Source organism: Kocuria sp. LUK, assembly GCF_021012935.1.
Taxonomy (GTDB): Bacteria; Actinomycetota; Actinomycetes; order Actinomycetales; family Micrococcaceae; genus Kocuria; species Kocuria flava.
In genome coordinates this window covers 167,839-279,261 of the sequence record NZ_JAJMZI010000004.1, presented here as the reverse complement: position 1 = coordinate 279,261, position 111,423 = coordinate 167,839, and the positions used below count along the sequence as shown (strand labels likewise).

General features: G+C 74.0%; 107 protein-coding genes and 2 riboswitches (1 of these 109 only partly in view). Of the genes, 56 read left to right on the top strand and 51 right to left on the bottom strand.

Annotated elements, in window-relative coordinates; all coding sequences use genetic code 11:
* The first annotated feature begins 55 nt into the window (after positions 1-55).
* Complete coding sequence (gene cls, locus LQU92_RS09240) at positions 56-1,549, top strand: cardiolipin synthase (RefSeq protein ID WP_230780133.1); 1,494 nt, start codon at positions 56-58, stop codon at positions 1,547-1,549.
* A gap of 16 nt (positions 1,550-1,565) precedes the next feature.
* On the opposite strand, the gene LQU92_RS09235 is transcribed toward cls, so the two are convergent.
* The 5 genes from LQU92_RS09235 to LQU92_RS09215 form a co-directional block, all read right to left on the bottom strand.
* Positions 1,566-2,468 carry an anti-sigma factor gene (locus LQU92_RS09235; RefSeq protein ID WP_230780131.1) on the bottom strand — a complete coding sequence of 301 codons (903 nt, stop codon included), beginning with the start codon at positions 2,466-2,468 and terminating at the stop codon, positions 1,566-1,568.
* Complete coding sequence (locus LQU92_RS09230; RefSeq protein WP_112254964.1) at positions 2,452-3,012, bottom strand: RNA polymerase sigma factor; 561 nt, start codon at positions 3,010-3,012, stop codon at positions 2,452-2,454. The genes LQU92_RS09235 and LQU92_RS09230 overlap by 17 nt, the downstream gene beginning before the upstream one ends.
* Positions 3,013-3,136: 124 nt before the next feature.
* Complete coding sequence (locus LQU92_RS15145; protein ID WP_230780129.1) at positions 3,137-3,916, bottom strand: class F sortase; 780 nt, start codon at positions 3,914-3,916, stop codon at positions 3,137-3,139.
* Positions 3,913-4,752, bottom strand: a complete 840-nt coding sequence (locus tag LQU92_RS09220) for a DUF4397 domain-containing protein (RefSeq protein ID WP_230780128.1) — start codon at positions 4,750-4,752, stop codon at positions 3,913-3,915. Before LQU92_RS09220 ends, LQU92_RS15145 begins: the two co-directional genes overlap by 4 nt.
* Positions 4,753-4,999: 247 nt before the next feature.
* Entirely contained in the window at positions 5,000-5,230 is a 231-nt protein-coding gene (locus tag LQU92_RS09215) for a hypothetical protein (protein ID WP_058857228.1), read from the bottom strand.
* 158 nt (positions 5,231-5,388) lie between these two features.
* Between LQU92_RS09215 and LQU92_RS09210 the strand changes: the two genes are divergently transcribed.
* The gene (locus LQU92_RS09210; RefSeq protein WP_230780125.1) at positions 5,389-6,519 is read left to right on the top strand and encodes a Vms1/Ankzf1 family peptidyl-tRNA hydrolase; all 1,131 of its coding nucleotides are present in this window, start codon (positions 5,389-5,391) and stop codon (positions 6,517-6,519) included.
* A 103-nt stretch (positions 6,520-6,622) separates the two neighbouring features.
* On the opposite strand, the gene LQU92_RS09205 is transcribed toward LQU92_RS09210, so the two are convergent.
* The 4 genes from LQU92_RS09205 to LQU92_RS09190 all read right to left on the bottom strand — a co-directional run bounded on the left by LQU92_RS09205 (position 6,623) and on the right by LQU92_RS09190 (position 10,926).
* Complete coding sequence (locus LQU92_RS09205; protein WP_230780122.1) at positions 6,623-8,038, bottom strand: LLM class flavin-dependent oxidoreductase; 1,416 nt, start codon at positions 8,036-8,038, stop codon at positions 6,623-6,625.
* A 72-nt stretch (positions 8,039-8,110) separates the two neighbouring features.
* Positions 8,111-8,226, bottom strand: a riboswitch (SAM riboswitch).
* Positions 8,227-8,319: 93 nt separating this feature from the next.
* On the bottom strand, positions 8,320-8,781 hold the full coding sequence (locus LQU92_RS09200; protein WP_230780119.1) for a CoA-binding protein: 462 nt from the start codon (positions 8,779-8,781) through the stop codon (positions 8,320-8,322).
* 82 nt (positions 8,782-8,863) lie between these two features.
* Positions 8,864-9,544, bottom strand: coding sequence for a maleylpyruvate isomerase N-terminal domain-containing protein (locus tag LQU92_RS09195; RefSeq protein WP_180814638.1), 681 nt, complete (start codon positions 9,542-9,544; stop codon positions 8,864-8,866).
* A 158-nt stretch (positions 9,545-9,702) separates the two neighbouring features.
* Positions 9,703-10,926, bottom strand: a complete 1,224-nt coding sequence (locus tag LQU92_RS09190; protein WP_101851648.1) for an acyl-CoA dehydrogenase family protein — start codon at positions 10,924-10,926, stop codon at positions 9,703-9,705.
* A 228-nt stretch (positions 10,927-11,154) separates the two neighbouring features.
* Positions 11,155-11,250, top strand: a riboswitch (SAM riboswitch).
* 5 nt (positions 11,251-11,255) lie between these two features.
* Between LQU92_RS09190 and LQU92_RS09185 the strand changes: the two genes are divergently transcribed.
* The 8 genes from LQU92_RS09185 (at position 11,256) to LQU92_RS09150 (ending at position 20,134) form a co-directional block, all read left to right on the top strand.
* Positions 11,256-12,092: an ABC transporter ATP-binding protein gene (locus LQU92_RS09185; protein WP_101853039.1), complete on the top strand. Its 837-nt coding sequence runs from the start codon at positions 11,256-11,258 to the stop codon at positions 12,090-12,092.
* A gap of 111 nt (positions 12,093-12,203) precedes the next feature.
* Entirely contained in the window at positions 12,204-13,250 is a 1,047-nt protein-coding gene (locus LQU92_RS09180; RefSeq protein WP_230780116.1) for an aliphatic sulfonate ABC transporter substrate-binding protein, read from the top strand.
* Entirely contained in the window at positions 13,247-14,080 is an 834-nt protein-coding gene (locus tag LQU92_RS09175) for an ABC transporter permease (protein WP_374229673.1), read from the top strand. The genes LQU92_RS09180 and LQU92_RS09175 overlap by 4 nt, the downstream gene beginning before the upstream one ends.
* Positions 14,081-14,103: 23 nt before the next feature.
* Entirely contained in the window at positions 14,104-16,278 is a 2,175-nt protein-coding gene (locus LQU92_RS09170; RefSeq protein WP_230780115.1) for an AMP-binding protein, read from the top strand.
* Positions 16,279-16,443: 165 nt separating this feature from the next.
* On the top strand, positions 16,444-17,250 hold the full coding sequence (locus tag LQU92_RS09165; protein ID WP_230780113.1) for a succinate dehydrogenase: 807 nt from the start codon (positions 16,444-16,446) through the stop codon (positions 17,248-17,250).
* Positions 17,251-17,302: 52 nt separating this feature from the next.
* Positions 17,303-18,019, top strand: coding sequence for a 2Fe-2S iron-sulfur cluster-binding protein (locus LQU92_RS09160; protein WP_230780111.1), 717 nt, complete (start codon positions 17,303-17,305; stop codon positions 18,017-18,019).
* Positions 18,020-18,272: 253 nt separating this feature from the next.
* Positions 18,273-19,643: an O-acetylhomoserine aminocarboxypropyltransferase/cysteine synthase family protein gene (locus LQU92_RS09155; RefSeq protein WP_230780109.1), complete on the top strand. Its 1,371-nt coding sequence runs from the start codon at positions 18,273-18,275 to the stop codon at positions 19,641-19,643.
* On the top strand, positions 19,640-20,134 hold the full coding sequence (locus tag LQU92_RS09150; RefSeq protein ID WP_101851643.1) for a CoA-binding protein: 495 nt from the start codon (positions 19,640-19,642) through the stop codon (positions 20,132-20,134). Before LQU92_RS09155 ends, LQU92_RS09150 begins: the two co-directional genes overlap by 4 nt.
* An 85-nt stretch (positions 20,135-20,219) precedes the next feature.
* On the opposite strand, the gene LQU92_RS09145 is transcribed toward LQU92_RS09150, so the two are convergent.
* On the bottom strand, positions 20,220-21,698 hold the full coding sequence (locus LQU92_RS09145; RefSeq protein ID WP_230780107.1) for a sodium:alanine symporter family protein: 1,479 nt from the start codon (positions 21,696-21,698) through the stop codon (positions 20,220-20,222).
* A gap of 209 nt (positions 21,699-21,907) precedes the next feature.
* On the bottom strand, positions 21,908-23,743 hold the full coding sequence (ilvD, locus tag LQU92_RS09140; protein WP_230780105.1) for a dihydroxy-acid dehydratase: 1,836 nt from the start codon (positions 23,741-23,743) through the stop codon (positions 21,908-21,910).
* A 172-nt stretch (positions 23,744-23,915) separates the two neighbouring features.
* On the opposite strand from ilvD, the gene LQU92_RS09135 reads away from it, so the two are divergent.
* Positions 23,916-25,439 (top strand): gluconokinase, encoded by a 1,524-nt coding sequence (locus tag LQU92_RS09135; protein ID WP_230780102.1) that lies wholly within the window; start codon positions 23,916-23,918, stop codon positions 25,437-25,439.
* Between the two features lie 132 nt (positions 25,440-25,571).
* Positions 25,572-25,865 (top strand): hypothetical protein, encoded by a 294-nt coding sequence (locus LQU92_RS09130; protein ID WP_058857240.1) that lies wholly within the window; start codon positions 25,572-25,574, stop codon positions 25,863-25,865.
* 58 nt (positions 25,866-25,923) lie between these two features.
* Here LQU92_RS09130 and LQU92_RS09125 read toward each other — a convergent pair whose 3' ends face one another.
* Genes LQU92_RS09125 through LQU92_RS09115 form a run of 3 tightly spaced genes read right to left on the bottom strand, consistent with a single transcriptional unit; the run spans position 25,924 to position 28,540 of the window.
* Positions 25,924-27,114: an acetyl-CoA C-acetyltransferase gene (locus LQU92_RS09125; RefSeq protein ID WP_230780100.1), complete on the bottom strand. Its 1,191-nt coding sequence runs from the start codon at positions 27,112-27,114 to the stop codon at positions 25,924-25,926.
* Positions 27,111-27,809, bottom strand: coding sequence for a CoA transferase subunit B (locus tag LQU92_RS09120; RefSeq protein ID WP_230780098.1), 699 nt, complete (start codon positions 27,807-27,809; stop codon positions 27,111-27,113). Before LQU92_RS09120 ends, LQU92_RS09125 begins: the two co-directional genes overlap by 4 nt.
* Positions 27,806-28,540 carry a CoA transferase subunit A gene (locus tag LQU92_RS09115; RefSeq protein ID WP_112255835.1) on the bottom strand — a complete coding sequence of 245 codons (735 nt, stop codon included), beginning with the start codon at positions 28,538-28,540 and terminating at the stop codon, positions 27,806-27,808. The genes LQU92_RS09120 and LQU92_RS09115 overlap by 4 nt, the downstream gene beginning before the upstream one ends.
* Before the next feature lie 145 nt (positions 28,541-28,685).
* Here LQU92_RS09115 and LQU92_RS09110 point away from each other — a divergent pair, with 145 nt between their 5' ends.
* A complete protein-coding gene (locus LQU92_RS09110) occupies positions 28,686-29,486 on the top strand; it encodes an IclR family transcriptional regulator (protein ID WP_230780388.1) in 801 nt (266 codons plus the stop codon).
* A 10-nt stretch (positions 29,487-29,496) separates the two neighbouring features.
* On the opposite strand, the gene LQU92_RS09105 is transcribed toward LQU92_RS09110, so the two are convergent.
* Positions 29,497-30,252: a 3-hydroxybutyrate dehydrogenase gene (locus tag LQU92_RS09105; protein ID WP_101851636.1), complete on the bottom strand. Its 756-nt coding sequence runs from the start codon at positions 30,250-30,252 to the stop codon at positions 29,497-29,499.
* 287 nt (positions 30,253-30,539) lie between these two features.
* On the opposite strand from LQU92_RS09105, the gene LQU92_RS09100 reads away from it, so the two are divergent.
* Entirely contained in the window at positions 30,540-31,748 is a 1,209-nt protein-coding gene (locus LQU92_RS09100; RefSeq protein WP_230780083.1) for a cobalamin-independent methionine synthase II family protein, read from the top strand.
* A 261-nt stretch (positions 31,749-32,009) separates the two neighbouring features.
* Positions 32,010-33,416: an MFS transporter gene (locus LQU92_RS09095; protein ID WP_230780080.1), complete on the top strand. Its 1,407-nt coding sequence runs from the start codon at positions 32,010-32,012 to the stop codon at positions 33,414-33,416.
* A 108-nt stretch (positions 33,417-33,524) separates the two neighbouring features.
* On the opposite strand, the gene LQU92_RS09090 is transcribed toward LQU92_RS09095, so the two are convergent.
* Positions 33,525-34,007 (bottom strand): Lrp/AsnC family transcriptional regulator, encoded by a 483-nt coding sequence (locus LQU92_RS09090; RefSeq protein WP_230780077.1) that lies wholly within the window; start codon positions 34,005-34,007, stop codon positions 33,525-33,527.
* Between the two features lie 154 nt (positions 34,008-34,161).
* Here LQU92_RS09090 and hisC point away from each other — a divergent pair, with 154 nt between their 5' ends.
* From hisC to LQU92_RS09065, 5 genes are all read left to right on the top strand, one after another.
* Positions 34,162-35,307 carry a histidinol-phosphate transaminase gene (gene hisC, locus LQU92_RS09085; protein WP_308071612.1) on the top strand — a complete coding sequence of 382 codons (1,146 nt, stop codon included), beginning with the start codon at positions 34,162-34,164 and terminating at the stop codon, positions 35,305-35,307.
* Between the two features lie 33 nt (positions 35,308-35,340).
* Complete coding sequence (locus tag LQU92_RS15315; RefSeq protein ID WP_230780073.1) at positions 35,341-37,044, top strand: thiamine pyrophosphate-binding protein; 1,704 nt, start codon at positions 35,341-35,343, stop codon at positions 37,042-37,044.
* Positions 37,045-37,144: 100 nt separating this feature from the next.
* On the top strand, positions 37,145-37,966 hold the full coding sequence (locus LQU92_RS09075; protein WP_230780070.1) for a GAF and ANTAR domain-containing protein: 822 nt from the start codon (positions 37,145-37,147) through the stop codon (positions 37,964-37,966).
* A 176-nt stretch (positions 37,967-38,142) separates the two neighbouring features.
* Positions 38,143-38,394 (top strand): hypothetical protein, encoded by a 252-nt coding sequence (locus LQU92_RS09070; RefSeq protein ID WP_230780067.1) that lies wholly within the window; start codon positions 38,143-38,145, stop codon positions 38,392-38,394.
* Positions 38,395-38,618: 224 nt separating this feature from the next.
* Positions 38,619-38,903 carry a hypothetical protein gene (locus LQU92_RS09065; protein ID WP_230780065.1) on the top strand — a complete coding sequence of 95 codons (285 nt, stop codon included), beginning with the start codon at positions 38,619-38,621 and terminating at the stop codon, positions 38,901-38,903.
* 61 nt (positions 38,904-38,964) lie between these two features.
* Here LQU92_RS09065 and LQU92_RS09060 read toward each other — a convergent pair whose 3' ends face one another.
* Positions 38,965-39,204 (bottom strand): hypothetical protein, encoded by a 240-nt coding sequence (locus LQU92_RS09060; RefSeq protein ID WP_230780063.1) that lies wholly within the window; start codon positions 39,202-39,204, stop codon positions 38,965-38,967.
* Positions 39,205-39,290: 86 nt separating this feature from the next.
* Here LQU92_RS09060 and LQU92_RS09055 point away from each other — a divergent pair, with 86 nt between their 5' ends.
* Positions 39,291-39,878 (top strand): CGNR zinc finger domain-containing protein, encoded by a 588-nt coding sequence (locus tag LQU92_RS09055; protein ID WP_230780060.1) that lies wholly within the window; start codon positions 39,291-39,293, stop codon positions 39,876-39,878.
* A gap of 7 nt (positions 39,879-39,885) precedes the next feature.
* Here the strand turns inward: LQU92_RS09055 and LQU92_RS09050 are convergent, their stop codons facing one another.
* From LQU92_RS09050 to LQU92_RS09040, 3 genes are read right to left on the bottom strand one after another with little or no spacing between them, the layout of a single operon-like run.
* Positions 39,886-40,305: a DUF1622 domain-containing protein gene (locus LQU92_RS09050; protein WP_230780058.1), complete on the bottom strand. Its 420-nt coding sequence runs from the start codon at positions 40,303-40,305 to the stop codon at positions 39,886-39,888.
* A 59-nt stretch (positions 40,306-40,364) separates the two neighbouring features.
* Complete coding sequence (locus tag LQU92_RS09045; protein WP_230780054.1) at positions 40,365-41,783, bottom strand: MFS transporter; 1,419 nt, start codon at positions 41,781-41,783, stop codon at positions 40,365-40,367.
* Between the two features lie 35 nt (positions 41,784-41,818).
* Entirely contained in the window at positions 41,819-43,714 is a 1,896-nt protein-coding gene (locus LQU92_RS09040; RefSeq protein WP_230780051.1) for an FAD-dependent monooxygenase, read from the bottom strand.
* A gap of 206 nt (positions 43,715-43,920) precedes the next feature.
* On the opposite strand from LQU92_RS09040, the gene LQU92_RS09035 reads away from it, so the two are divergent.
* Positions 43,921-44,721, top strand: a complete 801-nt coding sequence (locus LQU92_RS09035; RefSeq protein WP_230780048.1) for an IclR family transcriptional regulator — start codon at positions 43,921-43,923, stop codon at positions 44,719-44,721.
* Here LQU92_RS09035 and LQU92_RS09030 read toward each other — a convergent pair.
* The 6 genes from LQU92_RS09030 to LQU92_RS09005 form a co-directional block, all read right to left on the bottom strand.
* On the bottom strand, positions 44,715-45,548 hold the full coding sequence (locus LQU92_RS09030; RefSeq protein WP_230780047.1) for an HpcH/HpaI aldolase/citrate lyase family protein: 834 nt from the start codon (positions 45,546-45,548) through the stop codon (positions 44,715-44,717). The genes LQU92_RS09035 and LQU92_RS09030 overlap by 7 nt on opposite strands.
* Entirely contained in the window at positions 45,533-46,318 is a 786-nt protein-coding gene (locus tag LQU92_RS09025; RefSeq protein WP_230780045.1) for a 2-keto-4-pentenoate hydratase, read from the bottom strand. Before LQU92_RS09025 ends, LQU92_RS09030 begins: the two co-directional genes overlap by 16 nt.
* A 96-nt stretch (positions 46,319-46,414) precedes the next feature.
* On the bottom strand, positions 46,415-47,581 hold the full coding sequence (hpaD, locus tag LQU92_RS09020) for a 3,4-dihydroxyphenylacetate 2,3-dioxygenase (protein ID WP_230780042.1): 1,167 nt from the start codon (positions 47,579-47,581) through the stop codon (positions 46,415-46,417).
* Between the two features lie 50 nt (positions 47,582-47,631).
* On the bottom strand, positions 47,632-49,185 hold the full coding sequence (gene hpaE, locus LQU92_RS09015) for a 5-carboxymethyl-2-hydroxymuconate semialdehyde dehydrogenase (protein ID WP_101851621.1): 1,554 nt from the start codon (positions 49,183-49,185) through the stop codon (positions 47,632-47,634).
* Between the two features lie 64 nt (positions 49,186-49,249).
* Positions 49,250-49,960, bottom strand: coding sequence for a GntR family transcriptional regulator (locus tag LQU92_RS09010; protein ID WP_058857262.1), 711 nt, complete (start codon positions 49,958-49,960; stop codon positions 49,250-49,252).
* Positions 49,960-51,540, bottom strand: a complete 1,581-nt coding sequence (locus LQU92_RS09005) for a fumarylacetoacetate hydrolase family protein (protein WP_230780040.1) — start codon at positions 51,538-51,540, stop codon at positions 49,960-49,962. The genes LQU92_RS09010 and LQU92_RS09005 overlap by 1 nt, the downstream gene beginning before the upstream one ends.
* A gap of 403 nt (positions 51,541-51,943) precedes the next feature.
* Here LQU92_RS09005 and LQU92_RS09000 point away from each other — a divergent pair, with 403 nt between their 5' ends.
* The 3 genes from LQU92_RS09000 to LQU92_RS08990 all read left to right on the top strand — a co-directional run bounded on the left by LQU92_RS09000 (position 51,944) and on the right by LQU92_RS08990 (position 53,775).
* Complete coding sequence (locus tag LQU92_RS09000) at positions 51,944-52,564, top strand: hypothetical protein (protein ID WP_230780037.1); 621 nt, start codon at positions 51,944-51,946, stop codon at positions 52,562-52,564.
* A gap of 80 nt (positions 52,565-52,644) precedes the next feature.
* Positions 52,645-53,283: an iron transporter gene (locus LQU92_RS08995; RefSeq protein ID WP_230780034.1), complete on the top strand. Its 639-nt coding sequence runs from the start codon at positions 52,645-52,647 to the stop codon at positions 53,281-53,283.
* A gap of 144 nt (positions 53,284-53,427) precedes the next feature.
* Positions 53,428-53,775, top strand: coding sequence for a YdeI/OmpD-associated family protein (locus LQU92_RS08990; RefSeq protein ID WP_112255288.1), 348 nt, complete (start codon positions 53,428-53,430; stop codon positions 53,773-53,775).
* Positions 53,776-53,797: 22 nt separating this feature from the next.
* Here the strand turns inward: LQU92_RS08990 and LQU92_RS15310 are convergent, their stop codons facing one another.
* Entirely contained in the window at positions 53,798-54,967 is a 1,170-nt protein-coding gene (locus LQU92_RS15310) for an alpha/beta fold hydrolase (RefSeq protein ID WP_230780031.1), read from the bottom strand.
* A gap of 101 nt (positions 54,968-55,068) precedes the next feature.
* Here LQU92_RS15310 and LQU92_RS08980 point away from each other — a divergent pair, with 101 nt between their 5' ends.
* Together LQU92_RS08980 and LQU92_RS08975 are read left to right on the top strand one after the other, a co-directional pair.
* Positions 55,069-55,953: a sugar phosphate isomerase/epimerase gene (locus LQU92_RS08980; RefSeq protein ID WP_058857266.1), complete on the top strand. Its 885-nt coding sequence runs from the start codon at positions 55,069-55,071 to the stop codon at positions 55,951-55,953.
* Positions 55,954-55,961: 8 nt separating this feature from the next.
* Positions 55,962-56,957 (top strand): Gfo/Idh/MocA family oxidoreductase, encoded by a 996-nt coding sequence (locus LQU92_RS08975; RefSeq protein ID WP_058857267.1) that lies wholly within the window; start codon positions 55,962-55,964, stop codon positions 56,955-56,957.
* A gap of 135 nt (positions 56,958-57,092) precedes the next feature.
* On the opposite strand, the gene LQU92_RS08970 is transcribed toward LQU92_RS08975, so the two are convergent.
* A complete protein-coding gene (locus tag LQU92_RS08970) occupies positions 57,093-57,674 on the bottom strand; it encodes a TetR/AcrR family transcriptional regulator (RefSeq protein WP_230780029.1) in 582 nt (193 codons plus the stop codon).
* Positions 57,675-57,986: 312 nt separating this feature from the next.
* Here LQU92_RS08970 and LQU92_RS08965 point away from each other — a divergent pair, with 312 nt between their 5' ends.
* From LQU92_RS08965 to LQU92_RS08915, 11 genes are all read left to right on the top strand, one after another.
* Complete coding sequence (locus LQU92_RS08965; protein ID WP_255667316.1) at positions 57,987-59,498, top strand: APC family permease; 1,512 nt, start codon at positions 57,987-57,989, stop codon at positions 59,496-59,498.
* A 53-nt stretch (positions 59,499-59,551) separates the two neighbouring features.
* Positions 59,552-59,896 carry a cupin domain-containing protein gene (locus tag LQU92_RS08960; protein ID WP_230780024.1) on the top strand — a complete coding sequence of 115 codons (345 nt, stop codon included), beginning with the start codon at positions 59,552-59,554 and terminating at the stop codon, positions 59,894-59,896.
* Between the two features lie 73 nt (positions 59,897-59,969).
* Positions 59,970-60,779, top strand: coding sequence for a MoaF C-terminal domain-containing protein (locus tag LQU92_RS08955; RefSeq protein WP_230780021.1), 810 nt, complete (start codon positions 59,970-59,972; stop codon positions 60,777-60,779).
* A 59-nt stretch (positions 60,780-60,838) separates the two neighbouring features.
* Positions 60,839-62,167, top strand: coding sequence for an NAD(P)/FAD-dependent oxidoreductase (locus tag LQU92_RS08950; protein ID WP_230780018.1), 1,329 nt, complete (start codon positions 60,839-60,841; stop codon positions 62,165-62,167).
* 132 nt (positions 62,168-62,299) lie between these two features.
* Positions 62,300-63,736 (top strand): aldehyde dehydrogenase family protein, encoded by a 1,437-nt coding sequence (locus LQU92_RS08945; RefSeq protein ID WP_230780016.1) that lies wholly within the window; start codon positions 62,300-62,302, stop codon positions 63,734-63,736.
* A 278-nt stretch (positions 63,737-64,014) separates the two neighbouring features.
* Entirely contained in the window at positions 64,015-64,509 is a 495-nt protein-coding gene (locus LQU92_RS08940) for an SRPBCC family protein (protein WP_230780014.1), read from the top strand.
* Between the two features lie 163 nt (positions 64,510-64,672).
* Positions 64,673-65,101, top strand: a complete 429-nt coding sequence (locus LQU92_RS08935) for a DUF1801 domain-containing protein (protein WP_230780011.1) — start codon at positions 64,673-64,675, stop codon at positions 65,099-65,101.
* A gap of 140 nt (positions 65,102-65,241) precedes the next feature.
* The gene (locus LQU92_RS08930) at positions 65,242-66,450 is read left to right on the top strand and encodes a thiolase family protein (protein WP_230780008.1); all 1,209 of its coding nucleotides are present in this window, start codon (positions 65,242-65,244) and stop codon (positions 66,448-66,450) included.
* Positions 66,450-67,238, top strand: a complete 789-nt coding sequence (locus tag LQU92_RS08925) for an enoyl-CoA hydratase/isomerase family protein (protein ID WP_230780005.1) — start codon at positions 66,450-66,452, stop codon at positions 67,236-67,238. The genes LQU92_RS08930 and LQU92_RS08925 overlap by 1 nt, the downstream gene beginning before the upstream one ends.
* Positions 67,235-68,104, top strand: coding sequence for a 3-hydroxyacyl-CoA dehydrogenase family protein (locus tag LQU92_RS08920; protein WP_230780002.1), 870 nt, complete (start codon positions 67,235-67,237; stop codon positions 68,102-68,104). Before LQU92_RS08925 ends, LQU92_RS08920 begins: the two co-directional genes overlap by 4 nt.
* A 217-nt stretch (positions 68,105-68,321) precedes the next feature.
* The gene (locus LQU92_RS08915; protein ID WP_230779999.1) at positions 68,322-69,038 is read left to right on the top strand and encodes a tyrosine-protein phosphatase; all 717 of its coding nucleotides are present in this window, start codon (positions 68,322-68,324) and stop codon (positions 69,036-69,038) included.
* Here LQU92_RS08915 and LQU92_RS08910 read toward each other — a convergent pair.
* On the bottom strand, positions 69,016-69,432 hold the full coding sequence (locus LQU92_RS08910; RefSeq protein ID WP_058857303.1) for a PaaI family thioesterase: 417 nt from the start codon (positions 69,430-69,432) through the stop codon (positions 69,016-69,018). The genes LQU92_RS08915 and LQU92_RS08910 overlap by 23 nt on opposite strands.
* 164 nt (positions 69,433-69,596) lie before the next feature.
* Between LQU92_RS08910 and paaZ the strand changes: the two genes are divergently transcribed.
* Positions 69,597-71,681 carry a phenylacetic acid degradation bifunctional protein PaaZ gene (gene paaZ, locus LQU92_RS08905; RefSeq protein WP_230779997.1) on the top strand — a complete coding sequence of 695 codons (2,085 nt, stop codon included), beginning with the start codon at positions 69,597-69,599 and terminating at the stop codon, positions 71,679-71,681.
* A 207-nt stretch (positions 71,682-71,888) separates the two neighbouring features.
* Here the strand turns inward: paaZ and LQU92_RS08900 are convergent, their stop codons facing one another.
* From LQU92_RS08900 to paaI, 3 genes are all read right to left on the bottom strand, one after another.
* Entirely contained in the window at positions 71,889-72,512 is a 624-nt protein-coding gene (locus LQU92_RS08900) for a TetR/AcrR family transcriptional regulator (RefSeq protein ID WP_230779994.1), read from the bottom strand.
* Positions 72,513-72,612: 100 nt separating this feature from the next.
* The gene (locus tag LQU92_RS08895) at positions 72,613-73,953 is read right to left on the bottom strand and encodes a phenylacetate--CoA ligase family protein (protein ID WP_101851559.1); all 1,341 of its coding nucleotides are present in this window, start codon (positions 73,951-73,953) and stop codon (positions 72,613-72,615) included.
* Between the two features lie 2 nt (positions 73,954-73,955).
* Positions 73,956-74,456: a hydroxyphenylacetyl-CoA thioesterase PaaI gene (gene paaI / locus LQU92_RS08890; RefSeq protein ID WP_058857307.1), complete on the bottom strand. Its 501-nt coding sequence runs from the start codon at positions 74,454-74,456 to the stop codon at positions 73,956-73,958.
* A gap of 182 nt (positions 74,457-74,638) precedes the next feature.
* Here paaI and paaA point away from each other — a divergent pair, with 182 nt between their 5' ends.
* From paaA to LQU92_RS08855, 7 genes are all read left to right on the top strand, one after another.
* Positions 74,639-75,655, top strand: a complete 1,017-nt coding sequence (gene paaA, locus LQU92_RS08885; protein WP_101851557.1) for a 1,2-phenylacetyl-CoA epoxidase subunit PaaA — start codon at positions 74,639-74,641, stop codon at positions 75,653-75,655.
* Between the two features lie 6 nt (positions 75,656-75,661).
* Entirely contained in the window at positions 75,662-75,979 is a 318-nt protein-coding gene (gene paaB / locus LQU92_RS08880) for a 1,2-phenylacetyl-CoA epoxidase subunit PaaB (RefSeq protein ID WP_101851556.1), read from the top strand.
* The gene (gene paaC, locus LQU92_RS08875) at positions 75,976-76,803 is read left to right on the top strand and encodes a 1,2-phenylacetyl-CoA epoxidase subunit PaaC (protein WP_230779989.1); all 828 of its coding nucleotides are present in this window, start codon (positions 75,976-75,978) and stop codon (positions 76,801-76,803) included. The genes paaB and paaC overlap by 4 nt, the downstream gene beginning before the upstream one ends.
* A gap of 14 nt (positions 76,804-76,817) precedes the next feature.
* The gene (gene paaD, locus LQU92_RS08870; RefSeq protein ID WP_230779986.1) at positions 76,818-77,357 is read left to right on the top strand and encodes a 1,2-phenylacetyl-CoA epoxidase subunit PaaD; all 540 of its coding nucleotides are present in this window, start codon (positions 76,818-76,820) and stop codon (positions 77,355-77,357) included.
* Entirely contained in the window at positions 77,357-78,523 is a 1,167-nt protein-coding gene (gene paaE / locus LQU92_RS08865) for a 1,2-phenylacetyl-CoA epoxidase subunit PaaE (RefSeq protein WP_101851553.1), read from the top strand. Before paaD ends, paaE begins: the two co-directional genes overlap by 1 nt.
* A gap of 81 nt (positions 78,524-78,604) precedes the next feature.
* On the top strand, positions 78,605-79,384 hold the full coding sequence (locus LQU92_RS08860; RefSeq protein ID WP_230779983.1) for an enoyl-CoA hydratase/isomerase family protein: 780 nt from the start codon (positions 78,605-78,607) through the stop codon (positions 79,382-79,384).
* 206 nt (positions 79,385-79,590) lie between these two features.
* Positions 79,591-81,567 (top strand): M13 family metallopeptidase, encoded by a 1,977-nt coding sequence (locus tag LQU92_RS08855; protein ID WP_230779980.1) that lies wholly within the window; start codon positions 79,591-79,593, stop codon positions 81,565-81,567.
* Between the two features lie 12 nt (positions 81,568-81,579).
* On the opposite strand, the gene LQU92_RS08850 is transcribed toward LQU92_RS08855, so the two are convergent.
* Both LQU92_RS08850 and LQU92_RS08845 read right to left on the bottom strand, forming a co-directional pair.
* Positions 81,580-81,912: a DUF4190 domain-containing protein gene (locus tag LQU92_RS08850; RefSeq protein ID WP_230779976.1), complete on the bottom strand. Its 333-nt coding sequence runs from the start codon at positions 81,910-81,912 to the stop codon at positions 81,580-81,582.
* Positions 81,909-82,748 carry a carbon-nitrogen hydrolase family protein gene (locus LQU92_RS08845; RefSeq protein ID WP_230779973.1) on the bottom strand — a complete coding sequence of 280 codons (840 nt, stop codon included), beginning with the start codon at positions 82,746-82,748 and terminating at the stop codon, positions 81,909-81,911. Before LQU92_RS08845 ends, LQU92_RS08850 begins: the two co-directional genes overlap by 4 nt.
* Positions 82,749-82,879: 131 nt before the next feature.
* Between LQU92_RS08845 and LQU92_RS08840 the strand changes: the two genes are divergently transcribed.
* Together LQU92_RS08840 and LQU92_RS08835 are read left to right on the top strand one after the other, a co-directional pair.
* The gene (locus LQU92_RS08840) at positions 82,880-83,281 is read left to right on the top strand and encodes a YidH family protein (protein WP_101851548.1); all 402 of its coding nucleotides are present in this window, start codon (positions 82,880-82,882) and stop codon (positions 83,279-83,281) included.
* A gap of 77 nt (positions 83,282-83,358) precedes the next feature.
* On the top strand, positions 83,359-83,634 hold the full coding sequence (locus LQU92_RS08835; protein WP_101853032.1) for a DUF202 domain-containing protein: 276 nt from the start codon (positions 83,359-83,361) through the stop codon (positions 83,632-83,634).
* A gap of 20 nt (positions 83,635-83,654) precedes the next feature.
* On the opposite strand, the gene LQU92_RS08830 is transcribed toward LQU92_RS08835, so the two are convergent.
* A complete protein-coding gene (locus LQU92_RS08830; RefSeq protein WP_230779970.1) occupies positions 83,655-84,941 on the bottom strand; it encodes an adenylosuccinate synthase in 1,287 nt (428 codons plus the stop codon).
* Positions 84,942-85,162: 221 nt separating this feature from the next.
* On the opposite strand from LQU92_RS08830, the gene LQU92_RS08825 reads away from it, so the two are divergent.
* Complete coding sequence (locus tag LQU92_RS08825; RefSeq protein ID WP_255667315.1) at positions 85,163-86,563, top strand: amino acid permease; 1,401 nt, start codon at positions 85,163-85,165, stop codon at positions 86,561-86,563.
* A gap of 21 nt (positions 86,564-86,584) precedes the next feature.
* On the opposite strand, the gene LQU92_RS08820 is transcribed toward LQU92_RS08825, so the two are convergent.
* Positions 86,585-87,082 carry an SRPBCC family protein gene (locus LQU92_RS08820; RefSeq protein WP_230779964.1) on the bottom strand — a complete coding sequence of 166 codons (498 nt, stop codon included), beginning with the start codon at positions 87,080-87,082 and terminating at the stop codon, positions 86,585-86,587.
* Positions 87,061-87,462, bottom strand: coding sequence for a metalloregulator ArsR/SmtB family transcription factor (locus LQU92_RS08815; protein ID WP_255667314.1), 402 nt, complete (start codon positions 87,460-87,462; stop codon positions 87,061-87,063). The genes LQU92_RS08820 and LQU92_RS08815 overlap by 22 nt, the downstream gene beginning before the upstream one ends.
* Positions 87,463-87,719: 257 nt before the next feature.
* Between LQU92_RS08815 and LQU92_RS08810 the strand changes: the two genes are divergently transcribed.
* Positions 87,720-88,778, top strand: coding sequence for a Gfo/Idh/MocA family protein (locus tag LQU92_RS08810; RefSeq protein WP_230779961.1), 1,059 nt, complete (start codon positions 87,720-87,722; stop codon positions 88,776-88,778).
* Between the two features lie 18 nt (positions 88,779-88,796).
* Here the strand turns inward: LQU92_RS08810 and ald are convergent, their stop codons facing one another.
* Positions 88,797-89,891 carry an alanine dehydrogenase gene (ald, locus tag LQU92_RS08805; RefSeq protein WP_230779958.1) on the bottom strand — a complete coding sequence of 365 codons (1,095 nt, stop codon included), beginning with the start codon at positions 89,889-89,891 and terminating at the stop codon, positions 88,797-88,799.
* Positions 89,892-90,008: 117 nt separating this feature from the next.
* On the opposite strand from ald, the gene LQU92_RS08800 reads away from it, so the two are divergent.
* From LQU92_RS08800 to LQU92_RS08790, 3 genes are read left to right on the top strand one after another with little or no spacing between them, the layout of a single operon-like run.
* A complete protein-coding gene (locus LQU92_RS08800; protein WP_230779956.1) occupies positions 90,009-91,259 on the top strand; it encodes a M24 family metallopeptidase in 1,251 nt (416 codons plus the stop codon).
* A gap of 7 nt (positions 91,260-91,266) precedes the next feature.
* Entirely contained in the window at positions 91,267-92,559 is a 1,293-nt protein-coding gene (locus LQU92_RS08795; protein ID WP_230779951.1) for a PLP-dependent aminotransferase family protein, read from the top strand.
* Positions 92,556-93,791, top strand: coding sequence for a M20 family metallopeptidase (locus tag LQU92_RS08790; protein ID WP_255667360.1), 1,236 nt, complete (start codon positions 92,556-92,558; stop codon positions 93,789-93,791). The genes LQU92_RS08795 and LQU92_RS08790 overlap by 4 nt, the downstream gene beginning before the upstream one ends.
* Positions 93,792-93,995: 204 nt before the next feature.
* Here the strand turns inward: LQU92_RS08790 and LQU92_RS08785 are convergent, their stop codons facing one another.
* Positions 93,996-95,393, bottom strand: a complete 1,398-nt coding sequence (locus LQU92_RS08785; protein WP_230779946.1) for an MFS transporter — start codon at positions 95,391-95,393, stop codon at positions 93,996-93,998.
* 162 nt (positions 95,394-95,555) lie between these two features.
* Positions 95,556-96,971: an amidase gene (locus LQU92_RS08780; protein ID WP_230779943.1), complete on the bottom strand. Its 1,416-nt coding sequence runs from the start codon at positions 96,969-96,971 to the stop codon at positions 95,556-95,558.
* A gap of 313 nt (positions 96,972-97,284) precedes the next feature.
* On the opposite strand from LQU92_RS08780, the gene LQU92_RS08775 reads away from it, so the two are divergent.
* Complete coding sequence (locus tag LQU92_RS08775) at positions 97,285-97,947, top strand: GntR family transcriptional regulator (protein ID WP_101851540.1); 663 nt, start codon at positions 97,285-97,287, stop codon at positions 97,945-97,947.
* A 117-nt stretch (positions 97,948-98,064) separates the two neighbouring features.
* Here the strand turns inward: LQU92_RS08775 and LQU92_RS08770 are convergent, their stop codons facing one another.
* The 3 genes from LQU92_RS08770 to LQU92_RS08760 are packed head-to-tail and all read right to left on the bottom strand — an operon-like array spanning position 98,065 to position 103,930.
* A complete protein-coding gene (locus tag LQU92_RS08770; protein ID WP_230779942.1) occupies positions 98,065-99,555 on the bottom strand; it encodes an NAD-dependent succinate-semialdehyde dehydrogenase in 1,491 nt (496 codons plus the stop codon).
* On the bottom strand, positions 99,552-102,644 hold the full coding sequence (locus tag LQU92_RS08765) for an FAD-binding and (Fe-S)-binding domain-containing protein (RefSeq protein WP_230779939.1): 3,093 nt from the start codon (positions 102,642-102,644) through the stop codon (positions 99,552-99,554). The genes LQU92_RS08770 and LQU92_RS08765 overlap by 4 nt, the downstream gene beginning before the upstream one ends.
* Positions 102,645-102,652: 8 nt before the next feature.
* Positions 102,653-103,930, bottom strand: coding sequence for an aspartate aminotransferase family protein (locus LQU92_RS08760; RefSeq protein WP_230779937.1), 1,278 nt, complete (start codon positions 103,928-103,930; stop codon positions 102,653-102,655).
* Positions 103,931-103,995: 65 nt separating this feature from the next.
* Between LQU92_RS08760 and LQU92_RS08755 the strand changes: the two genes are divergently transcribed.
* Complete coding sequence (locus LQU92_RS08755) at positions 103,996-104,997, top strand: D-2-hydroxyacid dehydrogenase (protein WP_230779935.1); 1,002 nt, start codon at positions 103,996-103,998, stop codon at positions 104,995-104,997.
* A 33-nt stretch (positions 104,998-105,030) separates the two neighbouring features.
* Here the strand turns inward: LQU92_RS08755 and LQU92_RS08750 are convergent, their stop codons facing one another.
* Positions 105,031-105,534, bottom strand: a complete 504-nt coding sequence (locus tag LQU92_RS08750) for a DUF3830 family protein (RefSeq protein WP_101851535.1) — start codon at positions 105,532-105,534, stop codon at positions 105,031-105,033.
* Positions 105,535-105,655: 121 nt separating this feature from the next.
* Between LQU92_RS08750 and LQU92_RS08745 the strand changes: the two genes are divergently transcribed.
* Entirely contained in the window at positions 105,656-106,366 is a 711-nt protein-coding gene (locus tag LQU92_RS08745) for a maleate cis-trans isomerase (protein ID WP_230779934.1), read from the top strand.
* 89 nt (positions 106,367-106,455) lie between these two features.
* Here the strand turns inward: LQU92_RS08745 and LQU92_RS08740 are convergent, their stop codons facing one another.
* The 7 genes from LQU92_RS08740 to LQU92_RS08710 all read right to left on the bottom strand — a co-directional run.
* Entirely contained in the window at positions 106,456-107,211 is a 756-nt protein-coding gene (locus LQU92_RS08740; RefSeq protein WP_101851533.1) for an aspartate/glutamate racemase family protein, read from the bottom strand.
* Positions 107,212-107,344: 133 nt separating this feature from the next.
* Positions 107,345-107,764 carry a DUF3151 domain-containing protein gene (locus LQU92_RS08735; protein ID WP_101851532.1) on the bottom strand — a complete coding sequence of 140 codons (420 nt, stop codon included), beginning with the start codon at positions 107,762-107,764 and terminating at the stop codon, positions 107,345-107,347.
* Positions 107,765-107,875: 111 nt separating this feature from the next.
* On the bottom strand, positions 107,876-108,898 hold the full coding sequence (gene fbaA, locus LQU92_RS08730; protein WP_230779932.1) for a class II fructose-bisphosphate aldolase: 1,023 nt from the start codon (positions 108,896-108,898) through the stop codon (positions 107,876-107,878).
* 82 nt (positions 108,899-108,980) lie between these two features.
* Complete coding sequence (locus tag LQU92_RS08725; protein ID WP_101851530.1) at positions 108,981-109,616, bottom strand: TrmH family RNA methyltransferase; 636 nt, start codon at positions 109,614-109,616, stop codon at positions 108,981-108,983.
* Positions 109,609-110,190 (bottom strand): orotate phosphoribosyltransferase, encoded by a 582-nt coding sequence (gene pyrE / locus LQU92_RS08720; RefSeq protein ID WP_230779930.1) that lies wholly within the window; start codon positions 110,188-110,190, stop codon positions 109,609-109,611. The genes LQU92_RS08725 and pyrE overlap by 8 nt, the downstream gene beginning before the upstream one ends.
* A gap of 100 nt (positions 110,191-110,290) precedes the next feature.
* The gene (locus tag LQU92_RS08715; RefSeq protein WP_058857332.1) at positions 110,291-111,049 is read right to left on the bottom strand and encodes an SDR family NAD(P)-dependent oxidoreductase; all 759 of its coding nucleotides are present in this window, start codon (positions 111,047-111,049) and stop codon (positions 110,291-110,293) included.
* A 30-nt stretch (positions 111,050-111,079) separates the two neighbouring features.
* Positions 111,080-111,423, bottom strand: the 3' portion of a protein-coding gene (locus LQU92_RS08710) for an acyl-CoA dehydrogenase family protein (RefSeq protein WP_230779927.1). The gene runs 865 nt beyond the window's last position; only the last 344 of its 1,209 coding nucleotides appear in the window; its start codon lies beyond the right edge, outside the window; it ends in the stop codon at positions 111,080-111,082.

The following is a 111,423-nucleotide window of genomic DNA, read 5'->3' as shown; positions in this document are numbered from 1 at the left end:
CCCCGCCCGGCCTGAGCGGAGCGGGTGCGGGCCCGGCGGTCCTTAGACTGGCCGGGTGACGCCGGCGCCGTTCCCCCTGGACCAGATCCCGCTCGAGCACCTGCCCGAGGCGGTGACCGTGGGCGGGCTGGTGCTCGGCTTCCTCATCAACCTGGTGGCCGCGGGCTGGATCTCGCACAACCGCCGGCCCTCGGTGGCCCTGGCGTGGCTGCTGGCGATCTTCCTCCTGCCCTACCTGGGGCTGCTGCTGTTCCTGGCCATCGGCTCGGCGAAGCTGCCCCGGAAGCGGATGGCGATGCAGGCGCGGATGAACGAGATCATCCGGGAGAACACCCCGGACGGCCACATCCTCGGCAACGTGGAGGAGCGGCTGCCGGCGTGGATCGAGTCCACCGCCCGGCTCAACTACAACCTGGGGGCGCTGCCCATGGTGGGCGGGAACTCCTTCGACCTGCTCACCGACAACCACGAGTCGATGCGCGTGATGGCCGAGGCCGTGGACGGGGCCCGGGACTACGTCCACTTCGAGTTCTACATCGTGGCGATCGACGACGCCTCCCGCCCCCTGCTCGAGGCGCTGCTGCGGGCCCACGAGCGCGGGGTGCGGGTGCGTGTGCTCATCGACCACCTGGGCTCCCTCGGCTACCCCGGCTACTCGGAGCTGGTCGAGCGCTTCGACGCGGCCGGCTTCCCCTGGCGGCGCATGCTGCCGCTGCGGCCGTGGAAGGGCGAGTGGCAGCGCCCGGACCTGCGCAACCACCGCAAGATCCTCGTGGTGGACGGCGAGCTGGGCTTCACCGGGTCGCAGAACATCATCCACCGCTCCTACAACAAGCGGAAGAACCTGCGGCGGGGCTACGAGTGGAAGGACCTGATGATCCGGTGCACGGGCCCGGTGGTGGCCGAGCTCAACGCCCTGTTCACCAGCGACTGGTACTCCGAGACCGGCGACCTGCTCCTCGACGAGGCCTCGCGCGAGCTGCCCGACATCCAGGGCCCCGTCTTCGCCCAGGTGCTGCCCTCCGGGCCGGGCTTCGAGACGGAGAACAACCTGCGGCTGTTCAACCACCTGATCTACAACGCCAACGACCGCATCGTCGTCTCCAGCCCGTACTTCGTGCCGGACGAGTCCCTGATGCACGCGCTGACCACGGAGGCGCAGTCGGGGGTGGACGTCCAGCTGTTCGTCGGCGAGACCTCGGACCAGTTCCTCCCCCACCACGCGCAGAACTCCTACTACGAGGAGCTCGCCGCGGCCGGGGTGAAGATCTACCGGTACCGGGCCCCGACCGTGCTGCACGCGAAGTTCGTGCTCGTCGACGACTACGTGTCGGTGATCGGCTCCTCCAACATGGACGAGCGCTCGTTCGCCCTGGACCTGGAGGTCTCCGTCTACATCGTGGACCGGGACTTCCGCCGCCGGATGGACGCCGTGGTGGCGGAGTTCGAGGCGGCGAGCACCCTGCTCGACATCGAGGAGTGGAACCGGCGCCCGCTGTGGCAGAAGTACCTCGACAACATGGCGCGGCTGACCTCGGCCCTGCTGTGAGCGTCCCGGGGCCGGCTCAGGTCGCCAGGACCCCGCGCACGATCGAGTCCCCGGAGTGGGTCGGGTCGCCGTCGACCGGCTCGTCGGAGACGTCGACGACGGGGAACTGCTCCACGTCGAGGTTCTCGGGCAGCACGAACACGGCCTCGTCGCCGGCCATCACGCCCAGGCTGACCATCCGCTGCGCGTCCGGGGCGAGCAGCCAGACCTCCTTGAAGCCGTCGACGTCGGCGGGGTCCGTGCGCACGACCAGCTGTCGGGTCCCGTCCGCGCGCTCGTCCACCTCCGCCGAGCCGCGGGCGGTGTAGCCGGCGAGGGGCTCGAGCTCGGCGGTGGCCAGCACCGTGGGATCCGGCTCCCGGTCCAGGCGCTGGGCGCCCCAGACGGAGACCCCGCCCACGACCAGGGCGGCGGCCGCCGCGGCGGCGGCCAGCGGCCACGGCACCCCGCGGCGGGCCCGGCGGCGGGCGGCGAGGTCCACGACCCCGCCCGAGCCGGCACCGTCGTCCCGGGCGGCCGTCCCGGGCCGCTCCCCGGCGTCCTGCCCGGTCACGTCCTGCCCGGTCACGTCCTGCCCGGTCCCGTCCGGGCCGGAGGTAGCCGCGGAGGCCCGGCCGGCGGGGTCCGGGCCGGTCGCCCCCGGCGCGGAGGGCGCCCGGTCCGCGCCCGGGTCCCCGGTGGCGAGCGGGTCGGCGGCGAGCTCGGCGGCGAGACCCAGCTCGGCGTGGATCGCGGCCCACACGCGCGGGTCCGGGGCGGGGACCGGGGCGGGCTCGGCGCGGCCGGCGCGCACCACGTGCCCGAGCGCGGCGAGCTCGGCGGCGCAGCGCCCGCAGCCGTCCAGGTGCGCGCGCTCCGCGGGCTCCGGGGACTCACCCAGGGCCAGGAGCGTCAGCGTCTCCTCACTCAGGTGTGCCATGGTCGTCCTCGAGTCGGGTGCGGAGGTGGGTCAGGCCGCGCCTCAGGTGGCTCTTGACCGTGCCCAGGGGCAGGTCCAGGCGGTGGGCGATCTGCTGGTGCGTGAGCTCCTCGTAGACGGCCAGCGCCACGATCGTGGAGCGGGGCGGGCCGAGCCGGCGGATCTCCGAGCGCACGAGCATCCGGTCCACCAGCAGGTCGGCTTCCTCGTGGGTGCCGCCGTGCTCGCCGGCGACGGCGGCCTGGCGCTGGGCGGCCTCCCGCCCGGCGGTGCGCGCGGCGTCGGCGATGCAGTTGCGGGCGATGCCCACGAGCCAGGCGGGGGCCGAGGAGCGCTCGGGGCTGTACCCGGACCGGTACTTCCACGCGCGCACGAACACCTCCTGGACCACGTCGTCTGCCGCCGCGTCGTCGCGCAGGGCCCGGACGGCCAGGGCGCGCACGAGTCCGGCGCAGTGCCGGAACGCGGCCGCCAGCGCGTGCTCGTCCCCCGCGGCGAACGCGGCGTCGAGCTCGGGTCCCCACTCGGGGGGCGGCGTCGGCATCGGGGAGGGGCTCCTCGCGGGATTCGGCGGCGCGGGGCGCGCCCGGCAGGTGCTGCCCAGCCTAGTGGACGTGGCGGTCGCGGTCATCACAGGGCCCGTCGTCGTGTCCGGGGTCGTGTCCTGGTCAGTCCACCGGGACCGCCCGGAGCACGACGTTGTCCTCGTAGTCGCCGATCTCCTCGAGCCACTCGCCCCCGCAGGTGACGAGGTGCAGCGCGGGTGCACCGTCGCGGCGGAAGAGGTCGGCGTCCTCGAGGCTGCGCTTGTGCACGTGCTCGACGGCCTCGGTGCGGTAGCGCTGCGCGGATCCGTCGGCGCGCTCCACGACGACCTCCGTGCCGGGGCGCACGTCCTGCAGCCGGGCCATGGGGGTCACCTCCGTCAGGGTGTCGACGTGGCCGGCGATCACGGCCGCGCCCTCGCCGGCGCCGGGGGCCGGGCCGTGGCGGTACCAGCCGAGCTCCACGTGGTTGTCGGGCAGGGTCATCGCCCCGTCGTCCTCGATCCCGACCGGCAGCACGGGCATGTCGATGGGGGTGCCGGCCACCACGACCCGCACGGGGGCGGGCACGCGCTCCGCCGGCCGCGGGGTCGCGGGGGCGACCGGGACGTCGGCGGGGCCGGGGATCCGGTCGGCCGGGACCGCCGGGGACGGGGCGGGGGCGGCGGGCGGCGCGGACGACGGCGGGGCGAGGGACCCCACGGCCGCCGCGCCGCCCGCTCCGTCGTCGTCCCCGGCGGACGGGACGACGGCGGCCGCGGCGGCGAGCAGCGCCGCCGCGGCGAGGAGCCCGGCCCCCGCCGCCGCCCCGTGGCGGCGAGGGGGGCCGGGGATCTGCTCCCCCGGGGGGCGCGGGCCGGGCGCGCGGTGCGCCCCCGGCCCGCGCCGTCGGCGGTCCGTCACCGCAGGCGGTCCTGCGCGAACCGCCGGCGGGAGGAGACCGCGCGCTGGGCGGCGAGCGCGGCGCCGATCAGCGCGAGCCCGCCCGCGGCGGCCAGCCCGGTGCTCAGCATCGTGCCGCTCTCCTGGGCGGCCAGGCCGGACTGCCCGCCGGGCACCGCGCCCGGCGCCTGCTCCATGCCCTCCAGGGTCTGGACGGCGAGCTGGAGGTTGCCGGCCTCGAGGGAGCCCCACGCGTAGACGATGTTGTGGGTGCCCTCGGCCAGGGTCAGGTCGGCCGGGCCGATCACCGGGTCGGTCGTGCCGGCCGCGGCGACGGCGGCGGAGACCGTCCCGGCGTCGACGGGCAGCGTCTGCTCGTCCGGGTTCTCCAGGCCCTGGATGATCGGCTGGCCGCCGGCGAGCACGTCCACCGCCGGGGCGGCGGCCACGTGGCGGACGGTCAGGTGGGACTTCCCGGCCTCGATCTCCGACATGTCGTTGGTGAACAGGGCGGCGGTCGGGTTGCCCTCCGCGTCGAGGTGGGCGGCGGCGGTGTAGTTCATGCCGGTCTCGAGCTCGGCGGTGACCGGGCCGATGATCGGCGCCGAGGCATCGGGGGCGTCGGGGGCGGTGATCGCCAGGTCGTAGCTGCCGGCCGGGAGCTCGAGCGGACCGGCGAGGGCCCCGGGCTCGAAGTCGTCCAGGGTCAGCTCGCCGTTGACCCAGACGTCGACGACCGTGTCGGGAACGCCGTGGAGCACGGAGAGCTCGGCGTGCTCGGCGGCGGCCGCCGGGGACATCGAGAGGGCACCGGCCCCGAGACCGAGGACGGCGGCGGCGGAGAGGGTCTTGCGCATGACGGTGGCTCCTTCAACGGGCTCCCGGGCGGGAGCGGGATCGACCTTGCACCCCTACTACCGCCGGGGAGGCGCCCCCGGATGCACCGGATCACATTTTTCTGCGGAACTTCTTCCCCCGCGCCCTCCCGGAGCCCGTCCGCGGCCCTGCCGGGGCCCCGGTCCCCGGTGGACGCGACGGCGCCCGCCCCGCGCCGCCGGGGACCGGCGGGCGGGACGGGCGCCGCGTGCGGGTGCGCCCCGCGGGTCAGGCCTGCTCGTCCTCGGGCTCCCGCAGGTCCACCTCGAGCTCCTGCTCCTCGAGGTCGGTGGGGTCGGCCTCCAGCGAGGACTCCGCCGAGCGGTCCCGCAGGTGCGCAGGCGTCTCCTCGTCGTGCTCGGCGACCTCGGGCCGCTCCGCCTCGAGGGTCTGCTCGAGGCGGTCCGCCTCGTCCGCCTCGAAGCTCGCGTCGAAGGGGGTGCCGGGTGCGTCGGTCATGACTTCCTCCTGCGTGGTGGGGCTCGCCTCCGACCGGTGCGGGCACCGGTCCTGTGCCCCCGACCCTACTCGTCCGGGCGCCGGTTCCCAGCGCCCGGGCGGTCGGATAACGTGGTCTGCACCACAGGAGAACCGCTGGACAGCAGGGAGTTGCCACCATGACGAGCCGATTCCACCGCTACGCCGAACTGTTCAAGAGCAAGGGCCCCTGGTGCACCGTGTACACGGACATCAGCACGGGCACGGTCGACTCCCTCCACTCGATCGACGTGCTGCCCGAGAACGTCTGCCGCCGGCTCGCCGAGCAGGGGGCGAGCAAGGCCGATCTCGCCGCGGTCGAGCGGGCCGTGCGGCCGGCCGAGGGCGTGCCCGACCCCGTCTGCCGCTACCTGCTGGTGCGCGACGGCACGGTGGAGATCGACGAGGTCCTCCCCGGTCCGCTGGCCGGGCAGGGCGTGGTGCGGGTGGAGGAGGTTCCCGACCTCACCCCGCTGTTCCGCCACCGCCCGGACGACTTCCCCTACGTGGTGGCCGAGGTCGGCCGCGACGGCGGCGAGATCTGCCTCCACTGGGCCAGCCGCGTGCCCTCCACCGACGAGCAGCAGATCGAGGGCGAGACGGAGCACCTGAAGAAGTTCCCCGGCGGCGGCTGGTCCCAGGGGCGCTGGCAGCGCCACACCGAGGACGTGTGGCGGCGCAACACCGAGCAGGTCGCCGAGCAGATCGACAAGGTCGTGGCCGAGTCCGGGGCCCAGCTCGTGGTGCTGGCCGGGGACCTGCGGGCCCGCGGGCTCGTGGAGGACCAGCTCTCCAAGGCCAGCCGGGCGATGCTCAGCACGATCGACGCGAACACCCGCGCCGAGGGCAGCCGCTCCGCGGACCTGGAGCACCAGGTCGAGGAGCGGGTCGCCGAGGTGATCGCCCACCGCCAGCAGGAGCTGCTCGAGCGGCTGGCCCAGCAGCAGAACCGCCCCGAGCCCACGGCGGTCTCCGGGGTCGCCCCCGTGGTGCTGGCCCTGCAGCAGGCGCAGGCCGAGACCGTCCTGCTGGACGACACGCATCTGGACACCGAGCAGGAGCTGCTGGCCCTGGACGCCGAGCCGTGGATCGCGCTCGAGGCCTCGGAGGCCGTGGGCGCCGGGGTGCTCGGGCTCGTGCCGGCCGACGCCGCGCTGGTGCGCGCGGCGGTGCTCACCGACGGGCGGCCCGTGTTCGTGCCCCCGGGTGCGCTGCCGCACGGGACCGACGTCGCCGCGCTGCTGCGCTGGGGCGCCGCCCCCACGGGCTGAGGCCGGTCCCCGCGGACGGCGCCGCGGCGGCTCCCCGTGCGGGGGGCCGCCGCGGCGCCGTCCGCGGGCGGGTGCCTCCGGTGCCCGCGGCGGGCCCCCGCGCTCAGACGAGCTCGCGGGCGGGGGTGTCGGCCGCGGAGGGCTGCCCGGCGTAGGCGCCGCGGTAGCGGGCGGCGGGGTGGGTGTCGAGGACCTTGGCCTGCCCGGCGCCGTAGAGGTTCTCCCGCAGCGTGGTGCCCTCGTAGGCGGTGCGGTAGCGCCCGCGCCTCTGCAGCTCGGGGACCACCCACTCGACGAAGTCCTCGAAGGAGCCCGGGGAGACGTGGTAGGCGAGGTTGATCCCGTCGAGCCCGCCCTCGTCGATCCACCGCTCGAGCTCGTCGGCGACCGTCTGCGGGGACCCGACGATCGGCACGCCCATCCCGCCCATGGAGATGTGCTTGGCGACCTCCCGGACGGTCCACTTCTTGTTCGGGTCCGCGGTGGTGAACGGGGTGAGGAAGGACTGGATGGACTCCGTCCGGACGTACTCCAGGACGTCGTCCTCGTCGAAGCGGCCCAGGTCCACCCCGGACCAGCCGCCCACCAGGCCCAGCGCGCCGTCGGTGTCCGCGTAGCGCTCGTAGTCCCGGCGCTTCTGCTCGGCCTTGGCGTCCGTCTCGTCGACGATCACGTGCAGCATCGCGAAGATCTTCAGGTCCTCCCGGCGCCGGCCGTGGGCCTCGGCCTCGTCGCGCAGCCGGTCGGTGACCACGCGGGTGAGGTCCGGGCGGATGCCGCCGACGAACACGGCCTCGGCGTGGCGGCCCGCGAAGGCGCGCCCGCGGGAGGAGGCCCCGGCCTGGAAGATCAGCGGGGTGCGCTGGGGGGAGGGCTCGGTGAGGCCGATGCCCGGGACGTCGAAGTACTTGCCGTGGTGCCGGATGGGGTGCACGAGGGCGGGGTCGGCGAAGACGCCGCCGACCCGGTCGCGCTTGACCGCGCCGTCCTCCCAGGAGCCCTCCCACAGCTTGTAGCAGACGTCCATGAACTCCTCGGCGATCTCGTAGCGCTCGTCGTGGGAGATCTGGTCCGTCAGCCCGTGGTTCTCCGCCGCGGACTTCAGGTAGGAGGTGACCACGTTGAAGCCGACCCGGCCCCGGGTCAGGTGGTCGAGGGTCGCGAACCTGCGGGCCAGCGGGTAGGGCTGCTCGTAGGTGATCGCGCTGGTGATGCCGAAGCCCAGGTGCTTCGTGACGGCCGCCATCGCGGAGACGTGCATGAACGGGTCGTTGACCGGGATCTGCGTGGCGTCCTTGATCACCGGCGCCGCCGAGTTCCGGTAGACGTCGTAGTAGCCGACGACGTCCGCCAGGAACATCGCGTCGAACAGGCCCCGCTCGAGCAGCTGGGCGACGTCCGTCCAGTACTCGAGGGTGTTGTACTCGTCCGCCCGCGACCGCGGGTGCTTCCACAGGCCGGGGGCCTGGTGGCCGACGCAGGACATGTCGAAGGCGTTCAGGGCGATGCGCTTGCTCACGGAGATCCTCCAGCTCGGTGCTTCCCCGCGCCCGTGCGTCCTGGGACCTGCTCGCGGGTCTGACGCCCGCGGGCGCCGTACTTGCCGGGGCGCACCTGACGCCACGGCCCGATGCTCATCTGGGGCACCCCGCTACGGGAGAGGGTTGCCGCCCGACCAGCCAGAGCTTCGCGTCGGGTCTCATCATCGTTCGTGCTGCGGGCCAGCCTAGCGGCCCCGACCGGGGGGTGCGCAACCCTCGGGGTACCCCGGCCGCCGCGGGCGGGTCCTCGGCGGTGCGCTCAGGGGCGGGCCAGCGGGGGCGTGCGGGCGGGGTCGAGGGTCCACCCGGCGTCGAGCCGGGCGCGCAGCTCGATGAGCGGGCAGGTGTCCATCACGACGTCCAGGCCCGCCTCCTCGGCCCGGGCCGCGGCGGCGCGGTCCACGACGCCGAGCTGCAGCCACACCGCCCGCGCCCCGGCGGCGACCGCCTGGTCCACGACCGCGCCCACGCGGCGGGAGTTCACGAAGCAGTCGACGACGTCGAGGGGCGGCGGGACCTCCCCGAGCGTGCGGAAGCCGGTCTCGCCGTGGACGTCCTCGCCGCGGGGGTTGACGGGCACCACGGTCATCCCGAGCTCGTCGCGCATCCGCCGGGCCACCGAGTGGGCGGGGCGGGTGCGGTTGCGGCTCAGGCCCACGACGGCCCAGCGGGCGGGCTCGGTGAGGAGGCGGTCGATGACGGCGGGGTCGTTGATCGTCATGGCCCCATCCTCCTCCTCCGGGCCCCGGCGGGCGAGGATCCCGGCGGGTCCCGCGGCGGCGGGCCCGGGACGGGAAGGCGGGTCAGCGCAGCAGCGGCAGGTCCCGGGCGCGCTCGCCCAGCAGGGCGCGCTCCTCGTCGGTGGGCTCGGCGCGGCCGGTGCCGATGCGGGCGAAGTGCTCGTCGCTCCAGTGCTCGAGCGGCTCCCGGCCCCACAGCTCGGTGAGCACGCGGCGCACCTCGGCGAGCCCGTCCGCCGAGGGCCCGGGGGTGCCGTCGAGGTGGCGGATGAGGTCCAGGTGGCGCACGGTCGTGGCCACGGCGAGGGTGCTCAGGAGGTCCTCGACCCGCAGCACGTGGCCCGCGGTGCGCACCGCGGCGCCGGCGCCGGCGTGCCCGGCGGCGTGGGCGGCGGCCCGCACGGTCGCGGCGTGCAGCTCGCGCAGCCGCTCCCAGTCGCGCACCAGCGCGGCCGCGACGCGGTCGGCGCGCCGGTCCTCGGCGTCCCGGACGGGGTCGTGCTCGCGCTCGGCCCACCAGCTCACGGCGTCGCGGTCCGGCCGGGCCGTGGTGGGGGTGTGCAGGGCGACCAGCGCCCGGCGGGCGTCCTCGAGGCCGTGGTGGACGAGGTCGCGCACCGCCCAGCCGGTGCGGCCGGTGGGCGCCCAGGAGTCGTCGTCGCCGAGGCCGTCCAGGGCGGCCCCGAAGGCCGCCCAGCTCTCCCGCACCAGGTCCGCCCGCACCGGGCCGCTCCGGGTCGTCATGGGTCCATGGTGACAGGGCGGGCGGACCGGGTCCATGCACGGACCGGGTCGTTGCGCGCCCGCCGCGTCGTCGTCCCCGCGCGCGCAACGGTCCGCGGGCGGCCCGGGGCCACCAGCGGGTGCGCTCCGCCGTCCCGGGCCGGTCCCCGGGGGAGGCCTCAGGCGCCCGCCGCGGCGATCTCCCCGATGGCGGTCAGCCCGGCCATGGGCGTGCCGTTGACGCGGTGGTCGCCCACGATCCGGGCCTTGAAGACGGTGGGGTTGTGGGTGGCCACCGTGCGGGCGTTGCGCCAGTACCGGTCCAGCAGCCGGGAACGGGAGACGGCCGAGGCGCCCAGGACGTCGAACATCCCGCCCGTGACGGCCTCGACGAGCGGGGGCACCACGACCTGGGCCTGCTGCACCGCCAGCTCGCAGCGGTCGGTCACCGCGACGGGGTCCTCGTCGGGAGCCGCCCGGCCCACGGGCCCGAGCGCGGCGTCGAGCTCCCGGGCCGCCTCGAGCACGGTCGCCCGCGCGGCGAAGGCCTTGGCCGAGAGCTGCCCGACCAGCTGCAGGATCAGGGGGTCCTCCCGGAACAGCACGCCCGAACCGGTGCTGAACCCGCGCGTGCGGGCCGCGACCAGCTCCCCGGTGCGCTCGACGGCGGCCTGGGCGATGCCGGCCTGCACGGCCAGCAGCACCAGCTGGAACACCGCGGTCTCCTGGGTCGCGCTGCCGTCGCGGAACCGGACGTGGTCGGCGGGCACCACGACGTCCGTGAACACGGACGTGCCCGTGCCGGTGAGGCGCTGGCCGAAGCCGTCCCAGTCGTCGCGCAGCTCCACGCCCGGTGCGCCGGCGCGCACGAACGCGTGGGAGCGCCGGTCCTCCCCCGGCACCTGGGCGGTGACCTGGATCCAGTCGGCGAAGATCGAGCCCGTGCTGTAGAACTTCTCCCCGGTCAGCGACCAGCTCCCGTCCGGGCGCGGCACCAGGGTCGTCTCCGCGGCGCCGACGACGGCCCGCCCGCGCTCGGTCGCGGCGTTGCCGACGATCTCGCCCGCGGCGACCCGCGGGTACCACAGCGCCTGCTGGGCGGGCTCCCGGTCGATGCTCGCCACGAAGCCGAAGTGGGAGCGGTAGACGTGGGCCACGTTGGAGTCCGCGGCCGCCAGCTCCACGAGCAGCCGGGTGAGCTGCGCCCACGAGGCCCCGCGGCCGCCGGCCTCGGCCGGCAGCAGCAGCGCGCCGAAGCGCAGCTCGTTGAGCCGGGCCACGGGCTCGAAGGGCAGGACGCGCTCGGCCTCCCGCTGCTCGGCCCCGGCCGCGATCTGCGCGAGGACGGGACGGAACTGCTCCAGGAGGGCGTCGGTGGTGGGCTGCGGGGCGGCTGCGGCCATGGCGGGGCTCCTCGGTGCGTCGGCGCGGGCGGGCCTCCAGACAAGGCCGCGGTCCCGGCCGGGGCCAAGACCGTGACGCGCCGCGGCGGGCGCCGGCCCGCACGCCGCCACACGGCGTCACACGGACCCGGCCGTGGTACCGCGCGCGCCGTTCCGAGGTGCGCCGCGGGGCCGGCGGGGACGGACCCGATTTGCGCGGGGCGCCCCCTGCGTCGTTCAATGACGCCGTAACCATCCGGAGCGGCTGAGAGACCTGGCTCGTCGACGTCGCAGCAACCGGCACGGGATCCCCGTGCGAGGTGCTAATGCCAGGACCGATGGAGCTGATCATGAGCACTTCGCTGCTGTCCCGCGCCGGAGCCCCGGCGCCCGCCGCCACCGCGGGCCCCGCCGTCCCGGTCGCCTTCGAGCACGTCGGGAAGGCGTTCGGCACCGGCGCCGCCGCCCAGCACGTGCTCCACGACGTCGACTTCACGGCCCGCGCCGGCGAGGTCGTCGCGGTCCTCGGCCCCTCCGGCTGCGGAAAGTCCACGCTGCTGCGCGCCGCCGCGGGCCTCGACACCGCCACCGCCGGGCGCGTGCTCATCGACGGCACGCCCGTGGCCGGGACCGACCCGCGCTGCGCGGTCGCGTTCCAGGAGCCGCGGCTGCTGCCGTGGCGCTCCGTGCGCGAGAACGTCCGGCTGGGCCTGCCCCGCGGGCTGCCCCGGGGCGAGGGCGACGCGGTCGTCGACGACCTGATCCGCCTGGTGGGCCTCTCCGCCCACGCCGGCCACCGGCCCCGGGAGATCTCCGGGGGCATGGCCCAGCGCGCCTCCCTGGCCCGGGCCCTGGCCCGCACCCCGGGCGTGCTGCTGCTCGACGAGCCCTTCGGCGCGCTCGACGCCCTCACCCGGCTGCGGATGCAGGACCTGCTGCTGACAATCCACGCCGCCCGCCCCACCACCGTCCTGCTCGTCACCCACGACGTCGACGAGGCCCTGCAGCTCGCCGACCGCGTGCTGGTGCTCGGGCGCACCGGCCCGGCCGCCCCGGCCGGGGTGCGCACCGTCCTCGAGGTCCCCGGCGAGCGCCCCCGCGACCGCGGCTCCGAGGTCCTCGCCGAGCTGCGCGTCCGCCTGCTCGGCGACCTGGGCGTCGACGTCCACTCCGCGCCCGGCCGCTGAGCGCGCCCGCCCCCTCCTCGCTCCGCACTTCCGTCCCCGCGCGGGGCGCGGACGGGCGCCGCCGCGCCCGCTCCGTGCCCGCCCGCACCGCACCGCACGAAAGGTCCTCCCATGCCCCAGCGCCCCGCCCTGACGCTGCCCGCCCTCGCCGCGGTCCTGACCCTCGGCCTCACCGGCTGCATGGCCGGTGAGGGCTCCGGCGAGCCCGCCGCCCAGGCCGCCGGCGAGGACACCGTCGTCGTCGACTGGGCCACCTACAACCCGCTGTCCGTGGTGGTCAAGGAGAAGGGCTGGCTCGAGGCCGCGCTCGCCGAGAACGGCACGGGGGTCGAGTGGGTGCAGTCGGCCGGGTCCAACAAGGCCAACGAGGCCCTGCGCGCGGGCGCGGTCGACGTCGGCTCCACCGCCGGCTCCGCCGCCCTGCTGGCCCGCAGCAACGGCTCGCCCATCAAGGTCGTCGACCTCTACTCCCAGCCCGAGTGGTCCGCGCTGGTCACGACCCCGGGAACGGGCGTGGACGACGTCGCGGACCTCGCGGGCCGCACCGTGGCCGCGACCAAGGGCACCGACCCGTACTTCTTCCTCCTCCAGGCCCTGGAGGGGGCCGGGGTGGACCCGGCCGAGGTGACCGTCCAGAACCTCCAGCACGCCGACGGCCGGGCCGCCCTCGAGAACGGGCAGGTCGACGCGTGGGCCGGGCTCGACCCGATCATGGCCGCGGCGGAGCGGGACGGCGCGCAGCTGTTCCACCGCGACGTCGACCTCAACACCTACGGCTTCCTCAACGCCCGCGAGGACTTCCTCGAGGAGCAGCCCGAGGCCGCGCAGACCGTGGTGGACGTCTACGCCTACGCCCGCGACTGGGCCCTGGCCCACCCCGAGGAGACGGCGCGGCTGCTCGCCGAGGCCGCCGGCATCGAGCTGCCCGTGGCCGAGACGGTCCTCGGGCGCACCCACCTGGACATCGACCACGTCCCCGGTGAGCAGCAGCTGGCCGTGCTGGAGCGCGTCGGGCCGATCTTCGTGGCCTCCGACGACGTGGCCGACCAGGCGAGCATCGACGAGGCGCTGGCCTCGATCGTGGAGCCCTCCCTCGCCGAGGACGCCGACGCCTCCCGTGTGGCCGGGGCGATCGAGGCCGCGGAGCAGCAGCGGTGAGCCGCGACCTCGCCGCCCCGCAGGGCCCCTCCCCCGCGACCGACGACGACGCCCCCGCGGCCCCCGCCGCGGCGCGGACCCGGCCGCTGCTGCGGGCCGGGCTGGGACTGGTGCTGCCCGCGGTGCTGCTGGTGCTGTGGCACGTGCTGTCCACCGCCGGGGTGTTCAGCCCCGTGCAGCTGCCCCCGCCCCTGGCCGTGCTCGAGGCCGGGGCGGCGCTGCTGGCGAGCGGCGACCTGTGGACCCATGTGGGCATCTCGACCCAGCGCGTGCTCCTGGGCTTCCTCATCGGCGCCGGGCTCGGCCTGGCCGCGGGCTCGTTCATCGGCCTCTCCCGGTGGGGCGCCGCCCTGGTCGGCCCGACCGTCGGGGCCTTCCGCGCCGTGCCGTCCCTGGCGTGGGTGCCGCTGCTGCTGCTGTGGATCGGCCTCGGCGAGGACTCGAAGATCGTGCTCGTGGCCATCGGCGCGTTCTTCCCCGTGTACACGACGGTCGCGGCGGCGCTGCGCCACGTGGACCGCAACCTGGTCGAGGCCGCCCGCGCGTTCGGCCTGCACGGGCTGCGGCTGCTGACCACCGTGCAGCTGCCGGCGGTGCTGCCCTCGGTCGTCTCGGGCCTGCGCCTGGCCCTGGCCCAGGCGTGGCTGTTCCTCGTGGCCGCCGAGCTGCTGGGCGCGTCCATGGGCCTGGGCTTCCTGCTCACGGACTCCCAGAACAACGGCCGCACCGACCGGCTGCTGCTGGCCATCGTGCTGCTCGCCGTGCTCGGCAAGGCCTCGGACGCGCTGCTGGGCGTGTTCGAGCGCTGGGCCGGCCGGCGCTGGACGTGAGGACACGTCCCGGACATCCGCACATGCGAGGGTGGGACCACCCCCGCACGACCGACGAAGGACCGCACACCGTGAGCTTCAGCTGGAGCGACCCGCACGCCCCCACCCCCAACCCCGCGCTCGTCTCGGACGAGGCCCGGGTCGCCTTCTGGGAGACCCAGGCCTCCCGCCTGGACTGGGCCGAGCCCTGGCGCACCGCGCACCGCTTCGAGCGGCCGCGGCGGATCGGCGAGGACGAGGACGGCAGCCCGACGTGGTCGGTGCCCGAGATCGCCTGGTTCGAGGGCGGGAAGCTCAACGTCGCCCACAACTGCGTGGACCGCCACGTCGAGGCCGGCCGCGGCGCCCACGTGGCCCTGTACTTCGAGGGCGAGCCCGGCGACCGCCTCGTCTACACCTACGCCGACCTCCAGCGGGAGGTCGCCCGGGCCGCCCACGCCCTCACCGCCCTGGGGGTGGAGCAGGGCGACCGCGTGGTGATCTACCTGCCCGTGATCCCCGAGACCGTGATCATCACCCTGGCCTGCGCCCGGATCGGCGCCGTGCACTCGCTGGTCTTCGGCGGCTTCTCCGCCGAGGCCCTGCGCTTCCGGGTGGAGGACACCGGGGCGAAGGTCCTGGTCACCACGGACGGCCAGCACCGGCGCGGGGCCGTGGTGCCGGTCAAGGCCGTCGCCGACGAGGCCTGCAGCGGCGAGAACGCGATCGAGCACGTCGTCGTCGTCCGCCGCACCTCCCGGCCCGGCCGCGCGGACCTGCCGCGGGGCACCCGCGGGGTGCGCTCCAAGGAGGAGGACGCCGTCCCGTGGACGCCCGGGCGGGACGTGTGGTGGCACCAGCTGATCGCCGACCGGCCGGAGGTCCACGAGGCCCGGGCCTTCGACGCCGAGACGCCGCTGTTCATCATCTACACCTCCGGGACCACGGGCAAGCCCAAGGGGCTGGTGCACACGATGGGCGGCTACCTCGTGCAGGCCGCCTACACCCACGCCCTGCTGTTCGACCTGCTGCCCGACGTCGAGGACGAGGAGGGCGTGCCGCGCCCGGACGAGCTCTCCGCGGTCAACGACCCCGCGAAGGTGGACGCGACCGTCCACTGGTGCACCGCCGACCTCGCGTGGGTCACCGCGCACACCTACGAGATCTACGGCCCGCTGGTCAACGGCGTCACCGAGGTGATCTACGAGGGCACCCCGAACACCCCGCACTGGGGCCGGCACTTCGAGGTCATCGAGCGCTACGGCGTGACCACCTACTACACGGCCCCCACGCTGATCCGCTCCCTGATGGGCGCGTTCCCCAAGGGCGTGCCCCCGCTGTACAACCTGAACTCGATCCGGCTGCTGGGCTCGGTGGGCGAGTCGATCAACCCGGAGGCCTGGCGCTGGCTGCGGGCCCAGGTGGGACGGGACGAGGTGCCGTTCGTGGACACGTGGTGGCAGTCCGAGACCGGCGCCACCGTGATGTCCCCCCGCCCGCACGACCCGCAGTTCGCCCCGCCCGGCACCTTCCCCCCCGGCACCCCGCGCACCGCGCCCAAGCCGGGCTGCGCCACCCGGGCGGTCCCGGGGATCTCCACGCGCGTGGTCGACGAGGACGGGGCCCCCGTGCCCCCCGGGGTGCAGGGCTTCGTGGTGGTCGACGCGATCGGCCCCTCGATGGCGCGCACCGTGTGGGGCGACCCGCAGCGCTACCTCTCCTCCTACTGGCAGGCCTACGCCGAGCAGGGCTGGTTCCTCGCCGGGGACGGCGCCCGCTGCGACGAGGAGGGGGACATCTACATCCTGGGCCGGGTCGACGACGTCATCAACGTCTCCGGGCACCGGCTGTCGACCATCGAGATCGAGTCGGCGCTGGTCACCCACCCGTGGGTGGTCGAGGCCGGGGCGGCTCCGGTGCGCGACGAGCTGACCGGCCACGCCGTGCTCGCCTTCGTCGTGCCCACGCCGGAGGGGGCGCAGGCCCCGGCCGAGGAGCTGACCCGGGTCCTGCGGGAGCACGTGGCCCGGGAGATCGGCCCGATCGCCAAGCCCCGGGCGGTCGTGGCGGTCCCCGACCTGCCCAAGACCCGCTCCGGGAAGATCACCCGCCGCCTGCTCGCCCAGCTGTGGGACGGGCAGGAGCTGGGCGACCGCTCCTCCCTCCAGAACGAGGAGGCCCTCGAGCACATCGCGGGGATCCTCGCCGCCCGGCCCTAGCCCGCCCCTCCCGCACCGCCCCGCCTCGGACGCCGAGGGGCGGCGTTCGGCGGCTCCGCGCACCCCGGAGCCGCCGATAGCCGCTCCTCGGCGCCGGGGGAAGCGGATGTGACCCCACATTGAGACGTGTGACGTCCTTCCGGGGCGGCTCCTAGGATGAATGCCGTGACCGACTCCCCCGCCCCCGCGACCGACCGCGCCCGCCCGCCGGCGCCGCCGGCCGTCCCCGCGCGCCCGCGGCTGCCCGAGCTGCCCGCGCTGCGCCCGCTGCCCGGCCTGTCCGCGGTGCCGACCCCCGACGTGAAGCTGGCGATGGCCGGCTCCGGCGCCGTGTTCTCCGGCTACGTGCTGGTCCACATGCTCGGGAACCTGAAGGTCTACCAGGGCCCGGAGAAGTTCGACGCCTACGCCGAGCTGCTGCGCACCGCCGGGGCCCCCGTGCTGCCGCGCGGGACCCTGCTGTGGGGGGCCCGCGCGGTCCTGACCGCGAGCCTGCTCGCCCACGCCGGCGGGGCCGCCGTCCTCACGGTCCGGGCCCGGCGGGCCAACGGGACGCTGCTGCCCCGCCGGGGCCGCCGCCCCCGGGGCCGCCGCCGCTCCCCGTGGGCGGTCGCCAAGCGCTCGATGCGCAGCACCGGCGGGGTGCTCGGGCTGTTCACGCTCTTCCACGTCCTGGACCTCACCCTCGGCGCCCGCCCCGCGGCGGCGCGGGACTTCGCCCCCGGCAGCGCCCACGCCAACCTGGTCGCGAGCCTGTCCCGCCCCCCGGTGGCCGCCGCCTACGCCCTGGCCATGGCCGCGCTCGCCGCCCACCTCGTCCACGGCATCCCCGAGATCGCCCACGACACCGGCCTGGCCGGCACGCCCGCCGCCCAGCGGCGGCTGCGGATCGCGGCCGCCGTCCTCGGCGCGGCGGTCGCCGCCGGCAACACGACGATCCCGGTGGCCGTGCTGACCGGCCGGGTCCGCTGACCCGCCCCGGCACGCCCCGAACCACGCTGCGAGACGACAAGGACCTGACCGCGTGAGCACCTTCTGCCTGACCGTCGACGTCTGGCGCCAGCCCGCCCCCGACGCCCCCGGAGCGTTCGAGACCCACGAGGTCCCCGACGCCCGCCCCGAGATGACCGTCCTCGAGCTGCTGGACCGGGTCAACGCCCTCCGGGAGGCCGGGGGCCTGGACCCGGTCGCCTTCGACGACGGCTGCCGGGAGGGGGTCTGCGGCAAGTGCGGGGTCACCGTCGACGGCGTGGCCCACGGGCCCGAGCGCAACGCCGCCAGCTGCATGCAGCACCTGGGCGCCTACCGGGACGGGGACCGGGTGCGGATCGAGCCCCTGCGCGCCGCGTCCCTGCCGGTGAAGCAGGACCTGTCCGTGGACAAGAAGGCCCTGCGCCGGGTGGCCAAGGCCGCGAAGTTCCCGGTGGCCATGAAGGCCCTCGCCAACGGCGGGTGCATCAGCTGCGGGGCCTGCATCTCCTCGTGCCCCAACGGCTCCGGGCAGCTGTTCGTGGGCACGATGCTCAAGGAGCTGCCGCCGCTGGCCCGCACCGAGGACGAGCGGCGCGAGCGCTCCGCGAAGGTGCTGGCCGCCGCCGAGGAGGAGTTCGGCCCGTGCTCGCTGCTGGGCGACTGCGTCGAGGTCTGCCCGGCGGGGCTGCCGGTCGAGAACCTCTCCGCGGTGGCCCGGGAGAACCTGCGCGCGCGCTCCGGGCGCCGGGACGCCCCGGCCGGGGACTGAACGGCCGCCGCGCCGGTCACCGCACGACATCCCCGGTTGGCGCCGGACGCCCCGGACGACGACAATGGGGAGCAGCCATCCCGAGCGGCCGAGAGACCTGGATCGACGACGCCGCAGCAACCGAGGCCGACGTCGCAGGCCCCACGGTGCTACCGCCAGGACCGATGGAGCAGCGCGCTCCCGGCCCCCGCCGGGATCCTCCTCCGCCCCGGGACCGACCAGCGGCACGACTCGCACGAGGAGCACCCTCCCCATGGCCGACCACCAGTTCGGGTTCCGCACCCGCGCCCTGCACGCCGGGGGCACCCCCGACGCCGAGCACGGCGCCCGGGCGGTCCCGATCTACCAGTCCAGTTCGTTCGTCTTCAAGGACGCCGACGACGCCGCGAACCTGTTCGCGCTGCAGAAGTACGGCAACATCTACTCCCGCATCGGCAACCCGACCGTCGCGGCCTTCGAGGAGCGCATCGCCTCCCTCGAGGGCGGGATCGGCGCCGTGGCCACCGCCTCCGGCATGGCCGCCGAGTTCCTCACCTTCGCGGCGCTCGCCCAGGCCGGGGACCACCTCGTGGCCTCCGCCCAGCTCTACGGCGGCACCGTCACCCAGCTCGACGTCACCCTGCGCCGCTTCGGCGTGGAGACGACCTTCGTGCCCGGCACCGACCCGGAGGACTACCGGGCCGCGCTGCGCCCGAACACCAAGGCCGTCTACACCGAGATCGTGGCCAACCCCTCCGGGGAGATCGCCGACCTCGAGGGCCTCGCCGCGGTCGCCCACGACGCCGGCGTGCCCCTGGTCGTCGACGCGACCCTCACCCCGCCCTACCTGATCCGGCCGCTGGAGCACGGGGCGGACATCGTCATCCACTCCGCCACGAAGTTCCTGGGCGGCCACGGCACCACGCTGGGCGGCGTCGTCGTCGAGTCCGGGCGCTTCGACTGGGGCAACGGGAACTTCCCGTCCATGACGGAGCCCGTGGCCTCCTACAACGGCGTGTCCTGGTGGGGGAACTTCGGCGAGTACGGCTTCCTCACGAAGCTGCGCTCGGAGCAGCTGCGGGACATCGGCCCGGCCCTGTCCCCGCAGTCCGCGTGGAACCTGCTGCAGGGCGTCGAGACGCTGCCCCAGCGCATGGACGCCCACCTGGCCAACGCGAAGGCCGTGGCCCGCTGGCTCGACGAGGACCCCCGCATCGCCTACGTCAACTACGCGGGCCTGCCGGGCCACCCCCACCGCGAGCGGGCGCAGAAGTACCTGCCGCTGGGCGTGGGCTCCGTGTTCTCCTTCGGCGTGGTCTCCACCGAGCGGCTGAGCGGGCGGCAGGTCGGCGCGCGGTTCATCGAGGCCCTGCAGCTGGCCAGCCACCTGGCGAACATCGGGGACGCCCGCACCCTGGTCCTGCACCCGGGCTCGACCACCCACCAGCAGCTCACCGCCGAGCAGCTGCTGCAGGGCGGCGTGGGCGAGGACCTGATCCGCATCTCGGTGGGCATCGAGGACGTCGAGGACATCCTGTGGGACCTCGACCAGGCGCTCACCGCCGCGACCGGGCTGACCCGCGAGGACCCCGCCCCCGCCCCCGCCGCCGATCCGGCGCCCGCCCCCGAAGGAGCACTCCGATGACCGCCGAGCCCCGCACCTGGACCGGGCCCTCCGCCCCGGAGCGGCTGAACATCCTGCGCCGCACCGGGTCGATCGCCATCGTGGGCGCCTCGAACAAGCCCTCCCGGGCCTCCTACTTCGTGGCGACCTACCTCCAGTCCTCCTCCCCGTACCGGGTCTACTTCGTCAACCCCGTGGTCGACGAGATCCTGGGGCAGCCGGTGTACAGGTCCCTGGCCGACCTGCCGGAGACCCCGGACCTGGTCGACGTCTTCCGCAAGCACGACGACCTGCCGGGCGTGGCCCGCGAGGCCGTCGAGGCCGGGGCCAGGACACTGTGGCTGCAGCTGGGCTCCTGGCACGAGGAGGCCGCCGCGATCGCCGAGGACGCCGGGCTGGACGTGGTGATGGACCGCTGCGTGAAGATCGAGCACGCCCGCTTCCACGGCGGCCTGCACCTGGCCGGCTTCAACACCGGGGTGATCTCGGCGAAGCGCCAGGTCCTCGCCTGAGACCGGCCCCGGCGCGCCGACGGCGCCCGCTCCGTCCCTTCGGAAGGGGCGGAGCGGGCGCCGTCGTCGTTGCGGGTGCGGCCCGTCAGCGGGTGCGGGCGGCCCGGCGGTCCTCCCAGTAGGCGCGGGTGGTCACCTCGTCGGTGCCGTCCCAGGCGCCCAGGCCGCTGAGGCCCGGGACGTCGCCGCTGTGGAAGACCGGCTCGAGACCCTGCCGCCGCTGGGCCTCGTAGTTCTTCAGCACCCGGGTCGCCACGCCGGCGAGCAGGACGAGGGCGACGAGGTTGATGGTGGCCATGAACGCCATGAACAGGTCGGCGAGCGACCACACGAGGTCCAGGGCGAGCACGGCCCCGCCGAAGACGAACACGAGCACGACCACCCGGTAGGCCGTCATCGCCGCGGTGGAGCCGGTGAGGAAGCGGATGTTCGCCTCGCCGTAGTAGTAGTTGCCGATCACCGAGGTGAACGCGAAGAGGAAGATCGCGACCGTCAGGAAGTGCACCGCCCAGCTGCCCAGCTGCAGGGCCAGCGCCGACTGGGTGAGGGAGGCCCCCTCGCGGCCGCCGAACTCGGGGTTCGACAGCAGCACGATGAACGCGGTGACGGAGCAGATCAGCCAGGTGTCGAAGTAGACGCCCAGCGCCTGCACGAAGCCCTGCTTGGCGGGGTGGGAGACGGACGCGGTGGCCCCGGCGTTGGGGGCGGAGCCCATGCCCGCCTCGTTGGAGAACAGCCCGCGCTTCATGCCCTGGATGAGCACGCCGATCACGCCGCCGGTGACGAACTCGCGGATCCCGAAGGCACCCTCGACGATCTGGGTCAGCACGGCCGGGACCTCGCCGATGTTCAGCGCCACGACGAGCAGGCCCAGCAGCAGGTAGAGCACCGCCATGACCGGCACGACGACCTCGGAGACGGCGGAGATGCGGCGGATGCCGCCGAAGATGATCGCGGCGGTCAGCCCCACGAGCACCGCGCCCACCAGGATGCGGAACCACAGGGCGTCCGCGGCGGCGATGTCCATGCCCAGGGACCCGCCCAGGGCGTCGACGATCGAGTTCGACTGCACGGAGTTGAACACGAAGCCGTAGGTGATGGTGATGATCACGGCGAACAGCAGGCCCATCCAGCGGGCGCCGATGCCGCGCTCCATGTAGTAGGCGGGCCCGCCCACGTAGCCGGTGGGGGCCTTGATCTTGTAGAGCTGGCCCAGCAGGGACTCCACGAAGGCCGAGGCCGCGCCGATGCCGGCGATCACCCACATCCAGAACACGGCCCCGGGCCCGCCGAGGCTGATGGCGATCGCGACGCCGGCGATGTTGCCGGTGCCCACCCGGGAGGCGGCGGAGACGGTGAAGGCGCGGAAGGCGGAGATGCCCTTCTTGCCGTCCTCGGCCGGGCCGGGCTTGTCGCCCAGGACGCGGAACATCTCGGGGACCAGGCGCAGCTGCACCACCCCGGTGCGGACGGTGAGGTAGAGGCCCACCCCGATGAGGACGGCGAAGACCACGTTCCACACCCAGCCGCCCAGGGTGCCCACGATGTCGGTGACGAGTTCCATTCCAGCTCCGAACTGTGACGGACGCGCGGCCGCGGGACGGGTGTGCGCGGCGGCGGCGCGTGAACGACGGGAGCGCCCTGTCGGGCGCGCTACGGGCACACTCTAGTGGAGGTGATCCGCGTCTCCACCCCCGGGGCGCATCCCGCCGACGACGACGGCGCCGCCCACCGGCCGGTGGGCGGCGCCGTCGGGCGTCCGGGGCGGGCGGGTCAGTCGACCACGCGCACCGCGCCCCGGTCCGCGGAGGTGACCATCGAGGCGTAGGCGCGCAGCGCCTGGGAGACCTGGCGCTCGCGCGGCCTCGTCGGCGCCCACGGGGCGGCGCCCCTGGCCTGGCGGCGGGCGGCGAGGGTTGCGTCGTCGACGTTGACGCGCAGCACGCGCCGGGCGACGTCGATCTCGATCTCGTCGCCGGTCTCGACGAGCCCCACGGCGCCGCCGGCGGCGGCCTCCGGGGAGATGTGCCCGATCGAGAGCCCGGAGGTGCCCCCGGAGAAGCGGCCGTCGGTGATCAGCGCGCACTCCCGGCCCAGGCCGAGGCCCTTGAGGTAGGAGGTCGGGTAGAGCATCTCCTGCATGCCGGGCCCGCCCCTGGGGCCCTCGTACTGGATGACGACGACGTCGCCCGGCTGCACGTTCTTGGACAGGATCTCGAACACGGCCTCGTCCTGGGACTCGACCACGAAGGCCCGGCCCACGAAGCGGAAGAGCTCCTCGTCGATGCCGGCGGTCTTGATCACCGCACCGTCCTCGGCGATGTTGCCGTAGAGGATGGCCAGGCCGCCGTCGGCGGTGTAGGCGTGCGCCACGGAGCGGATGCACCCGTTCTCGGCGTCGAGGTCGAGGGACTCGAAGCGGTTGGCGGTGGAGAACGCCCGGGTGGTGCGCACCCCGCCGGGGGCGGCGAGGAAGAGCTCCTGCGCGCGCTCGGAGGCCCTGCCGCTGCGCACGTCCCACTCGTCGAGCCAGGTGGCGAGGTCGGGGGCGTGGACGCTGTGCACGTCCTCGTCGAGCAGCCCGGCCCGGCGCAGCTCGCCGAGGATCGCGGGGATCCCGCCGGCGCGGTGGACGTGCTCGATGTGGTACTGCGTGGAGTTCGGGGCGACCTTGCACAGGCAGGGCACCCGGCGGGAGAGGGTGTCGATGTCCGGGAGGGTGAAGTCGACCCCGCCCTCCTGGGCGGCGGCGAGGATGTGCAGGATCGTGTTGGTGGACCCGCCCATGGCGATGTCCAGGGCCATGGCGTTGCCGAAGGCGGCCTTCGTGGCGATGCTGCGCGGCAGCACCGAGTCGTCGTCCTGGTCGTAGTAGCGCCGGCACAGGTCCACGATCCGGCGCCCGGCCTCGCAGAACAGCTCCTTGCGGGCGACCTGCGTGGCCAGGGTCGTGCCGTTGCCCGGCAGGGAGAGCCCGAGGGCCTCGGTGAGGCAGTTCATGGAGTTGGCGGTGAACATCCCGGAGCACGAGCCGCAGGTCGGGCAGGCGTTGCGCTCGATCTGCCCGAGCTGCTCGTCGGTGATCGACTCGTCGGCGGCCAGGGAGATCGCGTCGACGAGGTCGAGCCGGTGCTCCACGACGCCCTCGACGGCCTCGCCGGACTCCATGGGGCCGCCCGAGACGAAGACCACCGGGATGTTCAGGCGCATGGCCGCCAGCAGCATCCCCGGGGTGATCTTGTCGCAGTTGGAGATGCACACGAGCGCGTCGGCGCGGTGGGCGTTGACCATGTACTCCACCGAGTCCGCGATGAGGTCGCGGGAGGGCAGGGAGTAGAGCATGCCGTCGTGGCCCATCGCGATGCCGTCGTCGACCGCGATGGTGTTGAACTCCTTGGTCACCCCGCCCGCCTCGCGCACGGCGGAGGCCACGAGGTCGCCCATGTCCTTGAGGTGGACGTGACCCGGGACGAACTGCGTGTAGGAGTTGGCGATCGCGATGATCGGCTTCCCGAAGTCGTCGTCGCCCATGCCGGTGGCCCGCCACAGGGCGCGGGCGCCGGCCATGTTGCGGCCGTGGGTCGAGGTGCGGGAGCGCAGCTGTGGCATGGCGTGCTCGGTCTCTTTCGCTCGGGGTCCGGTGGGCGCGGCGCGCCCGGGGTCCGTCCCGAAGAATACGCCGGTCCGTGCCGGCGCATGCGTCCGTGGACGTGCGTCTCAGCATGTGGTCGCCGCCACGGTCCCTAGACTGGGGCCCACGACGCGAGGAGGCCCGAAGAGCATGAGCACCCGATCCGCACCACCGCGGCCGCAGGACGGCACGTCCTTCAGCGTGGAGCTCGCCGACGCTCTGGACCCGCTGGTCCTGGCCCTCGACGTCGGCTCGACGGCCAGCCGCGGCGGGCTGCACGACGCGACCGGCACCCCCGTGCGCGGCTACCGGCACAAGATCGAGCACGCGTTCACCACCGCCGGTGACGGGACCTCCGTGCTCGACCCGGACCGGGTGGTCGACGAGCTGGCCCGGATCACGGACCTCGTCGTGGCCGGGCCGGAGCTGCGCGGCCGGGTGGCCGGGGTCGCCCTGGACACCTTCGCGTCCTCGCTCGTGGGCACCGGGCCCGACGGCGCGGCGCTGACCCCCTGCTACACCTACGCGGACTCCCGGTGCGCGCCCCAGCTGGCGGCGCTGCGCGCGGAGCTCGACGAGGCCGAGGTCCAGCAGCGGACCGGCGCGCGGCTGCACACCTCCTACCTCGCCCCCCGCCTGCGCTGGCTGCGCGAGGAGGACCCGGGGACGTGGGGCCGGGTCGCGCGCTGGGTCTCGCTGGGCGAGTACGTCCACCTGCGGCTGCTGGGCACCGCCCGGGCCGGGACCTCGACCGCCGCGTGGACCGGGCTGCTCGACCGGCGCACCGGCCGGTGGGACGAGGCCCTGCTGGCGGCGTGCGGGCTCGAGCCCTCCGCGCTCGGGGAGCTCGCCGACCCCCAGGACCCGCTCTTCGACGTCGACCCGGCCGTGGGGCGGCGCTGGCCCAATCTCGCCGCGGCGGCGTGGTTCCCGCCGGTCGCGGACGGGCTCAGCGCCAACCTGGGCTCGGGCGGCGCGGACGCGGCGACCACGGTCGTCTCCCTGGCCACCTCCGGCGCGGCCCGGGTGCTGCTGCACGAGATCCCCGAGGAGGTCCCGGCCGGGCTGTGGTGCTACCGCGTGGACGCGCGGCGGTGCCTGCTGGGCGGGGCGCTCAACGACGTCGGGCGGGCCCTGAGCTGGGTGCAGCGCACGCTCGCCCTGCCCGAGGGCACGGACCTCGACGGGATCGCCCGCGCCGAGCCCTCCCCCGGCACGCCCGCGGTGCTGCCCTTCCTCACCGGCGAGCGCTCGACCGGGTGGGCCGGCGGGGCCCGGGCGGTGCTGGCCGGCGTCACCGCGGACCACGACGGCCCCGCCCTGGCACGGGGCGTGCTGGAGGGCCTCGGGGTCTCCTACGGGCGGGTCGCCGACGAGCTCGCCCGGGCCGCCCCGGGCGCCGAGCGGGTGGTGGCCTCGGGGCGGGTCGCCCAGGAGGTGCCGGGGCTGCTGCAGGTCCTCGCCGACGCGCTGGGCGTGCCCGTGGCCCGCGCGGACTTCAAGCGGGCCACGCTGCGCGGGACCGCCCTGCTGGCCCTGGAGACCCTCGCCGCCGGGGTGGTCCCGGCGGAGCCGCCCTACGGGCCGGAGCACCGGCCCGTGCCCGGGCGCGCGGAGCACTACCGCGGGGTCCGCGACCGGTTCGAGGAGCTCTACGCGGCGCTGGTGCGCTGACGCGCCACGGGAGGACACGAACGTGTGCTCCCGGAAAACCCCTTGAGGCCCCGCGTGCGCCCTTCCTAGCCTGGTCTGCGGGCAGGCTCCCCCCGGTGGCCCGCCCTCCCACCGCGACGGAAGGACCCACGGATGGACGACGACGCCCTCGCCCGGGAGCAGGCCCGGCGCCTGCGCGAGGCCCTGGAACGGGCCGTGATCGGCTCCCACCGGCTGTGGCTGCGCTACCTCGGCCTCGGCGGCCGGGAGGGCGAGCTCGAGGTCGAGGCCTACCTGCACGAGTGCCTGGTCCTGCCCGCCCGCCAGCGCGACCTGCTGGCCTGGGCCGCGAACACGCTGCTGGACCCGCGGGTCCACCCGCGGGTCCCCTCGACCCGGGACCTCGTTCCGCCGGAGTCCGGGGGCCGGGGACCGGCGGAGGGCTGAACCGGCCCGGGGCCCGCCCCCGGGGTCACTCGGCGGTGGGGGGCGGTGCAGCGGCCGGTCAGTCGCGGTGGAGCAGCAGCGCCTCGCCCTGGCCGCCGCCGCCGCACAGGGAGACCGCGGCCTTCCCGGTGCCGCGGCGGGCGAGCTCGAACGCCGCGTGCAGGGCCAGCCGGGCCCCCGACGCGCCGATCGGGTGGCCCACCGCCACGGCGCCGCCGTGGATGTTGGCCCGCTCCAGCGGGTAGTCGAGGTCCCGCAGGGACTGGATGAGCACGGACGCGAACGCCTCGTTGATCTCGATGAAGTCGAGGTCCTGCACCGACCAGCCGGCCTTCGCCACGGCCGCCTCGATCGCCCGTGAGGGCTGGGAGTGCAGCGAGGTGTCGGGCCCGGCCACCTGGCCGGGGGCGCCGACGACGGCGAGCCACTCGAGGCCGTGGCGCTGCGCGTACTCCCGGGTGCTCAGCACGAGCGCGGCGGCCCCGTCGGACAGCGGCGAGGAGTTGCCGGCGGTGATGGTGCCGTCCGGGGCGAACGCCGGGCGCAGCCGTGCCATGGACTCCGCGGTGGCCTCCGGGCGCACGCCCTGGTCGGTGTCGACGACGAGCGGGTCGCCCTTGCGCTGCGGGACGGTGACGGGGGCGATCTCCTCGCGGAAGACCCCCTCCTCGGCGGCGCGGGCCGCGCGCCGGTGGCTCTGCGCGGCGACCTCGTCCTGCTCCGCGCGGGAGATGGCGCGCTCGCCGTTGCCGGACTCCGTCAGCGAGCCCATGGACACGCACGCGGCGACGTCCACGAGCCCGTCCTTGGCCACGGCGTCCTCGAGCTTGAGGTCGCCGTAGCTCTTGCCCTGGCGCACGCCCAGCGCCAGGTGCGGGGCGTTGGTCATGGACTCCTGGCCGCCGGCGACGACGACCTCGGCCTCGCCCGCGCGGATCATGCGGGCGGCGTGGGTGACGGCCACGAGCCCGGAGAGGCAGACCTTGTTGACGGTCTCGGCCGGCACGTCCAGCGGGATGCCGGCGGTCACGGCGGCCTGGCGGGCGGGGTTCTGCCCGGCGCCGGCCTGCAGGACGTGGCCCATGAGCACGTAGTCCACCTGCTCGGGGGCGACGCCGGCGCGCTCGAGGGCGTGGCGGACGGCGTGGGCGCCGAGCTCGGCGGCGGTGAAGGAGGCCAGCTGCCCCAGGATCTTGCCCTGGGGGGTGCGGGCGCCGGACAGGACGACGACGTCGGTGGGGCTGCTCATCGGTTCTCCTCGGGTGCTGCGGGGCCGGTCCCGGCCGGGACGGTGGCGGGGGTGATGTCCTGGAGGTCGGTGCGGAAGGCGGCCTCGGTGCGCTCGCGCACCTGTTCCTCGGTCACCCCGGGGGCGAGGCTGCGGAGCACGAGCCCGTCCTCCTCGACGTCGAAGACGCACAGGTCGGTGATGATGCGGTCGACGACGCGGACCCCGGTCAGGGGCAGGTCGCACTCCGTCCGGATCTTGGGCGAGCCGTCCTTGGCGGTGTGCTCGGTGAGCACGACGACGCGCGGGGTGCCGGCGACGAGGTCCATCGCCCCGCCCATGCCCTTGACCATCTTCCCGGGGATCATCCAGTTGGCGAGGTCGCCGGTGCCGGAGACCTGCATGGCCCCGAGGACGGCGATCTTGACGTGGCCGCCGCGGATCATCCCGAAGGACGTGGCGGAGTCGAAGATCGAGGCCCCGGGCTGGAGGGTGATGGTCTGCTTGCCGGCGTTGATCAGGTCCGGGTCCTCCTCGCCCTCGTACGGGAACGGGCCCATGCCCAGCACCCCGTTCTCGGACTGCAGCACCACGCCCACGCCCTCGGGCAGGTTGTTGGCCACGAGGGTGGGGATGCCGATGCCGAGGTTGACGTAGTCGCCGTCCTCGAGCTCGGCGGCGGCGATGGCCGCCATCTCGTCGCGGGTCCAGCTCATGCCCGGTCTCCGTTCTGCTCGGTGCCGGCGGCCGGGCGCGGCCGCACGGTGCGCTGCTCGATCTCCTTCGGGGCGCCGCTGTACTGCACGACGTGCTGGACGTAGACGCCCGGGGTCACCACGTGGTCCGGGTGGAGCTCGCCCACGGGCACGAGGTGCTCGACCTCGGCCACGGTGACCTTCCCGGCCGTGGCGACGACCGGGTTGAAGTTGCGGGCGGTGTAGCGGTAGACGAGGTTGCCGTCGGTGTCCCCGGACCAGGCGTGGACGAGGGCGAGGTCCGCGACGATCCCGCGCTCCTGGACGTAGGTGACGCCGTCGAACTCGGCGTGCGGCTTGCCCTCGGCCACGAGCGTGCCCACGCCGGTGCGCGTGTAGAAGGCGGGGATGCCCGCGCCGCCGGCGCGCAGCCGCTCGGCGAGGGTGCCCTGCGGGTTGAACTCGACCTCGAGCTCCCCGTCGAGGTACTGCTGCGCGAACAGCTTGTTCTCCCCCACGTAGGAGGCCAGGACCTTGCGCACCTGGCGGCCCTCGAGCAGGACCCCGAGGCCCTTGCCGTCGACGCCCATGTTGTTCGAGACCACGGTGAGGTCCCGGGCCCCGGAGGCGCGGACGGCGTCGATGAGGTCGCGCGGGATGCCGCTGAGCCCGAACCCGCCGACGGCGAGCGTCATGCCGTCCTCGAGGTGCTCGGCGAGCAGCTCGGCGGCGTTGCTCCTGACCTTGGACACGGTGTGCCCCTTCCTGTCCGGTGACCTGTGATCCACGACTCAATCTAGGGAGGGCTCACATACCGGTCAACAGGATCGGCGCGCTCCCGGGCGAACCGCTCACCATCCGGCCAATCGGTCCCGGAATGTCCATATAGTGGAGTCCATGACGGAGGCGGTGGAGGTCCCCGGGCGGCGGGGTGCGGGGACGGGCGGGACGCAGGTGGTGCACCGGAGCGCCCAGCTGCTGCGGGCGATCGCGGGCCGGGAGGAGGGGGCCACGGTCGCCGGGCTGGCCGCGGCCACGGGCCTGACCCGGCCCACCGTCCACCGGCTGCTGAGCGGTCTGGCCGCCGAGGGCCTCGTGGAGCGCTCGGCGGCGAGCGGGGCGTGGCAGCTGGGCCCGGAGCTGTACGTGCTCGGGGCCGTGGCGGCCCACCGCTACCCCATCCGCGAGCTCGCCGCCCCCTCCCTGCGCCGGCTGGCCGAGGCCACCGGGGAGAGCGCGTTCCTCTCCGCGCGCCGCGACCTCGAGACCGTGTGCCTGGCCCGGGTCGAGGGCGCCTTCCCGATCCGCTCGCACGTGCTCTACGAGGGCCTGCGGCTGCCGCTGGGCGTGGCCTCGGCGGGGCTGGCGATCCTGGCGCACCTGCCGGAGACCGAGGTCGAGCGGGTCCTGGACGCGACCGCCGGGGCCCGGGCGCAGTGGGGTCCGCTGCACGTGCCGGAGCGGATCCGGCCGCTGCTGGCCGAGGTCCGCCGGCGGGGCGTCGCGGTGAACCCGGGCATGATCGTCGAGGGCAGCTGGGGCATGGGCGCGGCGGTCTTCGACGCCACGGGCGCCCCCGCCTACGCCCTGAGCCTGACCGGGATCGAGCCGCGCTTCGCCGGGGAGCGCCGGGAGCTGCTGGGGCGGGCGCTGCTCGCGGAGGCGCACCGGCTCTCGCGCGAGCTGGGCCACCGCTGAGCGGCCGGGCTCAGCGCGCCGTCCAGCCGCCGTCCATCGTGTAGGAGGCCCCCGTGACCATGGCGGCGTGGGGGCCGGCGAGCCACGCGACGAGACTGCCGACGTCCTCGGGCTCGACGAGCTTCTTGACCGGGGTCTCCCCCAGCATGATCCGCCCGATAACCTCCTCCTCGGGGATCCCGTGCACCGCCGCCTGGTCGGCGACCTGCTTCTCGACGAGCGGGGTGCGCACGTAGCCGGGGTTGACGCAGTTGCTGGTGACCCCGTGCGGGGCGCCCTCGAGGGCGACGGTCTTCGACAGCCCCTCGAGCCCGTGCTTGGCGGAGACGTAGGCGCTCTTGTAGGCCGAGGCGCGCAGGCCGTGCACCGAGGAGATGTTGACGATCCGGCCCCAGCCGCGCTCGTACATGTGCGGCAGCGCGGCCCGCACGAGCAGGAACGGGGCCTCGAGCATGAGCACGAGGATGCGGTGGAAGTCCGCGGGGTCGAACTCGTGGACCGGGGCGACCTTCTGGATCCCGGCGTTGTTGACGAGCACGTCCACCTCGAGGTGCAGCCCGGCCAGGGCCGCGGTGTCGAGCAGGTCCACCGCCCAGGCCCGGCCCCCGAGCTCGCCGGCCGTGCGCTGCGCGCCCTCCTCGTCGACGTCGGCCACCACCACCTCGGCGCCCGCGGCGGCCAGGGCGCGGGCCGCGGCCAGGCCGATGCCGCTGGCCCCGCCGGTGACGAGCGCGGTGCGCCCCTCGAGGTCCTGCTGCTGGGTCATGGGTCTCCTCCTCGTGCGGCGCGCCCCCGGGCGGGCGCGGACCACCGCCACGGTATGTGATCCGGCGCACGACGGCGAGCACCCCGCCGCGCGTCACACGGCGTCACGCCCGTCATGCGGGTGCGGAATGGCGCGGGCCCCCACCCGTGCGGTGGGATGGGACGGCCCCCTCCGCGGCGGCCGGGGAGCCTGGCCCGGCGACGCCGCGGCACCCGCGCCGCCCGGCCCCGTGCCCGAGGCGGCGGCGCCGAGCACACCAGGACCGAATTGGAAAGGACGGCATCCCCATGCTGCGAAGCACCGAGCGCATCCTCACGTCCCACGCCGGGTCGCTGCCCCGCTCCCCCGAGCTGCTCGAGGCCAACGAGGCCCGGCGGTCGGGCACCTCCTCCCCCGAGGCCCACGAGCGGCTGCTGCAGGACGCGGTGGTCGACGTCGTGCGCCGGCAGCGCGAGGCGGGGGTGGACGTGGTCAACGACGGCGAGTACGGCCACGCGATGGCCTCGCCCGTGGACTACGGGGCCTGGTGGCACTACATCTTCGACCGGATCTCGGGGCTGACCCCGGGCGAGGTGGGGCTGTGGGAGCAGGAGCCGCGCCGCTCCGCACCGGGCCGCACGGTGCTCACGAGCTTCGGCGACCGCCGCGACCGGCAGCGCTTCGCCGAGGCCTACACGGACCCCGACTCGGGGATCACCACGGGCAGGCAGAAGCCGTTCCCGACGATCACGGGCAAGCTGGAGTACGTGGGCCAGGAGGCCGTGGCCGCGGACATCCGCAACCTCAGGGCCGCCCTGGACGCGACCGGGGCGCAGGAGGGCTACCTGGCGGCGCTGTCCCCCGGGTCCTGCGCGCGGCTGCAGAACGAGCACTACGCCGACGAGGACGAGGTGCTCACCGCGTGCGCCGAGGCCCTGCGGGAGGAGTACCGGGCGATCACGGACGCCGGGCTGATCGTGCAGATCGACGACCCCTCGATCGCCGAGAACTGGGACCAGATCAACCCGGAGCCCACGGTCGAGGACTACCTCGCGTTCACCCGCAAGCGCGTGGAGGCCCTGAACTACGCCCTCGAGGGCATCCCGGCCGAGCAGGTGCGCTTCCACCTGTGCTGGGGCTCCTGGCACGGGCCCCACACCACGGACCTGGAGTTCCGCCACCTCGTGGACCTGATGCTGGAGATCGACGCCGGCGCCTACAGCTTCGAGGGCGCCAACGTCCGCCACGAGCACGAGTGGCGGGTGTGGGAGGACCGCGCGCTGCCCGAGGGCAAGCTCATCGTCCCGGGCATCGTCTCGCACGCCACCAACGTGGTGGAGCACCCCGAGCTGGTGGCCGACCGGATCGAGCGCTTCGCCCGGATCGTGGGCCGGGAGAACGTCATCGCCTCCACCGACTGCGGGCTCGGCGGGCGCATCCACCCGCAGATCGCCTGGGCCAAGCTCGAGACCCTCGCCCGCGGCGCCGAGCTCGCCACCCGGCGACTCTGGGGCTGAGCACTCCGGACCGCACGGGCGCACCCCTGGGCCCCGGCTCCTCCGCGCAGGAGCCGGGGCCCCGGCACGTCCGGGACACGTCCGGGGCGCCGGCGGGGACACCCGCGGCCCCCGATCCCGACATCCTCCGGACGGCTCGACGGGCGGGGTGACACGGATCACGCGGATCCGTATCATGGCACTCAATTACCGAACGTTCGGTCAACACGGACGTCCGGCCGCCGAGAACGGCTCCCGTTCCCGATCCACTGGAGACCACACATGGCCCACACCGCTTCCGCCCCGGCCGGGCGGCACGAGATGTCCCACGAGGAGCGCAAGGTCCTCGCCGGCACCCTCGTCGGCACCACCATCGAGTGGTACGACTTCTTCATCTACGCGCAGGCCGCCGCCTTCGTGCTCGCCCCCCTGTTCTTCGAGCCCCTGGCCCAGGAGAACGCCGGCCTCGCCCAGGTCGTGGCGTGGGCCTCGCTGGGCATCAGCTTCCTGTTCCGCCCGCTCGGGGCGGTCGTGGCCGGCCACCTGGGCGACAAGCACGGCCGCAAGCTCGTGCTCGTGCTCACGCTGGTCGGCATGGGCGCGGCCACGATGCTCATCGGCCTGCTGCCCACCTACGCCACGATCGGCGTGTGGGCCCCGATCCTCCTGATCCTGCTGCGCGTGATCCAGGGCTTCTCCGCCGGCGGCGAGTGGGGCGGCGCGGCCCTGATGTCCGTCGAGCACGCCCCCCGCCACAAGCGCGGGCTCTTCGGCGCGTACCCGCAGATCGGCGTGCCCCTGGGCATGCTCCTGGCCACCGGCTTCATGTTCGCGATCACCTCGCTGGTGAGCCCCGAGGACTTCCAGGCCTGGGGCTGGCGCATCCCGTTCCTGTCCTCGGTGGTGCTCATCGTGGTCGGCTACCTGATCCGCAAGACCGTCGACGAGTCCCCGGTCTTCAAGGAGATGCAGCTGCGCAAGAAGGAGTCCTCGGCGCCGCTGGGCCAGCTGTTCAAGCACAACTCCAAGGAGGTCACCCTCGCGGCCCTGATCTTCGCCGCCAACAACGCCGCCGGCTACCTGGTCATCGCCTTCTTCGCCTCCTACGGCGCCAAGTCCCTGGGCATGGACCGCTCCGCGACCCTGATCGCCTCCCTGATCGGCGGCGTCGGCTGGCTGGTCTTCACGATGCTCGGCGGGTGGATGTCGGACACCGTCGGGCGCGTGCGCACCTTCCAGATCGGCTACGGCATCATCATCCTGTGGGCGATCCCGATGTGGTTCCTGCTCGACACCGCCTCCCTGCCGCTGTTCGCCCTGGCCATCGTGATCCTCACCATCGGCCTCGGCCCGTCCTACGGCCCGCAGTCGGCGCTCTACGCCGAGATGTTCCCGGCCCGCGTGCGCTACTCGGGGGTCTCGATCGGCTACGCGTTCGGCTCCATCATCGGCGGCGCCTTCGCGCCGATGATCGCCCAGCTGCTGCTCAACGAGACGGGCATGTCCTGGACCATCGGCGTGTACATCGCCGCCCTGGCCCTGGTGTCCTTCATCGCCGTGTCCATGGTCCCGAAGTCGCTGCAGGGCACCGACCTGCACGTCGAGGAGGTCCACGAGCAGTACGTGGCCGAGCACCCCGAGGCCCGGCAGGTCCTCGACGCCGCCCGGGCCGCCGAGCAGCGCGACTGAGCCCCACCGGCGCCGCTTCCGACGGACGCCCGCCGCCGCCCCTCACGGGGCCGCGGCGGGCGTCCGTCGTCGTCGGGCCCGGCGCGGACCGGACCGCCGCGCCCCGGCTCAGGACTGCCCGGCGGTGCGGCGCAGCAGCCCGGTGAGCCGCAGCGGCATCACCTCGAGCAGCGAGATCGCCGTGCTCGTGCGCAGCACCCCCGGGGTCTCGACCACGAGGTTCGTGATCCGGTGCAGGTCCTCGGTGTCGCGGGCCACCACGCGCGCCAGCAGGTCGGCGTCCCCGGTGGTCGCGTGGATCTCGATGATCTCCGGGATCGCCCGCAGCCCGGCCAGCGCCTCCTCCCCCGCGCCCTGGCGGATGGACAGCTCCACGAAGGCCGTCAGGTCGCAGCCCAGCGCCCGCGGGTCCAGCCGGCGGCTGGGCGAGCGCAGCACCCCGCCCTCGGTCAGGCGGCGCAGCCGGGCGTGGACGGTGTTGCGGGCGACCCCGAGCGTGCGGGCCAGGGCGAGCACGCTGGCCGCCGGGTCCTGGTCGAGGGCGAGGATGATCCGGGCGTCGAGGGCGTCGAGGCGGTGCATGCTGCGCATTCTGTCAGCGAGAAGGCCATCCGGTGAGCACCTGTCACAGTCGGGAGCGGGTGTGTTGCGCAGCTCACGGCCGCCCCGGGAGCATGGCGGGAGAACCCGGCAGCACCGGGGCGCACCGGCCGACCGGGCGCCCCGCACTCGAGGAAGGCCTCCCGTGACCACCAGCTCCACCGCCCGCCCGGCCGGCGCGACCTCCGCCCCGGCCGCCACCGTCCCCGACCCCTCGGCGGAGCCGCCGCTGCGCCCGGTCGTGGCGCAGCTGCCCGGCTACGTGGCCGGGCGCCGGGCCTCCGGCGCGCTCACCGCCGCGCTGGCCTCCAACGAGAGCCACTACGACCCCCTGCCCTCGGTGCTCGAGGAGGTCCGGGAGGCGGCCGGGCGGATGAACCGCTACCCGGACATGGGTGCGGTGCAGCTGCGCGAGCGGATCGCGGCGTTCCTGGGCGTGCGCCCGGAGGAGGTCGCCGTGGGCCCCGGCAGCGTGGGCGTGCTCCAGCAGATCCTCGGGGCGACCTGCGGGCCCGGCGACGAGGTCGTCTTCGCGTGGCGCTCCTTCGAGGCCTACCCCATCCTGGTGAGCCTCACCGGGGCCACCGCCGTGCCCGTGCCCCTGGCCGCGGACGAGGGCCACGACCTGGAGGCCATGGCCGCGGCGGTCACCGACCGCACCCGGGCGGCGCTCGTGTGCTCCCCCAACAACCCCACGGGCACGTCCGTGCCGCAGGCGGCGCTGGAGCGCTTCCTGGCCGCCGTCCCGCCGCACGTGCTCGTCGTCGTCGACGAGGCCTACGTCGAGTTCGTCGACGAGGAGCGCCCGCTCGACGCCCTGGCGCTGTTCCGCGCCCACCCCAACGTCTGCGTGCTGCGCACGTTCTCGAAGGCGTACGGGCTGGCCGGCCTGCGGGTGGGCTACGCGGTGGCCCACGAGGGGCTCGCCGAGGGCCTGCGCAAGGTCGCGCTGCCCTTCGGCGTGAGCACCGTGGCCCAGCGGGCGGCGATCCGCTCCCTCGACGCCGCCGGCGAGCTGCGCGAGCGCGCCGCCGCCGTGGCCGCCGAGCGCCGCCGGGTCACCGACGCCCTGCGCGCGGCCGGGTGGGAGCTCCCGGAGAGCCAGGCCAACTTCGTGTGGCTGCGCGCCGGCGACGCCCTGCGCGAGGCCCTCACCGGGGCCTTCGACCGGGCCGGCGTGCTCGTGCGCGCCTACCCCGGCGACGGCGTGCGGATCACCCTCGCCGACCCCGCCACGAACGACCGCGTGCTGGCCGTGCTGGCCGACCGCGCGGCGTTCCCCGCCCGCTGACCGCCCGCCCCGCCGACCCGAGAGGCCGATTCCGTGACCACCTCCGCCCCGGAGACCTCCGCCGCCCCGTCCCCCGCCGCAGGGTCCCCGACCGTCTCGACCGCCGTGGCGGACGTGCTCGCCGAGCGCACCGGGCACCTGTTCGGGCTGATGGGCAACGGCAACGCCCACCTGATCAGCACCCTCACCCGCCGGGGCTTCCCGTTCACCTCCGCCCGGCACGAGGCCGCGACCGTCGCGATGGCCGACGCCTGGCACCGGGCCACCGGCCGCACCGGGGCGGCGACGACGACGTACGGCGCCGGCTTCACCAACGCCTACACCGCCCTGGCCGAGGCACGGCTGGCCCGGATCCCGCTGGTGCTCGTCGTCGGCGACGCCCCGAGCACGGGACGCCGCACCTTCGACGTCGACCAGACGGCCGCGGCCGCCGCCGTGGGGGTGACCACCCTGGTCGCGCGCCCGGACAACGCCGTGGCGATCGCCCACCGGGCCTTCGACCTCGCCGAGCGTTCGGTGCAGCCGGTCGTGCTGGCGATCCCCTACGACCACGGCACGGCCCCGCTCACGGACCCGGTCGCCCTGGACCCGCTGCCGGCCAAGCCCGTCTGGCACGCCACCGCCGAGGAGCTGGACCGGGTGGCCGAGGTCCTGCGCGAGGCGCGGCGGCCGCTGCTGCTCGCGGGCCGGGGCGTGGTGCTGGCCGGCGCCGTGACCCCCCTGAAGGAGCTCGGGGACCGGATCGGCGGCCTGTTCATGACCTCCGTGATGGCCGCCGGGGCCTTCGCCAGCCCGTGGGACCTCGGCATCGCCGGCGGCTTCACCCGCGACCACCGCCTGGCCCTGGCGCGGCAGGCCGACGTCGTGCTCGTGGCCGGCGCGTCGCTGAACGCCTTCCAGTCCCGCTACGGCACCCTCTTCGCCGAGGGCACCCGCGTGGTGCGGATCGACAACGAGCCCGCGGAGGAGCTGGTCCACCCGCAGGTCACCGACTACGTCCGCGCCGACCTCGCTCCGTTCCTCGAGGCCCTCACCGGCCGGGTCCCCGCCGCGGAGCAGTCGCGCACCTGGCGGGCCGCCGTGCCGGAGGTCGCCACGGAGGCCTTCCGCTCGGCCGAGCCCGTCGAGGACCCGGCGGAGTTCGGCCCGGACGGCCGGCTCAACCCGCGCGCGGTCGTCGCCGCGCTCGAGCGGATCCTGCCGCGGGAGCGCTCCGTGGTGATGGACGGCGGGCACTTCATCGGCTGGGCGCCGATGTACCTGTCCGTGCCCGACCCGCAGGCCATGGTGCTCGTGGGCACGGCCTTCCAGTCCATCGGGCTGGGCTTCGGCTCCGCGGCCGGGGTCTCGGCGGCCCGCCCCGACCGCACCACGGTCTTCTTCTCCGGCGACGGCGGCGGGCTGATGGGCCTGGCCGACCTCGAGACGTTCCTGCGCACCACCCGCCGCGGCGTGGTCGTGGTGCTCAACGACTCCGCCTACGGCGCGGAGCTGCACCAGTACGCCGCCAAGGGCCTGCACGAGCAGGCGATGCTCATCGACGAGGTGGACTTCGCCGCGCTGGGGCGGGCGATGGGCGCCGACGGCGCGAAGATCACGGACCTGGCCGGGCTGGCGCGGCTCGAGCAGTGGCTGGCCGGCCACGAGGAGGGGGTGTTCGTGCTCGACGTCGCCATCTCGCAGAAGGTCGTGGCCGAGTTCATGAGCGCCTCGATGTCCGCCGGGCGGCGGCTCTGAGCCCCCGCCCGGCGGACCCGGGACGGTGACGGGCGGCGGGGCCGGTCGGTAGGATGCGGGCAGCGCCGCCCGGCGCCGTCGTCGAAGGATGCCCGCACCCATGACCGGTTCCCGCCCCGCCCCCGCGACCGGGGACTCCCCCGCCGTCCCGCTGCACGAGGCCCTGGCCGGCAGCGAGGACCTCCGGGAGTTCCTCGAGGAGTTCGCCCGCATCATGGCCGCCCGTCTCTCCGCGGGCGGGGCGGAGGTCTGGTGCGCGATCACGCTGCTGCGCGACGGGACGGTCGGCACGGTCGCCGCCAGCACCGCGCGCGCCGAGGTCCTCGACGAGCTCCAGTACGACCACGACGACGGCCCCTGCCTGGCCGCGGCCCGCGAGCAGGAGCTCGTGCACGTCCCGGACCTCGCGGCCGACGGGCGGTGGGGCGACTACGGCGCCGCCGCCCTCGCCCACGGCGTCCACGGCGCGGCCGCGGCCCCCTTCGACCTGCCCGAGCCGGACCGCGCGGCCCTGAACGTCTACGCCGGGGCCCCGCACGCCCTCGACGACGACGCGCTCGCCGCCGTGGTCCGGGAGGTGTCCTCCGCCTCGACGGCCCTGCGCCTGGCCCTGCGACTCGCCCGGCACCGGGAGACGGAGGCGGACCTGCGCACCGCCCTGTCCTCGCGCACCACGATCGACCTCGCCGTGGGCATCCTCATGGGCCAGCAGCGCTGCTCCCAGGACGAGGCCTTCGAGCTGCTCGCCGCCGCCGCGGGGGCCCGCGGCGCGAAGCTGCGCGAGATCGCCGCCGAGCTGGTGCGGAGCACCGGCGGCGCGCAGGCGCGCACCCACTTCAACGACGCCCGGGCCTCGTCCCGGCCGCGGCCCGGGCCGGAGGAGGACCCCTCCGGGGCCGGCGGGGGCGCCTGGATGGCGTAGGCTGGTCCCGGTCCAGTAGCGGGCTCGGCACTTCCTCCTGCTCACTGAGAGACCGTCCTCATGGCCCTGTCGCTTCCCCTGCGCCGCCGCTCCGCGGCCGCCGCGCCCCCGCCCGCTCCGGCCCCGACCGGCACCGCCCCGCTGCACGTCACCGTGCGCACCCCGGACGCCGCCCGGTGACCGATCCCGCCGGAGGGAGCCTCGCCGTCCCCGAGCGGCCGGCCGGTGCGGACCCGACCGTGCTCGTGCCCGACGACCCGTTCCCCGACGACCTCATGGAGCTGCCCCTCCTGACCCTGCAGGTGCTGCACAGCCGGCTCTGCCGACAGCTCGAGCGCGAGCACCGGGCCCCGGGCGGCCCGCACCCGCTGACCCTCGACCGGCTCCGGGACGTCGGGGTGGAGCTGGACAGCCGCCTGATCGCCTGAGCGTCCCGGCGCCCGGGCCTCCGCCGCCCGAGCGCGGTGGGAGCAGGCGCGCGGCCCGGCCGGTCCCGCACCGTCCGGTCCCGCACCGTCCGGTCCCGGCCGACCCGGGGTGGGCTGTGCCCGGGATGGGCCCTGTCCGGCGAAGAGGGGGCATTGCTTTCGCATCTGAAGGCGGATCATGGGAACAGGACGCCCGTCCGCTCCACGACCCAGGGGGACCCGCCATGACCGCCACCGCCCACCCCAGACCCGCCGCCGGCCCCGCCTCGGGCGCCGAGGACGCCGTGCGCGCCGAGGTGGTCAACGCCCTCGCGCTGCAGGGTGTGCAGGTCTCGGCCGTGACCACGCTCTTCGACGGGCGGGAGTGGGGCGTGACCGTCACCGGTCACAGCCCCGGCCTGGCCGAGGGGGACGTGCGGGTCGCCGTGTGGAACACCGTGCTCAACTGCACCGCGCTCTACGGGGTGCGCCGCCCGGTCGAGAGCGTGCGCGTGCGCTTCGAGGGCTGAGCGGACCGCACCGCCGGCCCCGGACGGGGCCCGTGCCCCGGCCCCGTGCGCGCGGCCCGCGTCAGGCCGCCGCGCCGCCGGGCTCCCCGCGCAGGCCCCGCAGGCTCCGCCCCGGGCCGTCCTGCGGCCCGGGCAGGGGCCGGGCGTGGTCGCCGAGGACCGTCCAGCCGCGCCGGACGTTGCCCCACGCGTCGTGCAGGGTCCACGCCCGCAGGGGCAGGCGCTCGCGCGCGGGCACGGTGAACCGCCCGAGGGCGGCGAGGACCGCCAGGAGGACGAGGACGTAGAGGGCGCCGACCACGAGGAGCTCCTTGCCGCGCAACCGCACTGTAATGGTCTAATGGATGGACAGTACTGACATTAGAGACGAGACCTGTAAGGGGTCAAGTGCACTTTGCTTATGACGTCGAGGACATGCTCGAGTTCGTCCTCGCCCTCCTGAACACCGCACCCGGCGCGTCGTCCTCGGGGGAGGACGAGCTGACGACCGTGCAGGAGCTGCGGGACCTCCTGGCCGAGCACCGGTTCTCCGGGCGCTCCGACGGCACGGCCGAGGAGCTCGCCGAGATCCGGGCGCTGCGCCAGGAGCTGCGGCAGCTGTGGGTCCTGGACCGCGAGCCGATGGTCGAGGCCGTCAACGCACTGCTCGCCAGCGAGGATCTCGCGCCGCGGCTGGCCCGCCACGACGGCCTCGACTGGCACCTGCACGCCGCGGCCCCGGACGCACCCCTGGCCGTGCGGCTGCACCTGGAGACGGCCGTGGCCCTCGTGGAGGTCATCCGGGCCGGGGAGACCGGCCGGCTACGCGTGTGCGAGGCCGAGGACTGCGACGGCGTCCTGCTCGACCTCTCCCGCAACCGCTCCAAGCGCTTCTGCGGGGCGCGCTGCGCCAACCGGACCAACGTCGCCGCCTACCGACGGCGCCGGGGCACCGACGAGGACGCCGGGCGCGCCGGCGGGGCCGCGAGCGCCTGAGCCGGCCTCAGCGCTCCGGGCGTACCGCGCCCTGCGCGGCGGCCGGGACGGACGTGCCGTCCGGTCCGCCGGTCGTTCCCGCCGGCTCCTTCTGCCAGGGCCAGCGGCCGCTGATCTCGAGCTCGAGGGACCAGCTGAGGAAGGTGCGGATGAGCACGATCAGCGCCAGCACCCCCACCGACTCGAAGGTGGGGGTGCTGGCGACCGTGCGGATGATGTCGGCGGCCACGAGCAGCTCCAGCCCGAGCAGGATCGAGCGCCCGAGCCGCCGGCGGTAGCGGGTGTAGACGGCGCGCCCGCCGGGGCCGGGCCGGACCAGCTCCGCCAGCGCCAGCAGCGTCGCCACCAGCGCGCCCACGACGATCGCCGCGACGCCCGCGGCGTCGACCGTCCTGCCGACGAGCTCCATCGTCGCGGAGAACTCCACCGTGCACCTCCTCCTCCCGGCGTCGTGCCGGCCGGGTCAGGAGGCCAGGATGGCACGGCTCAGCGCAGGCCGGGGGCCTCCTGAGCCGCGACACCGTCCGGCGCACGGAACGGGGCCGGCACCGGGCGCCTGTCGAAGACCGTGCTCCCGACCTCCTGCTCGGCCTGGTTGCTGATGGACAGGTCGATCCCGGCGCGGTTGCGGATCAGGCTGACCGCGACCAGGGCCACCGCGCACATCCCGATCAGGTACACGGCGATGGCGGACGTGCCGCCGGTGGCGTCGAGCAGCGCCTGGGCGATCATCGGGGCGAAGGCACCGCCGAGGATCGCGCCGATCGCGTAGGAGATCGACACCCCGGAGAAGCGGATGGACGCCGGGAACAGCTCCGAGTACAGGGACGCCTGGGGGCCGTAGGTCAGGCCCGTGCCGATGCAGATCAGGCCCAGCCCGAGATAGAGGTTGGCGAGGGAGCCCGAGTCGATGAGCAGGAACAGCGGCCAGACGGCGAGGATCAGCCAAACGTAGCCGATCTGGTAGGTGAGCCTGCGCCCGATGCGGTCGGAGAGGATCCCGGCCCCCAGCGTGGCGAACAGCCACACGGTGGCGGCGAACGTCATGGCCACCAGCACGTCGGTCCGGGAGAGCCCGACGGCGTCCGACGTGGCGTAGGCGGGGATGAAGCCGCCGGTGGACATGTAGCCCACGGCGTTGTTGCCCACGAAGATCAGGGCCGCGATGGCCACGAGGTGCCAGTAGTTGCGGAACAGCTCCACGATCGGGACGCTCGCCTGCTCCTTCTTCTCGGCGATCTCCCGGAAGACGGGGGACTCGTCCACGGCGATGCGCACGAAGTAGCCGACGGCGATGAGGACGATCGAGGCGATGAACGGGACCCGCCAGCCCCACTCGAGGAACTGCTCCCCGGGGGAGATCACCCCGGTCATCAGGGCGGTGACGGCGGTGGCCAGCAGCAGGCCCAGGGGCACGCCCAGCTGGGGCATGGACCCGGCCAGCCCGCGGCGTCCGGCCGGCGCGTGCTCCACGGCCATCAGGGCCGCCCCGCCCCACTCGCCGCCGGCGGAGACGCCCTGCAGGATGCGCAGGAGGATCAGCAGGATCGGGGCGGCCACCCCGGCGGACTCGTAGGTGGGCAGCAGGCCGATCAGGGTGGTGGCCCCGCCCATCAGGACGAGGGTGACCACCAGGATGGCCCGCCGGCCCACCTTGTCGCCGTAGTGCCCCGCGAGGAAGGCCCCCAGCGGGCGGAACAGGAAGGAGATCCCGACCGAGGCGAAGGCCAGCAGCAGGCCGATGGACTCCCCGGCTGGCTCGAAGAACAGCCGGGAGAACACCAGGCCGGCCATGGTGGCGTAGATGAAGAAGTCGTACCACTCGACGGTGGTGCCGACGAGGGTGGCGGCGGCCACCCGGCGCTGGTTGGCCCGGTCGGAGTGTCGGGTTGCGGTCACGGTCACCTCTGGGTCGTTGCTGGCGGAGAGCGGGGGCGGGATCAGGCGGTGTAGATCCGCTCCAGGAACTGGGCGAGCTCGGCGGTCGCGCCCAGGGGCAGCACGTGGGCCACGTACTGGTCGGGCCGCACGAGCACCACGACGCCGTCGCGGCTCAGGCCGCGGGCCTCGAAGATGTCGTCGGCCGGGTCCACGGCCCACACCTTGTTGAGGTCCGAGAGCTGGAACGGGCCGACCTTCGGGCGGAAGATCGACGGCGTCCGCATCAGCTCGACCTCCTCGTGCGGCTGCTGGTAGACGACGTGGACGTCGAACAGGGCGTCGAGGTCCTTGCCCTCGGGGGTGAACCGGTGCACCGGGGACTCGGGCGAGTCCATCCACTCGGCCCACGCCCGCAGCGCCGAGTCCGGCGCGGAGGACACGGCGGCGTCGGCGAAGGCGTAGACCCGCCAGCGGCCGTCGGCGGTGTGCTGGTGGCCCAGGTGCTTGGGGTTGGTGTCGCACACGCGCTTGACCGGGTGGGCCTTGAAGCGCTTGCCGAGGGGGAAGCCGGCGGCGAGGTCCTGGTGCACGGCCTCGCCCCGGAGCAGGCTCACCGGGTACTCGGTCATGAAGCCGGCCGGGAACTCGGCGGTCTTGACGTAGAAGTCCTCCAGCGCGGTCGCGCTCTCGAGCTCCTCCGGCTTGGCCGCCATCATGGAGGACCACTCGCGGTCGAAGTCGATGAGGTCCTGGGCGATCTGCTGGCGCTCGGCCGTGTAGGTGGCCAGCAGCTTCGCCGGGGCGATCCCGCTGAGCACCTGGCCGAGCTTCCAGCCGAGGTTGAAGGCGTCCTGGATGGAGACGTTCATGCCCTGGCCCGCCTTGGCGGAGTGGGTGTGGCAGGCGTCGCCGGCGATGAACACGCGCGGGTCGCGCTGTCCGGCCTCCTCGACGGGGACGTCGTCGAAGCGGTCGGTCACCCGGTGGCCGACCTCGTAGACGCTCCACCAGGCCACGTCCTTCACGTCGACGCTGTAGGGCGAGACGATCGCGTTGGCCTGGCGCACGATCTCCTCCAGCGGGGTCTTCCGGACGGCGCGGGCGTCGTCCTGGCTCACCTCGCCGAGGTCCACGTACATGCGGAACAGGAAGCCGCCCTCGCGCGGGATGAGCAGGATCGAGCCGTGCCGGGACTGGATGGCGCACTTGGTGCGGATGTCCGGGAAGTCGGTCTCGGCCAGCACGTCCATCACGCCCCAGGCGTGGTAGGACACGGCACCGACGTGCTGGGCGCCGATGTCCCGGCGGACCCCGGAGCGGGCGCCGTCGGCGCCCAGCACGTACTTGGCGCGCACCACGCGCTCCTCACCGGGGTTCGTCCCGGACTCGGGGCTCTCCCCGGTGCGCCTGAGGGTCACGGTCACGGGGTGCTCCCCCTCGCCGACCTCGAGCTTCACGAACTCCCAGCCCCAGTACGGCTCGGTCCGGGACGGGGCGTTCCTCGCGTAGCGGGCGAAGTAGTCCAGCACGCGCGCCTGGTTCACGATCAGGTGCGGGAACTCGCTGACGCCGGCCGGGTCGTCGACGGTGCGGGCGGTGCGCACGATGTGGTCGGGGTTCTGCGGGTCCGGCTTCCAGAAGTTCATCTCGGTGAGGTCGTAGGCCTCGGCGGTGATCTCCTCGGCGAAGCCGAACGCCTGGAAGGTCTCGACGCTGCGCGCCTGGATGCCGTCGGCCTGGCCGATCTCGAGGCGGTGCGGGCGGCGGTCGATCAGGCACGTCATGACGTCGGGGAAGGCGGCCAGCTGGGCGGTGGCGGTCATCCCGGCGGGGCCGGAGCCGACCACGAGCACGTCCATGACCTCCGGCAGCTCGGGGGACCGGTCGATGCCGACCCCCGCGGCGGGCTGGACCCGGGGGTCCGTGGACACGTAGCCGTGGTGGTGGAACAGCATGGGGCCTCCTGGGGCGACGGCGCGGAAGGAACGAGCCAAATGTTCTATAATCGAACACGTCGTTCTTTTATCGAACTCTTGGTCGGGATCATATACGGTGGGTGACCGCCCTCACAAGACCCTGCGACGCCGCTCATGGTGCCGCACGGCCACCCGCCGGCCCGGCCACGGGGACAGCACCGGACCGCCCACGGAAAGAGGCCACGATGACCGCTCCGGCAGAGCCGCCCGTCCGGGCGCCGGCGAACAGCACGCCGGCCGCCCCGCCGTCCGGGAGGGCGCAGGACCGCTCCCCCGCGCCGCCCTCGCAGACCCTCTCCCGGGGGCTGCGCATGCTCGAGCTGGTGGTCTCGGCGGAGGAGCCGCCCACGATCGCCGACGTGGCCGGCTGGCTCGGCGTCCACCGCTCGATCGCCTACCGGATCCTGCGCACCCTGGAGAGCCACGGCCTCCTGACACGGGACTCCACCGGCCGGCTGATCGGCGCCCCCGGGCTGGCGGTGCTCGCGCGGGGGGTGCAGCAGGACCTGCAGTCGGCGGCCCTGCCGGAGCTGACCACCCTGGCCAACGAGCTGGGGATGAGCGCCTTCGTGGCGGTCTGGGGCCAGGAGGAGTGCATCACGCTGGTCACGGTGGAGCCCTCCCGCGGCCAGGCCGTCACCCAGCGCCCGGGCACGCGCCACCCGCTGGACCGCGGCGCCCCCGGGCTCGCGGTGCAGGCCGGCATGGACCCGGAGGAGCTCGCCGAGCTGACCGGGGGCGTGCGCCCCCGCGCGGAGGTGGAGCAGACCCGGCAGCGCGGCTTCGCCGTCAGCAGCAACGAGGTGCTGGACGGCGTCTCGGCCGTGGCCGTCCCCCTGCGCGTGCCCGGCCACCTGCCGGCGGCGCTGGCCGTCGTCTACGCCACGCGCAGCCTCGACGTCGAGGCGCTGGGGCGGCGCCTGGCGCACAGCGCGGGCCTGGTCGCCGCCCGCCTGGGACGGCGACCGGGCCCGCCGGATCAGTAGGACCCGCGCGGGGCGGCGCCCGGCTCCGCCGGGGCGCACCAGGCGTCGGCGAGCGCCTCGGTCCCGCGGGCCAGCAGGGCGACGTCGGCGCCCACGTTGACGAAGTCGGCGCCGGCGTCGAGGTAGTCCTGGGCCTGGTCGGGCACGAAGGCGTTGACCCCCACGAACTTCCCGGTCCGCCGCACGGCGGCGATGACGTCCTTGACAGCGGCCACCACGTCGGGGTGGGTCTGCCGGCCGAGCAGGCCCATGGAGGCCGCGAGGTCCGAGGGCCCGACGAAGACGCCGTCCACCCCGTCCACCGCGGCGATCCGCGCGGCCGCCGCGACCGCGGCCGCGCTCTCGACCTGCACCACGAGGGTGAGCAGGTCGGCGGCGCGCTCGAGGTAGTCGGGGACCCGGTTCCACCGGGCCGAGCGGGCGAGCGCCGAGCCCACCCCGCGCACCCCGCGCGGCGGGTAGTGCACGGCGCGCACGGCGGCCTCGGCGTCGGCCGCGCTGTTGACCATGGGCACCACCAGGGACTGGGCGCCGAGGTCGAGGTACTGCTTGACCAGGACCTCGTCCAGCCCGGGGAGCCGGACCACCGGGACGGCGCCGTGGCCGGCCGCGGCCCGCAGCTGCGCCTGGACCGTCTCCAGGCCCAGCGGCGCGTGCTCGGCGTCGATGAGCAGGTAGTCCAGCCCGGCCGAGGCGCAGATCTCGGTCACGGTGGGGTCCCCCGAGCAGACGAACATCCCGGCCGCCGCGCGTCCGCCGCGCTCGGCGCGGGCGGCCTCGGTGAACAGGTCCTTGAGGCTCGGCGGGAGCTCTAGACGAATCGGCACGTGACGGTCCCCAGCTTCCCGTAGTCGGCGTGGACGGTGTCCCCGGCGTGGACCCACATGGGCCGGGTGAAGGAGCCGGCGAGGACGATCTCCCCGGCCTCCAGGCGGTCGCCGTGCCCGGCGATCCGGTTGGCCAGCCAGTGCACGCCGTTGGCCGGGTGGTTCAGCACGCCGCAGGCGACCCCGGTCTCGATGATCTCCTCGTTGCGCGAGAGCGCCCCGGCGATCCAGCGCAGGTCCACGGCGTCGGGGGCGACCGGGCGGCCGCCGATGACCATGGAGCCGAGGGCGGCGTTGTCCGAGATGGTGTCGACGATGGTCCGGCCCTGCATCTCGATGCGGGAGTCGAGCACCTCCAGGGCCGGGACCACGTACTCGGTGGCGCGCAGCACGTCGAAGAGGTTCACCCCGGGGCCGGCCAGGTCCTCCTTGAGCACGAAGGCCAGCTCCATCTCGATGCGCGGGTGGGTGTACCGCGCCCACTCGTAGACGTGGCCGGACTCGACCACCTGGTCGTCGAAGATCACCCCGTAGTCGGGCTCGTCGATGCCGGTGGCGTCCTGCATGGCCTTGGAGGTCAGGCCGATCTTGTGGCCGGCCTTGCGCCGGCCGGCCTCCTCCTGGCGCTGCGCCCAGATCCGCTGCACCGCGTAGGAGTCCTCGATCTCCATCTGCGGGTGGCGCCGGGTCAGCAGCGGCACGGGGGTGCGGTCCAGCCCGGCCCGGTGCAGCTCGTCGGCGATGGCCACGTGCGTGTCGTGGTCCAGCATGTGCTCTCCTGTCTGTGCGGTGCGGGGGCTCTGTCCGGGGCCACGGCGGCCGGCCGGCTCCGCGCGGAGCCGGCCGGCCGCCGTGGCCCCAGGGGCTCAGAGCTGGTTGCCGATCTTGAAGCCCTTGGCGGCCTCGCCCTTGTAGCTGCCGGACTCGTCGCCGGCGCGGGTGTAGGAGAACCCGTCGGCGCCGATGGTGACCTCCATCTCGGAGTCGTCGGTGCGGGCCACGACCTCCTTCGGGTTGCCGTCCAGGTCCAGCACCAGGGAGGCCTCGGTGTACCAGGACGGCACGACCGGGTTGCCCCACCAGTCGCGGCGCTGGTTGTCGTGCACGTCCCAGGTGACGACCGGGTTGTCGGGGTCGCCCGTGTAGTAGTCCTGCGTGTAGATCTCCACGCGGTGCCCGTCCGGGTCCCGCAGGTAGAGGTAGAAGGCGTTGGAGACGCCGTGGCGCCCCGGGCCGCGCTCGATCATGTCGGACATGCGCAGCGCGCCGAGCTTGTCGCAGATCGCCAGGATGTTGTGCTTCTCGTGGGTCGCGAAGGCCACGTGGTGCATGCGCGGGCCGTCGCCGCCGGTCATGGCGGTGTCGTGCACGGTGGGCTTGCGGCGCATCCAGGCCGCGTACACGGTGCCGTTGTCGTCCTGGATGTCCTCGGTGACCCGGAAGCCCAGGTCCTGCATGAACTTGGTGGCCCGCGGCACGTCCGGGGTGACCTGGTTGAAGTGGTCCAGGCGGACCAGGGAGCCGGGGGTGTACAGGTCGTAGCGCCAGGCCAGGCGCTCGACGTGCTCGACGTCGTGGAAGAACTCGTAGGGGAAGCCCAGGGGGTCCTCGACCCGCACGGAGTCGCCGATGCCCTTGGTGAAGCCCTCCGGGCGGCGCTCCACGCGGCAGCCCAGCTCCTCGTAGAAGGCCACGGCCTTCTCCAGGTCCTCCGGAGTGCGGACGCGGTAGGAGAAGGCGGCGACGGCGGCCACCGGGCCCTGGCGCAGCACCAGGTTGTGGTGGATGAACTCCTCCAGCGAGCGCAGGTAGACGGTGTCCCCGTCCTCCTCGGTCACGGTCAGCCCGAGCACGTCCACGTAGAAGTCGCGCGAGCGCTTCAGGTCGGTCACCACGAGCTCCATGTAGGCGCAGCGCAGGATGTCGGGAGCCGGGGCGGAGGGGGTCGGGACGGGGTTGTCGGCGGCGATGGGCGCCTCCTGCGAGACGTAGAAGCCCGAGGACGTCATCGTCCGGTCGTCGAGGTGGGTCATGGTGCTGTCCTTGCTGTGAGAAGGGGTGGGTGTCGTCCGGGCGCGCGGGCTCAGGCCTGCAGCTTCTCGGCGGCCTGCTCCTGGCGGCCGAAGACCGGGTTGTGGACCTCGCCCAGGTTGATGTGCACGGCCTGCTGGTCGGTGTAGAAGTCGATCGAGCGGTAGCCGCCCTCGTGGCCCAGGCCCGAGGCCTTGACGCCGCCGAACGGGGTGCGCAGGTCGCGGACGTTGTTGGAGTTCAGCCAGACCATGCCGGCCTCGACGTTCTGGGCGAAGTTGTGGGCCCGCTTGAGGTCGTTGGTCCAGATGTAGGCGGCCAGCCCGTACTTGGTGTTGTTGGCCAGCTCCAGCGCCTCCTCGTCCGTGTCGAACGGGGTGATGGCCACGACCGGGCCGAAGATCTCCTCCTGGAAGATCCGGGCGTCCGGGGCCACGTCGGCGAAGACGGTCGGGCGGATGAAGTTGCCCTCCGGGAACTCCTCGGGGCGCCCGCCGCCGGCGGTCAGGCGGGCCTCGCCCTTGCCGATCTCCACGTAGGACATGACCTTCTCGAAGTGCTCCGGGTGCACGAGGGCGCCGACCTCGGTGCTCTCGTCGTGCGGCAGACCGACCCGCACGCGCTGGGCCTGGGCGGAGTAGCGCTCCACGAACTCGTCGTAGACCCCGCGCTGGACGAGGATGCGCGAGCCCGCGGTGCAGCGCTCGCCGTTGAGGGAGAAGACGCCGAAGACGGTCGCGTCGATGGCGGCGTCCAGGTCGGCGTCCGCGAAGACGACGGCCGGGGACTTCCCGCCCAGCTCCATGGACAGCCCCTTGAGGTGCGGGGCGGCGTTGCCGAAGATGATCTGGCCGGTGCGGGACTCCCCGGTGAAGGAGATCAGCGGCACGTCCGGGTGCTTGACCAGCGAGTCGCCGGCGTAGCCCTCCTCGCCGAAGCCGTGGACGATGTTGAACACGCCCTTCGGCAGGCCGGCCTCCTCGAAGATGCCCGGCCACAGGGAGGCCGAGAGCGGGGTGAACTCGGCCGGCTTGAGGACCACGGTGTTGCCGGTGGCCAGGGCCGGGCCCAGCTTCCAGGACTCGAGCATGAACGGGGTGTTCCACGGGGTGATCAGCCCTGCCACGCCGATCGGCTTGCGGTTGACGTAGTTGACCTGCCGGCCGGGGACCTTGAAGGCGTCGTCGTGCTGGGCGACGATCAGGTCCGCGAAGAAGCGGAAGTTCTCCGCGGCGCGGTGGGCCTGCCCGAGGGCCTGCTTGATCGGCAGGCCGGTGTCGTAGCACTCCATCTCGGCCAGGGCCTGGCCGCGGCTCTCGACGATGTCGGCGATCCGGTGCAGCACGCGGGAGCGCTCCCGCGGGAGCATGCCCGGCCAGGGGCCGTTCTCGAAGGCGTCCTTGGCGGCGGCGACGGCGGCGTCGACGTCGGCGACCTTGCCCGAGGCGGCGGTGATGTAGGCCTCGTTGGTCACCGGGTTCAGCACCTCGAAGGTGTCGCCGTCGAGGGAGTCGACGTGCTCGCCGGCGATGTAGTGCTGGATCTTCTCGGGCAGGTCGGCCGGGGCCCAGGTGCGGGCGTCGGTCGTGGTGTTCTGGGTGTTCACAGGGAGTCCTTCCGGATCGGGAGCGTCGTCGGGTTCGGGTGGGGCCGGGCGGGCCCGGGAGGGCTCAGCCCGTCCCGGTGCCGGCGGGCAGCGCGGCGAGGTAGGCGTCGAGGGTGTTCATCCGGTGCTGGCGGGCGGCCGCCTCGACGACCTCGAAGGGCGCCTTCTCGGCGATGAGGTCCAGCAGCCGGTCGTGCTCCTCCACCGAGGCCTGCGCCCGTCCGGGGACGTAGGCGAAGGTGGAGGAGCGCAGGGCGGCCAGGCGGTTCCAGCCCCGGTGCACCAGGTCCAGGATGTGCGCGTTCTGGTGGTGCTCGTAGAGCGTGGAGTGGAACTGCTTGTTGAGCTCGGTGAACTCCACCGGGTCGAAGTCCTCGAGCGCCCGGCGCATCCGCCGGTTGATCTCCCGGGCGCGCTGGAGCTCCTCGTCCGTGACCAGCGGGGCGCACTGGGCGGTGGAGAAGCCCTCCACCAGCGCCAGCGTCTCCATGGTGTAGCGGTACTCCACCGGGTCGATGCCCACCACGGTGGCGCCCACGTTGCGCTCGTAGGCGACCAGTCCGTCCTGCTGCAGCCGCCGGACCGCCTCGCGCACGGGCACCACGGACATGCCCAGCTCGGCGGCCAGCTGGGCCAGCACGAGGCGGCTGCCCGGGGCGAAGCGGCCCTGCTGGACGCCCTCCAGGATGGACCGGTAGGCCGTGTCCGCCTTGGACGGCGCCGCGGGGGCGCCCCGCTCCCCCGGGGCGGGGCCGGCGTGCGGGACGGCGGTCATCAGGGCCGCTCCGCCCGCTGCCGGGACGCCCGGTACTGCTCGTACTTCTGCTTCCACTCGGCGTTGGGCGGGAACAGCCCGTCCACCGGGTGGCCCTCGGCCACGCGGTCGTACACCCAGGCGTCCTGCTGCTCCTGCTCGTGGGCGGCCTCGACGACCTCCTCGAGCAGCGACGGCGGCACGACGACGACGCCGTCGTCGTCGCCGATGACGATGTCGCCCGGCTGCACCGTGGTGCCGCCGCAGGCGATGGTGCCGCCCACCTCCCAGGGCACGTGGCGGCGGCCCAGCACGGCCGGGTGCGCGCCGTTGGAGTAGACCTGGATGCCGACCTCGGCGACGGCGGCGGAGTCGCGGACCCCGCCGTCGGTGATCACGGCGGCGGCGCCGCGCACCTGGGCGCGCAGGGCCAGGACGTCGCCGAGCGTGCCGGTGCCCCTCTCACCGCGGGCCTCCATGACCACCACGTCGTCGGGCTGCACCGAGTCCATGGCGCGCTTCTGCGCGTTGAACCCGCCGCCGTGGGCCGTGAAGAGGTCCTCGCGGTTGGGCACGTAGCGCAGGGTCTTGGCGTAGCCGAGGATGCGCCGGCCGGGGTGGGTGGGGCGCACGCCGTCGATCGTGGCGTTGTCGATGCCCTTCTTCCGCAGCTGCGCGGTGATGGTGGCCACCGCCGTCGCGTCGATCTTGGCCCGCAGCTCGTCGGTGAGCAGGGTGCGGTCCGGGCGCGGGGTGGAGGGCACGTAGTGGTCGCTCTCCTCCGCGCCGCCCCCGGCCTCCTGGACCGGCGGCAGGCCGGCGGCCTCGCGGGAGCCCCACGCCTCCTCGCGCTGGGTGTCGTCGACCTGCGGCTGCGCCCCGTACGGGGCCATGGCGTGCTCGCCCGCCACCACGCGGGTGACCAGGCGGCCGCTGGAGGGCGCCCCGGGTGCCCCGGGCGCGTCCACCTCCACCTCGACGACGTCGCCGGGCCGGGCCACGGAGGACCCGGCCGGCGTGCCGGTCAGGATGACGTCGCCCTCCTCCAGCGTCATCAGCTGGGAGAGGTCGGCGACCAGCCGGCCGAACGGGAAGACGAGGTCCTCGGTGGTGTCCTCCTGGACGAGCTCGCCGTTGACCCAGGTGCGCACGCGCAGCCCGGCGGGGTCGACCCGGTCGGCCGCGATGACCTCCGGGCCCAGGGGCGTGTAGCCGTCCCCGGACTTGTTCTTGACGTTGGAGCCCTTGTCCGCGTGCCGCAGGTCGTAGAGGCCCCAGTCGTTGGCGGCGGTCACGCCGGAGACCTTGGACCAGCCGTCCTCCGGGCGCACGCGGCGGCACGTCTGCCCGATGACCAGGGCAATCTCCCCCTCGTAGGCCAGCAGCTCGGTGCCGGCCGGGCGCTCGATCGTGTCGCCGGTCCGGGCGATCGAGGTCCCGGCCTTGAGGAAGTAGCCGGGGAACTTCGGGGAGCGGCCCCGCTGGGCGATGCGGGAGGGGTAGTTCAGGTGCAGGGCGATGACCTTCCCGGGGCGGTGCGCCCTGTCGGTGAAGTCAACGGGCCCGGTGGTCCCGGCGGAATCCGGTGTCGTCTCTGCCATGCCGTCCTGCCTTCGTGGTCGTCAGGTCCCCGGGTCACCGCGTCCGGCGGTGTGTCCGGGATCTCGTTGCTCAAGATCGTATCTGATACGAAGCATCCGGACCAGCCCTCTGCGGAAGTTTTCCGACGCCCTCGGATGCCCGCACCGTGGGCCCGCTCCTGCCGATTACCGCAGCAAAGTGTTCGCTAATTCCGGATCCCCTGCTACTGTGAGCCGCAGCGCACTCGGGTGAGGCGATCCTCACCGGAAGTGCCCTGCTCCGCCGGTGGCCCGTCCCCCGGTCACCGGCGGGCTCCGTCGCCGCCGGCCGGCGACCGGGGAGACCGGCTCTCGCCACCCGGTCCACCCGGGCGCCGTCCGGCGGCGGCCGGGAGCGACGACCGGCCCGCCGAAGGGAGTCCCCGTGGGAGCACCGACGATCTCCGTGGCCGTCGCCGTCGAGGCGGACGGCAGGCGCGTCCGCCTGGTCGTGACCGGCCGGCTCACCGTGGACTCCCAGTCCGCGCTGCACCCGATGATCCGCCTGGGCCTCCTCCTCACCCCGGCCACCCGTGTGGTCGTGGACCTCAGCGGCGCGCACGCCGACGACGCCGCCCTCGAGGCGCTGGCCGGACACGCCCGGGAGCAGGGCACCGGCCACCCCTCCCGGCAGGTGCGCTTTCGCCTGCCGGCCCCCATGACCCCCGCCGACGCCGAGGAGCTGCGGCGGCTGCGCGCCGAGCAGCGCCCCTGGGCGGCCGCCGGCGCGGCCCCGCACGGGACCGTGCGCGACATCCGGACCGCCCCGTCACGCCCGGCACCCGGCCGACGCCGCCGCGACGCAGGGACCTCCCCGCCCGCGCGCGCCGCTCCGGAGCGCACCCGTGCCGCGGCCCGGGCGGCGCACCCGGCGACCACCCCGGCGCGCCCCGCAGGGGACGGGCCGCCCGCCGGCGTCGTCCTCCCGTTCCGCCCCCGGTCGCAGCGCCCCAGGACCCCGGCGCGCTCCGGACCGGGCGCCCGCGGGGACGCCCAGGGCCCGTGAGCGCCCGCCCCGGAACCACCCGCCCACCCCGTGCCGGCACACCCCGCCCGGCCGCCCTGCTCCCGGAGGAACCGAGAACCATGCCCCAGCACCGACCTCTCGCCGTCACCGCCGCGCTCGCCGCCCTGCTCCTGGCCGGCTGCGGCGCCGAGGAGGCCCAGGCGCCCGCGCCCGGGACCACGACCGCTGCCCCCACGACCACGACCCCCGCCGCCGAGGGCACCGCCCCGGCCGGGGAGGTGCCCCAGGGCGTGGCCGCCCAGTACGCCGTCCTGGACGAGGAGGTCGCCGCCGAGGGCGGCCGCACGAGCTCCGGGGACTGGGAGGTCGCCTACATCGTGGAACCGGCCGAGGCCTGGTTCGAGACCACCGGGGGCGAGCCGACCCGGCGCGCACCGGCCGAGGGCGAGACCCACCACCTGGAGATCATCCCGATCGACGCGGCCACCGGCCGGATCGTGCCCGACGTCCCGGTCCGGCTGGAGGTCCTCGACGAGAACGGCGAGGTCGTGGACGCGAAGGAGCTGATGTTCTTCCACGCCGAGTTCTTCCACTACGCCAACAACTTCAGCGTTCCCGAGGCCGGCGACTACACCCTGCGCGCCACCCTGCAGCCGCCGAGCTCGCCGCGGCACGGGGAGAGCGTCGAGGAGCTGACCCTGCTGGAGCCGGCGACCGTGACCTTCGATGACGTCCGCCTGGAACCGGCCGCCCCCTGAGCCGCCCCTCCCCGGACACGCTCCGGCTCGGGTGCCGCCGCACACCGGCCTGCTGCCGCCCCGGCCTTGCCCGCCGCGCCCCCGCGGGGCACGATGCCGGGACGAGGCCGGATCCGGGCACACGACGAGAAGGGCGGAGATCCCATGACGACGACGGAGGACCACGGGGCCGGTGCGGCGGGCACGGTCCCTGCCCGCCCGGACCCGTCCGGCGAACGCCCCACGGGGCACGACCAGGACGTGCCCGGCGGGGTCGTCCACGCGCTGCCGGCGGACCTGCGCGAGGCGCTGACCGCCGACGCCGCGGTGCTCGCCGCCTGGCGGGACATCACGCCCCTGGCCCGCAACGAGTTCATCTGCTGGGTCGACGACGCCAAGCAGCAGGCGACCCGGCAGCGCCGCATCCGCCGGACCGGGGAGGAGCTCGCCGAGGGCATGCGCCGTCCCTGCTGCTGGCCGGGGTGCGCGCACCGCGAGCGCACCGGCAGGTGAGGCGGCCGGCGCCGCGACAGCTCTAGGGGAACGGCCCGGGCCCGGAGGTCCCCGCACCGGCACCGGTGCTGCGCAGCCAGGCGGTGAGCACCTGGCAGGCGAGCTCGAGGTTTCCCATCTGGCAGTGCTGGTCGGCCTGCTCGGCGCGGGTGAACATCCGCGTCGTGACACTGCGGGCACCCGTGAGCGCCCGGGCCTGGGCGCGCGTGAGCACCGGGGGCTGGAAGGCGTCGCGCTCCCCGCACAGCAGCAGCACGTCCTGGCGCACCCGCCCGCTGCCCAGGTGCCCGGCGTTCATGCCCAGGAACCAGTCCGGGACGTCGGCCGGGTCGGAGCTGTCGAGCATGTACAGGACCTGCTCGACCACCGCGCGCAGGGTCGGCGAGAGACGGGCGCGGGTCCGCACGCTGACGCGCATGAAGGACCGGTGGCGCGCCATCGCGCGGACCGGGGCCCGCAGGCCCGGCGGGAGCCGGTGCAGCCAGTCGTAGACGGCCAGCCAGGCCACGACCCGGTCGAGGCGCGGTTCGCGCCCCGCGGCGCGCAGCGCCCAGTAGCCGCCCATCGAGATCCCCACCAGCGCGGCCCGGTCGACCCGGAACCGGTCCAGCACCGCCGCGACCGGCTTCTCCCAGTCGTGGTCGGCCAGGAGTCCGTGCACCGTGCGCGCACCGCCCTGCCCCGGGCCGTCGAAGGCGATCACGTCGTGGCCGGCGGCGGCGATCCGCCGGCAGATCGGGAGGAACTCCTCGATCACCGAGTCGAACCCCCCGTGCACCAGTACGGTCGCACCGGCTCGCGGCCCCGACGCCGGCAGCGTGTAGGCCGGCAGCGCCGCGCCGGCATAGGGCACCTCGTGGCGGGCCAGACCGGGGACCGCCGCATCGAACAGCTCGCGGTACCGGCGGTAGCGCTCCGCCTTCAGCGCCGAACTCGGCGGGGTGAAGAACTCTGCGAGCCGCGCACAGCCGGCCGCTTCCCGGAGCCGCCCCTCGGCCGCGGCCCGACGGGACAGGGCCGCGAACACCGGGGCGCCGTCCGCCGTCGATCGCAGGCGCGCCGCCGCCGCGGCCAGTTCCCGGCGGTCGGCGGAGCCCAGGGCACGGGCGCGGTTGAGCTGGTAGTTGACGAAGTCCTGCCGGTGGAACCGTTCGAATCCCACGGGCAGGGCCACGAGGCCCGGGTCGTCCACGCCGTCAGCGTACGCCCGGCCCCTCCGGTGTGTCGCCGATCACGCAACAACGACTTACACTTATTGTCAAGACAAAGTGAACGAGCTGAAGGAGCCGTGCCATGCCCCAGCTGTCGATGAACGTCACGACGACGTTCCACGGCAACGTCGTCAACGACATCGCCGTGGCCAAGGCCGCGGGCTACGGCGGGATCGAGCTGCAGAGCCCGAAGCTCTACCGCTACCTCGACGCCGGCTACTCCCCCGAGTCGCTGCTGCCGCACCTGGAGGGTCTTCAGGTCACCGGGCTCGGCGCGGTGCTCGACCTCGAGCGCCAGGGTCAGGCCCGCGCCGGCTTCCTCGCCGAGGTGTCGCGGATGGCGGGTGTCGCCGAGGTGCTGGGCGCGCCGATCCTGCAGCTGTGCACCGGGCCCGTGGACTGGAACGTGGCGAAGGACTTCAAGGCCGGGAAGCTCGGCCCCGAGGACCCCCGCTACCGCGGGACACTGGGGCTGAGCGAGGACGAGGCGCTGGACGCGGCCGCGGCCAACGTCCGGGAGGCCGCCGACATCGCGGCCGGCCACGGCCTGGAGCTCTACCTGGAGCCGCTGGCCTGGTCGAACCTCAACCGGCACCGCCACTCGCTTCAGATCATCGAGCGCGCCGGGCGCGAGAACGTCGGCATCGCCCTGGACACCTGGCACTACTGGACCACCGGCGACACCCTCGAGGAGGTCGCCGCCACCCCGAAGGAGCTCATCAAGGCCGCGCACATCTCCGACGGGCTCGACCTCGACCGTGAGCACGACGTGCCGGACCAGAGCGTGCACCGCAACGTCGTCATCGGCGGCGGGGCGATCCCGCTGCAGGAGTGGATCGACGCGATCAAGTCCACCGGCTACGAGGGGTGGTGGGTCTCGGAGATGTTCAGCGACAAGGCCAACGAGCACGACTTCCTCAAGGTCGCCACCACCATGCGCAACCTGCTCGACATCATGACCTCATGAGGAAACCCATGCAGCGCTTCGCTCTGATCGGCGCCGGATTCATCGGCTCCGTCCACGCCCAGAGTCTCGCAGCCCACCCCGGAGTGGATCTCCGCTGCGTCTACGATCTCGACCCCGCCCGGGCAGCACATGTCTCCGCGGCCCACGGCGCCCGCCCCGCCCGCTCCCTGGAGGAGGCCTTCGATCCTGCTCAGGTGGACGCCGTGTTCATCGCGTCCTCGACCGACACCCACGCCGCGCACCTCCGCCGCGCCGCCGACGCCGGGATCGCCGCCCTCGTCGAGAAGCCGATCGACCTCGACCTCGCCCACGCCAAAGACGTCGTCGCCCATGTCGAGGCCGCCGGCATTCCCGCGATGGTGGACTTCAACCGGCGCTTCGACCGCGACCACGCCTCCCTCAAGCGCGTGGTCGACTCCGGGGAGCTCGGGGAGATCGCGCTCGTCCAGCTCACCTCCCGCGGCCCGTCGCTGCCGCCGATCGAGTACCTGAAGGTCTCGGGTGGGCAGATGCGCGATCAGACCGTGCACTTCTTCGACCTCGCCCGCTGGCTCACCGGCGCCGACCCGGTCGAAGTGCACGTGATGGGCTCAGCACTGTCCGATCCCCAAGTCGCCGACATCGGCGACGTCGACACCTCTATCGCGACCCTGCGCCTGCCCGGCGGGGCCCTGGTGCAGATCGACAGCGTGCGCCACACCGGCTACGGCTACGACGAACGCCTCGAAGTGCTCGGATCGGCCGGCATGGCCGAATCCGGCCGCATGCGCGCCGGCAACCTCACCCGCTTCGCCGGCCCCACCGCCACGAGCGAGGGCCTGCACCCCGGGTGGTTCGAGCGGGTCCAGCCCACCTACGCCGCCGCACTGGCGGCGTTCGTGACAGCCCTCGAGGAGAACACGCCCCCACCCGTCACCCTGCGCGACGGACTGCGCGCCCAGGCCATCGCCGAGGCCGCCACCCTCTCACTGCGCACCGGACAGCCACAGACGATCACCTACTGACCACGCCGGCGACGCCACACCCTCGGGGCTGCAGCACCCGCACCAGGTGCCGCCCCGACCCACCCGCCCGACGACCACCGGCCGCGCCCATGACGGGCGCGGCCGGTCGAGTCCGGGCTCTGACCCGGTTCTTCGCTAGGTGGCCCGCTCAGCCGCTGGAGACGCCTTGCGCCCCACGGGCAGCAGCCGCTCGACCTGGTCCATCGCCGACCGCGTCTGGTCCTCGGTGGCGACGGTGAGGCGCTGGAACACCAGTCCGTCGAGGGCGGCGAACACCAGCCGGGCCACGGCTTCGTCCGCGTCGTAACCGGCAGCGGCGAGGGCCGCCTGCATGCGCTCGACGTAGGCGCCGTACAGACGCTCGGCCGCCGGTCGCAGGGCCGGGATCGTCCGGGAGGCCAGGACCATCTCGAACTGGAAGGCCTGCCGTTCGGGAGACTCCCGGACGGCGTCCAGGACGTTGTCGGCGATCGCGCCGTGGAAGATGCGCTCGAACTCGGTACCCTCCAGGGTCCGCCGCGCCGCATGGTCCATGGCCGCCTCCAGCAGGGCCGTCTTGGAGCCGAAGTGGTGGGAGATCAGCGTGTTGTCCACCCCGGCGATCTGGGCCACCTTGCGGTAGCTCAGTGATGTCAGCCCGTCACGCCCCACCAGTTCGATGACAGCATCGAGCAGAGCCTCCCGGCCCGCCCCGTAGACCCCATTGCGTCCCGCCACTTGAGCTCCTGTCGTTGCACCGGCCCCAGACATCCTGTGCTTCTCCACGCTACCGGTCGACCCGGCCGCAGAGGCCACGTGGGCGCCTGATCGGCGCGCAGTCGAACACCCCATCACCTCCGGCGGAGAAATTTCAGCGCCACCTCTTGCCATCCAAACTCTGCAAGTGCAGAGTTGTGGTGTCACACACAGTGACTGGCGTCACTCCGGAGTTCGGCAGGAGCGGCGCTCCTCTGCTCCTCTCAGACCTGAGCTGCGCTCCGAAGGGCTGCTTCGTGCGGCTCCAGCAGCACCCGACCCCAGGGGGACCCGATGTCTTCACCCATCACTTCCGGCGCGACGGCCGGGTCGACGCCGCCGGTCACGGCCGGCCCGCACGACGCACCCGCCGAAGTGCACGCCCGGCTGTCCTGGAAGGACGCCTTCGCGATGGCAATGGCCGTCTCCGGCGGGCTCTACGTCTCCTTCGGCGCCACCGTGGCGGTGGTCGGGGGCCTGTCGGCGATGGCCCTGTGGGCCTTCGCGGCGCTGATCGGCTGGGTGCAGAACAGCCTGTTCGCCGAGATGGCCTCGATCTTCCCCGACAAGCCCGGCGGGGTGCCGATCTACGCCCACGAGGCCTGGCGGGAACGCTTCGCCCCGGCCGGGGCGCTGGCCACCTTCGGCTACTGGTTCGGCTGGTCGGCGGTGATCTCCATCGTGAGCGTGACCGCCGGGGCCGTCATCGCCGCCCGCTGGCTGCCCGAGGCCGCGTGGGTCCTGGAACTGGGGGTGGCCGAGCTGGCCCCGGCCCAGCTGATCGGCATCGGGCTGATCCTGGCCATCATGGTGCCCAACCTCTTCGGCGCCCAGCCTGCCGCCTGGGTGAACAAGGTGATCGGGGTGCTGCTGCTGGCCTCCTTCGCCGTGTTCATCGCCGCGCCGGTCGTCTCCGGGTCCTGGCAGGCCCCGAACCTCACCTGGGGCCTGGGCGATCTGGCCACCGACCCCTGGGCCACGCTCCAGCTGGCCCTGGTCTGGCTGTACCTGATCGGTTGGACCGCCTACGGCACCGAGATGTGCGCCGCCTTCATGCCCGAGTACCGGTCGACGAAGGACGGCAAGAAGGCGCTGTTCACCTCCGGGGCCTACACCTTCGGGATCTTCCTGCTCGTGCCCTTCGGCGTCGGCGGGCTCATCACCCAGGAGGAGGCCGCGGCAGATCCGGCCGGAATGTTCGTCGCCGCCTTCACCCGGGTGCTGCCGGCCGGGCCCCTGACCGACGTGATGATCCTGGCCATCCTGGCCGCCCTGCTGATGGGGGTGAACGCCGCCATGGCCGATGGCTCCCGCGCCCTCTACGGGGCCGCTCTGGACAAGCTGGCGCCCCGGCAGCTCGAGAGGACCAACCGCCACGGCGTCCCGGCCCGGGCGATCTACGCGGCGGTGGTGATGAACATCGTGCTCATCGTCTTCATCGCCAACCCGATCTCCATCCTGGTCGCGGCCAACCTGGGCTACCTGCTGGCGATCCTGCTGGCCCTGGCCGGCTTCCTCGTCCTGCGCCGCGACCACCCCGACTACGACCGGCCCTTCCGGGTGGGCCGTCACGCGGTGCCCCTGGCCGTGGTGCTGGTCGTCTACACCGCGGTCGTGCTGGTGGTCGGGGCGCTGTCCAGCGAGCTGACCGGCTACGGGGGGCCGAAGGAACTGGCCATCGGCGTCGGGATCCTGGCCCTGTCCCTGGTCCTCTACGTCTACCGCCGCCGCGTCCAGGAGCGGCTGCCCCTGCTGCGTGACCCCCGCCCCACCCCCGCGGCCGCCGCGGGGCTCGACCCCCGCTGACCACCACGTCCGCACCACTCGTTCGTACCGAGCCTTCTGGAAAGGAACCCCTCATGTCCGCAGCCCTCGCCGCCGTCCTCCACGCCGACACCGCCGCCACCGCCCCCGAGCCCTTCGAGGTCGGCACCGTCCGGTGGCTGCGCAGACCCGGGCAGGGTGGGCGCGAGGCCCTCTCGGCCGGGATCTGGGAGGTCACCCCCGAGCAGGCACCGGAGGCCTTCGACCTGCCCATCCACCAGGACGAGACCGTCTACATCGTCTCCGGCCACCTGCGCATCGCCGTCCAGGACGGGGACACCTTCGACCTCACCGCCGGGTCCATGGCCTCCTTCACCGAAGGCGCGATGACCCGCTGGCAGGTTCTGGAGCCCACCGTCGAGTTCTTCGTCTACAGCTGAGCCGGGGGCGCGCTGCGTGCGTGCCACACCGCCTGCCGCCCCTTTCTTGGCCCTCTCCGAAGGAGTTCTTCCCATGACCACCGACAGCGCGTTCCAGGACTACGTTCCCGTCGACGAGTGGCCCTCCGTGTCCACCATGCTCGACGGCTTCGGGGACCAGACCCTCCCCGCCTCTCCGGCCCTGGCCGGCAGCAGCCTCGCCCTGCACGGGGAGGACGGCCGGGTCTTCACCCTGGCCTTCCACGACGCCACCTCCCTGACGTGGACCACCAGCGCAGGGGGCTCCGATGACCGCGTGGAGGCCACTTACAAGGCCATCGAGGCCCGCCCGGGGATCTTCATCGTCGACGTCACCGACGGCGCGGGCCGGCAGATGCGCGACATCACCGTGGTGCTGAACCGCAACACCGGTGCGGCCACCGTGGCCGTCTCCGCACTCCACGAGCAGGACGGTGCGGTCAAGGGCAGCACCGAGTTCACCCACGCCCGCCTCGAGGGCACCGAGGCGGCCCACCACCGGCGCTCCGCCGGACTGGTGGGCAAGCGGATCTACTACCGCTACAGCGACGTGGAGGCCTACGAGCACATCTACCTCACCCCCGGCACGTTCGTGTGGCACTGCCTGCGCGGCGGGGAGAAGGGGCTGGCCGACGTCGACCGGACCCTGGCCTTCGAGGTCGCTGAGGACCTCTATCTCTTCTTCTGGACCGAACGGGTCATGACCGTGGAGTCGGTGCTGCTGGTTGATCTGCGCGAGCAGCGCTCGATCGGGCGGATGTTCGGCTGGGACGACACCACCGACGAACCGCTGGTGCTGCCCTTCAACTCCCGGCTGACCGTCATGAACACCACCGAGTACCCCCAGGACCACCACAAGCACTGAGTCTCGGCTCAACCCCGCATGCAGCCGAGACCCTGCCCGCCCAGTCGAAGGAAACGATCATGACCGAGAACATCAGTGACGTCGTCGTCATCGGCGCCGGTTTCGCCGGACTGACCGCCGCCCGGGAGCTGTCCCAGCGCGGCCACACCGTGACGGTGCTCGAGGCCAGGGACCGCATCGGCGGGCGCACCTGGCTCGAGGACCGGATGGGCCGCTCCCTGGAACTGGGTGGGACCTGGGTGCACTGGATCCAGCCCTTCGTGTGGGCCGAGATGGGCCGCTACGGCATCAGACCCGTCGCCGGCCCGGAGTTCACGACCGGATACCGCCGCCTCGACGGGCAGGTCGTCAAGGGTGGGGCCGAGGAGATCCTCGAACTGATGGACGGGGCCAACACCGCCCTGCTGGCCCCGGCCCGGGAGATCTTCCCGCTGCCCTGGGAGCCGCTGCACAACCCAGTCTGCACCGAAATCGACCACATCACCCTGGCCCAGGCCATCGACGACCTGGACCTGGAGCCGCAGGTGCGGGAACTGGTGCGGTCGTTCTGGGCGCTGAACTTCAACGGCCGCCTGGACGAGGCCGCCTACACCCAGGCGCTGCGCTGGGCGGCGATCTCCAACGGGAACTGGATGTTGATGTTCGAGGCCTGCGCCACCTACAAGATCGACGGCGGCACCAGGACGCTCATCGAGGCCATCCGCGCCGACGCCGAGATCGACCTGCACCTGAACACCCCTGTCACCGCCGTGGACCAGTCCGAAGGACGGGTGAGCGTCACCGCTGCCGACGGGACCCGGTTCACCGCCGCGGCGGTGGTCGTCACCATGCCCCTGGGCGCGCTGGGCTCGGTGGAGTTCACCCCGGGCCTGTCCGCGCCGAAGGCGAAGGCGGCCCAGCGCGGCCAGGCCGGGCGCGGGGCGAAGCTGTGGATCAAGGTCGCCGGGCGGCAGGAGCGCTTCGTGGCCTTCGCGCCGGCGGAGTCGCCGTTGAACTTCGTGCAGGCCGAGTACTTCGACGCCGACACCACCACCCTGGTCGCCTTCGGTCCCGACGCCACCGCCGTGCCCACCGACGACGTCGCCGCCGCCCAGGCCATGCTCGACGAGCTCGTGCCCGGGCTGGAGGTCCTGGAGGTCACCGGCCACAACTGGGTCGACGACGAGTACGCCGGGGAGACCTGGCCCATGCACTACGCCGGTCATCTCACCGAGTGCTTCGAGGACCTGCAGCGCCCCGACGGACGGGTGTTCCTCGCCGGGGCCGACTACGCCACCGGCTGGGGCGGCTTCATCGACGGGGCCATCGAGAGCGGGCTGACCGCCGCCCGCCGCGTCCAGGAGCTGCTGGCCCAGCTCAGTCCCGTGGAGGCACAGCTCACCGCCTGAGCCTTCACCCACAGACCGCCGGGGCAGGGCCGTTTCGCCGTGGCCCTGCCCCGGCCCCCGTTTTCCGTCCGGCGTCCACCCTGAACGCGCTGACCGTCGCGACCTGCTCACTCACAACGAAGGAGAACCACGATGACCGTCGAGTCCCCCACCCAGTCCACCTACGCAACGGCGGCCGACCTGCTGGACGTGCTCCAGCCCGCCCAGGGCGGTCGCACCCTGCTGGATCCGGCCACCGGTGCGGTCGTGGGCCGGGCGCCCGAGCACACCCTGGCCGACCTCGACGCGGCCGTGGCCGCGGCCCGGGCCGCCCAGCCCGGTTGGGCGGCCCTGGGCCATGCCGAGCGTTCGGCCCGGATGGTGGCCGCCGCCGAGGCTGTGGAGGCCAACGCCGAGGCCCTGGCCGAACTGCTCTCCCGGGAGCAGGGCAAACCGCTCAACGGCCCCAACGCCCGCTTCGAGGTCGGGGCGTGCGCGGCCTGGCTGCGCGCCACCGCCGCCCTGCCCCTGGAACCGGAGACCCTCGTCGACGAGGACGGCACCCACGCCACCCTGGTCTACCGGCCCCTGGGCGTGGTCGGGGCCATCGGGCCGTGGAACTGGCCGATGATGATCTCCACCTGGCAGATCGCCCCCTCCCTGCGGATGGGCAACACCGTGGTCGTCAAGCCCTCCGGCTACACCCCGCTGTCGGTGCTGGCCCTGGTCGAGGTGATCAACCAGGCCCTGCCCGACGGTGTGCTGCAGGTCGTCACCGGTGCCCGGGAGATCGGTGAGTCCCTGGTCGCCCACCCGGACGTGGACAAGATCATGTTCACCGGCTCCACTCCGGCCGGGAAGGCGATCATCCGCAACTCCGCCGACACCGTGAAGCGCCTGACGATGGAGCTGGGCGGCAACGACGCCGGCATCGTCCTGCTCGACGTCGATCCGGAGGCCATCGCCGAGACCCTGTTCTGGGGGGCGTTCCTGAACACGGGCCAGACCTGTGCGGCGCTGAAGCGTCTCTACGTCCACGCCGACGTCTACGACGCCGTGTGCGAAGCCCTCACCGAGGTTGCCGCGACGATGCCGATGGGGGTGGGCCTGGAGGAGACCAACGTGCTGGGCCCGCTGCAGAACCAGGCTCAGTACGACGTCGTCGCCGATCTCGTGGAGCAGGCCAAGGCCGGCGGCGGTCGGGTGCTCATCGGCGGCAACCCCCAGCAGGACCAGCCCGGCTACTTCTACCCCACCACCCTGGTGGCGGACCTCGACAACGGCAATCCCCTGGTGGCCGAGGAACAGTTCGGCCCGGCCCTGCCCATCGTGAAGTACACCGACCTCGAGGACGCCATCGCCATGGCCAACGCCCTGGAGGTCGGTCTGGGGGCCTCGGTGTGGTCCGCGGACACCGAGAAGGCGCGGGAGGTCGCCGCCCGCCTCGAGGCCGGCACGGTGTGGATCAACAAGCACGGCAACGTCGACCCCCGCATCCCCTTCGGCGGGGCCAAGCAGTCCGGCTACGGCCTGGAGTTCGGCGTGGAAGGCCTCAAGCACCTCGGTGCTCCCCAGGTCATCAACAGCTGAACACCGGCCACCACCGACACGGGCGGCGCCGGCACCCCTTCCCGGGGAGCCGGCGCCGCCGCCGTGCGGAACCGCCCGAGAAGTGAGCCATGCGTCAAGCGTTCCCTTGAACCACAGCGAGCGCACTCCACCCACCGGCACTCCGACATCGGCCGCCCGTCCCGTCCCGGACTCTCCCCCGTTCCCTCACCGGGAAGCCTGCAGCCCCCGCACGTCCGACGGGAACACCGGTACCGGCAGCCCTGGAGCAGGACGGGACCGGGACCTACCATGACGACATGGCCCGCACGGACACCGCCGCACGAGCGGTCCCCGCCTCCCCCGGACGCGTCTACGCCGCGCTCGTCGACCCGGAGGCGCTCACGGCCTGGCTGCCGCCGGAGGGGATGACGGCCCGCTTCGACCGCTTCGACGCCCGCCCGGGCGGGAAATACCGCATGGTCCTCACCTACGACGACGCCTCCGGCGCCCCGGGCAAGACCACCGCCGCGTCCGACGTCGTGGAGGCCCGCTTCGTGGAGCTCGTCCCCGGCGTGCGCGTCGTGCAGGCCGGGGACTTCGTCTCCGACGACCCGGCCTACGCCGGCTCCATGACCATGACGTGGGAGCTCACCCCGGTCGAGGGCGGCACCCGTGTGGAGGTCCGCGCCGAGAACGTCCCCGACGGGATCTCCGCGGAGGACCACGCCGCCGGGCTCGCCTCGTCGCTGGCGAACCTGGCGGCCCACGTGCGGTCCGCGGCCGGACACGACGGCGGCCCCGCGGCCCCCTAGCCGACGCCGTTCGACCCCCGGGTCGTGTGCGGCCCCGGTGCGGCCCGCACCGGCGTCGACGGCGGCGCGGCGGCGCCCGGCGCCGGAGCCCGCCACTACACTCGGCGGCAGGGCCGCCCGCACGGACCGGACGGCCGCGGACCGTCCCGAGGAGCGCCGACCGATGACCGACCCCCGTGCGAACGACGCCGGACCGAAGCTGCTCGCCGGCGGGAACCCGCAGATCCCCAAGGGCGAGGGCGAGGCCCCGGTGCGGGCCTACATCGCCGCGATGCCCGGCTGGAAGCGGGCCGTGGGGCGGCGCCTCGACGAGCTGGTCACCGAGACGGTCCCCGGCGTGCACAAGGCCGTGAAGTGGAACCAGCCGTTCTACGGCCACGAGGGCGAGGGCTGGTTCCTGGCCTTCCGCTGCTACACGAAGTACGTGCAGGTGCAGTTCTTCCGGGGCTCCTCGCTGGACCCGGTCCCGCCGAAGGCCTCGAAGCATCCGGAGGTGCGCTACCTCGACCTCCACGAGGACGACGACCCGGACGAGGCGCAGCTGCGCTCCTGGATCGAGCAGGCCGCCCGCCTGCCCGGCGAGCGGATGTGACGGACGGCGCCCGCCGGGAGGGCGCCGTCGTCTGTTGACCCCGCGCGCGCGGACGTGGGATTGTTAGTCGAACGTTCGGTCGGTTATTGCTGGGCACCGTCGCCCGCGCCGGCCTCTCCCGACGCGACAGGAGCTCTCCCATGTCCTCAGCCCCTCAGGCCTTCCTCGTCGGCGGCGCCCGCACCCCCGTGGGCCGGTACGGCGGCGCGCTCTCGAGTGTGCGCCCGGACGACCTCGCCGCCCTGGTCGTCAAGCAGGTGGTCACCGACGCCGGGATCGACCCGCACGACGTCGACGAGGTGATCCTGGGCAACGCCAACGGCGCCGGCGAGGAGAACCGCAACGTCGCCCGCATGGCCTGGCTGCTGGCCGGCTTCCCCGACACCGTCCCGGGCATGACCGTCAACCGCCTGTGCGCCTCGGGGCTGTCGGCGATCACCATGGCCTCGCAGATGATCAAGGCCGGGGCGGCGGACATCGTCGTCGCCGGTGGCGTGGAGTCGATGTCCCGGGCCCCGTGGGTCATGGAGAAGCCGGCCACCGCGTTCGCCAAGCCCGGGGAGGTCTTCGACACCTCGATCGGCTGGCGCTTCACGAACCCCGAGTTCAAGAAGCACGACAAGATGACCTACTCGATGCCCGAGACGGCGGAGGAGGTCGCCGCCGTGGACGGCATCACCCGCGAGGACGCCGACGCCTTCGCCGTGGCCTCCCACGAGAAGGCGATCGCCGCGATCGACGCCGGGCACTTCGCCGACGAGATCGTCCCGGTCACGGTCAGGGGCCGCAAGGGCGCCGAGACCGTCGTGGACACCGACGAGGGCCCCCGCCCCGGCACCACCGCCGAGGTGCTCGCCAAGCTGCGCCCGGTCGTGAAGACCGACGGCATCGTCACCGCCGGCAACTCCTCCTCCCTCAACGACGGCGCCTCGGCGATCCTCGTCGTCTCCGAGCGGGCGGCCGAGAAGTACGGCCTGCGCGCCCGGGCGCGCGTCGTCGACGGCGCCTCGGCCGGGGTGCCCCCGCACATCATGGGCATCGGGCCGGTCCCCGCGACCCAGAAGGTGCTCGAGCGCACCGGCTGGTCGATCGGCGACCTCGGCGCCGTCGAGCTCAACGAGGCCTTCGCGACCCAGTCCCTGGCGTGCATCCGCCGCCTCGACCTCGACCCGGGCATCGTCAACAACGACGGCGGGGCGATCGCGCTCGGCCACCCCCTGGGCTCCTCCGGGTCGCGGCTGGTCGTGACCCTGCTCGGGCGCATGGAGCGCGAGGGCGCCACCAGGGGCCTGGCCACCATGTGCGTGGGCGTGGGCCAGGGCTCGGCAATGCTCGTGGAGACCCTCTGATGGCGCCCGCGCTGACCGGGGAGTTCACCGCCCTGCGGCTCGAGGAGCGGGAGGACCGCCTGCACGTGGTCCTCGACCGCCCCGCGGTGCGCAACGCGATCGACGCGACCATGGTCGAGGAGCTGCACGCGGTGTGCGCCCACCTCGAGCGCCACCCGAAGGTCCTGATCCTCTCCGGCACCGAGGTGAACGGGAAGGGCATCTTCGCCTCCGGGGCGGACATCGCCCAGCTGCGCGAGCGCCGCCGCGACGACGCCCTGGCCGGGATCAACTCCCAGATCTTCGACCGCATCCACCGGCTGCCCCTGCCGGTGATCGCCGCGATCGACGGCTACGCCCTCGGCGGCGGCGCCGAGCTGGCCTACGCGGCCGACTTCCGCCTCGCGACCCCGCACCTGAAGATCGGCCAGCCGGAGACGAACCTGGGCATCATCGCCGCCGCCGGCGGGCTGTGGCGGCTCAAGGAGCTCGTGGGCGAGCCGCTGGCCCTGGAGATCCTGCTGGCCGGGCGGATCCTCGACGCCCAGGAGGCCCTGGCGGCCCGCCTGGTCACCGAGCTGCACGAGCCGGCCGAGCTGGTCGGCGCCGCCCACGCACTGGCCGACCGGATCGCCGCCCAGGACCCCCTGGCCGTGCGCATCACCAAGCGGGTCTTCGCCATGCCGCGCGAGGCCCACCCGCACGTCGACGAGCTGGCCCAGGCCGTGCTCTTCGAGTCGCAGGCGAAGTTCGACCGGATGCAGGCGTTCCTGGACCGGAAGCAGAAGAAGCAGGAGCAGCACGGATGACCGAGAAGCACGAACGCACCGTCCCCGCCGTCGTCGGCGTCCTGGGCGGGGGCCGCATGGGCGCCGGGATCGCCCACGCCTTCCTCCTCGCCGGGGCGAAGGTGACCGTCGTCGAGCGCGACGCCCAGGCCGCCGAGGCCGCGAGGGAGCGCATCGAGCGCGACCTCGCGAAGTCGCTCGAGCGCGGGGCGATCGACGGCAACCTCGACGCGTGGGCCGAGAACCTCACCGTCTCCCTCGACCACGCCGACTTCGCCCCGGCCGGGCTCGTCGTCGAGGCCGTGCCCGAGTCCTGGGACCTGAAGGTCGCAGCGCTGCAGGAGACCGAGCGCCACCTGGGCGAGGGCGCGTGGCTGGCGACCAACACCTCCTCGCTGTCCGTGGACGGGCTCGCCGAGCAGCTGGCCCGCCCCGAGCGTTTCTGCGGCCTGCACTTCTTCAACCCCGTGCCGGCCTCGAAGCTCGTGGAGGTCGTGCTCTCGAAGCACACCGGCGAGGAGCTGAGGACGCTGTCCGTGCAGTGGGTCGAGGGCCTGGGCAAGACCCCGGTGGTCGTCAACGACGCCCCCGGCTTCGCCTCCTCCCGCCTGGGCGTGGCGATCGCCCTCGAGGCCATCCGCATGGTCGAGGAGGGCGTGGCCTCCCCCGAGGACATCGACAACGCCATGGTGCTGGGCTACAAGTTCCCCGTCGGCCCGCTGGCGCTGACCGACATCGTGGGCCTGGACGTGCGCCTGGGCATCGCCGAGTACCTCGCCTCCGAGCTCGGGCCCCGCTTCGAGCCCCCGCAGCTGATGCGCGAGATGGTCGCCCGCGGCGAGCTGGGCCGCAAGAGCGGCAAGGGCTTCTTCGACTACGAGCAGTAGGCCCGTCCGCACCGGCCGCAGGGCCCCGGTCCCGCGCGGGACCGGGGTCCTGCGGCCGTCCGGGAGCCCGTGCCGGCCGTGCGGCCTCGCCCGGCGGCCGGGGCCCGCCCCGTCCGCGACAGGCGCACCGCCCGCCGCCCCGCGACAGCCCGGGGCCTGCGCGCCCCGGGCGGCCGTGGGGCACTCCGTCGTCGGACCGGGGGCCTACGGTGGGGCCATGGACGATCGACCGGGGCCCCCCGCCGGCTGGGACGGGGCGCTCAACGCCCGGCGGCTGGCCGGGGACGTGTGGCGGATGGGCCGCTCCGAGCGGCTGACCCCTGCCGGCTGGCGCGCGGCCGCGGCCGCGGGCGTGCGCACCGTGGTGGACCTGCGCAACGGGGACGAGCGGCGGCGCCGGCCGGAGGACCCCGTGGACGAGCCGGCCGCCCGCGCCGGGATCACCGTGCTGCACCGGCCCACCGAGGACCCGGCCCACCCCGAGTTCTCCCTCGTGGGCACCCCCTACCTCAACCACCCGCGCGCCTACCCCGACTACCTGCGGCTGTTCCCCGGCCCCGTGGGGGCGGCCGTGCGGGCGGTGGCCGCCGCCGAGGGCGCGGTCGTGGTCCACTGCTCCGCGGGCCGGGACCGCACGGGCCTGCTGGCGCTGCTCCTGCTGCGGCTCGCGGGCGCCTCCCCGGAGCGGATCCTCGCCGAGGACGAGGCCGCCGTGCGCGGGATCAACGCGTGGCACCGCGTCGCGCCGGTGCCGCACCCGGTCGAGCGCCACCACCCGCCGGAGCGGCTCGAGGCCGTGCTCGCCGACCGCAGGGCCGCCCTGGCCCCGCTCGCCCGGGGCCTCGACGCCGCGGCCTGGCTGCGCGCCGCCGGCCTCGGCGCCGGGGAGCTGACCGCCCTGCGCGAGCGGCTCAGCCAGCCGGGCGGTCCTTGAGGAAGTTCGTGATCCGCACGGTGCACAGCCGGGTGCCGTCCTCGTGCTCGATGAGCACCTCGTGGCAGGTCAGGCTGCGGCCGAGCTGGATCGCCGTCGCCGTCGCCCGCACGGTGCCGTCGGTCGAGGACCGGTGGTGGGTCGCGTTGACGTCGACCCCCACCGCGACCTTGCCCATGGTCGAGGCGTGGATGACCGCCGCCCACGAGCCCACGGCCTCCCCGAGGGCGACCATCGCCCCGCCGTGGAGCAGGCCCAGCGACTGCCGGTTGCCGGCCACGGGCATCGTGGCCACCACCCGCTGCGCGGACTGCTCCAGGACGGTCACGCCCATCTTCTCGTCCAGCTCGCCCAGCACGATCCGCCAGGGCTCGGGGGTCTCGGTCGCGGTCATGGAGCTCCTCGGTCGGGGGTCGGGGCCGGGTCCGCAGCCGCTGCCGGCCGACGGTGGTCCCAGGATGTGACGTGGGCTATCGTGGTCATAATACCGAACGATCGGTCAGGATGCGGCCGGGGTCCTCCCCGCCCGCGCGCACCCGAGCGAAAGGACCACGCACCGTGGCAGCACAGACCCAGACCATCCTGCCCAGCTACGTCGCGGGCCGGTGGTGGAGCCCGGAGAACCCGCAGAAGGTCACCGAGGTCGCCGACGCCTCGACCGGTGAGGTCGTGGCCCGGGTGTCCACGGACGGCATCGACACCGCCGGCGCCGTCGAGCACGGCCGCACGGTCGGGCAGAAGGCCCTCGGCGAGCTCACGATCCACGAGCGGGCGCTGAAGCTCAAGCAGCTCGCCCAGCACCTCACCGAGCACAAGCAGGCCCTCTACGACCTCTCCTACGCGACCGGGGCCACGCTCAAGGACCACTTCTTCGACGTCGACGGCGGGATCGGCACCCTCTTCACGTTCTCCTCCAAGGGCCGCCGCGAGCTGCCCAACGCCAACGTGATCGTGGACGGGGCCGTGGAGCAGCTGTCCAAGGACGGCTCGTTCCTGGGCGAGCACGTCTACACCCGCATGCCCGGGGTCGCCGTGCAGATCAACGCGTTCAACTTCCCCGTGTGGGGGATGCTCGAGAAGTTCGCCCCCGCGTTCGTCGCCGGCATGCCCACGATCGTCAAGCCCGCGACGCCCACCGGCTACGTCACCGAGGCGTGCGTGCGGCTGATGCTCGAGTCCGGGATCCTGCCCGAGGGCTCGCTCCAGCTGATCTCCGGCTCCGCCCGGGACCTGCTCGACCACCTCGACTACCGCGACCACGTCGCCTTCACCGGCTCGGCCGCCACCGCTCGCACGCTGCGCGAGCACGACAACGTGGTCAACGGCGGCGTGCGGTTCACCGCCGAGACCGACTCCCTCAACGCCGCGATCCTCGGCCCCGACGCCACCCCGGACACCCCGGAGTTCGAGGCCTTCGTGAAGGCCGTGTTCACCGAGATCACCTCCAAGGCCGGGCAGAAGTGCACCGCCATCCGCCGCGTCATCGTGCCGAAGGAGCGCGTCGAGGACGTCGTGGCGGCCGTGGCCGAGCGCGTGCGCCGGCGGGTGGTCATCGGCGACCCCCGCACCGAGGGCGTGACCATGGGCGCCCTGGCCTCCAAGGAGCAGCAGACGGAGGTCCGCAAGGCCGTGGAGCGGCTCGTGGCCGCCGGCGGCACGGTCCGCCTCGGCGGGCCCGACGAGGCCGTGGACGGCGCGGGGACCGGCGCCTTCTTCCCCGTCACCGTCCTGTCCTTCGACGACCCCGAGACCCCCGAGGTCCACTTCGTCGAGGCCTTCGGCCCGGTCACCTCCGTGATCGGCTACGAGGACGTCGACGACGCCGTGCGGCTGGCCGCCCTCGGCGGCGGGTCGCTGGTGGCGACCGTGTGCACGAACGACGGCCCGACCGCCGCGGCCTTCGCCGCCGGCATCGGCGCCCATCACGGCCGCGTGCACTTCCTCAACCGCCAGGACGCGAAGACCTCCACCGGCCACGGCTCGCCCATGCCCCACCTGATCCACGGCGGCCCCGGCCGCGCCGGCGGCGGCGAGGAGCTGGGCGGCGTGCGCGGCGTGAAGCACTACATGCAGCGCACCGCCCTGCAGGGCTCCCCCGACATCCTCACCGCCGTCACCGGCGTGTGGCACCGGGGCGCGGCGGCGAACACCGTGACCCGCGAGGCGGTCGGGAACGGCACCGGCGAGCACCCCTTCCGCAAGTCGCTGGAGACCCTGCGGATCGGCGACCAGTTCGCCTCCGAGCTGCGCACGGTGACCCTCGAGGACATCCTCGAGTTCGCCGAGAGGACCGGCGACACCTTCTACGCGCACACCGACGAGGAGGCCGCCACCGCCAACCCGTTCTTCCCGCGCCGGGTGGCCCACGGCTACCTGCTCGTCTCGTGGGCGGCAGGGCTGTTCGTGGAGCCCGCCCCGGGGCCGGTGCTGGCCAACTACGGGCTCGAGAACCTGCGGTTCATCACCCCCGTGACCTACGACGACGCCATCCGGGTGACCCTCACCGCCAAGCAGATCACCCCGCGGGTGACCGACGAGTACGGAGAGGTCTGCTGGGACGCGGTCCTGCACAACCAGCACGACGAGATCGTGGCGACCTACGACGTGCTGACCCTCGTGGCGAAGACCTGGCCCACCGCCTGATCCGACCCGCTCCGCCCGGGACCACCGGGCCCGCCGGGCCCGCCGGGCCCGCCGGGCCCGGTGGTCCTGGTGGTCCTGGTGGTCCTGGTGGTCCCGCCGGAGTCCGCGAGAACCCACGGTGAGCACGAGACCCCGTGCCGCAGACGGCTGCACGGGGTCTCGTGCTGCCGGTGGGACCTCGCGGGAGGAGGACGGACCGGGTGGGCGTCAGGGGGCGCGCAGGCCCGAGAAGGCCAGGCCGACCACCGTGTCCGCCAGCTGGTCCGTGGTGTCCCCGGCCTCGGGCCGGTACCAGTCCACGATCGAGTTGATCATGCCCAGCAGCAGACGGGCCGCCGAGCGGCCGGAGAGGTCGTCGCGCACGGCGCCCTCGGCCTGGGCCCGCTCGATGAGCTCCCCCACCCGGCGGGTGACCGTGCGGCGCCGCTCGAGGGCGCGGGTCTCGACCTCCGAGTTCCCGCGCAGCCGCAGCAGCAGGGTCACGTAGGGCATCTGCTCCACGAGCACGCGCACGGTCCCGCGGATCACCCGCTCGAGCCGCGCCACGGCCGGCCCCTCGGCGGCCGCGGCGCCGGCCAGGACCTCCTCGAGCGCGTCGAGGGCGCGGGCGAGCGCCTGCTCGAGGATCTCCTCCTTGGACTCCACGTGGTGGTAGATCGCGGACTTGGAGATCCCCAGGTGCTTGGAGAGGGTCCCCATCGACGTCGCGTCGTAGCCGTGGACGTTGAAGACCTCCACGCAGACGCTCAGCAGCGTCTCGCGGTCGTAGCCGGGCCGGCCGCGGCGCGGCGTCTCGCCGGCCGGAGCGGCCGGCGCCGGGGCGTGCGTCATGGGGACCTCGATCGGGTGGGGAGGGCGCGGGGAGCAACGATCCTACCCCGCCGCCGGGTCCCCGGGTGTCCCCCGGGGACCCGGCGGCGGGGTCAGCGGCTCACTTGTCCCGCAGGTCGTAGACCCGGCGCAGCTTGCCCGAGGAGCGGGCGAGCGTGCCGGGCTCGGCGATGCGGATCGCGGCGGAGGAGCCGATCTTGGTCTTGATGGCGTGGACGAGCTTCTGCCCGCCGGCCTCGGCGGCCTCCACCGTGACCTCCTCGCGGCGCTCGATGTTGATGGTCATCTGGTCCATCCGGTTCGGCCGGGTGATCTCGAGCGTGAAGTGCGGGCTCAGCTCGGGCACCTGCAGGGCCAGCTCCTCGATCTGCGAGGGGAACAGGTTGACCCCGCGCAGGATGATCATGTCGTCCGAGCGGCCCGTGATCCGCCCCATGCGCCGGTGGCCGGGGCGGTCGGTGCCGGGCAGCAGCCGGGTGAGGTCGTGGGTGCGGTAGCGGATGATCGGCAGGGCCTCCTTGGTGAGGGAGGTGAACACCAGCTCACCGGGGCGGCCGGTCTCCTGGACCTCGTCCGTGAGGGGGTCGATGATCTCGGGGCGGAAGTGGTCCTCCCAGATGTGGGAGCCGTCCTTGGACTGCGCCGACTCGCCGGCCACGCCGGGGCCCATGACCTCGGAGAGCCCGTAGATGTCGCAGGCGTCGATGCCGAAGGTCGTCTCGATCTCCCGGCGCATCTCCTCGGTCCACGGCTCGGCGCCGAGCACGGCGGTGCGCAGGGAGGTCTCCCGGGGGTCGAGGCCGAGCTTCCGGAAGCCGTCGGCGATGGTCAGCAGGTAGGTGGGGGTCGAGAGGATGGCCTGCGGCTCGAAGTCGCGGATCATCTGGACCTGCTTCTCGGTCTGCCCGCCGGACATCGGGATGACGGCGCAGCCCAGGCGCTCGGCGCCGTAGTGGGCGCCGAGGCCGCCCGTGAACAGGCCGTAGCCGTAGGCGTTGTGGACCTTGTCCCCGGGGCGCACGCCCGAGAGCCGGAAGCAGCGGGCCACGAGGCTCGCCCAGGTGCTGATGTCGTTCTCGGTGTAGGCGACCACGGTGGGCTGGCCGGTCGTGCCGGAGGAGGCGTGGATGCGCCGGACCTCGTTCATCGGCACCGCGAGGGACTTGAAGGGGTAGGCCTTCCGGAGGAACTCCTTGTCCGTGTACGGGAACAGGCGCAGGTCCTCGAGCTCCTTGAGGTCGCCCGGGTGCACGCCGTGGTCGTCGAAGAGCTCCCTGTAGGCGGGCACGTTCTCGTAGGCGTGGTGGACGGTCCAGCGCAGCCGCTCGAGCTGCAGCGCCTCGATCCGGTCCCGGCTCATGGTCTCCTCGGGGTCCGGCTGGGACCGGTCCGCGGCAGGAGCGGCGGGGGCGTAGGGGTTCGGCACGGAGCACTCGGTCATGGTCAGGCCTCCTGGGACTGCGGGGCGGACGGCTGGGCGGACCCGGACGGCAGGGCGGGCTCGGGCTCCGCGGGCTGCTCGGCCGGGGGCGCGGCGCGGCGCGCCGGGTTGGGGATGGTGCGGCTGCGGCCGCGGAACTCGGCGACGAGCTCGCCGTCGGCCGTGACCTGGATGTCGTAGACACCGCTGCGGCCGGCCCGGGCGCGGACGGTGCCCACGGCCGTGAGGGTCTGCCCCCGGCGCGCGGAGGAGATGAAGTTGATGTCGCCGCCGGAGGCCACCGTGATGGTGCTGCCGTCGCCGGCGGGGTCGTTGCAGGCGAGGGCGAAGCACGTGTCGGCGAACGCGAAGATCATGCCGCCGTGGGCGATGCCGAAGCCGTTGAGCATCTCCTCGCGCAGGGTCATGCGGATCTGCGCGCTGCCGTACTCGGCGCGGTCCACCTCGATGCCCATCCAGCGGGACGCGTGGTCCCCGGCGAGGATGGGGTGGTCCTGGGCCATGTAACACTCCTCACAATTCACGACCGAATGTTCAGTAGACAATCCCAGAACGGCTCCCGTGTCAACCCGGAACGGACCCGCGGACCTGTTGACGGAGCCGCCGGGGGCGCATATTCTGAACGAACGGTCAGTTAGTCGCGGGGCACCCCGCGGATCCCACCACGTTTCGGAAGAGGGACACCATGACGTCGCAGAACACCGGGCTCCACGCCGTGCCCGCCGCGGACGCGGCCGAGCAGGCGGAGGCCGAGCGCGCGGGCCAGGAGCACTTCGACCGCATCATCGCCGAGGACTCCCGCATCGAGCCCCGCGACTGGATGCCCGCCGCCTACCGCAAGACGCTCGTCCGCCAGGTCTCGCAGCACGCCCACTCGGAGATCATCGGCATGCAGCCCGAGGGCAACTGGATCTCCCGGGCGCCCTCCCTCAAGCGCAAGGCCATCCTCATGGCGAAGGTCCAGGACGAGGCCGGCCACGGGCTCTACCTCTACTCCGCCGCCGAGACCCTGGGCACCCCGCGCCACGAGCTCAACCAGCAGCTGCTCGAGGGCCGGGCCAAGTACTCCTCGATCTTCAACTACCCCGCCCGCACCTGGGCGGACATGGGCGCCATCGGCTGGCTCGTGGACGGCGCGGCGATCGCCAACCAGGTCCCGCTGTGCCGGGCCTCCTACGGCCCCTACGGCCGGGCCATGGTGCGCATCTGCAAGGAGGAGTCCTTCCACCAGCGCCAGGGCTGGGAGATCCTCTACGAGCTCTCCCACGGCACCCCCGCCCAGAAGAAGATGGCCCAGGACGCCGTGAACCGCTTCTACGGCCCCGCCCTGCAGATGTTCGGCCCGCCGGACGAGGACTCCCCCAACTCCAAGCAGTCGATGGCCTGGAACATCAAGCGCTTCTCCAACGACGAGCTGCGCCAGCGCTTCGTGGACATGATCGTCCCGCAGGCCGAGGCCCTGGGCCTGACCCTGCCGGACCCGGACCTGAAGTGGAACGAGGAGCGCGGCCACTACGACTACGGGCCCCTGGACTGGGACGAGTTCAAGGCCGTGATCGCCGGCCGGGGCCCGTGCAGCTCCCAGCGCATGCAGCGCCGCCGGCAGGCCCACGACGACGGCGCGTGGGTCCGCGAGGCCGCCGCCGCCTACGCCCGCAAGACCGCCGCGGAGCACGCCTCCGCCGAGCTGATCGGAGCCTGACGCCCCATGAGCGAGAACACCGTGAGCACGATCGACGCCTCGGCCGGCGAGTGGCCCCTGTGGGAGGTGTTCGTGCGGTCCTCGCGCGGGCTCTCCCACGTCCACGCCGGGTCGCTGCACGCCCCCGACGCGACGATGGCGCTGCGCAACGCCCGCGACCTCTACACCCGCCGCAACGAGGGGACCTCCGTGTGGGTCGTGCCCTCCGACGCCGTCTCCGCCTCGGACCCCGACTCCAAGGGCGGGTATTTCGAGTCCCCGCAGGGCAAGAGCTACCGCCACGCGACCTACTACACGAAGAGCGAAGGGGTGAAGCACCTGTGAGCTTCGCGTCCCACGACTCCGCGACCAGGCAGAGCGCCGGCCAGGCCATCACCGCCGAGGAGATCGGCGCGAGCGGGGCCACCGCCCCCGAGGACGTGGCCCGCTACGCCCTGTGGCTCGGCGACGACGCCCTGATGCTCGCCCAGCGCCTCGGCTGGTGGATCGCCCGCGCCCCCGAGCTCGAGGAGGACATCGCGCTGGCCAACATCGCGCTGGACCTGCTCGGCCACGCCCGGTTCTTCCTCACCTACGCCGGCACGGCCTGGGGGAAGACCGAGGACGACCTCGCCTACTTCCGCGACGAGGAGGAGTTCCGCTCCTGCCGCCTCGTGGAGCAGGAGAACGGCGACTTCGGGCAGACCATCGCCCGGCAGCTGATCTTCTCCTACTACCAGTACGAGCTCTACCGCCGGCTCGTGGACTCCTCCGACGCCACCCTCGCCGCGATCGCCGACAAGGCGCTCAAGGAGGTCCAGTACCACCAGGACCACGCGAGCCAGTGGATCCTGCGCCTGGGCCTGGGCACCGAGGAGTCCAAGCGCCGCGTGCAGGAGGGGCTGGACTACATGTGGCCCTACGTCGACGAGCTCTTCCACGACGACGAGCTCATCGACGCGCTCGAGGGGATCGCCGTGCGCCCGTCCACGCTGCGGGCCGACTTCGACCGCCGCATCGCCGGGATCCTGGACGAGGCCGGCCTCGAGGTCCCCGGGATCCCGGGCGCCTGGGGCGGGGACCGCTCCGGGGAGTTCAGCGAGCAGCGCGGGCACATCCTGGCGGAGATGCAGGTGCTGGCCCGCCAGCACCCCGGCGCCACCTGGTGACAGGAGGACCTCCCATGACCCCGCACGACCACGGCGCCGAGGCCCCTGCGGCCGGCCTGGCGGTGCGCCCGGCCGACCCCGGGGCGGCCCGGGTGTGGGACGTCGCCACCACGGTGAACGACCCCGAGATCCCCGTGCTGTCCGTCGCCGACCTCGGCATCCTCCGCGACGCCCGGGTCGAGGACGGCCGGGCCGTCGTCGTCATCACCCCGACGTACTCGGGGTGCCCGGCGATGGGGACCATCACCGAGGACCTCGAGCGGGCCCTGCACGCCGCCGGCTGGGCGGACGTGCGCGTGGACCTCGTCCTGCAGCCCGCCTGGACCACCGACTGGATGACCCCGGAGGGGCGGGCCAAGCTCGAGGAGTACGGCATCGCCCCGCCCACCGGGCGCGCGGCGGCCGGGCCCGTCCGGCTCGGCCTGGCCGTGAAGTGCCCCCGCTGCCACTCCCTGAACACCCGCGAGATGACCCGCTTCGGGTCCACCGCGTGCAAGGCGCTCCACGTCTGCAACGAGTGCCTCGAACCCTTCGACTACTTCAAGGTGCACTGATGACCGACTCCACCGCCCAGGCCCCGGCCAAGCGCCGCGCCTCCTTCAACTCCCTCGAGGTCTCGCAGGTCCGCCGGCTCACCGCGGACTCGGTCGAGGTCGCCTTCGCCGTGCCGCCGGAGCTGGTCGAGGACTACGACTACCTGCCCGGCCAGTACGTGGCCCTGCGCGCCGAGATCGACGGCCACGAGGTCCGCCGCTCCTACTCGATCTGCGCCGAGCCGCGCCCGGGAGAGATCCGCGTGGCGATCAAGAAGGACATCGGCGGGGTCTTCTCCACCTGGGCCAACGAGCAGCTCGAGGCGGGCGACCGCCTCGACGTGATGAACCCCCAGGGCGCGTTCACCTCGAAGCTGCGGCTGACCTCGCTGAACGACCCCGAGAAGCTCGCCGCGGAGGAGGTCGCGAAGAACAGCAGCGTGCACCTGGTCGCCTTCGCCGCCGGCTCGGGGATCACCCCGATCATGGCGATCGCCAAGGCCGTGCTGCGCGCCTCGGAGACCTCGACCTTCGACCTCGTCTACGCCAACCGCTCGGCGATGGACGTGATGTTCGCCGAGGAGCTCGGCGACCTCAAGGACAAGTACCCCTCCCGCCTGGCCGTCCACCACGTGCTCTCCCGCGAGCAGCGGATCAGCCCCCTGATGTCGGGGCGGATCGACGCCGACAAGCTCAACGAGATCCTCGACGAGGTCGTCCAGGTCGACCGCACCGACGAGTGGTTCCTGTGCGGGCCCTTCGAGCTCGTCCAGCTGTGCCGCGACACCCTCGCCGCCCGCGGCGTGCCCGAGGAGAGCATCCGCTTCGAGCTGTTCACCACCGGCCGCCCCGAGAACCCGCAGGGCCAGCAGGGCCGCGTGGTCGAGGCCGACCCGTCCGGGGAGAACTACGGGATCGAGTTCACCCTCGACGGCCTCTCCAGCCGGATCGAGTCCCCGAAGAGCGCCCACGAGACCGTCCTCAACGCCGCCCTGCGCGTGCGCCCCGACGTCCCGTTCGCCTGCGCCGGCGGGGTGTGCGGCACCTGCCGCGCCAAGGTCGTCTCCGGGCAGTTCGAGATGGAGGAGAACTACGCCCTGGAGAAGGACGAGGTCGACGCCGGCTACGTGCTGACCTGCCAGACCCGCCCCACCACCGACGAGCTCGTGGTCGACTTCGACGCCTGAGCCCGCCCCGGGAGCCCGGTGCCGTCCCCGGCACCGGGCTCCCGTCCTGCCCGACCGCCCCGAGAACCCCGAGGAGACCCAGTGATCGACCTGACCATCGACGGCGCCGTGGCGGAGGTGGTGCTGAACGCGCCGCAGAAGATGAACGCCCTGGACGAGGCAGCCCTCGCCGAGCTGGGCGATGCCTACGCCGAGGCGGAGCGCGCCGGGGTGCGCGCCCTGGTGCTGCGCGGCGAGGGCCGCGGCTTCTGCGCCGGCCGGGACATCTCCGGGGTCGAGCCCGCCACCGACGACGCCTACGGCTACCTCGCCGGCAGGGTCACCCCGCTGCTGCGCACCATGAGCCGCTTCCCGGCCCCGACCTTCGCCGCCGTGCAGGGCGCGTGCCTCGGCGTGGGCCTGGGCCTGGCCATCGCCACCGACGTGGTCTACGTGGCGGAGAACGCCAAGATCGGCTCCCCCTTCGCCAACCTCGGGGCGACCCTCGACTCCGGCGGCCACGCCCTGTTCACCGAGCGGCTCGGCGCCCACCGCACGCTCGACCTGATCTACACCGCGGAGCTGATGAGCGGGGCCGAGGCCGTGCGCTCCGGCCTGTTCAGCCGCGCCGTGCCCGCCGAGGAGCTGCTCGAGTTCACCCGGGCCCGGGCCGCCGCCGTGGCCGAGGGCGCGACCGGAGCGTTCCTCGCCTCCCGCGAGCTCGTCGCCCAGATCCGCGACGAGCGGATCGGGCTGTGGGAGTCGGTGGAGAACGAGAACCGGGTGCAGGGCGAGCTGTGCCGCAGCGCGGACTACGCCGAGGGCTTCGCGGCGTTCCAGCAGAAGCGCAAGCCGCAGTTCACGGGCGAGCGCCCCGCCTGACCGGCACCGGCCCACGGGCCGCCCGTCCGCCCGGGCCACCCCGCCCGTCGCCGGGTCCCCACCGCGGCCGCGCCGCTGCCGTGGGGGCCCGGCGACGGGCGGGGTGGCCCGCGGGAGGACGAGGACGGGCGAGGAGGGCCAGGGGCGGCGTTACGCGGTCGGGGAACACGGCCGCGGGTGCGCCGCCGCGCCGCTACCGTGGGGGCATGACTGATACGGCGACCTCCTCGGTGTTCGACCTCTCGGGCTTCGACCGCTCCGTGCGGCCGCAGGACGACCTCTACCGCCACGTCAACGGCGCGTGGCTGGCCCGCACCGAGATCCCCGACGACAAGCCCTCGGTGGGGGCGTTCATCGAGCTGCGCGACCAGGCCGAGGCCGCGGTGCGCGAGCTGATCACGACGGCCCGCGCCGGGGACCCGCAGGAGGTCGAGTCGAAGATCGCGAACCTCTACGCGTCCTTCATGGACGAGGAGCGCATCGAGGCCCTCGGCGCCGGGCCGCTGGCCGCGGACCTCGCCGAGGTCGACGCCGTCACCGACGTCCCGGGCCTCGTGCGCCACCTGGGCCGGATGATCCGCCGCGGGATCGGCGGGCTGGTCGAGATCGACGTCGACTCCGACCCGGGCGACCCGGAGCGCTACCTGGCCTTCGTCGGCCAGTCCGGGCTGGGCCTGCCGGACGAGGAGTACTACCGGGACGACCAGCACGCGGACGTGCGCGCGGAGTACCTCGCCCACGTGGAGCAGATGCTCGCCCTGGCCGGGGTCGAGGACGCCGGTCAGCAGGCCCGTGCGGTCGTGGACCTCGAGACCCGCATCGCCGCCCACCACTGGGACAAGGTCACCGTGCGGGACCTGACGAAGATGTACAACCCCATGGCCTTCGAGGAGCTCGCGGCCACGACGACGGCGCTGGACTGGGCGCTGCTGGCCGAGGGCGCCGAGCTGCCCGTGTCCGCGCTGGCGACCGTCGTCAACGCCCAGCCCACCTTCTTCACCGGCGTGGAGGAGCTGCTGGAGGAGCAGCTGCTGGACGCCTGGCGCGCCTGGGCCCGCTGGCACCTCGTCTCGGCCCGGGCGCCGTGGCTGTCCGCGGAGTTCGTCGAGGCCGACTTCGCGTTCTACGGCACCGTCCTCTCCGGCACGCCGCGCCTGAAGGACCGGTGGAAGCGCGGCGTGGAGCTCGTCAACGGCGTGCTGGGCGAGGCGGTGGGCGAGCTCTACGTCGCCGCGCACTTCTCCCCCACCGCGAAGGAGCGGATGGACGAGCTGGTCGCGAACCTGCTGGAGGCCTACCGGATCTCCATCACGGAGCTGGACTGGATGACGGAGACGACCCGGCAGGAGGCGCTGAAGAAGCTCTCGCAGTTCACCCCGAAGATCGGCTATCCCGAGAAGTGGAAGGACTACTCCGCCCTGGAGATCCGTCCCGACGACCTCGTGGGCAACCTCGTGCGCACCCGCGCGTTCCGGCTCGCGGAGCTGGTGCGCAAGGCCGGCAACCCGGTGGAGAGGCACGAGTGGCTGATGACCCCGCAGACGGTCAACGCCTACTACCACCCGCTGCGCAACGAGATCGTCTTCCCGGCGGCGATCCTGCAGCCGCCGTTCTTCGACGAGCACGCCGACGACGCCGTGAACTACGGGGCGATCGGCGCGGTGATCGGCCACGAGATCGGCCACGGCTTCGACGACAAGGGCTCGACCTGCGACGGCGACGGACGGCTGCGCAACTGGTGGTCGGACGAGGACCGCCGCGCCTTCGAGGAGCGCACCGCGGCGCTCGTGCGCCAGTTCGACGACCTCGTCCCCGCCCAGTTCGGGGCCGACGGCCCGTCGGTCAACGGGGAGCTGACCCTGGGCGAGAACATCGGCGACCTCGGCGGGCTGTCGATCGCCCACCGGGCGTGGGAGCTCTCCCGGGACAGCGCCTTCGGGGCGGGCGAGCTGGTCGACGGCTACACCCCGGCCCAGCGGCTCTTCCTGTCCTGGGCCTACGTGTGGCAGCAGAAGTCCCGCGACGAGGCCCTGCGCCAGCGCATCGCCACGGACCCGCACTCCCCCAACGAGTTCCGCGCCAACCAGACGCTGCGCAACGTCCCGGCCTTCTACAAGGCCTTCGGGCTCACGGACGCGGACGAGCTGTGGCTGCCCGAGGCCGAGCGCGTGCGCATCTGGTGAGCGCCCGGGGGCTCAGCCCCCGTTCGAGGTGACCAGGTAGACGGCCACGGCGGCCCACAGGGCGAAGAGCACCGCCCCGACGACGAGCAGGGCCGTGCCGACCCAGCCGAGCACCCGCCCGGCGGTGGCGGGCACGCCCAGCTTCTCGGCCTCACCGGCCTGCCACACCGCGAAGGGCCCCAGCAGCGGCAGCACGACCACGCTGAGGATCCCGAGCACGAGCGCGGTCTCCGCGCGGGAGCGGCCCTCGAGCGCCTGCGGGCTCGGCCACGGCGGCACAGGGCCCCACGGCGGGGGCTGCTGCGGGGGCACCGGCTCCCCGCCGGGTCCGGACGGGGTGCTCACGACCGCTCCTCCGCCCCGTCCGCCGGGACCTCCCCGGCGGGGTCGCTGATGGCCGCGTTGGGCGCGAAGCGGCGGTTGGCGAGCACGGGCACGACCTCCCGCACCTCGTCGATGCGGGCGCGGCCGACCTCGGCGCACAGCACGGTCTCCTCCTCCCCCGCCTCGGCCACGACGACCCCGAGCGGGTCGAGCACCGCCGAGCGCCCGATCGTGTGCTCGGAGCAGGTGTCGGCGGCGACGACCCACACGGTGTTCTCGATCGCCCGCGCCTTCAGCAGCGCCTGCCAGTGGTCGACCTTGTGCTCCCCGGCGAACCAGGCGGCGGGCACGGCGAGCACCTCGGCCCCGGCGTCGACGACCGCCCGGCAGACCTCGGGGAAGCGCAGGTCGTAGCAGGTGATCATCCCGACCCGCAGCTCCCCCACCGGCACGACGGTCACGCCCCTGTCCCCGGGGCGGATGCGGTCGGACTCCCGGTGGCTGAACGCGTCGTAGAGGTGGAGCTTGCGGTAGGTGCCCAGGATCGCGCCGTCGGCGCCCACGGTCACGAGCGTGTTGTAGGGCCGCCCGTCCGCGGAGGTCTCGTAGCCGCCGGCGAGCACCGCGATGCGCGTGCGCGCGGCCAGGAAGGACAGCTGCTGGACGAACCCCGACCAGCCCTCCAGGACCCGCACGGCGAAGTCCTCGCCGATCAGCCGCTCGGCGAGCATCGCCTCCTCGGGGAAGACGATCAGCCCCGCCCCGGCGGCGGCGGCCTCCTCGGCCTGGCGGCGCATCGTCTCCAGGTTGCGGGCCGTGTCCGCGGTGGGCGCGAACTGTCCGACGGCGATCTTCACGGGGTCCTCCTCGGCGGGCGCGGGTGGGACTCCCACTGTAGCCCCGGCCCCGCCGCCGGTCCCCGCGTGACAGGATGGTGCCGCGGCCGCGCTCCCCCAGCGGCCACGGCACCGAGGAGGACGCACAGGACGTGGACGGGACGACGACGCAGGAACCGCACGAGCCCCCGCGGCGGGGACGGCTCACGGAGCGCGTGCTGGGCGGCGGGGAGGACCCGGACCCGCGGTTCACGCTGGCCAACGAGCGGACCTTCCTCGCCTGGATCCGCACGTCGCTGGCCTTCCTCGCCGGCGGCATCGCGATCGAGGCGTTCACCGGCGAGCTCTTCGACGAGCCGGTCCGCACGTTCCTCGCCGTGGTCCTGCTGCTGCTGAGCATGCTCGTCAGCGCGGGGGCGACGTTCCGCTGGATCGGCGTCGAGCGCAGCATGCGCCGGCAGGCGCCGCTGCCGCTGCCCCTCATCGCGCCGCTGCTGGCCGTGGGCGGGGCGGTCGCGGCGGGGGTGCTCGTCGTCGTCGTCCTGCAGGCCTGACGGTGGCCGCCGCACGCCGCGGGCGGCCCCCGTCCCGGCCGCACCGCGACCCCGGGCTGCAGCCCGAGCGCACCACGATGGCCTGGGGACGCACCCTGATGTCCCTCGTGGTGGTCGCGGCGGTGTTCCTGCGCTGGCTCCCCCACCACGGGCCGTTCGTGCTCGTGCTCTTCGTCCTCGCCTGCCTCACGGCCGGGGCCGTCTACCTCACCCAGCGGCCGCGCTACGCGCGCGGGGCCCGGGGCATCGCCCGGGAGCGGGCCGAGCCGGAGGTCGCCGCGGTGCTGGCGACCTCCGTGGCGATGCTCGCCCTCGCCTCCCTGGGGATCTGGGTCGTGCTCGTCCTCGCCTGAGGCCGCCCGGGCGCGGGGCCTCAGTCGATGAGGTCGCGGACCACGATGGTGGCGTCCCGGTCCGGGCCCACGCCGATGGCCGACATCCGGGTCCCGCTCATGGCTTCGAGCGCCTCGACGTAGGCACGGGCGTTGGCGGGCAGGTCCCCGAGGGTGCGGCAGCCGGTGATGTCCTCGTCCCAGCCGTCGAAGTGCTCGAGGACCGGCTTCGCGTGGTGGAACTCGGTCTGGGTCATCGGCATCTCGTCGTGCCGCACGCCGTCGACGTCGTAGGCCACGCAGACCGGGATGCGCTCGATGCCGGTGAGGACGTCGAGCTTGGTCAGGAAGTAGTCCGTGAAGCCGTTGATGCGGGAGGCGTGGCGGGCCATCACGGCGTCGTACCAGCCGGTGCGGCGGGGCCGGCCGGTGTTGACCCCGAACTCCCCGCCGGTCGTGCGCAGCTGCTCGCCCATCGCGTCGAAGAGCTCGGTGGGGAACGGGCCGGCGCCCACGCGGGTCGTGTAGGCCTTGATGATCCCGATCGAGCGGGTGATGCGGGTGGGGCCGATGCCCGAGCCCACGGAGGCGCCGCCGGCGGTCGGGTTGGAGGAGGTCACGAACGGGTAGGTGCCGTGGTCGACGTCCAGGAAGGTCGCCTGCCCGCCCTCCATGAGCACGACCTTGTCCTCGTCCAGGGCCCGGTTGAGCAGCAGGGTGGAGTCCACGATCATCGGGGCCAGCCGCTCGGCGTAGGCCAGGAAGTACTCCACGACCTCCTCGACCTCGATGGCCCGGCGGTTGTAGAGCTTCACGAGCAGCTCGTTCTTCTGCCGCAGCGCGCCCTCGATCTTCTGCCGCAGGATCGACTCGTCGAGCACGTCCTGGACCCGGATGCCGAGCCGGCCGACCTTGTCCATGTAGGTGGGGCCGATGCCGCGGCCGGTCGTGCCGATTGCGCGCTTGCCGAGGAAGCGCTCCGTGACCTGGTCCATCGTCTGGTGGTAGGGGGCCACGAGGTGGGCGTTGGCGGAGATCCGCAGCCGGGAGGTGTCCGCCCCGCGCGCCTCGAGCCCGTCGATCTCCTCGAACAGGGCCTGGGGGTTGACCACCACGCCGTTGCCGATCACGGGCACGGCGTTGGGGCTGAGGATCCCGGCGGGCAGGAGCTTGAGCTCGAACTTGTCCCCGCCCACCACCACGGTGTGCCCGGCGTTGTTGCCGCCGTTGGGCTTGACCACGTAGTCCACGCGGCCCCCCAGCAGGTCGGTGGCCTTGCCCTTGCCCTCGTCGCCCCACTGGGCGCCGACGATCACGATTGCTGGCATCGAACGTCTCTCCTGCCTGGCTGGTGCGGGACGGCGCCCGCGGCGCCCGGCGGCGTGCACCGGCCGGACACGACAACGCCCCGGGTCCGTCCGGTCCCGCCCGCCCGGTCGATCGGGTGCCACGGCGGCGGGAGGAGGTCCAGGGGCTCTTACCGGGCAAGTCTACCGGTCCGTCGGGGCCCAGGGACCGCGACGCCGCCGGTGGGCTACCCTCGGTGCCCATGAGCTCCCCCTCCTCGTGGACCGCGCCCGGCCCGGAGGCCCCCGGTGCGGCCCCTGCCGCACCGGGGGCCCGGCTGAAGGCCCGCCACCTCGTGATGATGGCCCTGGGCAGCGCGATCGGCACGGGGCTGTTCATCGGCTCCGGGGCCGCGGTGCGCACCGCTGGGCCCGCCGTGCTGCTGTCCTTCCTCGTGGCCTGCGTGCTGCTCGTGCTCGTGATGCGCGCCCTCGGCGAGATGGCCGCCGCCGACCCGTCCCCCGGCGCCTTCTCGACCTGGGCCGAGAACGCCATGGGCCGCACGGTGGGGCGGACCCTGGGCTGGCTGTGGTGGGCGCAGATCGTGGTGGTCGTCGCCGCGGAGGCCACGGCCGCCGCCCAGCTGCTCACGGAGCTGTGGCCGGTGACCGAGCAGTGGGTGCTCGCCCTCGTGTTCATGGTCGTGTTCACGGGGGTCAACCTCGTGAAGGTGCGCACGCTGGGCGAGACGGAGTTCTGGTTCGCGCTCATGAAGGTCCTGGCCGTGGTGGCGTTCCTCGCGGTCGGGGTGGCGCTGCTGCTGGGCCTGCTCGAGGTCCCCTCCCCGGGGCTGCGCAACCTCACCGCGCACGGCGGCTTCCTGCCCACCGGCCTGACCGGGGTCGCGGCGGCGCTGCTCGTGGTGATCTTCGCCTTCGGCGGCACGGAGCTCGTGACCATCGCCGCGGCCGAGACCGAGGACCCGCAGCACAACGTGGCGCGGGCGATCCGCACGATCCTCGTGCGCATCCTCGTCTTCTACGTCGGGGCGGTGACCGTCATGGTCCTCGTGCTGCCGTGGAACGACGAGCAGCTCTCGGTCAGCCCGTTCGTCGCCGTCCTGGAGGCCGCCGGCGTGCCGGGGGCCGACGTGGTCATGGCCGTGATCATCATCCTGGCGCTGCTCTCGGCGCTCAACGCCAACATCTACGGCTCCTCGCGGATGCTGTACTCGCTCGCCCGCCGCGGCTCCGCCCCGCGCGCGTTCGCGGACCTCAGCGACCGGGGCGTGCCCCGCACCGCGGTGGTGGTCTCCGTGGTCTTCGGCTTCGCCGCCGTGGTGCTCAACTACCTGTGGCCCGAGACCGTGCTGCTGTGGATGCTCAACACCGTGGGCGCGACCTGCCTCGTGGTCTGGGGCCTCGCGCTCGTCTCCCAGATCGTGCTGCGCCGCCGCGCGGACCGCGCCGGGACCGTGCTGCCCCTGCGGATGTGGGCGTTCCCGTGGCTGTCCTGGTTCGCGCTGGCCCTGCTGGCCGGGATCGTGCTGCTCGGCCTGCTCGACGACGCCGTGCGGGTGCAGCTGCTCCTGACCGCCGGGCTGGTGGCGCTGATCGCCCTGCTGGCCCGCACCCTCGGCCGCCGGGAGCCCGCCCGCCGCTGAGCACGGCGGGCGGGCTGCCGCTCAGCCGCCCTGCCCGCCGGCCAGCTCGGCGAGCAGCTCGTCCAGCCGCTCGTAGCCCTGGGTCATGCCGTCCTCCATCCCGGAGGCGGCCATGGCGTCGCGGGCGGCGACGGAGGCGTGGACGGTGTGGCCGACCAGCCGGCAGCGGCCGTCGCCGAGGTCCTCGAAGCGCAGGAACTCGAGGTCGACCGCGTCCGGTGCACCCAGGTACTCGAAGGTCTGGACGATGAGCTCGTCGCGGCGCACGGTGTGGAAGGTCCCGCGGAAGCCGTACTCCTCCCCGCCCTCCTCGGGGGTCTGGGCGAAGGCCCACGCGCCCCCGGTGCGGCAGTCGTGCTGCTGGATGCGGGTCCGCAGCCCGCGCGGGCCGATCCACCGGGCGTAGAGCTCGGGGTCGGCGTGGGCGCGGAAGACCTCCGCGACGGGGTGGTCGAACTCGCGGGCGAAGTCGATGTACGGCAGCCCGTCCGGGATGCTCAGCTCGAGGGGGTGTCCCATGGTGATCGGTCCTTCTCGGCGGCGCCGCGGGGCGCGGCGCGGGTCTCGAGCACGGCGTCGAGGCGGCGGAACTGCTCCTCGCGGACCGTCCGGTACCGGTCGATCCAGGCGGTGAGCGCCTCCAGCCGTGCGGGTTCCAGGTGGACGGGCCGGCGCTGGGCGTCACGGCTGCGCGTGACGAGCCCGGCCCGCTCGAGCACCCGGACGTGCCTCGAGATCGCCTGGACGGAGATCTCGAAGGGTTCCGCCAGCTCGGTCACCGTGGCCGGCCCCTTGCTGAGGCGGGCGACGAGGCGGCGGCGGACCGGGTCGGCCAGCGCCAGGAAGGCCCGGTCCAGCTGCTCCTCGTCCACGGCGTCCTCGCCCTTCCTGTTGCTCAACACTCCGGTTGATCAATTGGAGTGTTGAGAACAATGCTACGCCGCCCGCCGCGCCCCGTGAAGGGCGCCGCCCGTGGCCACGGCCACCCCGCTGGTCCACGTCCCGCACGACGTCGAGGCCAGGTCCGGGCTCGACCCGGTGCTGCGCCGCCGGCCGGCCCTCGCCGACCGGAAGGCCGGCGGGGTGGGCGTGCTCGCCCGCGGCCGGCCCGGCGGGGCCGTCCCGCCGGGCGGGCCCGGTCCGCTAGCGTGGCGGGATGCACACGGACGCCGCAGCAGCGCACACCGCACAGGATCCGGACCACCGGGTGCTGCGCGCCGGGATCGTCGGCTACGGGATGGCCGGGCGGGACTTCCACGCCCCGCTGCTGCGCCGGGCGGGGTGGCGGGTCGGCGACGTCGTCACCGCCGACCCGGGCCGCCGCGCCGCCGCCGAGGCCGACTGGCCGGGAGTGCGGGCGCACCCGGACCTGACCGCCCTGCTCGAGCGGTCCCGGCCGGACCTGCTCGTCGTGGCCTCGCCCAGCGGCCGGCACGTCGAGCACGCCCTGGCGGGGCTCGAGGCGGGGGTCCCGGTGGTCGTCGACAAGCCGTTGGCCCTGGACCGGGACGGGGCGGCGGCCCTCGTGCGGCGGGCCGAGGAGACCGGGACGCCACTGACCGTCTTCCACAACCGGCGCTGGGACGCCGAGCAGCTGACCCTGGAGCAGGTGCTGGCCGGGGGGCGCCTGGGCACGGTGCACCGCTTCGAGCGGCGCTGGGAGCGGTGGCGCCCGGTGCCCAAGGACCGGTGGCGGGAGAACGCCGTGGGCGAGGGCGGTCTGCTGCTGGACCTCGGCGCGCACCTGGTCGACGCCGCGCTGCGGCTGTTCGGTCCCGTCACCGCGGTGCGCGCCGAGCTGCGGGCGCTGACCACCCCGACCGAGGACGACGTCTTCCTGGCCCTGGAGCACGCCGGCGGCGTGCTCAGCCACCTCACGGCCGGCAGCCTGGTCGGCGCCCCGGGCCCGCGCACCCGGGTGCTCGGCTCGGCCGGGGCGTTCCTGGTCCCCGGCCACGACGACGCCCCGGGGCCCTTCGACGTCCTGGACCCGGGCGAAGGCATGGCCGGGTGGCTGGTCCGCGGCGCCGAGGCCGAGCCCGTGCCCACCGCCGCGGGCGGGCCCGCGGACTTCTACCGGGCCGTGACCCGCTGGCTCACCGCCGGCGGGCCGGTGCCGGTGGACCCGTGCGAGGCCGTGGCGGTCGCCGCGGTCCTCGACGCCGCCCGGCGCAGCGCCCGCACGGGCGCCGCGCAGCGCCCGGCCGGGGACTGAGCCGGACGGGCCCCGGCCTCAGCCCGCCTGCGCGGGCAGGTCCGGGAACGCGGCCGCGACCCCCGCGTGGCGGATCCTCCCGGCCTCGACGTTGAGCCCGGCGGCGAACTCGGGGTCCTCGGCCAGGGCCCGTTCGGGACCGCGGGCCAGGCGCACCACGTACGGAGTCGTGGCGTGGGCCAGGGCGCGGGTCGCGGTGCGCGGCACGGCGCCGGGCATGTTGGCCACGCAGTAGTGGGTGATGCCGTCGACCTCGAACGTGGGCTCGTCCCAGGTCGTGGCGTGGGAGGTCTCGAAGCACCCGCCCTGGTCGATGGCGACGTCGACGAGCAGCGCGTGCTCGTGCAGGGTCGTCAGGTGCTCCCGGCGCACGAGCTTGGGCGCGGCCGCGCCGGGGACCAGCACCGCGCCGATCACGACGTCGGCCCCGGCGATCTCCTCGGCGAGCACGTGCTCGTCGCTCATCAGCACGCGGGCGCGGTGGCCCATCAGGTCGGTCAGCTCCCGCACGCGCACCCCGGAGGCGTCCAGCACGGTGACGTCGGCCATCAGCCCGGAGGCCGCGAGCGCCGCCTGGGTGCCCACGGCGCCGCCGCCGATCACCACGACCCGGGCCGCCGCCACCCCGGGGACCCCGCCCATGAGGATCCCCGGTCCGCCGGCGTTGGACTGCAGGTGGTGGGCGGCGGCCTGGGCGGCGAGCCGGCCGGCGATCTCGGACATCGGCTGCAGCAGCGGCAGGGTGCGTCCGGCGCGGACGGTCTCGAAGGCCACGGCCCGGGTCCCGGCGGCCACGAGCGCCTCGGTGAGGGGCCGGTCGGCGGCCAGGTGCAGGTAGGCGAAGAGGGTGAGGTCGGGGCGGAGGAAGCCGTGCTCGGCCGCGACCGGCTCCTTGACCTTGACCAGCAGCTCCGCCTGCTCCCAGACCTCCTGCTGGGTGGCCGGCCGGGCCCCGGCGGCGGCGTAGGCGTCGTCGTCGAAGCCCGAGCCCTCCCCCGCGCCCGACTCGACGAGGACCTCGTGGCCCTCCTGCACGAGCCGGGTGACGCCGGCGGGGACGAGCCCCACCCGCCGCTCGGCCGGCTTGATCTCCCGGGGCACCCCGATGCGCATGGCTCCCGCCCTTCTCCGGTCGCGGCCGCGGCGCCGTCGCCGGGCGCAGCGGTGCCGCTCAGCCTACGCCCCCGCCGGATTGTTGACAATCTGCAATGGGTGTTCCCATCATGGGTCATGGCCACTTCGTACCTGCCCGCCGAGCCGGCGGACCCGGCCGGCTCCCGCCCCGCGGACCCCGACGTGCGCCCGGCGCTGTTCTCCCCGGCGGAGTACGACCGGCGCCTGGAGGCCGTGCGCCGGCGGATGGCGTACCAGGGCCTGAGCGCCCTGGTGGTCACCGACCCCGCGAACATCTTCTACCTGACCGGCTACGACGCCTGGTCCTTCTACACCCCGCAGATGCTCTTCGTCCCGCTCGAGGGCGAGATGCTCCTGTACCTGCGCGAGATGGACGCCAACGGCGCCTTCCGCACGAGCTGGCTGCCGCAGGAGCAGCTCATCGGCTACCCCGAGCGCTACGTCCACCGCCCCCACCTGCACCCCTTCGACTGGGTGGCCTTCGACCTGCGCCGGCGCGGCCGGATCGCCCCGGCCACCAAGGGGTGCGTGGGCCTGGAGATGGACGCGCACTTCTTCTCCCCCAAGGGCTACCGCGCGCTGGTCAACGCCCTGCCGGAGTGGACGCTCGTCGACGCCTTCGAGCTGGTGAACTGGGTGCGGGCCGTGAAGTCGGAGGCCGAGATCCAGTACCTGCGCACCGCCGGACGGGTCACCGCCGCCGCCATGCAGGCGGCCATCGACGCCATCGAGCCGGGAGCGCCCCAGAACCGGGTGGCCGCCCAGATCGCCCGCGCGCAGGCCGAGGGCGTCGACGGCGCCTGGGGGGACTTCCCTGCCATCGTCCCGATGCTGCCCACCGGGGCCTCCGCCGACACCCCGCACCTGACGTGGTCCGACCGGGTCCTGCAGCCCGGCGACGCCGTGGTCGTGGAGCTGGCCGGGGCCCACCGCCGCTACCACGTGCCGCTCGCGCGCACCGTGATGCTGGGCCCGCCCTCCGACGAGCTGCTGCGCCTCGAGGCGGCCGTGGCCGAGGGGCTGCAGAGCGTGCTCGACACCGTGGCCGAGGGCGTGCCGGTCCGGGAGCTCGCGAGCGCGTGGAACTGGGCGCTCGCCGGGCACGGGCTCGAGAAGCACAGCCGGCTCGGCTACTCCATCGGCATCGGCTACCCGCCCGACTGGGGCGAGCGCACCATCAGCATCCGCAGCGAGGACGAGTCCGTGCTCGCCGAGAACATGACCTTCCACATCATCTGCGGCATGTGGATGACCGGGTACGGCTACGAGGTCTCGGAGTCGGTGCGCGTCACGCGCACCGGCGTGGAGACCTTCACCTCGTTCCCCCGAGCCCTCATCAGGAAGTGAGACCCCCATGACGATCACCACCGCCCGCCTGACCACGGTCGACGACCTCGCCGTCAAGCCCACCCGGGGCCTCACCGGGGACCCCGCCCAGGGCCTGCTGCCGCTGGCCCGCCGGGCCGACGGGCTCATCGGCTCGGTCATCGACTCCTCCACGTCCCTGCTCGCGGCGCAGAGCCACGATGTCGTGCGCTTCGCCATGGGCGCCCCGGCCGCCGAGACGGTGCCCACCGAGGAGTTCCGCCGGATCGCGGCGGAGGTCCTCGACAGCTCCTCCTTCACCTACGGCGCGACCGAGGGCGAGCCGGGCCTCATCGAGACGGTCGTGGACCACCACTCCACCACACCGGAGCCCACCCGGCCCGAGCGCCTGGTCATCACCTCCGGCGGCATGCAGGGCCTGGACCTGGCGTTCAAGCTCTTCGTGGACCCGGGGGACCTCGTGGCGGTCGAGAGCCCCACCTACACCAACGGCTCCGGCACGGCCCTGGGCTACGGCGCCGACATCCTGGAGGTCCCGATGGACCGGGACGGGATGGACGTGGACGCGCTCGAGACCCTCGTGGCCGAGGCCGGCCGGACGCCGCGGGTGATCTACACGATCCCGAACTTCCAGAACCCCTCCGGCACCACCCTCAGCGAGGACCGCCGGCGGCGCCTGCTCGACCTGGCCCACCGGTGGGGCTCGATCATCCTCGACGACGACCCCTACGGCGGGCTGCGCTTCGCCGGCGCCGAGGTCCCCGGCTTCCGCGCGATCAGCCCGGACGACCCGCTGGTCTTCTCGGTGCGCACGTTCTCCAAGGTGCTGGCCCCGGGGCTGCGCGTGGGCTGGGTGGACGCGGACCCGCGGCTGCGCAAGCTGCTCATCGCGGGCAAGCAGACCATGGACACGTGCACGAACGTGCCCAACCAGCACATCGTGGAGCGCTTCGTGCGCCGGGGCGGCTACGACGAGCACCTGGCGGGCCTGCGCGCGGAGTACCTCCGGCGCAAGGAGGCCATGGACGCCTCGATCGCCCGGCACCTGGGTCCGCGCGTGCGCACGACCGACCCCGAGGGCGGGTTCTTCCTCTGGGTCACCCTGCAGGGCGAGGACGCCCGCGTGCGGACCTCGCGGCTGTTCGAGATCGCCCTCGCGGAGGGCGTGGCCTTCATCCCCGGTCCGGCGCTCTCGCCCTCGGGCCGGTTCGAGGACGCCTTCCGCCTCTGCTTCGCCTCGACCACCCCGGAGCGCACGGAGGTGGGCCTGCAGCGCCTGGCCCGCGCCCTGGACATCGCCCGCGACGAGGCGGACCGCTGAGCCCGCAGGCCCGGCCCGCCGCCCGCCGGGGGTCCTCCCCCGGCGGGCTCGAGCGCGCCGTCCTGGACGCGATCGAGCCCGACGACGTCGTCGCCCTGACCCGCGCCCTCGTGGACGCCGGCGGGGAGAACCCCGGCGGGACGGAAGAGCGCACCGCGCAGGTCCTGGCGGAGGCCGGACGGGCCCGCGGGCTGGCCGTGCGCACAGACCCGGTCGCCCCCGGGCGGCCGAACGTCGACGTGGAGCTGCCCCCGGGCGGGCCCGTCGGGAACGGCCCCGGCCTGCTCTTCCTCGGGCACTCCGACGTGGTGCCCGCCGGACCGGGCTGGAGCCGGGAGCCGTTCCGCTCGGCCGTGGAGCACGGCCGGCTGTACGGGCGCGGGGCCACCGACATGAAGGGCGGCCTCGCGGCCGTGCTGGTGGCCGTGGCCGCCCTGCGGCGGGCCGGTGCGCCGCTCGCGGGGCCCGTGCGCCTGGCCTGCACCGTGGACGAGGAGGACCTCGGCACCGGCATCCGGCACCTGAGCCGCCGCGGTCTCGGCCGGGCCTTCCGCGGCTGCGTGGTCGCCGAGCCCACCGACCTGCAGACCGTCGTGGCCTGCCGGGGCGACGCCTACCTCGAGCTCGAGGTGACGGGGGTGCCGGCGCACTCCGGGCGGCCGGCGGACGGGCGCAACGCCGTCGACGCCGCGGCGCGGGTGCTCGAGCTCGTGCGCGCGGACCACGCGCGCCTGCAGCAGGACCTCGACCCGCTGCTGGGCGCCGGGTCGTGGAACGTCGGCCGGATCGAGGGCGGGCGCACCACCTCGATGGTCGCCCCCTCCTGCCGCGTGTGGCTGGACCGCCGGCTGATGCCCGGGGAGGACCCGCACCGGATCGCCCTGGACCTGCTGGCCGCCGTGGCCGCCGCCGGCATCGACCGGGACGGCATCACGGTGACCGCCGAGGTCACCATGGCCATGCCCGGCTTCCGCACCCCCGTCGACCACCCCCTGGTGACCACGGCCCACGACGCCGTCGCCGGGCTCGGCGGGCCGGCGTCGGTCGGCGGCTGGACGGCGGCCTGCGACGGCGGCTTCGTCGCCCGCGACCACGGCGTGCCCACGGTCGTCATGGGTCCGGGCGGCCTCAACGACCAGGCGCACCAGGTCGACGAGTCGGTGGGCACGGACGAGCTGGTCCTCGCCGCCCGCGCCTACGCCCTGACCGCCCTGCGCCTGCTGGGCGGCTGAGGACCCGGCCGTCGCGGCACCCCGGCCGGGGGCCGCGGCGGCCGTCCGCACGTCCGGGGCCGCGACCCCTGCGCGCCCGTCCCGCGACGTCCCCGTCCGCACCGCCCGGGTCCGTGCGGTCCCGCTGTCCGCGCCTCCCGTCCCGGCACGCGGGAAGCCCCCGGTCCGCACCCCGGGACGGGGTGCGGGCCGGGGGCCGGGCGCTCAGGAGCGGGCGCGGACGAGGTCCTGGGGCTTGGTCTCCGGGATCTCGGTGCCGCGCAGGGAGGCGCCGACGGTCTCCTTCATCGCCCGCACCGCGACCAGTCCCACGACGCAGGCGGCCATCATGTAGAAGGCGGGCACCAGCGGGTTGCCCGTGGCGCCGATGAGCGCCTCGTTGGCCAGCGGGGCGGTGCCGCCGAAGACGGCCGTGGCGAGGTTGTAGGTGATCGCGAACCCGGCGTAGCGCACCTGGGTCGGGAACATCGCGGGGAAGGTCGCCGAGATGGTGGCCAGCTGCGGGATGTAGAGCAGGCCCAGGACCGCGAAGCCCAGCAGCGCCCACCAGAACCCGTTGGCCATCAGCATGTACATCGGGATGGCCAGCACGAACAGTCCGATCAGCGAGGCGTACCACATGGGCTTGCGCCCGACCCGGTCCGAGAGGGCCCCGGCGAACGGGATGACGAGCATCATCGCGAACTGGGCGACGAACATGATGGTCAGCACCGTCTGGTTCGCCATCCCCGTCTGCCCCTCGAGGTAGGTGGGCATGTAGCTCAGCAGCGTGTAGTTCACGACGTTGAGCGCGATGACGAGCCCCGTCATGACGAGCATGGGACGCCAGTAGCGGGTGATCAGGTCCTTGAGGGCCATGCCGGCGGAGGACTCCGTGTGCCCGGACTCCTCCAGCTCCTGGAAGACGGGCGAGTCGGCGAGCCGGGAGCGCAGGTAGAGGCCGACCAGGCCCATGGGCCCGGCGAGCAGGAACGGGATGCGCCAGCCCCACTCGCTCATGGCGTCGTTGCCCAGCACGACCTCGCCGAGCAGGACGATCAGCGAGCCGAGGGCGAAGCCGGCGAGCGTGCCGAACTCCAGGAAGCTGCCGAGGAAGCCGCGCCGCTTGTCCGGGGCGTACTCGGCCATGAAGGTCGCGGCGCCGCCGTACTCGCCGCCGGTCGAGAAGCCCTGGACGGCGCGCAGCAGGATCAGCAGGATCGGCGCGGCGATCCCGATGGTCTCCACCGTGGGCAGCAGGCCGATGCAGAAGGTCGCCCCGGCCATCAGGATGATCGTCAGGGCGAGGATGCGCTTGCGGCCGAGGCGGTCGCCGAGCGGCCCCCAGAACAGACCGCCCAGCGGGCGGACGAGGAACGAGAAGGCGAAGGTGCTCAGCGCCAGGATCGTCCCGTACTCGCCGGGGAAGAAGTTCTGGGTGATGTAGACGACCGACACGGCGTAGACGCCGTAGTCGAACCACTCGGTGGCGTTGCCGATCGCGGAGGCCGCGACGGCGCGGTTGACCGTCCTGGCGTCCGGCTCGGGGCGGCCCGTCGCCGGGTCCCGGGGCACGTGCTCGTCCCCGTGGGCGGGACGGCCGGGGGTGTGGTGTGCGTTCATGACAGCCTCCGTCGGAGTTCGTGCGGTGCACCGGCCGGGAGCCCGGTCGTGCGGGGCCCGGCACTCGGCGCGCCGGAGCCCGGGTTCTTCGTGGTGGGGAGCTCGGTGCGCCGGGGACCGTCCCGGTGGCGCCGCCGGCCGCGGCGCCCGGCGGCTGCGTGCTCAGCCACGGCCGGCCACCGCCCGGGCCGGGCGCCGCGTCCCCCAGTCGACGGCCTGCTCGTAGGCCTGCGCCGCGCGCAGCACCGTCCGGTCCGCGTGGCGGGGGCCGACGACCTGCAGCCCGGCGGGGAGGCCTGCCTCCGTGAAGCCGCAGGGCACGCTCACCGCCGGCTGCTGGGTCATGTTGAAGGGGTAGGTGTACGGGGTCCAGCTGGTCCAGTCCCGGGAGTGCCAGCCCTCGGGCACGTCGCGGTCCCGGGGGAAGGCGGGGATCGGCAGGGTGGGGGTGAGCAGCAGGTCGTAGGTCTCGTGGAAGCGGCCCATGGTCACGCCCAGGTCCATCCGCACCGCGGTGGCGTCGAGGAAGTCGGAGGCACTGATCTCCCCCAGCTCCTCGATGCTGCGGCGCAGCCCCGGGTCGACCCGGTCCATCGCGCCGGGACCGTAGCCCTCGAGGACCTTGGCCGCACCGGCGAACCACAGGACGTGGAACGCCTCGACGGGGTCCTCGATGCCGGGGGCCACCTCCTCGACCACGGCACCGAGCTCCTCGAAGGCCCCGGCGGCGGCCCGGACCAGCCGGTCGATCTCCGGGTCGTTGCGCCCGAAGCCCAGCGTCGGCGAGAAGGCGATGCGCAGCCCGCGCACCCCGTCCTCGAGCCCGTCCAGGAAGGAGCCCGTGGGGGTCGGCAGCGCGGACCAGTCCCGGGAGTCGAAGCCCGTGATGACGTCCAGCAGCAGGGCGGCGTCGGCCACGGTGCGGGTCATCGGACCGGCGTGGGCCAACGTGCCGAACGGGCTCGCCGGGAACATGGGGACGAGGCCGTAGGTGGGCTTGAGCGCCACCGTGCCCGTGAAGGCGGCCGGGATGCGGACCGAGCCGCCGCCGTCCGTGCCCACCGACCACGGGCCCATGCCCGTGCCCACAGCGGTCGCGCTGCCGCCGCTGGAGCCGCCCGAGGTCAGCTCGGCGTTCCACGGGTTGCCGGTCGAGCCGTGGCGCAGGGAGTCGGTGACGCCCTTCCACGCGAACTCGGGCGTGGTCGTCTTGCCCAGGAGCACGGCGCCGGTCTCCCGCAGCCGGGCCACGCAGGGGGCGTCCTCCTCCCACGGGCGGTCGGCGTCGATCAGCCGGGTCCCCCTCAGGGTCGGCCGGCCCCGGGTGTAGAAGATGTCCTTGACGGACGTGGGCACGCCGTCGCCGGGGCCCAGCGGCTCCCCGGCCCGCCAGCGCCTCTCCGACGCCTCGGCCGCCTGCAGCGCCTGCTCCCCGTCGACGGAGACGAAGGCGTTGACGGTGCCGTCGAGGTCGTCGACGGCCTGCAGGGCGGCCCGCGCGGCGTCGACCGGGGAGAGGCTGCCGCTGCGGTAGCCCTCCAGCAGCTCCAGTGCCGTGAGGTCGGTCAGATCGCTCATGTGCTCTCCCTGTCGTCGCAGCCCTCGGCCGGCACCCTGCGCCCCGGTCCCCGGACCTCGGGGCCCTCCGCGGCTGCTCCGCACGGGGCGGGCGGTGTGCCGCCCGGAGACCACCCGATGTCGTCCGATTGTCTACAACTGGAGCATAGGGGTCGAGTGTGATCCAGGCAACACCGTGCCGGCACATGTCAGCCCGGCGCCGTTGCCCGCGCCGGAGCGGGCCGACCACCCGGAGGTGCCGTCACCCCCGGCCGACTGAGGGTATGATTGTGGACAATCTTCACTTTCCGCGGTTCGCACGGCCGGAGGCACGATGACCAGTCCCACGCTCCATCCGGTGGTCCAGGAGACCACCCCCGCCCTCATCGCACGGCAGCTGCGCCGGGCCGTCGGCGAGGGCGAGCTCGCCCCGGGGCAGCAGCTGAACGAGGCCGAGCTCAGCCGCCGGCTGGGGGTCAGCCGCGGCCCCCTGCGGGAGGCCATGCAGCGGCTCACCCAGGAGGGTCTGCTGGTCAGCATCCGGAACCGGGGCGTGTTCGTCATCGAGGTGACCGACGACGACGTGCGGGACATGTACCTGGCCCGCACGGCCGTGGAGCGGGCCGCGGCGGCGCGGGCCATCGAGGTCGACGGCGCGCACGCCGGCGCCCGCCTGGCCGAGGTGGTCGGGACCATGGCCGAGGCGGTCGCGCGCGACGACGCCGACGCCCTCACCGAGGCGGACCTGGAGTTCCACTCGCTGCTGGTGGCCCTGGCCGGCAGCCCCCGGCTCTCCCGGATGCACACGACCCTCATGGTCGAGACCCGCATGTGCATCACGGCCCTCGAGGACCGCTACGCCTCCCACTCCTTCCGGCTGGAGGAGCACCGGGAGATCGCCGAGGCGGTCGGGCGGTGCGACACCGCCCACGTCGACCGGTTGCTGCTGGAGCACATGGAGGACGCCGTCGGTCGGCTCCGGCCCGCCGAGGCCTGATCCCCGGCCCGGTGCCCGCGGGTGCTCCGCCCCGGCGGAGCGTGGGCACGGGAGAGCCCCCGGAGGACCGGAGCGGTCCACCGGGGGCTCTCCCGGCGCGTGCACCGGGCACCGGTCTCAGCTGCGGGGCACGGCCATGTACTTGTACTCGAGGAACTCCTCGATCCCCACGCGCCCGCCCTCGCGGCCCAGGCCGGAGGCCTTGACCCCGCCGAAGGGCGCCGCGGGGTTGGAGACGATGCCGGTGTTGAGTCCGAGCATGCCGACCTCGAGGGCCTCACCCACCCGGAAGCCGCGGTCGACGTCCTGGGTGAAGAGGTAGCCCACCAGGCCCCACGGGGTGTCGTTGGCCATGCGCACGACCTCCTCCTCCGTGTCGAACGGGATCACGGGGGCCACCGGGCCGAAGATCTCCTCGCTCATGAGCTGGGCCGAGGGATCGACGTCGGACAGGACCGTCGGCGCGTAGAAGTACCCCGCGCGGTCCGGGCGGGAGCCGCCGCAGACCACCGTGGCGCCCTTGGACACCGCGTCGTCCACCAGCTCCTGGACCTTGGTGAGCGCCTTCTCCTCGACGAGCGGACCGACGTCGGTGCCGTCCTGCGCGCCGTCGCCCACGGCGAGGGAGCCCAGGCGCGCGGCGAGGCGCTCGGAGAACTCGCCGGCGATCGAGCGCTGCACGAAGAGCCGGTTGGCCGCGGTGCAGGCCTCGCCCATGTTGCGCATCTTCGCCGCGACGGCGCCCTCCACGGCGCGGTCGAGGTCCGCGTCCTCGAAGACGATGAACGGGGCGTTGCCGCCCAGCTCCATGGAGGAGCGCATGACGTGCTGGGCGGCCTGCTCGAGCAGGCGCACGCCCACCTCGGTGGAGCCGGTGAAGCTGATCTTGCGGGCGATCCCGGACGACATCCACGGGCCCACGACGGAGGAGGCCTTGGAGGTGCACACGACGTTGAGCACGCCCGCGGGCAGCCCGGCCTCCACGAGGATGTCCACCAGGGCCAGGGAGGACAGTGGCGTGAGGTTCGCCGGCTTGAAGACCATGGTGCAGCCGGCGGCGATGGCGGGGCCGATCTTGCGGGTGCCCATGGCCAGCGGGAAGTTCCAGGGCGTGACCAGCACGCACGGGCCCACCGGCTCCTTGGAGACGAGGATCCGGTTCTTCCCGTCCCCGGTGGTGGTGTGGTCGCCGCCGATGCGCACGGCCTCCTCGGAGAACCAGCGGAAGAACTCGGCGGCGTAGGCCACCTCGCCCCTGGCCTCGGCGAAGGGCTTGCCCATCTCCGTGGTCATGACCAGGGCCAGCTCGTCCTGACGCTCCATGATGAGCTCGTAGGCCCGGCGCAGGATCTCGCTGCGCTCCCGGGGCGCCGTGCGCGCCCACTCCTTCTGGGTCCGCCCGGCGGTCTCGATGGCGCGCCGGGCGTCCTCGGCGCCGCCGTCGGCGACCGTGGCGACGACCTCCTCGGTGGCGGGGTTGACGACGTCGAAGCGCGCGCCGGATGCGGCCTCGCACCACTGCCCGTCGATGAACAGGCCGGTGCTGACCTTCCCGACGGCGTCGAGCGCCTGCTGGGAGGTGCGAGAGGTGTTGACGCTGGCGGTCATGGGGTGTCCTCTTTCTGGGTCGTGGACGAGGTGTCGGTGGGAGCCGGCCCCCGGTGCCGTTCGGGGGACCGGCCCGGGTCCAGGATCTGGGCCAGGTGCAGACCCGGCCGGGCGGGATCGAGGTGGTCGACCTGCATGGCGCAGGAGAAGCCGTCGGTGAGCACTGCGGTCTCCCGCCCGGTGCCGCGCAGCGCCGGGGCCAGGGCGTTCTCGGCCACCTGCATGCTGACCTCGTAGTGCTGCTTCTCGAAGCCGAAGTTGCCGGCCACGCCGCAGCAGCCCGTGGCGTCGACGACCTCGGGCACCCCGGCCGCCGCGAGCGCGGCCCGCTGCGTGCCGGCGCCGAAGACCGAGTACTCGTGGCAGTGGGTCTGCAGCACCACCCGCTGCGGCAGCGGACCGGCCGGGGCGGGACGCCATCCCGCGGCGGCGCGCTCGCCCGCGTGGGCGGCGAAGCTGCGCACGCGGGCCGCGACCCGTCGCGCCTGGTCCGTGGGGACGAGTTCCGGCATGTCCTTCCGCAGGGCGGCGGCGCAGCTGGGCTCCACGACCACGATCGGCCGGTCGGTGCCGTCGTCGAGCACCGCGGCGGCGTGGGACAGCAGCCTCTTTGCGGTGCCGAGCTGGCCGGTGGAGATCCAGGTGAGCCCGCAGCACGCGTCCGCCGCGCACTCCACCGCCTCACCGGAGTCGGTCAGGACGCGCGCGGCGGCACCGGCCACCTCGGGGCGGAAGCCCCGGGTGAAGGTGTCCACGAACAGCACCGCCGAGCCGTCCCCGGGTGCGGGGCCGCCGGTCGCGGCCGCGACCTCGCGGCGCCACTCCCCCGCCCCGGCGAAGCGCGGCAGCGCGCGCCGGGTGGTCAGTCCGCCGACGGCCGCCGCGACCTTGCCGAGGGGGGTGGCCAGCACGGCGTTGACCAGCGGGGCGATCCGGCCGGTGAGCCTCAGCCACCGCGGCAGCCAGCCCAGGGAGACGTGGGACAGCGGCCGGAGCCTGCCGCGGTAGTAGTGGTCGAAGAACTCTGACTTGTAGGTGGCCATGTCCACGCCGGCCGGGCAGTCGGTGGCGCAGGCCTTGCAGGACAGGCACAGGTCCAGGACCTCGCGCACCTCCTCGGAGCGCCACCCCTCCTGCACGGTGGCCGCACCGCGGACCATGTCCTGGAGCACGCGGGCGCGGCCCCGGGTGGAGTCCTTCTCGTCCCGGGTGGCCCGGTAGCTGGGGCACATCACGCCGCCGGTGTCCGCGCGGCAGCGGCCCACGCCGATGCAGCCCTGCACGGCGTGCACCCAGGGGTCCGTCCCGGCGCCGGAGGCGGTGGCCGGGTCGTCGGTCTCCGCGAGGGAGCCGCCGTGGCCGCCGATCGGGCGCAGGTCGAAGCTCGTGCGCCACTCCCGCGCCGGCACCCCCTCCAGGGCCAGGTGGGCGTCCATCGGGTCCGGTGCCGTCATGGAGCCGGGGTTGAGGATCCCGGACGGGTCCCACAGCCGCCGGTACCGGGCGAAGGCCGCGAGCACGACCGGGGAGTACATGATCGGCAGCAGCTCCGACCGCGCCCGCCCGTCCCCGTGCTCGCCGGACAGCGACCCGCCGTGGCGGACCACCAGCTCGGCGGCCTCGCGCGTGAAGCGGCGGAAGACCTCCCGTCCGGCCCCGGTGCGCAGGTCGAAGGTGATGCGGATGTGCATGCACCCCGCGCCGAAGTGCCCGTACATCACGCCGTCGAGGCCGTGCTCGGCCAGCAGGGCGCGCAGGTCGGCCAGGTAGTCCGCGAGGTCCTCCGGGGCCACCGCGGAGTCCTCCCAGCCGGGCCACGACTCACCGCCGGAGGCCAGGCGGGAGGACAGGCCCGCCCCGTCCTCGCGCACGCGCCACAGGGAGGCGCGCGCCACGGGGTCCGGCACGGCCCGGCCCTCGACGAGCCGCCCGTTCCCGGCCAGCCGCTCGAGCAGCCGCTCGGCCTGCTCCGCCACGGTCCCCGGGTCGTCCCCGTCCAGGTCCACGAACAGCCAGGCCCGTCCGGCGGGCAGGCCCAGGACCGAGTCCGCCCCGCGCCGGAACCGCATGGTCTCCACGATGGCCTCGTCGGTGCCCTCCACGGCAGCCGGCGAGAACTCCAGGATCGTGGGCACGTCGCGCGCGGCGTCGACGACGTCCTCGTAGCCCAGACAGACCAGCAGCGCGCTGGCCGGCCTGGGCACGAGCTTCATCCGGGCACCCACGACGACCGCGCACGTGCCCTCGGAGCCCACCAGGGCCCGGGCCACGTCGAACTTCTTCTCGGGCAGGAGGTTCTGCAGGTGGTACCCGGAGACCTGGCGCTGGATCCGCCCCAGTTCCAGGCGGAACGCGGCCAGGTTCTCGTGGGCCAGGCCGCGCAGGGACTCCGCCAGCTGCGCGGCACGGGCTGCGGACACCTCGTCGTCCGGGTCGGTGGCGCGCAGCCCCGTGCTCGTGGCGGTGAGGCGGGCCCCGTCCGAGGTGACGACGTCGATCTCCGCCACGTGGTCGGAGGTGCGGCCGTAGCGCACGGAGTGGTTGCCGCACGCGTCGTTGCCGATGGCCCCGCCGACCGTGGCGCGGTTCTTCGAGGAGGGGTCCGGCGCGAAGGTGGCGCGCCTGCCGGTGGCGGCCTCCACCTCCCGGGTGAGGTCCGAGAGCACCACGCCCGGCTCCACGTCGACGGTGCCCGCGGCCTCGTCCACGGTGCGGATCCGGTTCATGTAGCGGGAGAGGTCGAGCACCACCCCGGGGCCCACGGCGTTGCCGGCCATGGAGGTGCCCCCGCCCCGCACGGTCAGCGGCGTGCCGGTCTCCCGGCACGCCGCCACCGTCCCGACCACGTCGTCGACGGTGCGCGGGAACACCACCGCCACCGGGGCGACCCGGTAGTTCGAGGCGTCGTAGGCGTACTCGGCCAGCCGGCGCGGCGCGGCGTCGGCGGCCACGCCGACGGCCGCCAGCCGCGCCAGCACGGCGGGCTCCGCCGAGGCCTGCTCGCGCGCGGCGACGGCCTGGGCGTCCGCGGTCTTCGCGTCGGCGACCGCGCGGTCCGCCGTCGTGGGCTCGGAGGTGCCGGGGTTCATGGTGTCCTTCAGGATCCGGTGGCGGTGGTGACGGCCTCGGTGACGACGGCGACGGCGGCCTCGAAGCGCTCCAGGCCGGTGGCGATCTCCTCGGCCGTGACCACCAGGGGCGGGATGAGCCGGACCACGTTGCCCGCGGGGCCGCAGGTGAGGGTCAGCATCTCCTGCTCCGTGGTGGCCTGCTGGACGGCGGCGGCCGTCCGGGCGTCCGGGGAGCCGTCCTCGGCGGTGAACTCGATGCCCAGCATCAGGCCGCGGCCGCGGACGTCGCCGATCACCGGGAAGCGCTCCTGGATCTCCTCGACCCCGGCCTTCAGCTGCTCGCCGCGCACGCGCGAGTTCTCCACGAGGCCCTCCTCCTCGACGACCTCGAGGGTGGCCACGCCCGCGGCGGCGGAGACGGCGTTGCCGCCGTAGGTGCCGCCCTGGGAGCCCGGCCACGCCTTGGACATGGTCTCCGTGGAGGCCGCGATGGCCGAGATGGGGAAGCCGGAGGCGATGCCCTTGGCCGTGACGAGGATGTCGGGAGTGACGTTGGAGTACTGGTGGCCCCAGAACTTCCCGGTGCGCCCCACGCCGGCCTGGACCTCGTCGAAGACGAGCTGGATGCCGTGGCGGTCGGCGCGCTCGCGCAGCCCGTCCATGAACGCCCCGGGGGTGGGCAGGTAGCCGCCGTCGCCGAGGGCCGGCTCGATGAGGAACGCCGCGGTGTCGGCGGGCGCGGTGCGGGTCTGCAGCAGGTAGTCGAGCTCCCGCAGGGCGAAGTCCACGGCGGTGGCCTCGTCCCAGCCGTAGCGGTAGGCGTACGGGAAGGCGGACATGTGCACGCCGGCCATCAGGGGCGCGAAGCCGGCGGAGAACTTGGTGCCGGCCGTGGTGAGGGACGCGGCGGCGACGGTGCGGCCGTGGAAGCCGCCCTGGAAGACGACGATGTTGGGCCGGCCGGTGGCCATGCGCGCCAGGCGGACCGCGGCCTCGACGGCCTCGGAGCCGGAGTTCGCGTAGAACACGGAGTCCAGTCCCGCGGGCAGCACCTCGCCCAGCTTCTCGGTCAGCGCCAGCAGGGGCTGGTGCATGACGGTGGTGTACTGCGCGTGGATGATCCTGCCCACCTGCTCCCGGGCGGCGGCCACGACCTTCGGGTGGCAGTGCCCCGTGCTCGTCACGCCGATGCCGGTGGTGAAGTCGAGGTAGGACCGGCCGTCGGTGCCGTGGATCCAGCTGCCCTGCGCGTGGTCCACGACCACGGGGGTCGCCTGCTTGAGAACGGGGCTGAGAGATGTCATGGCTCACATTCTTCCGACGCGATCGACTTATTGTCAACAATATTCAGGAGTCCTAGAGTGGACCCATGGACCAGACCGCACCGCCACAGCCTTCTCGGCGCCGCCCGAAGCTCGTCGTGCTCACGGCACCCGGCACGAGCGCCCCCCACAACGCCGCGGACCTCGAGGAGCAGGCCGACGTGGTCTGGACCGACGCCGAGGGCCTCCCCCGGGCCCTGCCCGGGGCCGAGATCCTGTTCGTGTGGGACTTCTTCTCCCCCGCCCTGCGCGACGCCTGGCCCCACGCCGACTCCCTGGAGTGGGTCCACGTGGCCGCCGCGGGCGTGGACTCCCTGCTCTTCGACGGGCTGCGGTCGTCCCCGGTCCGGGTCACCAACGCCCACGGCGCCTTCGACGGGCCGATCGCAGAGTTCGTCCTGGCCTCCGTCCTGGCCCACGACAAGCAGCTGCACCCGAGCAAGGAGCTGCAGCGCCGCGGGGTCTGGCAGCACCGCGAGCTGCGGCGCACGGCGGGCCGGCACGCCCTGGTCGTGGGCACGGGCGGGATCGGGCGCGCCACGGCCCGGCTGCTGCGGGCCGTGGGCCTGGAGGTCCGCGGCGCCGGGCGCACCGCCCGGGAGGACGACCCGGACTTCGGGACCGTGGTCCCGAGCGCGGAGCTCGCCGAGCACGCCGGGTGGGCGGACCACCTCGTGCTCATCGCGCCGCTGACCGAGGACACCCGCGGCCTGCTGGGGGCCGACGTGCTGGCCCGGATGAAGCCCACGGCCCACGTCGTGAACGTCGGCCGGGGCGCGCTCGTGGACGAACCGGCCCTGGTCCGGGCCCTGCAGAGCAACGGGATCGCCGCCGCGTCGCTCGACGTCTTCGCCGAGGAGCCGCTGCCCGTTGCTCACCCGTTCTGGCGCATGGACAACGTGCACGTGTCCGCCCACATGAGCGGCGACGTCGTGGGCTGGCGGGACACACTGGCGGACCAGTTCGCACAGAACCTCGCCCGCTGGTGCGCGGGCGAGGACCTGGTCAACCAGGTGGACAAGCAGCTGGGCTACGTGCGGCGGGGCTGAGGTCCGGCCCCGCCGCACGCCCCGCCCCGCGCCTCAGGCGCCCTCGGCGCGCGCGAAGCTCAGGGTCTCGCCGCGCGCTCCGCCCATCCAGACGTCCTGGCACGCGGCGGCGAGCTCCTCGAGCCCCTCCTCGATCGTCGCGAAGACGTTGCCGGGCACCCACCCCACGTCCCCGTTGACGAGGAGGTTGTTGCGGCCGTAGAAGACGGCGAGGTCGATGAGCAGCCGGTTCTCGGTCGTGCCCGCCGAGGCCTCGTAGCCGTAGGCGGGGTTGTCGAGCACCCCCTCGAAGGTGAAGTAGCACAGGTCGCCGGGGATGGGCGTGATGGTCTGGTTCTCCGGGCCCGGCTCCTCGTCGGCGAAGGCGGGCACGAGGGCATAGATCTCGTTGCGGGCGAACTTCCCGTGGAACACCTGCCCGGACTGGGGCAGCGCCTGCCAGACGGCCTCCGCCGTGCGCGGGGCGGCGTCGTCGAGCAGGCGGGCCCGGGCGGTGACACCGCGCTTCTCCAGGGTGATGGTGAGGTACCGGGTCATGGAGGGTCTCCGTTCGGGTGGGGGTGCGGGCACCGGGGCACGGCGCCCTATGATTGTCGACAATCCAACTGTAAGCTTTTTGCTGAGACCTGCAACACACCACGAAGGGGCCGCCGCCATCATGACCACCGTCGCCATCCTGTACCCCGGTCACAGCGCGGAGGACGAGTTCCCCGCCCTCGAGAAGCTCGTCCCGGAGGCCTCCTTCCCGGTGATCCACACCTGGGAGGGCAGCACGGACCACGACGTCGAGGCGCTGCTGACCCTGGGCTCCCGCGAGAACCTGGCCCCCTCCGCCGAGAGGGCCCGCGGCCTGTCCCCCGACGCCGCCATGTGGGCCTGCACCTCCGGCAGCTTCGTCTACGGCCGGGACGGCTGCCGGGAGCAGGCCGGGTGGGTCGAGAAGGCGGCCGGCGTCCCCTCCTCGTCCACCTCCCTGGCCTTCGCCGAGGCGGTGCACCACCTGGGCCTGACCAGGGTCGCCGTCGCCGCCACGTACCCGGAGGACGTCGCGGCGCACTTCGTACGGCTCCTGGAGGCCGAGGGCATCACCGTGACGGCCCTGTCCACCTACGACGTCCCCAGCGGCGAGGACGCCGGCCGGCTCGACGCCGAGTGGGTCCTGGCCACGGCCCGCGCCGCCGACCTCGCCGGAGCCCAGGCCCTGCTGATCCCGGACACCGCGCTGCACACGGTCGCCGTGCTGCCCCGGCTCGAGGAGACCCTGGGCATGCCGGTGCTCACGGCCAACCAGGTCACCGCCTGGCACGGCCTCCGGCTGGCCGGCCACCCCGCCTGCGCCGAGGGCCTCGGCGCCCTCTTCGCCGGCTGACACCGGGCCGGCCCCCACGGCCGGCCCGGGCCCGCCCCCACGACGACGGCGCCCCGCGGGGCGCCGTCGTCGTGGGGGCGGGCCTGCGGTCAGGCCGCAGCGGGTCCGGCCGAGCTCAGCCGCTGGTCCTCCGTGACCAGCGGCAGCCCGAGCCGGCGCAGCCCGGCCCACGCCGTGACCTGGTTGGCCGTGAGCACCGGCTTGCCGAGCTCGTCCTCGAGGGCGGCGATGATGTGGAAGGTCGGCAGGTTGGTGCAGGAGACGAAGACGGCCTCCGCGTCGGAGCGGTCGGCCCGCCGGACGAGCTCCGCCGTGGTGGCGTACGGGACGTGCCAGATCAGCCGGTCCAGCCCCAGGCCCGCCGTGCCCACGACCGTGCGCCCGTCGGCCGCGAGGAAGTCCTCGAGCCGGGCCGTCAGCCGCTCGACGTAGGGGGTGGCGATCGCCAGGCGGGTGACCCCCAGCGCGTCCAGCGCCTCGAGCAGGGCCTCCGACGTGGTCACGGCCGGGGCGCCCACCTCCTCCGCGATGGCGGCGGAGATGCGCCGGGCCCCCTCGATCCCGTTCACGAAGCTGCCCGAGGTGCAGGCGAAGACGACCGCCTCCGGCTCGACGGCCGTGAGGCACCGGGCGGTGGAGCGGATCTCCGCGTCGTCGCCCAGCGCGCTGGCCATGATCTCGTCGACCACCATGGGGTGGTGGGGCGTGCGGGCGACGGCCAGCGAGACGTTGTCCGGCATCCAGCGCCACAGCTCCCGGTCGAGCGCCATGTCGTAGGGGTTCACGACGCCGATGACGCGATCCGGGTGCGGGCCTTCTGGAACGAACCTCTGGATGTTGGGCATATCACATGGTCCCACGGTGTCTGATCGTCGACAATCCTCGGCCGGGAGGATGACGTCCGCCCGGCCCGGACGTCCCCCGCCCGGGAACGGCGCCGGCCCGGACGCCGTGGGCGTCCGGGCCGGCGTCGGCGGGTCAGCGGGAGAGCTGCTCCGCGGCGGTGGGGTCGGAGTCGTCGAGGAACTGCTGGATGCGCTCGGCCTCGTCGAGCTCGCCGATCGCGGCGGCGGCCCGGCCGAGGGCGGCGAGGGCCCGCAGGAAGCCGCGGTTGGGCTCGTGGGCGAAGGGGACGGGGCCGTGGCCCTTCCAGCCGTGGCGGCGCAGGGCGTCGAGGCCGCGGTGGTAGCCGACGCGGGCGTAGGCGTAGCCCTCGAGGGTGCGGCCCTCGTCGAGGGCGTCCTCGGCGCACATCGCCCAGGGCAGGGAGGCCTTGGGGAAGCGGGCGGCCAGGTCCTCGGCCTCGTCGCCGGCCTCGAGCCGCGCGCTCAGCGCGGGGTCCTCGCTCAGGAGGGTGGGCTCGGGGCCGTCGAGGAGATTCTTGCCGGCGAGGCTCATGGGTGCGGGTCCTTCCGATCGGTGTCGCGGGGCGGGTGGAACGGGCGACGGCGGCGCCCGTGGCAGGGCGCCGCCGTCGGTGCTCCGCCGGGTGCGGCGGGCGCGGGGGTCCTACTTGACCGAGGTCCCGGCGGAGCCGAGGTTCTCGCAGGCCTCGACCACGCGGGCGGCCATGGACTCCTCGGCGAGGGCGCCCCACACGCGCGGGTCGTACTTCTTCTTGTTGCCGACCTCGCCGTCGATCTTCAGCACGCCGTCGTAGTTGGCGAACATGAAGCCGGCGACGGGACGGGTGAACGCGTACTGGGTGTCGGTGTCCACGTTCATCTTGACCACGCCGTAGGAGACGGCGTCGGCGATCTCCTGGGCGGAGGAGCCGGAGCCGCCGTGGAAGACGAGGTCGAAGGGGCGGTCCTTGCCGATCTTCTGCCCGACCGCGGCCTGGATCTCCTTCAGCAGCTCGGGGCGCAGCTTCACGCCGCCGGGCTTGTAGACGCCGTGGACGTTGCCGAAGGTCAGGGCGGTGAGGTAGCGGCCCTTCTCGCCGGAGCCGAGGGCCTCGACCGTGGCCAGGCCGTCCTCGACGGTGGAGTAGAGCTTCTCGTTGATCTCGTTCTCGACGCCGTCCTCCTCGCCGCCGACCGCGCCGATCTCGACCTCGAGGATGATCTTGGCCTTCGCCGACCGGGCGAGCAGGTCCTGGGCGATCCGCAGGTTCTCGTCGAGCTCGATCGCGGAGCCGTCCCACATGTGGGACTGGAAGATGGGGTCCTCGCCGCGGGCCACGGCCTTCTCGGACTCCTCGAGCAGCGGGAGCACGAAGCCCTCGAGCTTGTCCTGCGGGCAGTGGTCGGTGTGCAGGGCGATGTTGACGTCGTAGTTCTTGGCGACCTCGCGGGCGAAGGCGGCCATCGCGAGCGAGCCGGTGACCATGTCCTTGACGGAGGCCCCGGACCAGTAGGCGGCGCCTCCGGTGGAGGCCTGGATGATGCCGTCCGACCCGGCCTCGGCGAAGCCGCGGATCGCGGCGTTGAGGGTCTGGGAGGAGGTGACGTTGATCGCCGGGTAGGCGAAGCCCTTCTCCTTGGCGCGGTCGATCATCTCGGCGTAGACGTCAGGGGTGGCGATGGGCATGCTGACTCCTTCGGGTCGGGTGTGGCCTGCGCCCCACTCTAGCGGCCCGGTCCGCGGGGGACGACGGGCGCGGCGCGGGGCGTCACGGAACGGTCTGGCCGAAGACGTGGCGGCGGACCCAGGCGTGCATCGCGACCGCGGCCGCCGCGGAGGCGTTGACGGAGCGGGTCGAGCCGAACTGGGCGATGGACAGGGTGGCCTCGGCCGCCGCGTGCATCTGCGGGCTGAGCCCGGGGCCCTCCTGCCCGAAGACCAGCACGCAGCGCTCCGGCAGGTCGTAGGTCTCCAGCGGCCGGGAGTCCGGGAAGTTGTCGACCCCGATCACGGGCAGTCCCTCGGCGCGCGCCCACGCGGTGAACTCCTCGACGCCGCCGTGGTGGCGCACGTGCTGGTAGCGGTCGGTCACCATCGCACCGCGGCGGTTCCAGCGCCGTCGCCCCACGATGTGCACCTCCCGGGCGAGGAAGGCGTTGGCGGTGCGCACCACGGAGCCGATGTTGAGGTCGTGCTGCCAGTTCTCGACGGCGACGTGGAAGGCGTGCCGGCGGGTGTCGAGGTCGGCGACCACGGCCTCCGTGCGCCAGTAGCGGTAGGCGTCGACGACGTTGCGGCGGTCGCCGTGGGCGAGCAGCTCCGGGTCCCAGTGCTCGCCCTCCGGCCACGGGCCCTCCCAGGGGCCGACGCCGACCTCCGGCGCGCCGTCCGGACGGTCAGTCAAGCCCGAGCTCGTCCTTGGTGAAGGCGTGCAGGCAGGGCACGCCGGCGGTGTCCTGGATCCGCTCGGTGGCCCCGGTGAGCCGGTCCACGATCACGGCCACGGCCACGACGTTGGCCCCGGCCCGCTGCAGGGCCTCGACCGCGGTGAGCGCGGAGCCGCCGGTGGTGGAGGTGTCCTCGACGACGACGACGTCGCGGCCCTGCACGCCCGGGCCCTCGACCTGGCGGCCCATCCCGTAGCTCTTCTGGTCCTTGCGGACCACGAACGCGTCCACGGCCCGGCCCCGGTCCCCGGCCGCGTGCATGACGGCGGTGCCGACGGGGTCGGCGCCCATGGTCAGTCCGCCCACGGCGTCGAAGGAGATCCCGGCCTCGTCGAGCATCGCGAGCATCACCTGCCCCACGTAGCGGGAGGCCTCGTGGTGGAGGGTCACCCGGCGCAGGTCCACGTAGTAGTCGGCCTCGATGCCGCTGGCGAGGGTCACCTTCCCGCGCACCACGGCGAGGTCGACGATCAGCTGGCGGAGGCGGTCGCGGGCCGTCGCGAGGTCGACGGGCGAGAAGTCAGTGGTCATGGGCCCAGTCTATGGGGCGCCCCGGGGCGCGGGCGGCGGCGCCCCCGTCCCTCCCGGGAGCCCGCCGCCCCTCGCGCGGCGGGCCCCCGGGAGACGGGGCTCAGCGCGGGGCCATGCGCAGGGCGCCGTCCATCCGCACGGTCGTGCCGTTGAGGTAGTCGTTGTCGAGGAACGCCGCCACGAGCTGCGCGAACTCCCCGGGCCGGCCCAGCCGCCGCGGGAACGGGACCCCCGCCGCGAGGCCGGCCCGGAACTCGTCGCTGACCGTGGCCAGCATGGGGGTCTCGACCACGCCGGGGGCGATGGTGTTCACCCGGATGCCGGCGCTCGCGAGGTCGCGGGCCGCGGTGAGGCCGAGGCTGTGCACCCCGCCCTTGGAGGCCGCGTAGGCGGCCTGCCCCACCTGTCCCTCGAACGCGGCGACGGAGGCGGTGTTGACGACCAGCCCGCGCTGCCCGTCGTCGTCGACGGGGTCGGTCGCGGCGATGTGCTCGGCGGCGAGCGCGAGGACGGTGAAGGTGCCGAGCAGGTTCACGCGCAGCACGGTCTCGAACAGCTCGAGGTCGTGCACGCCCCCGCGTCCCAGCACGCGGGCGGAGGGGGCGATCCCGGCGCAGTTGACGACCGTGCGCAGCGGCCCCTGCCCGGCGGCGGTCTCCACGGCGGCGGCCACGGCGGCGCGGTCGGTGACGTCGGCGGGGGCATAGCGGACCCCGGGCACGTCGGGGGCCCGCTCGAGCGCGGCGGGCAGGTCGAGGCCGGTCACGCGCACGCCGCGGCCGGCGAGCATCGCGGCGGTGGCGGCGCCGAGGCCGGAGGCGGCGCCGGTGACGAGGGCGGAGGTGTCGGTGACGTCCATGCGGGGTCCTTCCGTGCGGCGGGTCGGGGCTCAGATGAAGGCGGAGACGCCGGTGACGGCCCGGCCCACGATCAGGGCGTTGATCTCGTAGGTGCCCTCGTAGGTGTGGATGATCTCGATGTCGGCGAAGACCTTGGCCATCCCGTGCTCGGCGACCACGCCGTTGCCGCCGAGCAGGTTCCGGCCCAGGGCCGCCGACTCGCGGGCGAGGCGGGTCGTGGTGGCCTTCGCGAGCGCGGCCTGGGGCATGTCCAGGCGCCCCTCCTCCTGCAGCCCGGCGATGCGGGCCATCAGCCCCAGGGACGCGGAGGCGTTGCCCAGGATCCGGGCCAGCGGCTCCTGCACGAGCTGGAAGGCGGCCAGGGGCCGGCCGA

Excerpts from the sequence above, each read along its gene's own strand:
- LQU92_RS08755 (WP_230779935.1), top strand. The coding sequence starts at position 103,996 with ATGGACCAGACCGCACCGCCACAGCCTTCTCGGCGCCGCCCGAAGCTC.
- LQU92_RS09040 (WP_230780051.1), bottom strand. The coding sequence starts at position 43,714 with ATGCTGTTCCACCACCACGGCTACGTGTCCACGGACCCCCGGGTCCAG.
- ald (WP_230779958.1), bottom strand. The coding sequence starts at position 89,891 with ATGCGCATCGGGGTGCCCCGGGAGATCAAGCCGGCCGAGCGGCGGGTG.
- LQU92_RS09200 (WP_230780119.1), bottom strand. The coding sequence starts at position 8,781 with ATGACGATCAACGACCCCGCCGTCATCGACCGCCTCCTCACCGAGCCC.
- LQU92_RS09155 (WP_230780109.1), top strand. The coding sequence starts at position 18,273 with ATGGCCGACCACCAGTTCGGGTTCCGCACCCGCGCCCTGCACGCCGGG.
- hpaD (WP_230780042.1), bottom strand. The coding sequence starts at position 47,581 with ATGACCCACCTCGACGACCGGACGATGACGTCCTCGGGCTTCTACGTC.
- LQU92_RS09005 (WP_230780040.1), bottom strand. The coding sequence starts at position 51,540 with ATGGCAGAGACGACACCGGATTCCGCCGGGACCACCGGGCCCGTTGAC.
- LQU92_RS08945 (WP_230780016.1), top strand. The coding sequence starts at position 62,300 with ATGACCGTCGAGTCCCCCACCCAGTCCACCTACGCAACGGCGGCCGAC.
- LQU92_RS09105 (WP_101851636.1), bottom strand. The coding sequence starts at position 30,252 with ATGACCCAGCAGCAGGACCTCGAGGGGCGCACCGCGCTCGTCACCGGC.
- LQU92_RS08820 (WP_230779964.1), bottom strand. The coding sequence starts at position 87,082 with ATGGGACACCCCCTCGAGCTGAGCATCCCGGACGGGCTGCCGTACATC.
- LQU92_RS09190 (WP_101851648.1), bottom strand. The coding sequence starts at position 10,926 with ATGGCCGCAGCCGCCCCGCAGCCCACCACCGACGCCCTCCTGGAGCAG.
- LQU92_RS09235 (WP_230780131.1), bottom strand. The coding sequence starts at position 2,468 with ATGGCACACCTGAGTGAGGAGACGCTGACGCTCCTGGCCCTGGGTGAG.
- LQU92_RS09195 (WP_180814638.1), bottom strand. The coding sequence starts at position 9,544 with ATGACGACCCGGAGCGGCCCGGTGCGGGCGGACCTGGTGCGGGAGAGC.
- LQU92_RS08800 (WP_230779956.1), top strand. The coding sequence starts at position 90,009 with ATGGCCACTTCGTACCTGCCCGCCGAGCCGGCGGACCCGGCCGGCTCC.
- LQU92_RS08715 (WP_058857332.1), bottom strand. The coding sequence starts at position 111,049 with ATGGACGTCACCGACACCTCCGCCCTCGTCACCGGCGCCGCCTCCGGC.
- LQU92_RS09185 (WP_101853039.1), top strand. The coding sequence starts at position 11,256 with ATGAGCACTTCGCTGCTGTCCCGCGCCGGAGCCCCGGCGCCCGCCGCC.
- paaB (WP_101851556.1), top strand. The coding sequence starts at position 75,662 with ATGAGCGAGAACACCGTGAGCACGATCGACGCCTCGGCCGGCGAGTGG.
- LQU92_RS08910 (WP_058857303.1), bottom strand. The coding sequence starts at position 69,432 with ATGACCGCGACCGAGACCCCCGAGCCCTGGCGGATCGTGCTGGGCGAG.
- LQU92_RS08975 (WP_058857267.1), top strand. The coding sequence starts at position 55,962 with ATGCAGCGCTTCGCTCTGATCGGCGCCGGATTCATCGGCTCCGTCCAC.
- LQU92_RS09075 (WP_230780070.1), top strand. The coding sequence starts at position 37,145 with ATGACCGGTTCCCGCCCCGCCCCCGCGACCGGGGACTCCCCCGCCGTC.
- LQU92_RS08735 (WP_101851532.1), bottom strand. The coding sequence starts at position 107,764 with ATGAGCCTCGCCGGCAAGAATCTCCTCGACGGCCCCGAGCCCACCCTC.
- LQU92_RS08745 (WP_230779934.1), top strand. The coding sequence starts at position 105,656 with ATGACCACCGTCGCCATCCTGTACCCCGGTCACAGCGCGGAGGACGAG.
- LQU92_RS09120 (WP_230780098.1), bottom strand. The coding sequence starts at position 27,809 with ATGAGCTGGACCCGCGACGAGATGGCGGCCATCGCCGCCGCCGAGCTC.
- LQU92_RS08760 (WP_230779937.1), bottom strand. The coding sequence starts at position 103,930 with ATGACATCTCTCAGCCCCGTTCTCAAGCAGGCGACCCCCGTGGTCGTG.
- LQU92_RS08855 (WP_230779980.1), top strand. The coding sequence starts at position 79,591 with ATGACTGATACGGCGACCTCCTCGGTGTTCGACCTCTCGGGCTTCGAC.
- LQU92_RS08830 (WP_230779970.1), bottom strand. The coding sequence starts at position 84,941 with ATGCCAGCAATCGTGATCGTCGGCGCCCAGTGGGGCGACGAGGGCAAG.
- LQU92_RS08920 (WP_230780002.1), top strand. The coding sequence starts at position 67,235 with ATGACCGAGAAGCACGAACGCACCGTCCCCGCCGTCGTCGGCGTCCTG.
- LQU92_RS08900 (WP_230779994.1), bottom strand. The coding sequence starts at position 72,512 with ATGACGCACGCCCCGGCGCCGGCCGCTCCGGCCGGCGAGACGCCGCGC.
- LQU92_RS09130 (WP_058857240.1), top strand. The coding sequence starts at position 25,572 with ATGGACGACGACGCCCTCGCCCGGGAGCAGGCCCGGCGCCTGCGCGAG.
- LQU92_RS08775 (WP_101851540.1), top strand. The coding sequence starts at position 97,285 with ATGACCAGTCCCACGCTCCATCCGGTGGTCCAGGAGACCACCCCCGCC.
- LQU92_RS08940 (WP_230780014.1), top strand. The coding sequence starts at position 64,015 with ATGGCCCGCACGGACACCGCCGCACGAGCGGTCCCCGCCTCCCCCGGA.
- fbaA (WP_230779932.1), bottom strand. The coding sequence starts at position 108,898 with ATGCCCATCGCCACCCCTGACGTCTACGCCGAGATGATCGACCGCGCC.
- LQU92_RS09150 (WP_101851643.1), top strand. The coding sequence starts at position 19,640 with ATGACCGCCGAGCCCCGCACCTGGACCGGGCCCTCCGCCCCGGAGCGG.
- LQU92_RS09170 (WP_230780115.1), top strand. The coding sequence starts at position 14,104 with ATGCGAGGGTGGGACCACCCCCGCACGACCGACGAAGGACCGCACACC.
- LQU92_RS08835 (WP_101853032.1), top strand. The coding sequence starts at position 83,359 with ATGGCCTGGGGACGCACCCTGATGTCCCTCGTGGTGGTCGCGGCGGTG.
- LQU92_RS09210 (WP_230780125.1), top strand. The coding sequence starts at position 5,389 with ATGACGAGCCGATTCCACCGCTACGCCGAACTGTTCAAGAGCAAGGGC.
- LQU92_RS08750 (WP_101851535.1), bottom strand. The coding sequence starts at position 105,534 with ATGACCCGGTACCTCACCATCACCCTGGAGAAGCGCGGTGTCACCGCC.
- LQU92_RS09065 (WP_230780065.1), top strand. The coding sequence starts at position 38,619 with ATGACCGCCACCGCCCACCCCAGACCCGCCGCCGGCCCCGCCTCGGGC.
- LQU92_RS09145 (WP_230780107.1), bottom strand. The coding sequence starts at position 21,698 with ATGGAACTCGTCACCGACATCGTGGGCACCCTGGGCGGCTGGGTGTGG.
- LQU92_RS08950 (WP_230780018.1), top strand. The coding sequence starts at position 60,839 with ATGACCGAGAACATCAGTGACGTCGTCGTCATCGGCGCCGGTTTCGCC.
- LQU92_RS08765 (WP_230779939.1), bottom strand. The coding sequence starts at position 102,644 with ATGAACCCCGGCACCTCCGAGCCCACGACGGCGGACCGCGCGGTCGCC.
- LQU92_RS08925 (WP_230780005.1), top strand. The coding sequence starts at position 66,450 with ATGGCGCCCGCGCTGACCGGGGAGTTCACCGCCCTGCGGCTCGAGGAG.
- ilvD (WP_230780105.1), bottom strand. The coding sequence starts at position 23,743 with ATGCCACAGCTGCGCTCCCGCACCTCGACCCACGGCCGCAACATGGCC.
- LQU92_RS09025 (WP_230780045.1), bottom strand. The coding sequence starts at position 46,318 with ATGCTGGACCACGACACGCACGTGGCCATCGCCGACGAGCTGCACCGG.
- LQU92_RS08795 (WP_230779951.1), top strand. The coding sequence starts at position 91,267 with ATGACGATCACCACCGCCCGCCTGACCACGGTCGACGACCTCGCCGTC.
- LQU92_RS08785 (WP_230779946.1), bottom strand. The coding sequence starts at position 95,393 with ATGAACGCACACCACACCCCCGGCCGTCCCGCCCACGGGGACGAGCAC.
- LQU92_RS08915 (WP_230779999.1), top strand. The coding sequence starts at position 68,322 with ATGGACGATCGACCGGGGCCCCCCGCCGGCTGGGACGGGGCGCTCAAC.
- LQU92_RS09135 (WP_230780102.1), top strand. The coding sequence starts at position 23,916 with ATGAGCACCCGATCCGCACCACCGCGGCCGCAGGACGGCACGTCCTTC.
- paaA (WP_101851557.1), top strand. The coding sequence starts at position 74,639 with ATGACGTCGCAGAACACCGGGCTCCACGCCGTGCCCGCCGCGGACGCG.
- LQU92_RS08980 (WP_058857266.1), top strand. The coding sequence starts at position 55,069 with ATGCCCCAGCTGTCGATGAACGTCACGACGACGTTCCACGGCAACGTC.
- paaD (WP_230779986.1), top strand. The coding sequence starts at position 76,818 with ATGACCCCGCACGACCACGGCGCCGAGGCCCCTGCGGCCGGCCTGGCG.
- LQU92_RS09095 (WP_230780080.1), top strand. The coding sequence starts at position 32,010 with ATGGCCCACACCGCTTCCGCCCCGGCCGGGCGGCACGAGATGTCCCAC.
- LQU92_RS09230 (WP_112254964.1), bottom strand. The coding sequence starts at position 3,012 with ATGCCGACGCCGCCCCCCGAGTGGGGACCCGAGCTCGACGCCGCGTTC.
- LQU92_RS08935 (WP_230780011.1), top strand. The coding sequence starts at position 64,673 with ATGACCGACCCCCGTGCGAACGACGCCGGACCGAAGCTGCTCGCCGGC.
- LQU92_RS09220 (WP_230780128.1), bottom strand. The coding sequence starts at position 4,752 with ATGCGCAAGACCCTCTCCGCCGCCGCCGTCCTCGGTCTCGGGGCCGGT.
- LQU92_RS08895 (WP_101851559.1), bottom strand. The coding sequence starts at position 73,953 with ATGACCGAGTGCTCCGTGCCGAACCCCTACGCCCCCGCCGCTCCTGCC.
- pyrE (WP_230779930.1), bottom strand. The coding sequence starts at position 110,190 with ATGACCACTGACTTCTCGCCCGTCGACCTCGCGACGGCCCGCGACCGC.
- LQU92_RS09090 (WP_230780077.1), bottom strand. The coding sequence starts at position 34,007 with ATGCGCAGCATGCACCGCCTCGACGCCCTCGACGCCCGGATCATCCTC.
- LQU92_RS09215 (WP_058857228.1), bottom strand. The coding sequence starts at position 5,230 with ATGACCGACGCACCCGGCACCCCCTTCGACGCGAGCTTCGAGGCGGAC.
- paaI (WP_058857307.1), bottom strand. The coding sequence starts at position 74,456 with ATGGCCCAGGACCACCCCATCCTCGCCGGGGACCACGCGTCCCGCTGG.
- LQU92_RS09035 (WP_230780048.1), top strand. The coding sequence starts at position 43,921 with ATGACCGCTCCGGCAGAGCCGCCCGTCCGGGCGCCGGCGAACAGCACG.
- LQU92_RS08780 (WP_230779943.1), bottom strand. The coding sequence starts at position 96,971 with ATGAGCGATCTGACCGACCTCACGGCACTGGAGCTGCTGGAGGGCTAC.
- LQU92_RS08965 (WP_255667316.1), top strand. The coding sequence starts at position 57,987 with ATGTCTTCACCCATCACTTCCGGCGCGACGGCCGGGTCGACGCCGCCG.
- LQU92_RS08995 (WP_230780034.1), top strand. The coding sequence starts at position 52,645 with ATGCCCCAGCACCGACCTCTCGCCGTCACCGCCGCGCTCGCCGCCCTG.
- LQU92_RS08825 (WP_255667315.1), top strand. The coding sequence starts at position 85,163 with ATGAGCTCCCCCTCCTCGTGGACCGCGCCCGGCCCGGAGGCCCCCGGT.
- LQU92_RS09110 (WP_230780388.1), top strand. The coding sequence starts at position 28,686 with ATGACGGAGGCGGTGGAGGTCCCCGGGCGGCGGGGTGCGGGGACGGGC.
- LQU92_RS08960 (WP_230780024.1), top strand. The coding sequence starts at position 59,552 with ATGTCCGCAGCCCTCGCCGCCGTCCTCCACGCCGACACCGCCGCCACC.
- LQU92_RS09100 (WP_230780083.1), top strand. The coding sequence starts at position 30,540 with ATGCTGCGAAGCACCGAGCGCATCCTCACGTCCCACGCCGGGTCGCTG.
- LQU92_RS08955 (WP_230780021.1), top strand. The coding sequence starts at position 59,970 with ATGACCACCGACAGCGCGTTCCAGGACTACGTTCCCGTCGACGAGTGG.
- LQU92_RS08990 (WP_112255288.1), top strand. The coding sequence starts at position 53,428 with ATGACGACGACGGAGGACCACGGGGCCGGTGCGGCGGGCACGGTCCCT.
- LQU92_RS08810 (WP_230779961.1), top strand. The coding sequence starts at position 87,720 with ATGCACACGGACGCCGCAGCAGCGCACACCGCACAGGATCCGGACCAC.
- LQU92_RS08770 (WP_230779942.1), bottom strand. The coding sequence starts at position 99,555 with ATGACCGCCAGCGTCAACACCTCTCGCACCTCCCAGCAGGCGCTCGAC.
- LQU92_RS09125 (WP_230780100.1), bottom strand. The coding sequence starts at position 27,114 with ATGAGCAGCCCCACCGACGTCGTCGTCCTGTCCGGCGCCCGCACCCCC.
- LQU92_RS09180 (WP_230780116.1), top strand. The coding sequence starts at position 12,204 with ATGCCCCAGCGCCCCGCCCTGACGCTGCCCGCCCTCGCCGCGGTCCTG.
- LQU92_RS08930 (WP_230780008.1), top strand. The coding sequence starts at position 65,242 with ATGTCCTCAGCCCCTCAGGCCTTCCTCGTCGGCGGCGCCCGCACCCCC.
- LQU92_RS09010 (WP_058857262.1), bottom strand. The coding sequence starts at position 49,960 with ATGACCGCCGTCCCGCACGCCGGCCCCGCCCCGGGGGAGCGGGGCGCC.
- LQU92_RS08740 (WP_101851533.1), bottom strand. The coding sequence starts at position 107,211 with ATGCCCAACATCCAGAGGTTCGTTCCAGAAGGCCCGCACCCGGATCGC.
- paaE (WP_101851553.1), top strand. The coding sequence starts at position 77,357 with ATGACCGACTCCACCGCCCAGGCCCCGGCCAAGCGCCGCGCCTCCTTC.